The organism is Vibrio nereis NBRC 15637 (genome assembly GCF_001591105.1).
GTDB classification, from domain to species: domain Bacteria; phylum Pseudomonadota; class Gammaproteobacteria; order Enterobacterales; family Vibrionaceae; genus Vibrio; species Vibrio nereis.
This window is the reverse complement of record NZ_BCUD01000005.1, coordinates 57,072-172,414: the sequence shown is the minus strand read 5'-3', so window position 1 is coordinate 172,414 and position 115,343 is coordinate 57,072. Positions and strand designations below refer to the sequence as shown.

At 45.3% G+C, this 115,343-nt stretch carries 100 protein-coding genes, 1 tRNA gene, 1 other RNA gene and 1 pseudogene (2 of these 103 cut by a window edge); 60 read left to right on the top strand and 43 right to left on the bottom strand.

All coding sequences use genetic code 11. From position 1 onward, the window contains the following. The 3 genes from recC to recD all read left to right on the top strand — a co-directional run. Positions 1–934 carry the 3' end of an exodeoxyribonuclease V subunit gamma gene (gene recC / locus VNE01S_RS07620; RefSeq protein ID WP_053395276.1) on the top strand. The gene continues 2,525 nt to the left of window position 1, outside the view, so 934 of the gene's 3,459 nt are visible here — the last part of the coding sequence; its start codon lies beyond the left edge, outside the window; its stop codon occupies positions 932–934. Between the two features lie 287 nt (positions 935–1,221). Beyond that, entirely contained in the window at positions 1,222–4,842 is a 3,621-nt protein-coding gene (gene recB / locus VNE01S_RS07615) for an exodeoxyribonuclease V subunit beta (protein ID WP_053395275.1), read from the top strand. Positions 4,843–4,844: 2 nt separating this feature from the next. Further along, a complete protein-coding gene (gene recD, locus VNE01S_RS07610) occupies positions 4,845–6,950 on the top strand; it encodes an exodeoxyribonuclease V subunit alpha (RefSeq protein ID WP_053395274.1) in 2,106 nt (701 codons plus the stop codon). Positions 6,951–6,997: 47 nt separating this feature from the next. On the opposite strand, the gene VNE01S_RS07605 is transcribed toward recD, so the two are convergent. Beyond that, positions 6,998–7,183, bottom strand: coding sequence for a hypothetical protein (locus VNE01S_RS07605; protein ID WP_053395358.1), 186 nt, complete (start codon positions 7,181–7,183; stop codon positions 6,998–7,000). A 203-nt stretch (positions 7,184–7,386) separates the two neighbouring features. Beyond that, positions 7,387–8,727 carry an amino-acid N-acetyltransferase gene (gene argA / locus VNE01S_RS07600; protein ID WP_053395357.1) on the bottom strand — a complete coding sequence of 447 codons (1,341 nt, stop codon included), beginning with the start codon at positions 8,725–8,727 and terminating at the stop codon, positions 7,387–7,389. A 157-nt stretch (positions 8,728–8,884) separates the two neighbouring features. Here argA and VNE01S_RS07595 point away from each other — a divergent pair, with 157 nt between their 5' ends. The 12 genes from VNE01S_RS07595 (at position 8,885) to VNE01S_RS07540 (ending at position 21,345) form a co-directional block, all read left to right on the top strand. Then, positions 8,885–9,367 (top strand): DUF2850 domain-containing protein, encoded by a 483-nt coding sequence (locus VNE01S_RS07595; RefSeq protein ID WP_082331668.1) that lies wholly within the window; start codon positions 8,885–8,887, stop codon positions 9,365–9,367. A gap of 68 nt (positions 9,368–9,435) precedes the next feature. Continuing rightward, positions 9,436–10,539, top strand: coding sequence for a murein transglycosylase A (gene mltA, locus VNE01S_RS07590; RefSeq protein WP_053395273.1), 1,104 nt, complete (start codon positions 9,436–9,438; stop codon positions 10,537–10,539). Between the two features lie 85 nt (positions 10,540–10,624). Then, entirely contained in the window at positions 10,625–11,437 is an 813-nt protein-coding gene (gene tcdA / locus VNE01S_RS07585; protein ID WP_053395272.1) for a tRNA cyclic N6-threonylcarbamoyladenosine(37) synthase TcdA, read from the top strand. 51 nt (positions 11,438–11,488) lie between these two features. Beyond that, positions 11,489–11,917, top strand: a complete 429-nt coding sequence (gene csdE, locus VNE01S_RS07580; RefSeq protein ID WP_053395271.1) for a cysteine desulfurase sulfur acceptor subunit CsdE — start codon at positions 11,489–11,491, stop codon at positions 11,915–11,917. 203 nt (positions 11,918–12,120) lie between these two features. After that, the gene (gene rlmN, locus VNE01S_RS07575; RefSeq protein ID WP_053395270.1) at positions 12,121–13,245 is read left to right on the top strand and encodes a dual-specificity RNA methyltransferase RlmN; all 1,125 of its coding nucleotides are present in this window, start codon (positions 12,121–12,123) and stop codon (positions 13,243–13,245) included. 318 nt (positions 13,246–13,563) lie between these two features. Continuing rightward, a complete protein-coding gene (gene rodZ, locus VNE01S_RS07570; protein ID WP_053395269.1) occupies positions 13,564–14,493 on the top strand; it encodes a cytoskeleton protein RodZ in 930 nt (309 codons plus the stop codon). An 8-nt stretch (positions 14,494–14,501) separates the two neighbouring features. Further along, the gene (ispG, locus tag VNE01S_RS07565; protein WP_053395268.1) at positions 14,502–15,620 is read left to right on the top strand and encodes a flavodoxin-dependent (E)-4-hydroxy-3-methylbut-2-enyl-diphosphate synthase; all 1,119 of its coding nucleotides are present in this window, start codon (positions 14,502–14,504) and stop codon (positions 15,618–15,620) included. Between the two features lie 30 nt (positions 15,621–15,650). Further along, on the top strand, positions 15,651–16,919 hold the full coding sequence (gene hisS, locus VNE01S_RS07560) for a histidine--tRNA ligase (protein WP_053395267.1): 1,269 nt from the start codon (positions 15,651–15,653) through the stop codon (positions 16,917–16,919). Between the two features lie 62 nt (positions 16,920–16,981). Beyond that, positions 16,982–17,596 (top strand): YfgM family protein, encoded by a 615-nt coding sequence (locus tag VNE01S_RS07555; RefSeq protein ID WP_053395266.1) that lies wholly within the window; start codon positions 16,982–16,984, stop codon positions 17,594–17,596. Between the two features lie 11 nt (positions 17,597–17,607). After that, positions 17,608–18,768 (top strand): outer membrane protein assembly factor BamB, encoded by a 1,161-nt coding sequence (bamB, locus tag VNE01S_RS07550; protein ID WP_053395265.1) that lies wholly within the window; start codon positions 17,608–17,610, stop codon positions 18,766–18,768. 159 nt (positions 18,769–18,927) lie between these two features. Continuing rightward, positions 18,928–20,412, top strand: coding sequence for a ribosome biogenesis GTPase Der (gene der, locus VNE01S_RS07545; RefSeq protein ID WP_053395264.1), 1,485 nt, complete (start codon positions 18,928–18,930; stop codon positions 20,410–20,412). Between the two features lie 66 nt (positions 20,413–20,478). After that, a complete protein-coding gene (locus VNE01S_RS07540) occupies positions 20,479–21,345 on the top strand; it encodes a metal-dependent hydrolase (protein WP_053395263.1) in 867 nt (288 codons plus the stop codon). Positions 21,346–21,391: 46 nt separating this feature from the next. Here VNE01S_RS07540 and VNE01S_RS07535 read toward each other — a convergent pair whose 3' ends face one another. Beyond that, a complete protein-coding gene (locus VNE01S_RS07535) occupies positions 21,392–22,798 on the bottom strand; it encodes a DASS family sodium-coupled anion symporter (RefSeq protein WP_053395262.1) in 1,407 nt (468 codons plus the stop codon). A gap of 271 nt (positions 22,799–23,069) precedes the next feature. On the opposite strand from VNE01S_RS07535, the gene VNE01S_RS07530 reads away from it, so the two are divergent. The 3 genes from VNE01S_RS07530 (at position 23,070) to VNE01S_RS07520 (ending at position 25,947) form a co-directional block, all read left to right on the top strand. Continuing rightward, the gene (locus VNE01S_RS07530) at positions 23,070–24,659 is read left to right on the top strand and encodes an ATP-binding protein (protein WP_053395261.1); all 1,590 of its coding nucleotides are present in this window, start codon (positions 23,070–23,072) and stop codon (positions 24,657–24,659) included. Continuing rightward, on the top strand, positions 24,652–25,320 hold the full coding sequence (locus tag VNE01S_RS07525) for a response regulator (RefSeq protein ID WP_053395260.1): 669 nt from the start codon (positions 24,652–24,654) through the stop codon (positions 25,318–25,320). Before VNE01S_RS07530 ends, VNE01S_RS07525 begins: the two co-directional genes overlap by 8 nt. 399 nt (positions 25,321–25,719) lie before the next feature. After that, the gene (locus VNE01S_RS07520; protein ID WP_053395259.1) at positions 25,720–25,947 is read left to right on the top strand and encodes a zinc ribbon domain-containing protein; all 228 of its coding nucleotides are present in this window, start codon (positions 25,720–25,722) and stop codon (positions 25,945–25,947) included. Here VNE01S_RS07520 and xseA read toward each other — a convergent pair. Next, positions 25,944–27,275, bottom strand: coding sequence for an exodeoxyribonuclease VII large subunit (xseA, locus tag VNE01S_RS07515; protein ID WP_053395258.1), 1,332 nt, complete (start codon positions 27,273–27,275; stop codon positions 25,944–25,946). The genes VNE01S_RS07520 and xseA overlap by 4 nt on opposite strands. A gap of 235 nt (positions 27,276–27,510) precedes the next feature. Between xseA and guaB the strand changes: the two genes are divergently transcribed. From guaB to VNE01S_RS07490, 5 genes are all read left to right on the top strand, one after another. Further along, a complete protein-coding gene (gene guaB / locus VNE01S_RS07510) occupies positions 27,511–28,977 on the top strand; it encodes an IMP dehydrogenase (RefSeq protein WP_053395257.1) in 1,467 nt (488 codons plus the stop codon). A gap of 99 nt (positions 28,978–29,076) precedes the next feature. Then, positions 29,077–30,630, top strand: coding sequence for a glutamine-hydrolyzing GMP synthase (gene guaA, locus VNE01S_RS07505; protein WP_053395256.1), 1,554 nt, complete (start codon positions 29,077–29,079; stop codon positions 30,628–30,630). Positions 30,631–30,911: 281 nt separating this feature from the next. Then, entirely contained in the window at positions 30,912–31,625 is a 714-nt protein-coding gene (locus VNE01S_RS07500) for a Wzz/FepE/Etk N-terminal domain-containing protein (RefSeq protein ID WP_053395255.1), read from the top strand. Between the two features lie 303 nt (positions 31,626–31,928). Beyond that, positions 31,929–33,638, top strand: a complete 1,710-nt coding sequence (locus tag VNE01S_RS07495) for a chitinase (protein ID WP_053395254.1) — start codon at positions 31,929–31,931, stop codon at positions 33,636–33,638. Between the two features lie 173 nt (positions 33,639–33,811). Further along, positions 33,812–34,405, top strand: coding sequence for an acetate uptake transporter (locus tag VNE01S_RS07490; RefSeq protein WP_053395253.1), 594 nt, complete (start codon positions 33,812–33,814; stop codon positions 34,403–34,405). Between the two features lie 499 nt (positions 34,406–34,904). Here VNE01S_RS07490 and VNE01S_RS07485 read toward each other — a convergent pair whose 3' ends face one another. Both VNE01S_RS07485 and VNE01S_RS07480 read right to left on the bottom strand, forming a co-directional pair. After that, on the bottom strand, positions 34,905–36,443 hold the full coding sequence (locus VNE01S_RS07485) for an alanine/glycine:cation symporter family protein (protein WP_053395252.1): 1,539 nt from the start codon (positions 36,441–36,443) through the stop codon (positions 34,905–34,907). A 298-nt stretch (positions 36,444–36,741) separates the two neighbouring features. Then, a complete protein-coding gene (locus VNE01S_RS07480; protein WP_053395251.1) occupies positions 36,742–37,992 on the bottom strand; it encodes a D-amino acid dehydrogenase in 1,251 nt (416 codons plus the stop codon). A 101-nt stretch (positions 37,993–38,093) separates the two neighbouring features. Between VNE01S_RS07480 and VNE01S_RS07475 the strand changes: the two genes are divergently transcribed. Next, entirely contained in the window at positions 38,094–38,987 is an 894-nt protein-coding gene (locus tag VNE01S_RS07475; protein WP_053395250.1) for a LysR substrate-binding domain-containing protein, read from the top strand. A 50-nt stretch (positions 38,988–39,037) separates the two neighbouring features. Here VNE01S_RS07475 and VNE01S_RS07470 read toward each other — a convergent pair whose 3' ends face one another. Together VNE01S_RS07470 and VNE01S_RS07465 are read right to left on the bottom strand one after the other, a co-directional pair. Further along, a complete protein-coding gene (locus VNE01S_RS07470) occupies positions 39,038–39,763 on the bottom strand; it encodes a DUF3581 domain-containing protein (RefSeq protein WP_053395249.1) in 726 nt (241 codons plus the stop codon). Positions 39,764–39,876: 113 nt separating this feature from the next. After that, positions 39,877–40,425, bottom strand: a complete 549-nt coding sequence (locus VNE01S_RS07465) for a hypothetical protein (protein ID WP_053395248.1) — start codon at positions 40,423–40,425, stop codon at positions 39,877–39,879. Positions 40,426–40,729: 304 nt separating this feature from the next. On the opposite strand from VNE01S_RS07465, the gene VNE01S_RS07460 reads away from it, so the two are divergent. Next, positions 40,730–41,998 carry an O-acetylhomoserine aminocarboxypropyltransferase/cysteine synthase family protein gene (locus VNE01S_RS07460; RefSeq protein WP_053395247.1) on the top strand — a complete coding sequence of 423 codons (1,269 nt, stop codon included), beginning with the start codon at positions 40,730–40,732 and terminating at the stop codon, positions 41,996–41,998. A gap of 79 nt (positions 41,999–42,077) precedes the next feature. Here the strand turns inward: VNE01S_RS07460 and VNE01S_RS07455 are convergent, their stop codons facing one another. Together VNE01S_RS07455 and VNE01S_RS07450 are read right to left on the bottom strand one after the other, a co-directional pair. Next, positions 42,078–43,619, bottom strand: coding sequence for a bifunctional GNAT family N-acetyltransferase/carbon-nitrogen hydrolase family protein (locus tag VNE01S_RS07455; protein ID WP_053395246.1), 1,542 nt, complete (start codon positions 43,617–43,619; stop codon positions 42,078–42,080). Positions 43,620–43,715: 96 nt separating this feature from the next. Then, on the bottom strand, positions 43,716–45,050 hold the full coding sequence (locus tag VNE01S_RS07450; RefSeq protein ID WP_053395245.1) for an MBL fold metallo-hydrolase: 1,335 nt from the start codon (positions 45,048–45,050) through the stop codon (positions 43,716–43,718). A 351-nt stretch (positions 45,051–45,401) separates the two neighbouring features. On the opposite strand from VNE01S_RS07450, the gene VNE01S_RS07445 reads away from it, so the two are divergent. Then, positions 45,402–48,302 (top strand): ligand-binding sensor domain-containing diguanylate cyclase, encoded by a 2,901-nt coding sequence (locus tag VNE01S_RS07445; RefSeq protein ID WP_082331667.1) that lies wholly within the window; start codon positions 45,402–45,404, stop codon positions 48,300–48,302. A 46-nt stretch (positions 48,303–48,348) separates the two neighbouring features. On the opposite strand, the gene VNE01S_RS07440 is transcribed toward VNE01S_RS07445, so the two are convergent. The 3 genes from VNE01S_RS07440 to smpB all read right to left on the bottom strand — a co-directional run bounded on the left by VNE01S_RS07440 (position 48,349) and on the right by smpB (position 50,479). Continuing rightward, on the bottom strand, positions 48,349–49,311 hold the full coding sequence (locus VNE01S_RS07440) for an L-threonylcarbamoyladenylate synthase (RefSeq protein WP_053395244.1): 963 nt from the start codon (positions 49,309–49,311) through the stop codon (positions 48,349–48,351). Between the two features lie 243 nt (positions 49,312–49,554). Beyond that, positions 49,555–49,922, bottom strand: a transfer-messenger RNA (tmRNA) gene (gene ssrA / locus VNE01S_RS07435). Positions 49,923–49,990: 68 nt separating this feature from the next. Continuing rightward, positions 49,991–50,479, bottom strand: coding sequence for an SsrA-binding protein SmpB (smpB, locus tag VNE01S_RS07430; protein WP_053395243.1), 489 nt, complete (start codon positions 50,477–50,479; stop codon positions 49,991–49,993). A 118-nt stretch (positions 50,480–50,597) separates the two neighbouring features. On the opposite strand from smpB, the gene VNE01S_RS07425 reads away from it, so the two are divergent. Together VNE01S_RS07425 and VNE01S_RS07420 are read left to right on the top strand one after the other, a co-directional pair. After that, positions 50,598–51,041 carry an SRPBCC family protein gene (locus VNE01S_RS07425; RefSeq protein ID WP_053395242.1) on the top strand — a complete coding sequence of 148 codons (444 nt, stop codon included), beginning with the start codon at positions 50,598–50,600 and terminating at the stop codon, positions 51,039–51,041. Next, positions 51,031–51,378 carry an RnfH family protein gene (locus VNE01S_RS07420; protein ID WP_053395241.1) on the top strand — a complete coding sequence of 116 codons (348 nt, stop codon included), beginning with the start codon at positions 51,031–51,033 and terminating at the stop codon, positions 51,376–51,378. Before VNE01S_RS07425 ends, VNE01S_RS07420 begins: the two co-directional genes overlap by 11 nt. Before the next feature lie 54 nt (positions 51,379–51,432). Here the strand turns inward: VNE01S_RS07420 and bamE are convergent, their stop codons facing one another. From bamE to nadK, 3 genes are all read right to left on the bottom strand, one after another. Then, positions 51,433–51,792 carry an outer membrane protein assembly factor BamE gene (gene bamE / locus VNE01S_RS07415; protein ID WP_053395240.1) on the bottom strand — a complete coding sequence of 120 codons (360 nt, stop codon included), beginning with the start codon at positions 51,790–51,792 and terminating at the stop codon, positions 51,433–51,435. A 185-nt stretch (positions 51,793–51,977) separates the two neighbouring features. Beyond that, positions 51,978–53,642 carry a DNA repair protein RecN gene (recN, locus tag VNE01S_RS07410; RefSeq protein WP_053395239.1) on the bottom strand — a complete coding sequence of 555 codons (1,665 nt, stop codon included), beginning with the start codon at positions 53,640–53,642 and terminating at the stop codon, positions 51,978–51,980. A gap of 214 nt (positions 53,643–53,856) precedes the next feature. Then, positions 53,857–54,741 carry an NAD(+) kinase gene (gene nadK, locus VNE01S_RS07405; protein ID WP_053395238.1) on the bottom strand — a complete coding sequence of 295 codons (885 nt, stop codon included), beginning with the start codon at positions 54,739–54,741 and terminating at the stop codon, positions 53,857–53,859. A gap of 143 nt (positions 54,742–54,884) precedes the next feature. Here nadK and grpE point away from each other — a divergent pair, with 143 nt between their 5' ends. From grpE to dnaJ, 4 genes are all read left to right on the top strand, one after another. Next, positions 54,885–55,484, top strand: a complete 600-nt coding sequence (grpE, locus tag VNE01S_RS07400) for a nucleotide exchange factor GrpE (RefSeq protein WP_053395237.1) — start codon at positions 54,885–54,887, stop codon at positions 55,482–55,484. Positions 55,485–55,769: 285 nt separating this feature from the next. Further along, positions 55,770–57,047: a dicarboxylate/amino acid:cation symporter gene (locus VNE01S_RS07395; RefSeq protein WP_053395236.1), complete on the top strand. Its 1,278-nt coding sequence runs from the start codon at positions 55,770–55,772 to the stop codon at positions 57,045–57,047. Between the two features lie 322 nt (positions 57,048–57,369). Then, the gene (gene dnaK / locus VNE01S_RS07390) at positions 57,370–59,283 is read left to right on the top strand and encodes a molecular chaperone DnaK (protein WP_053395235.1); all 1,914 of its coding nucleotides are present in this window, start codon (positions 57,370–57,372) and stop codon (positions 59,281–59,283) included. A 205-nt stretch (positions 59,284–59,488) separates the two neighbouring features. Beyond that, positions 59,489–60,634, top strand: coding sequence for a molecular chaperone DnaJ (gene dnaJ / locus VNE01S_RS07385; RefSeq protein WP_053395234.1), 1,146 nt, complete (start codon positions 59,489–59,491; stop codon positions 60,632–60,634). Positions 60,635–60,737: 103 nt separating this feature from the next. Here dnaJ and VNE01S_RS07380 read toward each other — a convergent pair whose 3' ends face one another. Next, positions 60,738–61,181, bottom strand: a complete 444-nt coding sequence (locus VNE01S_RS07380; RefSeq protein WP_053395233.1) for a type IV pilin protein — start codon at positions 61,179–61,181, stop codon at positions 60,738–60,740. A 96-nt stretch (positions 61,182–61,277) separates the two neighbouring features. Between VNE01S_RS07380 and VNE01S_RS07375 the strand changes: the two genes are divergently transcribed. The 6 genes from VNE01S_RS07375 (at position 61,278) to tadA (ending at position 66,675) form a co-directional block, all read left to right on the top strand. Further along, the gene (locus VNE01S_RS07375; protein ID WP_053395232.1) at positions 61,278–61,790 is read left to right on the top strand and encodes a pilus assembly FimT family protein; all 513 of its coding nucleotides are present in this window, start codon (positions 61,278–61,280) and stop codon (positions 61,788–61,790) included. Further along, positions 61,771–62,361, top strand: a complete 591-nt coding sequence (locus VNE01S_RS07370; RefSeq protein ID WP_053395231.1) for a PilW family protein — start codon at positions 61,771–61,773, stop codon at positions 62,359–62,361. The genes VNE01S_RS07375 and VNE01S_RS07370 overlap by 20 nt, the downstream gene beginning before the upstream one ends. Then, positions 62,358–63,689, top strand: coding sequence for a hypothetical protein (locus VNE01S_RS07365; protein WP_053395230.1), 1,332 nt, complete (start codon positions 62,358–62,360; stop codon positions 63,687–63,689). Before VNE01S_RS07370 ends, VNE01S_RS07365 begins: the two co-directional genes overlap by 4 nt. Next, the gene (locus VNE01S_RS07360; protein WP_053395229.1) at positions 63,679–64,092 is read left to right on the top strand and encodes a type IV pilus modification PilV family protein; all 414 of its coding nucleotides are present in this window, start codon (positions 63,679–63,681) and stop codon (positions 64,090–64,092) included. The genes VNE01S_RS07365 and VNE01S_RS07360 overlap by 11 nt, the downstream gene beginning before the upstream one ends. A 379-nt stretch (positions 64,093–64,471) precedes the next feature. Continuing rightward, positions 64,472–66,031: an AbgT family transporter gene (locus VNE01S_RS07355; RefSeq protein WP_053395228.1), complete on the top strand. Its 1,560-nt coding sequence runs from the start codon at positions 64,472–64,474 to the stop codon at positions 66,029–66,031. A gap of 128 nt (positions 66,032–66,159) precedes the next feature. Then, on the top strand, positions 66,160–66,675 hold the full coding sequence (gene tadA, locus VNE01S_RS07350; RefSeq protein WP_053395227.1) for a tRNA adenosine(34) deaminase TadA: 516 nt from the start codon (positions 66,160–66,162) through the stop codon (positions 66,673–66,675). 46 nt (positions 66,676–66,721) lie between these two features. Here tadA and VNE01S_RS19695 read toward each other — a convergent pair whose 3' ends face one another. Both VNE01S_RS19695 and mltF read right to left on the bottom strand, forming a co-directional pair. Then, on the bottom strand, positions 66,722–66,856 hold the full coding sequence (locus tag VNE01S_RS19695) for a hypothetical protein (protein WP_281178089.1): 135 nt from the start codon (positions 66,854–66,856) through the stop codon (positions 66,722–66,724). A gap of 180 nt (positions 66,857–67,036) precedes the next feature. After that, positions 67,037–68,566 (bottom strand): membrane-bound lytic murein transglycosylase MltF, encoded by a 1,530-nt coding sequence (mltF, locus tag VNE01S_RS07345; protein ID WP_053395226.1) that lies wholly within the window; start codon positions 68,564–68,566, stop codon positions 67,037–67,039. Positions 68,567–69,115: 549 nt separating this feature from the next. On the opposite strand from mltF, the gene purL reads away from it, so the two are divergent. Continuing rightward, positions 69,116–73,009: a phosphoribosylformylglycinamidine synthase gene (gene purL / locus VNE01S_RS07340; protein WP_053395225.1), complete on the top strand. Its 3,894-nt coding sequence runs from the start codon at positions 69,116–69,118 to the stop codon at positions 73,007–73,009. Positions 73,010–73,263: 254 nt separating this feature from the next. Next, positions 73,264–73,488, top strand: a pseudogene (locus VNE01S_RS07335) (DUF3622 domain-containing protein); the annotation flags it as partial. Positions 73,489–73,543: 55 nt separating this feature from the next. Here the strand turns inward: VNE01S_RS07335 and VNE01S_RS07330 are convergent. The 5 genes from VNE01S_RS07330 to purM form a co-directional block, all read right to left on the bottom strand. Then, positions 73,544–73,735 (bottom strand): DUF4250 domain-containing protein, encoded by a 192-nt coding sequence (locus VNE01S_RS07330; RefSeq protein WP_053395224.1) that lies wholly within the window; start codon positions 73,733–73,735, stop codon positions 73,544–73,546. A 2-nt stretch (positions 73,736–73,737) separates the two neighbouring features. Further along, positions 73,738–73,941 carry a YaeP family protein gene (locus VNE01S_RS07325; RefSeq protein ID WP_053395223.1) on the bottom strand — a complete coding sequence of 68 codons (204 nt, stop codon included), beginning with the start codon at positions 73,939–73,941 and terminating at the stop codon, positions 73,738–73,740. A gap of 120 nt (positions 73,942–74,061) precedes the next feature. Further along, complete coding sequence (locus VNE01S_RS07320; RefSeq protein WP_053395222.1) at positions 74,062–74,712, bottom strand: tellurite resistance TerB family protein; 651 nt, start codon at positions 74,710–74,712, stop codon at positions 74,062–74,064. A gap of 106 nt (positions 74,713–74,818) precedes the next feature. After that, complete coding sequence (gene purN, locus VNE01S_RS07315; protein ID WP_053395221.1) at positions 74,819–75,457, bottom strand: phosphoribosylglycinamide formyltransferase; 639 nt, start codon at positions 75,455–75,457, stop codon at positions 74,819–74,821. Between the two features lie 2 nt (positions 75,458–75,459). Continuing rightward, positions 75,460–76,500 carry a phosphoribosylformylglycinamidine cyclo-ligase gene (gene purM, locus VNE01S_RS07310; protein ID WP_053395220.1) on the bottom strand — a complete coding sequence of 347 codons (1,041 nt, stop codon included), beginning with the start codon at positions 76,498–76,500 and terminating at the stop codon, positions 75,460–75,462. A 177-nt stretch (positions 76,501–76,677) separates the two neighbouring features. Between purM and upp the strand changes: the two genes are divergently transcribed. Next, positions 76,678–77,304 carry a uracil phosphoribosyltransferase gene (upp, locus tag VNE01S_RS07305; RefSeq protein WP_053395219.1) on the top strand — a complete coding sequence of 209 codons (627 nt, stop codon included), beginning with the start codon at positions 76,678–76,680 and terminating at the stop codon, positions 77,302–77,304. A gap of 59 nt (positions 77,305–77,363) precedes the next feature. Here upp and rluF read toward each other — a convergent pair whose 3' ends face one another. From rluF to VNE01S_RS18870, 3 genes are all read right to left on the bottom strand, one after another. Beyond that, positions 77,364–78,395: a 23S rRNA pseudouridine(2604) synthase RluF gene (rluF, locus tag VNE01S_RS07300; protein ID WP_053395218.1), complete on the bottom strand. Its 1,032-nt coding sequence runs from the start codon at positions 78,393–78,395 to the stop codon at positions 77,364–77,366. A 93-nt stretch (positions 78,396–78,488) separates the two neighbouring features. Then, complete coding sequence (smrA, locus tag VNE01S_RS07295) at positions 78,489–79,070, bottom strand: DNA endonuclease SmrA (protein ID WP_053395217.1); 582 nt, start codon at positions 79,068–79,070, stop codon at positions 78,489–78,491. Positions 79,071–79,215: 145 nt separating this feature from the next. Next, on the bottom strand, positions 79,216–79,356 hold the full coding sequence (locus VNE01S_RS18870; RefSeq protein ID WP_082331666.1) for a DUF3149 domain-containing protein: 141 nt from the start codon (positions 79,354–79,356) through the stop codon (positions 79,216–79,218). A 266-nt stretch (positions 79,357–79,622) separates the two neighbouring features. Here VNE01S_RS18870 and VNE01S_RS07290 point away from each other — a divergent pair. Beyond that, a tRNA-Pro gene (locus VNE01S_RS07290) sits at positions 79,623–79,699 on the top strand. A gap of 210 nt (positions 79,700–79,909) precedes the next feature. Here VNE01S_RS07290 and VNE01S_RS07285 read toward each other — a convergent pair. Beyond that, positions 79,910–80,773 (bottom strand): TraB/GumN family protein, encoded by an 864-nt coding sequence (locus VNE01S_RS07285; protein WP_053395216.1) that lies wholly within the window; start codon positions 80,771–80,773, stop codon positions 79,910–79,912. A 240-nt stretch (positions 80,774–81,013) separates the two neighbouring features. Further along, positions 81,014–82,411: a peptide MFS transporter gene (locus tag VNE01S_RS07280; protein ID WP_053395215.1), complete on the bottom strand. Its 1,398-nt coding sequence runs from the start codon at positions 82,409–82,411 to the stop codon at positions 81,014–81,016. A gap of 310 nt (positions 82,412–82,721) precedes the next feature. Between VNE01S_RS07280 and rfaH the strand changes: the two genes are divergently transcribed. After that, positions 82,722–83,216 carry a transcription/translation regulatory transformer protein RfaH gene (rfaH, locus tag VNE01S_RS07275; RefSeq protein WP_053395214.1) on the top strand — a complete coding sequence of 165 codons (495 nt, stop codon included), beginning with the start codon at positions 82,722–82,724 and terminating at the stop codon, positions 83,214–83,216. Positions 83,217–83,254: 38 nt separating this feature from the next. Here the strand turns inward: rfaH and asnB are convergent, their stop codons facing one another. The 4 genes from asnB to nagA form a co-directional block, all read right to left on the bottom strand. Continuing rightward, on the bottom strand, positions 83,255–84,919 hold the full coding sequence (asnB, locus tag VNE01S_RS07270; RefSeq protein ID WP_053395213.1) for an asparagine synthase B: 1,665 nt from the start codon (positions 84,917–84,919) through the stop codon (positions 83,255–83,257). A gap of 212 nt (positions 84,920–85,131) precedes the next feature. Beyond that, on the bottom strand, positions 85,132–86,721 hold the full coding sequence (locus tag VNE01S_RS07265) for a cation:proton antiporter domain-containing protein (RefSeq protein ID WP_053395212.1): 1,590 nt from the start codon (positions 86,719–86,721) through the stop codon (positions 85,132–85,134). An 86-nt stretch (positions 86,722–86,807) separates the two neighbouring features. After that, positions 86,808–88,022, bottom strand: a complete 1,215-nt coding sequence (gene nagC, locus VNE01S_RS07260; RefSeq protein WP_053395211.1) for a DNA-binding transcriptional regulator NagC — start codon at positions 88,020–88,022, stop codon at positions 86,808–86,810. Between the two features lie 2 nt (positions 88,023–88,024). Next, a complete protein-coding gene (nagA, locus tag VNE01S_RS07255) occupies positions 88,025–89,161 on the bottom strand; it encodes an N-acetylglucosamine-6-phosphate deacetylase (RefSeq protein ID WP_053395210.1) in 1,137 nt (378 codons plus the stop codon). A gap of 478 nt (positions 89,162–89,639) precedes the next feature. Between nagA and nagE the strand changes: the two genes are divergently transcribed. Both nagE and glnS read left to right on the top strand, forming a co-directional pair. Continuing rightward, positions 89,640–91,211, top strand: coding sequence for an N-acetylglucosamine-specific PTS transporter subunit IIBC (gene nagE, locus VNE01S_RS07250; RefSeq protein ID WP_053395209.1), 1,572 nt, complete (start codon positions 89,640–89,642; stop codon positions 91,209–91,211). 262 nt (positions 91,212–91,473) lie between these two features. Next, complete coding sequence (gene glnS / locus VNE01S_RS07245) at positions 91,474–93,144, top strand: glutamine--tRNA ligase (protein ID WP_053395208.1); 1,671 nt, start codon at positions 91,474–91,476, stop codon at positions 93,142–93,144. 120 nt (positions 93,145–93,264) lie between these two features. Here the strand turns inward: glnS and fcrX are convergent, their stop codons facing one another. Then, positions 93,265–93,714 (bottom strand): ferric iron uptake transcriptional regulator FcrX, encoded by a 450-nt coding sequence (gene fcrX, locus VNE01S_RS07240; protein ID WP_053395207.1) that lies wholly within the window; start codon positions 93,712–93,714, stop codon positions 93,265–93,267. 200 nt (positions 93,715–93,914) lie between these two features. Between fcrX and VNE01S_RS07235 the strand changes: the two genes are divergently transcribed. Further along, positions 93,915–94,418 carry a DUF4442 domain-containing protein gene (locus VNE01S_RS07235; RefSeq protein WP_053395206.1) on the top strand — a complete coding sequence of 168 codons (504 nt, stop codon included), beginning with the start codon at positions 93,915–93,917 and terminating at the stop codon, positions 94,416–94,418. A gap of 57 nt (positions 94,419–94,475) precedes the next feature. Here the strand turns inward: VNE01S_RS07235 and fldA are convergent, their stop codons facing one another. From fldA to VNE01S_RS07220, 3 genes are all read right to left on the bottom strand, one after another. Then, positions 94,476–95,009: a flavodoxin FldA gene (gene fldA / locus VNE01S_RS07230; protein WP_053395205.1), complete on the bottom strand. Its 534-nt coding sequence runs from the start codon at positions 95,007–95,009 to the stop codon at positions 94,476–94,478. Positions 95,010–95,054: 45 nt separating this feature from the next. Next, complete coding sequence (locus VNE01S_RS07225; protein ID WP_053395204.1) at positions 95,055–95,276, bottom strand: DUF2788 domain-containing protein; 222 nt, start codon at positions 95,274–95,276, stop codon at positions 95,055–95,057. A 93-nt stretch (positions 95,277–95,369) separates the two neighbouring features. Next, positions 95,370–96,134 carry an alpha/beta fold hydrolase gene (locus tag VNE01S_RS07220; protein WP_053395203.1) on the bottom strand — a complete coding sequence of 255 codons (765 nt, stop codon included), beginning with the start codon at positions 96,132–96,134 and terminating at the stop codon, positions 95,370–95,372. A gap of 141 nt (positions 96,135–96,275) precedes the next feature. Here VNE01S_RS07220 and seqA point away from each other — a divergent pair, with 141 nt between their 5' ends. Together seqA and pgm are read left to right on the top strand one after the other, a co-directional pair. Beyond that, positions 96,276–96,818 carry a replication initiation negative regulator SeqA gene (gene seqA, locus VNE01S_RS07215; protein ID WP_053395202.1) on the top strand — a complete coding sequence of 181 codons (543 nt, stop codon included), beginning with the start codon at positions 96,276–96,278 and terminating at the stop codon, positions 96,816–96,818. Between the two features lie 89 nt (positions 96,819–96,907). After that, positions 96,908–98,554 (top strand): phosphoglucomutase (alpha-D-glucose-1,6-bisphosphate-dependent), encoded by a 1,647-nt coding sequence (gene pgm / locus VNE01S_RS07210; protein WP_053395201.1) that lies wholly within the window; start codon positions 96,908–96,910, stop codon positions 98,552–98,554. Between the two features lie 79 nt (positions 98,555–98,633). On the opposite strand, the gene VNE01S_RS07205 is transcribed toward pgm, so the two are convergent. Then, on the bottom strand, positions 98,634–99,386 hold the full coding sequence (locus tag VNE01S_RS07205; protein ID WP_053395200.1) for a DUF1853 family protein: 753 nt from the start codon (positions 99,384–99,386) through the stop codon (positions 98,634–98,636). 135 nt (positions 99,387–99,521) lie between these two features. Between VNE01S_RS07205 and VNE01S_RS07200 the strand changes: the two genes are divergently transcribed. Then, positions 99,522–100,280 (top strand): Nif3-like dinuclear metal center hexameric protein, encoded by a 759-nt coding sequence (locus VNE01S_RS07200; RefSeq protein ID WP_053395199.1) that lies wholly within the window; start codon positions 99,522–99,524, stop codon positions 100,278–100,280. Positions 100,281–100,343: 63 nt separating this feature from the next. Here VNE01S_RS07200 and VNE01S_RS07195 read toward each other — a convergent pair whose 3' ends face one another. Further along, positions 100,344–101,633, bottom strand: a complete 1,290-nt coding sequence (locus VNE01S_RS07195) for a citrate synthase (protein ID WP_053395198.1) — start codon at positions 101,631–101,633, stop codon at positions 100,344–100,346. Between the two features lie 394 nt (positions 101,634–102,027). Here VNE01S_RS07195 and sdhC point away from each other — a divergent pair, with 394 nt between their 5' ends. The 8 genes from sdhC to sucD all read left to right on the top strand — a co-directional run bounded on the left by sdhC (position 102,028) and on the right by sucD (position 111,636). Continuing rightward, positions 102,028–102,420 (top strand): succinate dehydrogenase cytochrome b556 subunit, encoded by a 393-nt coding sequence (gene sdhC / locus VNE01S_RS07190; protein ID WP_053395197.1) that lies wholly within the window; start codon positions 102,028–102,030, stop codon positions 102,418–102,420. Beyond that, positions 102,414–102,758: a succinate dehydrogenase, hydrophobic membrane anchor protein gene (gene sdhD, locus VNE01S_RS07185; RefSeq protein ID WP_053395196.1), complete on the top strand. Its 345-nt coding sequence runs from the start codon at positions 102,414–102,416 to the stop codon at positions 102,756–102,758. The genes sdhC and sdhD overlap by 7 nt, the downstream gene beginning before the upstream one ends. Beyond that, a complete protein-coding gene (sdhA, locus tag VNE01S_RS07180) occupies positions 102,759–104,525 on the top strand; it encodes a succinate dehydrogenase flavoprotein subunit (protein WP_053395195.1) in 1,767 nt (588 codons plus the stop codon). It abuts the gene before it with no gap. Positions 104,526–104,543: 18 nt separating this feature from the next. Beyond that, entirely contained in the window at positions 104,544–105,254 is a 711-nt protein-coding gene (locus VNE01S_RS07175; protein ID WP_053395194.1) for a succinate dehydrogenase iron-sulfur subunit, read from the top strand. Positions 105,255–105,350: 96 nt separating this feature from the next. Next, positions 105,351–108,176, top strand: a complete 2,826-nt coding sequence (gene sucA, locus VNE01S_RS07170; RefSeq protein WP_053395193.1) for a 2-oxoglutarate dehydrogenase E1 component — start codon at positions 105,351–105,353, stop codon at positions 108,174–108,176. 28 nt (positions 108,177–108,204) lie between these two features. Beyond that, the gene (odhB, locus tag VNE01S_RS07165) at positions 108,205–109,404 is read left to right on the top strand and encodes a 2-oxoglutarate dehydrogenase complex dihydrolipoyllysine-residue succinyltransferase (RefSeq protein ID WP_053395192.1); all 1,200 of its coding nucleotides are present in this window, start codon (positions 108,205–108,207) and stop codon (positions 109,402–109,404) included. Between the two features lie 193 nt (positions 109,405–109,597). After that, on the top strand, positions 109,598–110,764 hold the full coding sequence (gene sucC, locus VNE01S_RS07160) for an ADP-forming succinate--CoA ligase subunit beta (RefSeq protein ID WP_053395191.1): 1,167 nt from the start codon (positions 109,598–109,600) through the stop codon (positions 110,762–110,764). Continuing rightward, positions 110,764–111,636, top strand: coding sequence for a succinate--CoA ligase subunit alpha (sucD, locus tag VNE01S_RS07155; RefSeq protein ID WP_053395190.1), 873 nt, complete (start codon positions 110,764–110,766; stop codon positions 111,634–111,636). The genes sucC and sucD overlap by 1 nt, the downstream gene beginning before the upstream one ends. 143 nt (positions 111,637–111,779) lie before the next feature. Here the strand turns inward: sucD and VNE01S_RS07150 are convergent, their stop codons facing one another. Both VNE01S_RS07150 and VNE01S_RS19275 read right to left on the bottom strand, forming a co-directional pair. Further along, the gene (locus tag VNE01S_RS07150; protein ID WP_053395189.1) at positions 111,780–112,061 is read right to left on the bottom strand and encodes a hypothetical protein; all 282 of its coding nucleotides are present in this window, start codon (positions 112,059–112,061) and stop codon (positions 111,780–111,782) included. 231 nt (positions 112,062–112,292) lie between these two features. After that, a complete protein-coding gene (locus VNE01S_RS19275; RefSeq protein ID WP_156309836.1) occupies positions 112,293–112,433 on the bottom strand; it encodes a hypothetical protein in 141 nt (46 codons plus the stop codon). Positions 112,434–112,832: 399 nt separating this feature from the next. On the opposite strand from VNE01S_RS19275, the gene VNE01S_RS07145 reads away from it, so the two are divergent. After that, entirely contained in the window at positions 112,833–113,351 is a 519-nt protein-coding gene (locus tag VNE01S_RS07145; protein ID WP_053395188.1) for a GNAT family N-acetyltransferase, read from the top strand. On the opposite strand, the gene VNE01S_RS18865 is transcribed toward VNE01S_RS07145, so the two are convergent. Next, positions 113,299–113,598 carry a DUF3301 domain-containing protein gene (locus VNE01S_RS18865; RefSeq protein WP_082331665.1) on the bottom strand — a complete coding sequence of 100 codons (300 nt, stop codon included), beginning with the start codon at positions 113,596–113,598 and terminating at the stop codon, positions 113,299–113,301. The two genes, VNE01S_RS07145 and VNE01S_RS18865, sit on opposite strands and share 53 nt — an antisense overlap. Before the next feature lie 3 nt (positions 113,599–113,601). Beyond that, positions 113,602–114,639 carry a DUF3549 family protein gene (locus VNE01S_RS07140; protein ID WP_053395187.1) on the bottom strand — a complete coding sequence of 346 codons (1,038 nt, stop codon included), beginning with the start codon at positions 114,637–114,639 and terminating at the stop codon, positions 113,602–113,604. A gap of 76 nt (positions 114,640–114,715) precedes the next feature. Between VNE01S_RS07140 and VNE01S_RS07135 the strand changes: the two genes are divergently transcribed. Then, positions 114,716–115,030, top strand: coding sequence for a YqcC family protein (locus tag VNE01S_RS07135; protein WP_053395186.1), 315 nt, complete (start codon positions 114,716–114,718; stop codon positions 115,028–115,030). Continuing rightward, positions 115,030–115,343 carry the 5' end (the start) of a tRNA pseudouridine(65) synthase TruC gene (truC, locus tag VNE01S_RS07130; protein ID WP_053395185.1) on the top strand. 409 nt of this gene lie beyond the right edge of the window, so 314 of the gene's 723 nt are visible here — the first part of the coding sequence; its start codon is at positions 115,030–115,032; its stop codon lies beyond the right edge, outside the window. The genes VNE01S_RS07135 and truC overlap by 1 nt, the downstream gene beginning before the upstream one ends.

Genomic DNA, 115,343 nt, shown 5'->3' with positions numbered 1-115,343 from the left:
TCTGGTGGAGTTGCAGCGATTCTGGCGTTTGCCCGTGCAGTACTTTTTTAACCGACGTCTGAAAGTGATGTTTGAGCCACCACTGCCGGTGATGGAAGACGACGAACCGTTTGTATTGGATGGATTAGAAAGTTATCAAATGAGAGATAACCTTCTTAGTACTTTGCTTACGCACAAAATAGACGGGGACGGGGATACGCAAACCGTGATCGCCGAGTTTGTCGAACAGCAAAGAGCGCAAGGGAAATTACCGATTGGTGCCTTTGGTGATATCGAGTTTGAAACCAACCGTGTACAAGCCGAAGAACTGGTTGAGAAACTTACGTGGCTGTGTCAAAGCGACGATACCGACCTGGAAGTGAAGCTGACCTTTGATGTTCTGGGAGAAGGAAAAAACGTGTATCTTACAGGCTGGCTAACCCAATATTATCAATCGGGTTTGGTGCGTTTTCGTAGTGGTAAAATTCGTGCTCAAGATTATCTCTCGGCGTGGATTGACCATTTATCTATGTGTGCGATGGGTCATGCAAAGCGCACTCATATGATTGGTTACGATCGTAAAGAAGGCGTGGTTCACCTCGTTTACCCACCTACCGATGACGCCAGCCAAGCGAAAGCTCTTCTCTCAGAGTTGGTCCGCTTGTTCTACCAAGGTATGACCGAGCCTTTAGCCTATTTCCCGAAAACCGCGCTTGCGTGCGTGGAAGCGGGTTTTAGTCGCGGTAATTGGGTGGACGATGAAGAAAAGTCACTGAAGAAAATGGCGGATGCGTTTAACGACGGTTACATGGTGAGTGGGGAAGGAAACAACGCTTATATCGCTCGTATTTGGCCAACGTGGAATGAAGAGCTAGCAGCCCAGGCTCGCACTATGGCGACGCTTGTCATGCAAGGGCCTCGATTAGCGGCGAAGCAGCATGAAGATATGCAATAGCCGATTCGAAATGCGTAAAAGCAGGGGGAAATGAGTGGCCGCCAGTAAATCATTATAGTGTAGGGCGTTCGCTGTACGGCCACAGGTCAGAGGGACCATTATTCGTTGGGTATATTGCAGTGGTTTCCTGCTCAACACGTGCGGCGGATACTATCGGTTAATGTGCCCCTTTGCTGTGAGATGGTTCGCATAAACCCGTTACTTTCTTACATCGATTATTAATAGTTTTTATTTTTAAATCTGGATCACATTTGTCTTCCAGAGTGATATCTAAGGGCAATGAATTTATGACAGCTAAGTCAGTGGTTACTCCGCTTAACACCATGACTTTTCCTTTACATGGCGCTCGCTTAATTGAAGCATCAGCTGGTACGGGAAAAACGTTTACCATTGCAGGCCTTTACCTAAGGTTGCTTTTGGGTCATGGGTGTCCTGACACTAAACATCAGGTGCCACTGACGGTGGATCAAATCCTGGTGGTGACGTTTACCGAAGCGGCAACGGCAGAGCTGCGTGACCGTATTCGCGCCCGCATTCATGATGCGCGTTTGGCCTTCGCCCGGGGTAAAAGCAGCGATCCGGTCATTGAGCCACTGCTTGAAGAAGTGGTCGATCATCAGCAAGCGGCGGAAATTTTGTTGCAAGCGGAGCGACAAATGGATGAAGCCGCCGTGTTTACCATCCATGGCTTTTGCCAACGTATGTTAACGCAAAATGCGTTTGAGTCCGGCAGCCGATTTAACAATGAGTTTGTGACCGATGAGAGCCACCTAAAAGCGCAGATTGTCGCGGATTACTGGCGCCGCAATTTCTACCCATTGCCGATCCATTTAGCGGGTGAAGTGCGCCGCATATGGGCATCGCCCGCAGCTCTACTCGCTGATGTGAACAACTACCTAACGGGCTTGCCGTTAAAGTTGACGGTTGAAGCAATGCAAGGCAGCTTGGCGGAACTGCACCAAGAAAACTTGCAACGCATTGACGAGTTAAAAGCGCTCTGGCGCAAAGATCAGGATGATTATCTGGCGCTGATCAGCGACTCCGATATCAATAAACGCAGCTATACAAAAAAATCCCTGCCAACCTGGCTCGAAGCCGTCAATGTGTGGGCTGCATCTGAAACCACCAGCTACGACTACCCAGACAAGCTGGAGAAGTTTGCCCAGAGCACACTAAACGAGAAAACGCCAAAAGGGACGCCACCCACCCACGCCGTATTCGCTGCAATAGATGTATTTATTGCTGAGCCTGTCTCTTTAAAAGCGCCGCTGTTAGCTCATGCGATTGAACATTGTCGCGATATGTTGGCGCAGGCTAAGCAGCAAAAGCAGTGGCTATCGTTTGATGACTTGCTAACCAACTTGTCGGCCGCGATTGACAGCGATGACTCCGAGCAATTGACCGAGCGTATTCGCACGCTGTATCCAGTGGCAATGATCGATGAGTTCCAAGATACCGACCCGTTGCAATACAGTATTTTTAGCCGCATCTATCTCAATAATCCGGAATGTGGCTTGTTTATGATCGGTGACCCAAAGCAGGCGATTTACGGTTTCCGTGGCGCGGATATTTTTACCTATATCAAAGCGCGTAATCAGGTTTCTTCGCACTTTACCCTTGGAACAAACTGGCGATCCAGCGCCGATATGATTGCGGCGGTGAATCAGGTATTTGATTTGCCAGACAGCCCGTTTATCTATGATGACGACATCCCATTTCATCCGGTCAACCACAGTCCGAAAGCCCAGCAACGTATTTGGACTATGGGTGGTCAAAAGCAACCCGCGTTGACTTATTGGCTGCAAGAGGCGGAAGAAAAACCACTGCCGAAAGGGGATTACCTTAAGGCGATGGCAAAAGCGACGGCTGACCAAATTCAAGAGATCCTTAGTGCGTCGCAGGAGCAGCAAGCCTACTTTGAAAGTGAGAAAGGCAAGCAGCCGATACAAGCCGGAGACATTGCGGTGCTGGTTCGTACTGGTAACGAAGGGCGCATGGTCAAACAGGCGTTAGCGAAACAGGGCATTGCCAGCGTGTATCTGTCTAACCGCGATAGCGTATTTATCTCGACGATGGCACAAGACATACAGCGTTTACTGCAAGCGGTGTTGACGCCAGAAAACGATCGCGCGTTGCGCGCCAGTTTGGCTTCTGAATTATTTGCACTCGATGCGGGGACACTCGATAAGCTCAATAATGATGAGAACGAGTGGGAAAACGCGATCAATGAATTCAAAGAATACCGCAGACTTTGGGTTCAGCGCGGTGTGTTGCCAATGCTGCGCAGTGTGATGAGTAAACGCCATATCGCGGAGCGCCTGCTTGAAGAAGAAAACGGCGAGCGAGCGCTGACAGATATCATGCATATCGGCGAACAGCTGCAGCAAGCGAGTCAGGATCTGGATAGCGACCACGGTTTATTACGCTGGTTGGCTCAGGCCATCAGTGACGCCGACAATGGCTTGGGTGGCAGTGATGATCAGATCCAGCGTTTGGAATCAGAACGCAACTTAGTTCAAATCGTCACGATTCATAAATCCAAAGGCCTGGAGTATGATCTGGTGTTCTTACCGTTTGTGTTGAGTTACCGTGAAGCCAGCGAAGCGAAATACTATGATGCCAAATTAGACCGCACAGTACTTGATATTACTGGTCAGGATACGGCGTTAGCGCAAGCAGATAAAGAACGCTTGGCGGAAGATTTACGCTTGATCTACGTTGCGCTCACTCGTGCGGTTTACGGCTGTTTTGTCGGTGCGGCACCGATCCGCAATGGCCGATCAACCAAAGAGCCAACCGGGGTGCATCGCAGTGCAATGGGTTGTTTGTTGCAAAATGGGCAAGAAGGCGGCATCTCCGATTTAACCCAAGTGCTGCAACAGCAAGCGCAAGCGCTAGATTGTGTCACTTTGGCTGATTTGCCCGATGAGCAAGAGAGTCCATTTGCTCTTTTGCAATCAGAAAAGGTGCATCTCAGTGCCAGAGAACTGCAAAATGAGATAGACAGAAATTGGCGCATCACCAGTTACTCGGGGTTGATCAAGCAAGGGCATAGCCAGCATGGTGATGATGCATTAACCGATTTAATGCGCTTGGATGTCGATTCATCCGGCGAAGACGAGCAAGAGGAACTCGTTGAGCCAGAACAGTCAATCTTCACCTTTCCGCGAGGCGCACGCCCAGGTACTTTCTTACACAGCCTGTTCGAAGAAGTGGAGTTTACCCAGCCTGCATCCAGTGAAGATAATACGCAGATGATCGTCTCTCTAATGGAAAGCGAGCAACTGGACGAAAGCTGGTTGCCAATTCTACAGACACTGATCGATACCGTGCTGGCGACCCCTCTTGATGGCAAGAGTATTGTGCTCAATCAGAAACAGCCGTCACAGCGACTGGTGGAGATGGAGTTCTTACTGCCGATAGAGGTACTGGCATCACCAGCACTTAACCGTGTCATCCAGCGCCATGATCCATTGTCGGCCAAGGCGGGCGATCTGGGCTTCCAAACCGTGCAAGGCATGCTGAAAGGTTTTATTGACTTGGTGTTTGAACACAATGGTAAATATTACGTGCTGGACTGGAAGTCCAACTACTTAGGTGACGATGTTTCCCATTATCATGGCGCAGCGCTGCAAGCGGCCATGGCTGACCATAGATACGATCTGCAATATCAGATTTATGCGTTGGCGCTGCATCGTTTCTTACGCAGCCGACTACCTGATTACGATTATCAGCAGCATTTTGGCGGTGTGTACTACTTGTTCTTACGTGGCATGGATGGCGAAAGTGACAACGGTATTTTTTCTGCGAAACCAACCTTAGAGTTTTTACAAGATATGGATCGGCTGATTGATGGTCTGCCTCTCGATACCAAACACAACAGTTCTGGCCAGATGGAGTTAATTTAGTCATGACCAACCTTGTTGCTACGCTAAAACAATTGGCCGATAAAGGCTCTGTTCGTCAGCTTGATTACCAATTTGCTAGATTCATTCTCGCCCAATCGCAAGATGAACAACTGGCGTTCATTGCTGGAGTGGTGAGTAGTGAGTTGGGCAAAGGGCATATTTGTTTACCACTGAGTGACTCTCAGGGACAAAGCACCGACTTGGCCGCAAAGCTCGGGTTGTTTGGAGATTCTGCGTTAGAGCTGAACCAGCAACTTGTCACGATTGATTGGGCTAAAAAGTTAGCTAATGCTTCGTTGGTCGGTAAATCAGGCGAACCCGTACCGATGATTTTTGATGGTGAAAGGCTTTATTTACACCGTTACTGGCATTACGAAGTGGCCTTAGCGGAGCGGTTAAATAGCTTTGGGTCACCCATGAACCTAAAACTCGATGAAGTTAAAAAGCTTGCCGAATTATTGGATCACTTGTTTGCCAGGAACTATCGCTATCTGTTTGAAGATCTTAAAAAAGCGGAGCAAACGGGGCAGTCGTCGCATGTGCTGCGTCAGAGAATGGTTTGTGATCACCTGGATGTGGTCAACGAGGAAAACCTCGATTGGCCTGCCATAGACCAAAAGCTGATTGGCGTAAGCAGAGTGGAGCAGTTAACCGTATTGAACGAGTTAGTGCCGTTATTGCATTGCGTGAACTGGCAGAAGGTGGCTGCGGCGATCGCACTGACGAGAAACTTTGCGGTGATTTCTGGTGGACCCGGTACAGGTAAGACAACGACGGTCACCAAGCTACTTGCAGCGTTGATTGAGCAATCTAAACAAGGCAATGAGCCGCCGACCATTAAACTGGTTGCGCCAACGGGTAAGGCGGCAGCGCGACTCACGGAGTCGATTGGTAAAGCGGTAGCACAATTGCCTGTATCGCCGGAACTGAAACAGGCGATACCCACCGATGCCAGCACCATCCACCGTTTACTAGGGGCGATACCGAACAGCGCCGAGTTTCGTCACAACCAAAGCAATCCGCTGCACCTAGATATTTTGGTGGTGGATGAAGCCTCAATGGTGGATTTGCCCATGATGTATAAGCTGGTGGATGCATTGCCAAAATACGCGCGTTTAATTTTACTGGGTGACAAAGACCAGCTTGCGTCTGTAGAGGCGGGCGCAGTGTTGGGCGACATTTGTTCATTCAATCAATTTGGCTATAGCTCTGGGCAGGCGCAGTTGGTGTCGCAGTTGACTGGGTATCAAACCCTGTCGCGCGGAGTGAGCCAAAGCGAGAGCATTGCAGACAGTTTGTGCATGCTGCAAAAGAGTTATCGCTTCGACGCTCGTTCCGGCATTGGTCAGTTGGCGAAAGCGGTGAACGCTGGCTCGGCACAACGCGTTGACTTAGTGTGGCAAAAAGCATTTGCGGATATTAAGAATTTTCCAATTGATAGCCAGCACTATAATCAACTGATTCAAACTCTGGTCGGTGAATACAGTGGCTATTTAAAGCGTATGGATCAAATTGAGTTAAATCCAGATACGGAAGAACCAGAATCGATTGAACAGCGAGCGAAAGCCACCTTGGACGCATTTGCAAAATGCCGCCTGCTGTGCGCGATTCGGGAGGGGGATTTTGGCGTCACGGGGTTGAATCTACGTGTTGAAAAGGCGTTGGCGGCACGCAAACTGATAAAAGTGTCTGATGAGATTTGGTATCACGGCAGGCCAGTGATGGTCACGCGCAATGATCATGCATTAGGGCTCTATAATGGCGATATTGGCATTTGTATTCGAACTGATGTGGATGGTGAGAGTAAGTTAAAAGTCTTCTTTGAACTGCCAGATGGTTCGGTGAAATCGGTCTTACCAAGCCGCGTTCCTGAGCATGAAACCGCTTATGCGATGACTATCCATAAATCTCAGGGCAGTGAATTTGACCACACGTTGATGATTTTACCTCCGGAATTTACCCCGATCTTAACCCGGGAGCTGATTTATACCGGAATTACGCGGGCGAAAAATCGCTTGAGTCTGTATGCCGATGAGCGAGTGGTAAAGCGAGGGATCAAAGTGAGAACCGAGCGGGCAAGTGGTTTAGTCAGTCGTTTGAGGAACTGAACTGGTTAGGCATAACCATCCGTGGTTTGCACATGATCTCATGATTATTAGGCGTTTGCGGTGACCGTGGTAAAAGAGATGCTGCGAATACCGTATTTTTCTTTGTAGTTGAGAATAAAAGCTTTGAGCCCTTCCGTTGTTGGGAAGGCGCAATGGACATCCAAACCTTCGAGTAAGTGGTTGTCTGCCATATCCCAAAAGCTTTGAACAGAATTACAAATAATGGTTTTCATCGGGTTTTGCTCGTATTGATGTTGTTTCAACCTCAAGCAATCCTTGCGGCTCAGCTAAATAAAACTGAGTGGAGTAAGTCCAGTGGGCTCCCTGATGTAGGGAGCCGAAATATTAACCAATTATCAGGGCAATATAAAGGGGATCTAGAAGGTAATAAGAATGATATTGGTGAAAATTTGTCTCATTATTGATACATCTGTCGCTAAAAGAGCTCTATCGCCAATACTTTAGATTTCCTCTGATAATTGTATAAATTCTGTTTGTGCGAAGGGAGAAAATCTACGCTCATCTCGTGAAAACCTTGTTCGCGGAACCAGTGTAAGCTGTGCGTGGTTAAAACGAACAGTTGCTTTATACCTTGCGCTTTACATTGCAACTTCATGTGGTTGAGCAGTAAAAGCCCGCGGTTTCCATCTCGATATTCAGAGTGAATCGCCACGCATGCCATCTCGGCCATTTTCTCTTGAACATAAGGGTATAGCGCGGCGCAGCCGATAATTAACCCATCTTTTTCTATGATGGTAAATTGATGGATCTCTTGCTCGAGTTGCTCTCTTGAGCGGCGAACCAACACCCCTTGCTCTTCCAGTGGCCGGATCAAATCGAGAATACCACCAATATCATCAATATCAGCGAGTCGCACCTGCTCGGCACTGGCTTGCACAATTTGTGTACCGATACCGTCCAGAGAAAACAGCTCCTGAATTAGTGCACCATCAACTTTGTAGCTGACTAAGTGGCTGCGTGGTACACCGGCACGGCAAGCCGTCGTAGAGGCTCTTAAAAAACGCATGGTTCCAGACGAGTTTTCGTTCTGTAGCTCTGGAGAACTCAGCATGTTTTGTAAAATGTGTTCGGCTTCTTTAGGAAACAGTTCTGCGACGGCGTTACCATCTTCGTCAATCACGCCTTGTTCTGAACAAAACCCAATGAGCTTGTCTGCCTTCAGCTTTATTGCAACCTGAGTCGCCACTTCTTCTGATAGTAAATTAAACGACTCTCCGGTTACTGAGCTGGCGATGGGGCCAAGCAGCACTATCGACCCTTGATCCAGCATGCGATTGATGCCGTCAACGTCGATTCTTCTTATTTTACCGCTGTGGCAATAGTCCACGCCGTCATCCACGCCTAAAGGTTGTGAAATGACAAAGTTGCCACTCACCACGTTCAGCTGTGTACCTGCCATGGGCGTATTGCTCAGGCTCATCGAAAGCTGGGCAGTAATAGACAATTGCAATTGCCCAGAAGCTTGCATGACATAATTCAATGACGTTTCATCAGTCACCCTTATGCCCTTGTGGTAAGGCGTTGCATAACAGTTCTGTTCGAGGATTGAGTTTATCTGCGGCCTGGCACCGTGAACCAGAACAATTTTTACGCCTAGGCTATGTAAAAGTGCGAGGTCACTGATGATGTTAGAAAAGTTACCGTCAGCCACTGCCTCCCCGCCCAGCATGATGACCATGGTTTTCCCGCGGTGGGCATTGACATAAGGGACAGACTGTCTGAATCCTTTAACTAGAGCAGTATTTCTTAATTTCACGGCGTGTTCCATTGTGAATTTATATTTAAATATACTGCAATTTTATTCTTTGGTGGGCAAGCGGTTTTTAATGCTGAAAGGCAAACTATTTATTTAGATCATTGTTCGGTATCCTAGCCAGTGTTATTAGGTTGCCATGCATGGAGAGAGTGGGTGAATGCCATGTTCGCTTCATAGCAAATCAACGTTTAGAGAGATAGGTGAAAAAATTAGTATCACTGCAGCAAAAAATAAAGTGGATAAACTCACAGCCAATAAGAAAAGGTGGGTTGAGCGGCTTATGCATTTGGGTATATTCGCAAGCTTAATGATCACGCTTGTATTAGCTAGGCCACTTTATGACCTTTATCTATCAGTTGCTTATCCTAAAGCACCATTACATGGCACATGGGTTGAACAAGGTGTGGCTGGCTATTCGGCGCACAGTTTTACCCTTAGCGCCAAAGGAGTAAAAATGAACGGCCGTTTTGTCGGAACCGAGTTTTCATTTGACGGTAAGTACGTTGAATATCAGGTCGGAAATGCCGTGCGCCGCTTTAAGGTGTTGAACACTGACTATACGGAAATGAAGCTTATTTCGGCAAATCATTACCAGCCTGTGTATCGATTGTCAGAAAAGTTTAAAAATAACATGCGTTAACGGCCCTCTCGTTGCGCTATTCCTTCGAGTTTGTCATCCTGCACTGATAGCTGGAAAGGAATAAACCTGTGATTAAGAAATATCTTCCAATGGCCGCAGCCACACTACTTCTTGGCTGCGCGCAACCTAACGAAAGAGCTCAACAATACCTAGATGGTGAATTTAACTCAGTTTTGAATAAAACATCGTTGGTTGAATCTAACAAGCCGAGAGATTTTACCGAGTTCCATAAACAGGCTGAGCAAGTAGTCAATAAATCGCCGAGAATGGCTTCTATTTACCAGCCACTGTATGAAAAATTGAATGAATGGGTATTACAAAGTGGTGACCCGCGTGAATTATCCAATTTTGATATTCAAGCGGCTCAGTTAGGTGGCGGAGACAAAAAAGGGAACGTGCTGTTTACTGGTTACTTCTCGCCAGTGATGGAACTGCGCCATCAGCCGAACGAAACATTCAAATATCCGGTATATCGCAAGCCAAATTGTGGTTCAAATTGTCCAACCCGAGCACAAATTTATGCGGGGGCGTTGGAAGGGCAAGGGCTAGAGCTTGGTTACGCACCAAACAGAATTGATCCCTTTCTGATGGAAGTTCAGGGCAGCGGTTTTGTGCACTTTGAAGACGACGATACGCTGGAATACTTCGCTTACGGTGGCAAGAACAACAAAGCGTACGTCAGTATCGGCAAAGTGCTGATTGAGCGAGGAGAAGTCCCGCGTGAAAAAATGTCGATGAAAGCGATCAAAGAGTGGGTATTGGCGAACGATGACGGTGTGGTGCGAGAACTGCTAGAGCAAAACCCATCGTATGTTTTCTTTAGTCCACAAGCTGATGCGCCAGTGACTGGCTCGGCAGGTATTCCATTATTGCCGATGGCTTCTGTGGCGGGTGACCGCTCAATTTTCCCTATGGGTACGCCAATATTGGCGGAAGTACCGTTACTGAATGCCGACGGAAGTTGGAGTGGTGCTCATCAGTTAAGGCTGCTTATTGTGTTAGATACTGGCGGGGCCGTAAAGCGCAACCACTTGGATCTGTATCATGGCATGGGGCCTCGCGCTGGAACAGAAGCTGGGCACTATAAGCATTTTGGGCGAGTGTGGAAGTTAGGCTTAGACAACACCGCCACTCAGGCGCCTTGGGCATTGCCGCCCGAGAAGTTACAATAAGCTTCTCATCTAGACTTTTTTCCAAAGAGTGCGTATAAATCGCACTCTTTGTTTTTGGACTACTTTTTGGCGGAAGAATTGCACCATGCGCGAACTTGAAACTCCTGCTTCTGATAACTACAACCAACGCTTTGGCGGTACCCGTCGTCTTTACGGGAATAGCGAAGTCGAAATCCTACGCGCTGCTCACGTGTGCGTAATTGGTATTGGTGGCGTCGGCTCTTGGGCGGTGGAAGCGCTGGCACGAACAGGAGTAGGCGAGCTGACTCTTATTGATATGGATGATGTCTGTGTGACTAATATCAACCGTCAAATCCACGCAATGTCAGGCACCGTTGGCCAGAGTAAAATCGAAGTGATGGCAGAACGCGTTAAGCTGATTAACCCAGAGTGCAAAGTCAACTTAATCGATGACTTTATCACGCCAGACAATCAACACGAGTACTTAAGTAAAGAGTTCGACTATGTGCTTGATGCCATTGACAGCGTAAAAGCAAAAGCGTCTTTGCTGGCCTACTGCCGCAGCAACAAAATCAAAGTGATCACCACCGGTGGCGCGGGTGGTCAAGTAGACCCGACTCAGATTCAAGTCGCCGACCTGACCAAAACGATCCAAGATCCGTTAGCCAAAAAGATCAAAGACACACTGCGCCGTCATCATAATTTTCCGAAGAACCCGCAGCGTAAATTTGGAATTGACTGCGTATTCTCGACGGAGCAACTTAAATACCCTCAACCAGATGGTAGTGTATGTGGCGTTAAATCGACGGCGGAAGGCCCGAAACGTATGGACTGCGCAAGCGGTTTTGGTGCGGCAACCGTGGTGACGGCGACGTTCGGCTTTGTTGCGGTATCACGTATCGTTGAAAAACTGATCCAAAAATACAAAAACGCCTAATATTTTATCGAGCGACTTTTTTGCTCACAATGCCACAGCTAGGAGATTGCTATGTCATCTTTCCCACAATCACCGTTCGGTCAAGACATTACCGCTGAGGATATTGTCGCGACGATGCAAAACTTTAAGGGATGGGAAGACCGTTATCGTCAGGTTATTCAGTGGGGGAAAAAATTGCCTCAAATGCCTGACGATCTTAAGTCAGATCAGGTGACGGTCTCGGGGTGTGAAAGCCAAGTTTGGTTGGTGAGTGAGCAGGTAGAAGGAAAGTGGCATTTCTGTGCGGATTCGGACGCACGTATTGTCAGAGGCTTAATCGCTTTGGTGATGGCTGCTTACGAAGGCAAGTCTAGTGCCGAAATCCAATCCTTTGATGTGGATAGCTACTTCGAAAAGCTTGGGTTGATTGCTCATTTGAGCCCTTCTCGCGGCAATGGCCTTAAAGCGATTGTGGAGAAGATTAAGCAACTGTCTGCGTAATTAGTGTTCACTAAACCTACTAACCTTACAGCGTGTTTTCGGTTATTTAGCGATGAATTTCTTGGTTTAATATAGGTGGTTAAATTTTAATCGCATGGATATTAACACCTTAGAAAATACATGGCTTTAGCCCCCTTGTTGTCACTGCGTAAAGGCTGTACAATTCGCGCCCTTAATTAATGTTCCGTCGTCAGAGAGGCCACATGACTACTGAAAAAATCAATCTACTCGACTTTGATCGCAAAGGTATGCGTCAGTTTTTCGCTGAGGAATTAGGTGAAAAGGCGTTCCGTGCGGAGCAAGTCATGAAGTGGATCTACCATTTCGGTGTTGATGACTTCGAAAAAATGACGAACATCAACAAGAAACTGCGTGAAAAACTTCAACACAAGTGTGAAGTAAAAGCGCCGCTAGTTGCCGAAGCTCAACACTCTTCAGATGGCACCATCAAGTGGGCGATGAAAGTTGGCGACCAAGATGTCGAAACGGTATACATCCCTGAAGATGATCGCGCGACATTGTGTGTATCTTCACAGGTTGGTTGTGCTCTAGAATGTAAGTTCTGCTCAACGGCACAGCAAGGTTTTAACCGTAACCTTAAGGTTTCTGAAATTATTGGCCAGGTGTGGCGCGCTGCGCGTGAAATCGGCCTTGAAAAAGAAACGGGTCGTCGTCCAATTACCAACGTGGTAATGATGGGCATGGGTGAGCCACTGCTGAACATGAAAAACTTGATCCCTGCGTTGGAACTGATGCTGGATGATCTTGGTTTCGGTTTGTCTAAACGTCGCGTTACTGTATCTACGTCTGGCGTTGTATCTGGTCTGGATCAAATGACCGGCAAGATTGACGTTGCACTGGCGATTTCTCTGCATGCTCCAAATGACAAACTGCGCAGTGAAATCATGCCAATCAATGACCGTTGGGATATTGAAGACTTCTTGGCATCTGTACGTCGTTACATTGCGTCATCGAACGCAAACCGCGGCAAAGTGACGGTAGAGTATGTTCTACTAGACCACGTGAACGACGATATGGACCATGCGCGTGAGTTAGCGGAGCTAATGAAAGATACGCCGTGTAAGATCAACCTAATTCCGTTTAACCCGTACCCTGGCTCTCCATACAAAAAGCCAAGTAACTCGCGTATTGACCGTTTCCAAAAAACGTTGATGCAATACGAACATACAGTAACCGTTCGTAAAACCCGTGGTGATGATATTGACGCCGCATGTGGACAGCTTGTAGGTGACGTGATTGACCGAACCAAACGTACGGCGATGCTCAAAGCAGAAAAAGGCGAAGCCATCGCGGTGAAAGCGGTATAAACGATAAAGAAATACATTAAGCCAGAGCTCAGCTCTGGCTTTTTTGTTACAAAGAGTTGGTATCTAATGTCAATTTAAGGAAAAACCTTGAGCTGCCTGTAAATAATGCGTATCCACTGTGTTGTTTCATGTTTTATATCTATTAGAATTAAAGGTTAGCGCTTTAGAGTGACCACTCTGTTATTTTGTGGAGCGACAACTGATGAGAGGCTAGGTCTCCCAACAATAAATTTAGAGTATGTTTCTAGTCTCACTACCAACTAAGAATAAGAAAAGTGACCTGAAACTTGCTCGTTCAGTAAAGAGATGAAGTAAAGTATGACAGCTGAAAACGAGACGACAGCAACAGAAGAAAATCACACCGCAGTAAAAGCAGGTACATTATTAAAACACAAGCGTGAGCAATTAGGTTTAAGCCAGAAACAAGTGGCCGACAGGCTTCGTTTGCGCGTCACTATCATTGAAGATATTGAAAGCAACCAGTTTGCTTCTGATCAATCTGCCACATTTACGAAAGGTTATCTCCGCTCGTATGCGAAAGCGGTAGGTATGGATATCAATGAAGTCCTAAGAGCCTATGCAAGTGAGCATAAGCCTGAGCCAGAAGAGCACGAAATGAAAAGTTTCTCTGGCAAGGCAAAACGTGAAAAGCATGATAGCCGCATCATGATCCTGACTTGGGGGATTGTGGCTGTTATTCTGGGTATTTCCTCCGTATGGTGGTGGCAAAACCAGCAAACATCGATGGTCGACTTAACCGAAACCACAGAGCAAGAGCAAGAAATTGAGCAAGAGCTAGGTAATGCTGAGCAACAAGATCCAATGTTGTACCTTGAAGAGACTGCCTCGCAAGCAGAACATAAGTTCACCACTCTTGATGACACGCCTGCTCAGGCTACTGATACAGTGGATGAGCAAAGTGATAATACGCTGGCCGAAGGCGATACTGAAAACGCGATACTGGAAAGTGCTCCGGTTGAGGTAGAAGAATCCACGGTGCCTGAAGTGGCAGCTAACTTGTTGAATTTGCAATTTAATGGTGATTGCTGGGTTCAAGTTAAAGACAATTCTGGAAATACGCTCTCTTCGGGCGTAAAAAAAGCTGGAGAGAAACTGGAATTGACGGGTGCCATGCCATATAAAGTGGTTTTAGGCGCACCAGAAAACGTTTCAATGACATTATCAAGTGAACCTGTCGACCTTTCTGGGTATACTTCAGGCAAAGTCGCAAGATTCACCTTACCTTAGAAATTACTATGCATCACGAATCTCCTATTAAACGTCGCCCATCGACTCGTATTTATGTGGGTGATGTACCTATTGGTGATGGCGCGCCAATTGCGGTGCAGTCCATGACAAACACCAGAACAACAGACGTTGACGCGACTGTTGCACAAATTAAATCGCTGGAAAATGTGGGCGCGGATATCGTGCGTGTATCTGTACCAACCATGGACGCCGCTGAAGCATTCAAGCAAATTAAACAGCAAGTGAATATCCCACTGGTTGCTGATATCCATTTTGACTACCGCATTGCGCTAAAAGTAGCGGAATACGGTGTGGACTGTTTACGCATCAACCCAGGTAATATCGGCAATGAAGACCGTATTCGTTCGGTTGTTGATTGCGCACGCGATAAAAACATCCCAATCCGTATCGGCGTGAACGGCGGTTCTCTGGAAAAAGACATTCAGATGAAATACGGCGAGCCAACACCAGAAGCTTTGGTGGAATCGGCGATGCGCCATGTAGACATTCTCGAACGTCTTAACTTTGATCAATTCAAAGTGAGCGTAAAGGCATCGGATGTATTCCTTGCCGTAGACTCTTACCGATTACTGGCTCAGAAAATTGACCAGCCACTGCATTTAGGCATTACTGAAGCGGGCGGAGCACGTGCTGGTGCGGTGAAATCGTCTGTCGGGCTTGGCATGCTACTCGCGGAAGGCATTGGCGATACGTTGCGTATTTCTCTTGCAGCTAACCCTGTGGAAGAGATCAAAGTCGGCTTTGATATTCTTAAATCCCTGCGCATTCGTTCTCGTGGCATTAACTTTATTGCCTGCCCAAGTTGCTCACGTCAAGAGTTTGATGTTATTGGTACGGTCAACGCCCTAGAAGAGCGCCTGGAAGACATTATCACACCAATGGATGTTTCTATTATTGGTTGTGTTGTTAATGGACCGGGTGAAGCAGAAGTCTCACACCTAGGCTTGGCTGGCAGCAACAAGAAAAGCGCCTTCTATGAAGACGGTAAACGTCAGAAAGAGCGTTTTGACAATGATGATCTTGTGAGTCAGCTCGAAGCCAAAATCCGCGCGAAAGCAGCAGTGATGGATGAACACAATCGCATTGACGTTAAAGTTCAAGATTAAACACTCTCAACGAAAATTACGGTAATTATCGTGGCAAAAACTATTCAAGCAATTCGAGGCATGAACGACTGCCTCCCAACTCAATCTCCACTGTGGCAAAAACTTGAGAACACAGTAAAAAATGTAGTCAGCGCTTATGGTTACAATGAAGTGCGCATGCCAATCGTTGAGATGACTCATTTATTTAGCCGTGCAATCGGTGAGGTTACAGACGTTGTAGAAAAAGAAATGTACACGTTTGAAGACCGCAATGGTGACAGCCTAACGCTTCGTCCTGAAGGTACAGCGGGTTGTGTTCGCGCAGGTATCGAAAACGGCCTGCTTTACAACCAAGAGCAGCGCCTATGGTACATGGGACCAATGTTCCGCCACGAGCGTCCTCAAAAAGGCCGTTATCGTCAGTTCCACCAGTGTGGCGTCGAAGTCTTTGGTCTGAATGGCCCAGACGTTGATGCAGAGCTTATCATGATGACCGCGCGTCTTTGGCGTGAGCTTGGTATCGCTGAACATGTTCGACTAGAGTTGAACTCTATCGGCTCTTTGGATGCACGTGCAAACTACCGTACAGCGTTAATCGAGTTCCTAGAGCAGCATATGGACATTCTTGATGAAGATTGTAAGCGCCGTATGCACACCAACCCTCTGCGCGTTCTAGATACTAAGAACCCAGACGTTCAGGCGGTTTTAGGTGATGCTCCTCGCCTTTCTGATTACCTTGACGAAGAATCTAAGCAACATTTTGCGGGTCTGTGTGAACTTCTTGACGCAGCAGGCATCGAATACACAGTTAATGAGCGACTTGTACGTGGTTTGGACTACTACAACCGCACAGTATTTGAGTGGATCACTGAGAGCTTAGGCGCTCAAGGTACGGTATGTGGTGGTGGTCGCTACGATGGTCTTGTTGAGCAACTCGGCGGTAAACCAACGCCGGCAGTAGGCTTTGCAATGGGGCTTGAGCGTTTAGTACTGATGCTAGAAACGCTGGAGCTTACAGATGTACGCCGCAGTGTCGACGTCTACATGGTGACCGCAGGTGAAGGCACTATGATGGCGGGTATGAAACTGGCTGAGCAATTACGTGAACAAGTACCAGGCCTGCGAGTGATGAACCACTTTGGTGGTGGCAACTTTAAGAAGCAGTTCAAACGAGCAGATAAAGTTGGCGCAGCGGCGGCTCTTGTACTGGGTGAAAACGAAGTGGCTGACAACACTGTTGTGCTTAAAGACCTACTGGGTGGTACGCAAGAAACGTACAGCCAGTCAGAAGTCATCACAAAGCTCGCTGAATTAGTGTAAACAACATATTTTGGAAGTGGCGAACGTCAGTCGCCACTTTTTTAGATTTAAGAGGACAGGAAGTGGAACTCTACGATTCTGAAGAACAACAAGTAGAAGCGATCAAAGATTGGTGGAAAGAAAACGGTAAAGCGATCATTTTTGGTGCGGTTATCGGTTTAGGTGGCCTATTTGGTTGGCGTTATTACCAAGATTCTGTCACTGCTGCGCAAGAAGCAGCCTCTGAGAGCTACACTCAGGCAGTGCAAGAGTTGGCCGCAAAAGGGGCCGACGCTGAAGGTAGTGTGCAAAGCTTTATTGATGAAAACAGCGATACTCAATATGCCGTACTTGCTGCGCTTCAATTAGCAAAAGTACAAGTCGAAGCTGGTAGCTTTGATGAAGCGTTAGCTCAGCTAGAGTGGGCAAAAACTTCAACCTCTGACCAAGCACTTTTGGCGGTTATCCACTACCGCTTAGCGCGCGTTAAAGCTGAACAAAGCGATTTCGATGGTGCTCTGGCAGAACTGACCAACATCAGTGACGAAAGCTGGGCAGGCCGTGTTGCAGAGCTTCGTGGTGATGTATTGCTTCGTAAAGGTGACTCTCAAGGCGCTTACGCAGCATACACAGAAGCGCAACAATCTGGTGATGCAAGCCAAACGCTGAAAATGAAGTTGGATGACCTAGCCAAATAAGGGTGCAAAGCATGAAGGGAATGCTGAAAAAAGCCCTGTCAGTGGCGATATTTGCAGGAATACTGGCAGGCTGTGCAAGTGAAGAAGATACCGTCATCATGGCACCCGTTCCAAATATCGATAGTGAGTTTACTCCAAAGAAAATTTGGAACGCATCGATTGGTAGTGGCGTTGAACATTACTACTCTAAACTTTCTCCTGCGTATGCTTATGGCAAAGTTTTTGTCGCGAGCAGAGATGGCTTGGTTAAAGCCCTAGACCCTGAAACTGGCAAAATGTTGTGGGAACAAGACGTCGAAGGCGATGTTCCAGCTCGCTTGTCTGGCGGTATTACGGCGGGCTATAGCCAAATCTTCATGGGCAGTGAAAACGGTCAAGTTTTGGCGCTCAACGAAGAAACTGGTGAGCTAAACTGGCGTGTCGATGTGGACGGTGAGGTTCTGGCTGCGCCTGCGACAGATAGTAACCTAGTTATCGTGAACACGAACAAAGGTACGCTGCTGGCTCTAAATCAAGAAGATGGTAGCCAGAAGTGGGCGATTAGCACTGAAGTTCCAAATCTGACTTTACGCGGTAGCAGTGCTCCTGTTGCTCTGTCCGGTGGTGTGTTCTGGGGAACGGCAAACGGTCGTTTGGCGGCTGCAATTGCCGAGCGTGGTCAGTTAATCTGGCAACAGCCAATCGGTTCCCCGCAAGGTGCGACTGAAATCGATCGACTTGTGGACGTGGATGCGTCTCCGTTGGTTCTTGGCGGCGCTCTGTACACGATTGGTTTTAATGGCCAACTGACCGCGATTGACTTGCGTTCAGGCAAGCCAGTGTGGAAGCGTAACCACTCATCAGCGACCGATTTAGCAAGCGATGGTAGTCGTATATTTGTCGTGACAGACAAAGATCACCTTATGGCATTTGATGCACGCAGTGGCACGGAGCTGTGGTCAAATGACAAACTAGAGCACCGATTATTGACTGCTCCAAAAGTGATCGAAGGTTATGTTGTTGTCGGTGATAGCGAAGGTTACCTTTACTGGGTCGATCGTAGTAGTGGCGAATTTGTCTCAACACAAGAAGTCGACAGCAGCGGCTTTGCCGTTCCACCATTAGTTGTGCCGGGTGGTTACGTCTTAACGACTCGTGATGGTGATGTAAAGAAACTGACGATTAACGATTAATCGTGTGATACAATTCACATTCGGCTCCTAGCTGGTGATTCAGTTGGGAGCCGTTTTATTGATATAAGCATAAGTTAAAACTGTAGTTATAGGTAAACACTGGTCAGCCGACAAGTCATTACCTATAACTACATAAGTAAGAATATTGTAGAGGTTGTTATGGTACCTGTTGTTGCTCTGGTAGGGCGTCCAAACGTTGGCAAATCAACGTTATTTAACCGATTGACTCGCACTCGTGACGCTTTGGTTGCGGACTTCCCTGGCTTAACTCGTGACCGTAAATATGGTCAAGCTAAGCTTGGAGAGCACGAGTTCATTGTTATCGATACCGGCGGTATTGACGGCACAGAAGAAGGCGTAGAAACCAAGATGGCAGAGCAATCGCTAGCTGCGATTGATGAAGCTGATGTGGTGTTATTTATGGTTGACGGCCGTGCTGGTCTAACACCATCAGATATCGCGATTTCAAATCACCTACGTAAAGTTGAAAAGCCGTCCATGCTGGTTGTTAACAAAGTTGACGGTATTGATGCGGACGCGGCATCGGCGGATTTCTGGCAGTTGGGCGTTGAAAACATGTACCAGATTGCCGCTGCTCATGGCCGTGGTGTTGGCGCTCTGATTGACCGTGCTCTAAACCCATTCGCAGAAAAAATGGTTGAAGAAGCACAAGGTGAAATCGAAGATCTTACTGACTTTATCGACGAAGAAGAGAAGCTAGATTACACAGAAGAAGAGGCGGAAGCCGAGTTCAAGCGTCTTCAAGACCAGCCGATCAAACTTGCCATCATCGGTCGTCCAAATGTGGGTAAATCAACGCTGACCAACCGTATTTTAGGTGAAGAGCGTGTGGTAGTTTACGATATGCCGGGCACGACGCGTGACTCTATCTATATTCCGATGGAACGTGATGGTCGCGAGTACGTATTGATTGATACTGCGGGTGTTCGTCGTCGTAAACGCATCAATGAAACTGTCGAGAAGTTCTCAGTAGTTAAAACGTTGAAAGCGATCGAAGACGCGAACGTTGTTCTTGTGGTTATCGATGCGCGTGAAAACATTTCCGATCAAGACTTGAGCCTATTAGGCTTTGCGCTAAACGCAGGTCGCTCGATTGTTATCGCAGTGAACAAGTGGGATGGTTTGGATACAGACGTGAAAGAACACGTGAAAAAAGAGCTGGATCGTCGTCTAGGTTTCGTCGATTTCGCTCGTATTCACTTTATTTCTGCACTGCACGGTACAGGTGTTGGTCACTTATTCGAATCGGTTCAAGAAGCGTACAAGTCTGCGACAACACGTGTGGGTACCTCTGTTCTGACTCGTATTATGAAGATGGCGACAGAAGATCACCAGCCGCCGTTGATTCGTGGTCGTCGTGTGAAATTGAAGTATGCGCACGCGGGTGGTTACAACCCACCAATCGTGGTTATTCACGGCAACCAAGTAAATGAGCTACCAGATTCGTACAAGCGCTATCTGATGAACTACTACCGTAAATCTCTGGAAATCATGGGCACACCAATCCGTATCAACTTCCAGAGCAGTGATAACCCGTTTGAAAACAAAACGAACAAGATGACTCTCTCTCAAGAGCGTAAACGCAAACGCTTGATGGGTATGATGAAAAATCGCAAAAAATAAATAATGAGTTAATGTTTAAAGCGCCTTAGAATTCTAAAGGCGCTTTTTTTATGCTGGAAGGAAACAATGCAAGTCACACCCACTATTACACGTTTTTGCCATAACACTTGGCAACTCGACTCAAAGGTGCTTTTGAGTATACAGACTCCACAACAGACTTTTGTTGTGACAAAAGAGACTCCTTTTCACCCTGTTAGTCATATCTGGCCGGACCATCCTGCCGATCGCGGCCTGTTAGATGCGCACACAGTGACAGATTGCCAAGTAGGGGCTGTAGAGTTGGAAAATGGAAAGCTATTTATTGGTGAGGAAATTCCCGTAAAGCGCGACACCCCAGGATGGGCATTCGTGGTGGTCCATTGTTTAGAAGGTTCTGAACACGATATTCAGCCGGGGCAAATGGTTGAGCTAAAAGTGGATAAAGCCTATCAGGATGCACTGAGTCGAGGTCACAGCGCAGGCCATATCGCGTATTTAGCATTGAATAAAGTATTGAATGAAAACGGCTATTGGCGCAAAGATGCCGACCGTAAAGATCCTCATGGTCATTACGATTTTAACAGTTACGCGCAGGTTACGAGCTTTGTCACTCCTGATGAGTGTCACGATACTTATCGTTTAGGGAAGACGCTGCGTAAAAGAGGCCTTAACAGCGCAGATGTGTTAGCTAACCTAGCGAGCTTACAGAATCTGGTCAATCAGCAAGTGGTTTCTTGGTTAGAGTTGGGCTCAGAGATATCGATGGACTGCCATGGTGAGTTTTTGACGGACTCTCGTTACTGGAAATGCGATTTCCAAGAAGGGGAGGTTGCGGTGATTCCGTGTGGTGGTACTCATACTCAAAGTTTGGATGAGTTCGAGACAATACAGGTGCAATTGCGTCAGCTTGATGAGCAAAACATTGAAATGCTGACGCAAGTAAAGCCTAAATAAGTGCTTTAAAATGCCCGCAACATGCGGGCATTTTTACACGTGTCACTTACCACATTCCAAGTAGTTTCCACCATGCGCCGCCGATAAAGAAGAACACCGGAATCACGATAAGTGAGAACACAAAGCCAATCTTCCACCAGCTTTGTAGGCTGTGGAAGCCCGCACCAAACAGGATTGGAGCCGGCCCTGAAGAGTAGTGCGTGGTAGACATATAAAGGTTACTGAACATACCCAGAACAATGGCGGCCAGCATAGGGGGAGCACCCGCTGCAATCGCAATGGCTAAGAAGGCCGAATACATGGCGCTGATGTGTGCCATCGCACTCGCCATCATATAGTGGCTGTAGTAATAAACCAGTAGCAAGATAGCCATCGTGGTCAGCCAACCATAACCTGACAGTGAGCTACCAATCATGTCTCCAAACCAGCCAATAAAGCCCAACTTATTGAGTTGAGCGGCCATCATCACCAGTACCGCAAACCATGTGATGGTATGCCATGCTTCTTTTTCTTGCAGCACTGCATCCCAAGTAATGGTGCGAGTAAACAGTAAGAAGACCAAGCCTAACAATGCGGTTACTGTAGAATGAATACCGAGTGTTGGCCCCAGAACCCACAGGCTGACCATGCCAATAAAGGTAATGCACACCATCCACTCATCGCGGGTCATAGCCCCCATTTCAGCGAGCTTTTGTCGCGCGATAAGGCGCATTTCTGGCGTTTTCTTTAATTCCGGTGGGAAAACCAAGTACATCACCAGTGGAATTAAGAGCAAACACACCACCCCAGGTACAATGGCGGCGAGTGCCCAAGCGCCCCAAGTTATCTCAACTCCTTGCTCTTTGGCAAAGTTGGCCGCTAAAGGGTTGCCAGCCATCGAGGTTAAAAACATCGCACAGGTAATGGCATTACATTGGAAAATACACTGAACCAAGAAAGCGCCAATTTTGTTTTCTGTCCCTTTTTCTGGATCCGAGTCGTAAGCATTGGCGACCGAGCGAAATAGTGGCGAGATGATGCCTCCGCAGCGTGCTGTTGTACTTGGTGTCGCTGGGGCAAACAGGAGATCCGTCAACACAAGACCGTACGCCAACCCCAATGAACTGTTACCGAGCTTAGAAATAAACCAGTAACCGACGCGACGACCGAAGCCTGTGCTAATGAAACCACGGGAAATAAAAAACGCGGCAGCGATCATCCAAATCGTTGGATGGGCAAAGCCCGTCAGTGCGGTTCTAATTGGCAGTACATCCAGTAATGTTGCGGCAGTCAGGCCCATTAGAGCCATTGCGCCGAGTGGTAAGGGAGCGATGATCAAACTGAGGACCGTGACGACAAAGATAGTCATCATGTGCCACGCTTGTTCTGTCAGTCCGTCTGGGATCGGGCTGAACCAGAGTAGCACCCCGATAATTGCTAGTGAAAGCAATCGTATATTGGTTGAAGTCAGCATAGAAACCTCCTTAAGATTTCCTACTAACTTAGTGATTAAGCAGTGTATAAACCTGTGTTAAATCAACAAAAAAACCGCTTGTAACAAGTTTGATAAAACAATCAAAAGACAACCGCATTGGCGGTGAAAAAGTCATGAGATAAGCATTATTGAAATAATAAAAATCATAAACGTCATGAGTGGGATCTTTTTCAATTTCGCGGTGCTCTACACTGATCTCATATCAATAAATTCGTATGCTAAGGGCATGGTTCATCTACTTGCCTAATCTATGGCTACGCGTAAATTTCCTCACTCTTTTACTATGCATCTAACCTTGCTGTTATGTGGTGCATTGACGTTAAGCTCTATCGGTTGGTGGATGGTCAGTACCCAAAGACTGAACCAAGTGCTCTCAGATCAAGTGGCTTTGCGTGCTCAAGTGCAATCCATGCAACTTGCCAAATTACCAAGCTTACTCGCGGCGGTAGAAATGAAAGATCATACAAAGGTCAGCAGCATTATCGATGTTCTACAAAATGTGACCGATGCAGACTTTATTACCGTTAGTGACAGCAACGGCATTCGTTTAGCGCATCCCGTAGAAGAGAGGATCGGCTTGCCCGTTGTTGGTGGGGATATAGAGCGAGCGTTAACAACGGGCGAGTCTTATTTATCTCATAGTGTTGGCTCTCTTGGGCCCTCGGTACGCTATATTTCTCCTCTGCTTAATCAAAGTGATGACATTATCGGCATGATAAAAGTCGGTTATTTGAATCAATCTATAGCGGTCGTCAATGAAGAAACCCTGTCTCCTTTAATCATTTTCGCCGTCCTTACCTTTACGCTGTCTGTTGTTGTCGCTTGGCGTTTTTCAGAATACGTTGGGGATAAAATGCAACATTTGGAACCTTGGCAGTTAAGTCAAGCACTCAAAACCAATCAAGGAGTTTTACAAGCGGCACATGAGGGTATTTTGGCGATCAACGGCAAGAATAATGTTTATCTAATCAACGATTCTGCGCGATGGCTACTGGGGATAAAAAAGCAGGTAGCGACCCACCAGCCGTTGTCTGAACTGACCGCTGAAGAAGTGGCATTTTGTCTAACTGGCGAAGATTTTATCGATAAGTTAGTAAGAGTGAATGGAAGAAATCTAGTGATTACCCGCGTAACGTTACGTGATCAAGATGAGGAGACATCCGGTGCTGTGTTCAGTTTACGTACCCAACAAGAGCTTCAACTGCTGTCGAACAAGATCAGTCAAGTCAGCCATTATTTGGAGTCGTTGAGGGTGACTCGTCACGAATATCAGAACAAGCTGTCTACGTTAGCCGGGCTTTTACAACTTGGTCATGTAGAGCAAGCACTGCACTTAGCGCTCTCGCAATCAAAAACCAATCAAGCCAGCGTGGATAGCGTCAAACAGCTTCAATCTCTCCCGCTTATCTCCGGGCTAATTTTGGCCAATGTCGGAAAAGCGGCAGAAAAGGACGTGGACGTTAATTTGGACGAACTTGATGGTTGGAGCGAGCTACCGACACACTTAGACGAAGAGTTGTTAAGTTCACTGCTTGGTAACTTAATGAGCAACGGTATTGAGGCGGTAAGTGATACACCGACAGGAACAGTACGAATTACCATGTATGAAACGAGCACGGAGCACGTATTAGCCGTATCTAATAATGGTCCTATGATTCATGTCAGCCTAGAAGTGTTGTGCCAACTTGGTTATACGACGAAAGATAATTTTCAAGATCATGGTATTGGGCTGCACTTAGTGCAAACTATTGTGGAAGAAGCCGGAGGGCATATGGAGTTAGATAGCGACGCTGACGAAACGCTCTTTACGGTTTATTTTCCAAGGAGGCAAGATGTTTAATGTGTTGATTGTCGAAGACGACAAAGATATTGCCGCTTTACATGCGCACTTTATTCAGCAAGATGAGCGCTTTCAGGTTTTGGGGACAGCCGTTAATCTCGCTAGAGCAAGAGAAGTGATTTCGGTTGTTCAGGTTGATTTGCTGATTGTCGATAATTACCTTCCTGATGGGTTAGGTGTCGAATTTGTTAGGGAGCTGCTTTCACTGCCAAAGCGTTCCGAATGCATCCTTGTGACAGCTGCCAATGACGTTGATACAGTGCAAAAAGCGCTCCGCTATGGTGCTTTAGATTACCTAGTTAAACCGTTGGATTATAGTCGATTAAAAGACAGCCTTAACAAGTTTTGTCTGATTCAGCAGACTCTTAAAGAAAGGAAAAGTCTGGCTCAGGGCGTTGTCGACTCGTTGTTTCATCGCTCTCATCAGTCAAAAAGGTCTGCTTGTACCGATGAGTACACGTTAAAACAAGTTATCGAGCAGTTTCATAATGCAAATATCGATAAAACGGTGAGTGAGGTAGCAGAGTCTTTTGGTATGAGTAAAAGCACTGCCCGGCGTTATCTTGATAAAGCGGTAGAAAATGGAGATTTGATTGCATTTTTAGAGCATGGGAAAGTAGGAAGACCTACGCGAATTTATCGGCGTCCACAGCCAAACTAAACGGAAGCATTAAACAAATACGCTTTGTTACCCCGTATGTATTACCGTCATCAAATCGAAATACACACGCATGTAAGTTTTCCATTCCTCCGAGTGATCTTTTTATTAAAAACCAAAAAGCAGCTTTAACAAAGCTAATTTAAGATTATTATCCCTTTATAAATTCAAATACAGTATATGTAACTTATGCTTTCGGTGTGTGGTTATATAAATGTTCTTTTAGGGGCAGATCGCTGATCAAAGTGGCTTTTACCGATGATCGAACAAAGATCATTTGGAAGAATAGAAAATCTGGCCGGATAGGAGGACTAAAAGGACTATGATGAAGATCATAGCGGGTACTACCAAGAGAGTTTATTTTAGGTTTAGCTAATTTAGTCAGTAAGAGAGTTCAACAGCATGAACGAGAATAAGTGCCCAAATTGTCAAAGCGAATTAGTTTGGAGAGGACAATATCATTGTGAACCATGTTCGGTTAACTTTAAAAAAGTAGGGTATTGTCCTGATTGCGATGCGGAGTTAGAGAAGCTGCAAGCGTGTGGTGCGGCGAATTACTTCTGTAATACGTGTAATGAATTAAAGTCGAAATCACGCGTTCGTTTTGAATTTCAAAAACTTGAAGATTAAATGACGGTGGAATGGATTTCGCCATCGGATAAGCGGGTGACCAGAGTGTCACCCGTTTTAGTATCACTCGCTCTGGTGATCACTTTGCCCGACTCGCTTTGTGTGATGGAGTAACCGCGTTTTAAGGTGGCTAGCGGGCTTACGGTATCAAGCTTTTCTGCTGCTAACGCGAGTTGGTGCCTAGTACTGAGCAGCTTTCTGTCCATTGCATCAAGCAGTTTTTGTTCTAAATACTGTAAAGACGACTTTTGTTGGTTGAGTCGTTTTACTGGCGAGTGCAATTGAAGTTTGTACTGCTGGCGCTCGACTTTCTGAAGGCGTGAAGCAATAAACTGATCCATCGAACGTTGCAAACGCAGTTGTAGATCATCGAGTTGCTGGCTTTGGCGCTGTAGTTGATGGCTAGGGTGCTGCCTTTCCAAACGATGAGCCAACGAGGTGCATAGCTTAGCTTGCTGGCTGATATAATAACGCATTGCGTCCATCAGCTTTTGCTGTCTTGCAACAAACGCTTGCTCTTTATGGCTATTATCTCGGCTGACCAGTTCTGCTGCTGCGGAAGGTGTCGGGGCACGCATATCCGCAACAAAATCCGCGATGGTGACATCTATCTCGTGGCCTACGGCGCTAATGATAGGAATCTGGCTTGCTGCTATGGTGCGAGCCACAATCTCATTGTTAAAGCACCAAAGATCTTCCAATGAGCCTCCACCGCGACCGACGATTAACACATCACACTCGTCACGGCTATTGGCACGGCCGATAGCTTGCGCGATTTCAATCGCTGCCGAATCACCTTGAACCGTAGTTGGGTAGATCACGACAGGAAGAGACGGATCACGACGTTTCAGTACATCCAGAATATCGTGCAGTGCTGCCCCGGTTTTGGAGGTGACGACCCCAACACGTTTAGGGTGCTCAGGCAATGATAGCTTACTGGTTTGGGCGAATAAGCCTTCAGCCGCCAGCTTCATCTTCAGTTCTTCAAACTCTTGTTGTAGACGACCATCGCCTTCTGGCTGCATGTCTTCGATGATTAATTGGTAGTCACCACGAGGCTCATAAAGAGAGAGACGTGCTTTAACGAGAACTTGATTGCCGTTAGCAGGTTTAAAAGTGACGCGACGATTATTACCACGGAACATGGCACATTTAACTTGAGCGCGAGAATCTTTAAGAGTGAGGTACCAATGACCAGAGACAGGAGCTGAGAAGTTGGAAATTTCGCCAATCAACCAAACGATGCCCATTTCATTTTCAAGCAACAGACGGACTTCTGCATTAAGACGTGAAACGGTGAAGATATTTTGGTTGGTCTGAGATGGCACAGCTAATCTCGCGGACATAGGTATGGAAATTAGCGGCAATATAATACATATCAAGGGGGTAAATGCAAGAAAAAAATTGAAAAAACTTGTAGTCAAGAGATTGTGTTAACCGTATAATCCCTCCGCAATATCTAATCCAAATGTAGCTTGTTAATCAAAACTCGCTGCCCTCATTATGCGAAACGATGAGACTTTGGATTGTTCTTTTTACTCCTCTAATTGTGAGATATTGCAAATGCTAAGAATTGCCAAAGAAGCGCTGACATTCGATGACGTACTACTTGTGCCAGCACACTCCACCGTTCTCCCAAACACAGCTGATCTTCGCACTCAGCTGACGAAAAATATCACTCTGAATATTCCAATGATTTCTGCGTCGATGGACACTGTGACGGAAGCCCGTCTTGCTATCGCTCTAGCGCAGGAAGGTGGCATTGGCTTTATCCACAAAAATATGTCTATTGAGCAGCAAGCAGCAGAAGTTCGTAAAGTTAAGAAGTTCGAAGCTGGTGTTGTTTCAGACCCTGTAACTGTAAACCCAGAAGCAACCATCGCTGACGTTGTTGCCCTGACTGAGAAGCACGGCTTTGCGGGTTTCCCTGTCGTCACTGAGCACAACGAGCTAGTGGGCATTATTACTGGTCGTGACGTTCGTTTTGTTACTGATCTTTCTAAGAAAGTATCAGTAGTAATGACGCCGAAAGAGCGTCTGGCTTCTGTTAAAGAAGGCGCGACTCTGGAAGAAGTTCAGGAAAAAATGCACGAAGCACGTGTGGAAAAAGTATTGGTTGTGAACGATGAGTTCAAACTTACCGGTATGATCACTGCGAAAGACTTCCAAAAAGCGGAACGTAAGCCAAATGCATGTAAAGATGGCCGTGGTCGTCTACGTGTTGGTGCAGCAGTGGGTGCTGGTGCGGGCAACGAAGAACGTGTTGCAGCTCTAGTTGAAGCGGGCGTTGATGTACTGCTTATCGATTCTTCACACGGTCACTCTGAAGGTGTGCTGACTCGTATCCGCGAAACGCGCGAAGCTTACCCGGATCTAGACATCATTGGTGGTAACGTGGCAACAGGTGCTGGCGCGAAAGCCCTTATCGAAGCTGGCGTAAGCGCAGTGAAAGTAGGTATCGGCCCAGGTTCTATCTGTACAACTCGTATCGTAACTGGCGTTGGTGTTCCACAAATCACAGCAATCGCAGACGCGGCTGAAGTAGCGAATGAATTCGGTATTCCTGTTATCGCTGATGGCGGTATCCGTTTCTCAGGTGATATCTGTAAAGCAATCGTAGCGGGCGCATCATGTGTGATGGTTGGTTCTATGTTTGCGGGTACAGAAGAAGCACCGGGTGAAGTGATTCTTTACAACGGCCGTTCTTACAAGTCTTACCGTGGCATGGGCTCTCTGGGCGCAATGTCTCAAGGCTCTTCTGACCGTTACTTCCAGTCTGATAACGCTGCAGACAAGCTTGTACCAGAAGGCATCGAAGGTCGTATCGCATACAAAGGCCGCCTAAAAGAGATCGTGCACCAACAAATGGGTGGTCTACGTTCAAGCATGGGTCTTACTGGTAGCGCAACTGTTGAAGCTATGCGAACTAAAGCTGAATTCGTACGTATCTCTGGCGCTGGTATGCAAGAATCTCACGTGCACGACGTTCAAATCACTAAGGAAGCACCAAACTACCGCTTGGGTAACTAATTACCTGGCGTAAACGTTTGCTTTTTCCTTGAAGCATTAAGAAGAGGCGAGTACACTCGCCTCGGTTTTAATCACTTAGCCTTAAAAAGACTGCTCAAAATGACTAAAAATATCCATGACCAACGTATTCTGATCTTGGACTTCGGTTCTCAGTACACTCAATTAGTAGCTCGTCGCGTACGTGAAATCGGCGTTTACTGTGAACTATGGAGCTGGGATGTAGAAGAAGCGGATATTCGCGAATTCAACCCAGATGGCATCATCTTATCTGGTGGTCCAGAAAGCGTAACGGAAGAAAATTCCCCTCGCGCACCTCAATATGTATTCGACTCAGGTGTTCCTGTTTTTGGTGTATGTTACGGCATGCAGACCATGGCAGAGCAGCTAGGTGGCAAAGTAGCGGGCTCTAACGAACGTGAGTTCGGCTACGCTCAGGTTAAAGTTTCTGGCGAATGTGCACTATTTAAAGATCTTGAAGCGACTCAAGATGTTTGGATGAGTCACGGTGATAAAGTAGTAGAAATTCCGGCTGATTTCGAAAAAGTGGGTGAGACAGAGACTTGCCCTTACGCTGCGATGGCGAACGAAGAGAAGAAATACTACGGCGTTCAATTCCACCCAGAAGTAACGCACACCAAACAAGGTCTACAAATGCTAGAGAACTTTGTTCTTGGCGTATGTGGTTGTGAGCGTCTATGGACATCGGAATCTATCATCGAAGATGCTGTTGCTCGTATTAAAGAGCAAGTGGGTGACGACGAAGTTATCCTGGGTCTATCTGGTGGTGTAGATTCATCTGTAGTCGCAATGCTGGTTCACCGCGCGATCGGCGACAAGCTAACGTGTGTATTTGTTGATAACGGTCTGCTTCGCCTGAACGAAGGTCAGCAAGTAATGGATATGTTTGGCGACAAGTTTGGCCTAAACATCATTAAAGTTGACGCAGAAGATCGTTTTCTTGAAGCACTGAAAGGTAAGTCTGATCCAGAGGAAAAGCGTAAGACTATCGGCCACGTGTTTGTAGACGTATTCGATGAAGAATCGAAGAAACTCGCAAACGCAAAATGGTTAGCGCAAGGCACTATCTACCCAGATGTTATCGAATCGGCAGCATCTAAGACGGGTAAAGCTCACGTGATCAAATCACACCACAATGTGGGCGGTCTGCCAGAAGATATGGAAATGGGTCTAGTTGAACCACTACGTGAGTTATTTAAAGATGAAGTGCGTAAGATCGGTCTAGAGCTAGGTCTTCCTTACAACATGCTTTACCGCCACCCATTCCCAGGTCCAGGTCTAGGTGTTCGTGTTCTTGGTGAGATCAAGAAAGAATACTGTGACTTGCTACGTCGTGCAGACGCTATCTTCATTGAAGAGCTTCACGCTGCTGACTTATACAATAAAGTGTCTCAAGCGTTCACGGTATTCCTACCAGTTCGTTCTGTAGGTGTAATGGGTGACGGTCGTAAGTACGACTGGGTTGTATCACTGCGCGCAGTTGAAACCATCGACTTTATGACAGCGCATTGGGCACATCTACCATACGACTTCCTAGGTAAAGTATCTAACCGCATTATCAATGAAGTTGACGGCATTTCACGTGTTGTTTACGACATTTCTGGTAAGCCACCAGCGACAATCGAGTGGGAATAATTTTCCGACCGGAAAGGTCTGGTACTAACAAGCACTAAATAATACTTAAGCCCTAAATGCCAGTCAGTTAAGCTGACTGGCATTTTTCTATTCTCACTTTTTCTTGATTAGACCGTTTTACTGGCTGGAATTTAGAGCTGCTCGTTTACTACGCAATGTGTTTTTTTATTGAGAAAGCGCAAAGCATTTGTAGTTGCTAGTTATCTTATAACATAAATAACAGGTTATGCGAGGTGGGGAAGAGATAATGACTTTGCTATCATTATAAAATAGTAAATAAAATGAACCAAATACAAAAAATGAAACAAACGCAACAAATGAACCAAATGCAATATGATGATGAGATCGATTTGTTTGAACTCTTTGAAATCCTATGGAGTGGCAAATGGATAATAAGCGCCTTTGTCGTCGTGGTATTACTTATGGGGTTTGGTTATACAAAAGTCGTAAAACCTAAATATAAAGTCTCGGTTCGCTACGAATTAAACCTCTACTCTGTAAGAGATCAACAGTTTTGTGCTGGTGATGCGAGTGTTCTCGAATGTTTTGATAGCACAGGTGAAAAGCGTTTAAAAGCTTTTTTAGGTGCTGGATGGAGCAAGGAAAAAAAGCGTGCTGAGTTTTCATTTATTACTCAAGAACCATCAAATGTCGATTATTACTTAGATGAGTTTCAGGGCCATAATCAGGCTATTACAAATGAAATGCTTAATGAGGCTAACGCTGAGCTTTTACTTATACAAACTGAGATAGATGATGCCTTAATAAGCACAGAGCGAGTCGCTACAAATACGTTGAATGCGAAGAGAATCATTAATTCTATTAATAATGGGGAATTAGCCGTATCGTTCAGCACTCCATCTATTACAAAGTCTTCTCCTAAGGTGACATTAATACTCGTGCTTTCACTTGTTCTAGGTGGGATGTTAGGAGTGGCCTTTATACTTGTTCGTGATGCTATTTTAAAGTACAAAAAACGTATGACTGATTCCTAAAGCATTGGTAATGCCGTTTTTCTTTGAGAGCGGGTAGGTTAAAGTTGAAGAGTATTTATCAAAAATGTCATTTAGACCAGCTTTCGGGCTGGTTTTTTGTTGTTTTTGTATATGTATTTGAGGAAAATGATCCTTAACTTTTGACTCAAGGTAACAATTTCTTTGCTACACAATGTGTAAGAGTATTTATTTGTTACGTTTGTCTCGAAGAACACATCCTGTTTCCTCGGTGTTTTCTCTATATGATCCACTATATGTCTGGTTTTTCATTTATAGAGTATTTACCTGATACGGAGACTAGACATGTTTGCTTTCAAGCATCTTCCTCTCGCCATTGGTTGTATTTTGGCGTCTCATGCTCACGCGAGTATGAATATTCAACCCGACCCGCAAAACCCTACGGGGTACGTGATTGCTCGTAGTGATATTCAGGCCGCAGAGCAAAGTAAAACGTTAGATCCCATGTATTCGACTTGGGCTAAGGCGTTGGAAACTCGCTCAAATACCATCGTTGAGGCGATTGTTCCTGGAGCGGCCAGTAACCCTGAAAACGTGAAACGTGTGGAACGCGTCTTCCCTGAAAGTGAATGGAATTTTCTGACTCAAATGGCAGCGCCAGAATATACCTACACGCGTTTTCTTCGAGCGATTGGCAAGTTTCCTGCATTCTGTGGTGAATACACCGATGGACGAGATTCTGATGCCATATGTAAAAAGTCTATCGTAACGGCGTTTGCTCATTTTGCTCAGGAAACGGGTGGCCATATTTCTACGGATAACTATTGGGACAACCCTCAGGGGTTAGAAGAATGGCAACAAGCGTTGGTTCATGTGCGTGAGATGGGCTGGTCAGAAGGGCAAGAAGGTTACACGACTGGTTGTGGCCAAAACGACTGGCAAAACAAACGTTGGCCTTGTGAGCCTGGTCAAGGGTATTTTGGGCGCGGCGCTAAGCAGCTTTCTTACCACTTTAACTACGGTGCGTTCTCCGAAGTAATGTTTGATGGTGATGCGACCGTATTGCTTAAAAACCCTGGCTTAGTGGCCGACTCTTGGTTGAATTTAGCATCAGCCATTTGGTTCTTCTTAACTCCGCAAGCGCCTAAACCTGCCATGCTGCATGTGATTGATCGTACGTGGACACCGTCTCAACGTGAGCTGGATGCTGGCATTGGTTACGGTTTTGGCACCACCATTAACGTCATCAATGGTGGTATTGAGTGTGGTGCGCAGAACAAAGATAAGGGTCAGCCCGTTAACCGTATTCGCTACTGGGAAGGCTTAGCTGCACACTATCAGATCCCAATTGAGGCGGATGAGAAAAATACCTGTTGGCAGCAAACGCCATACGGCAGTTTAAACCTCAATGGCGCAACAGACGTGCTTTATACGAATTGGGATGGCAACTGGAAGTATTACCCAGATCGCCCTGGCAATTACTCTTTCGAGTGTGAACTCGTTGGTTTCCAAACGGCATATTCTGCGCTCGTGCCGGGTGACTATGAGAAGTGTGTGACAAACTTCTACGAATCGCACGCGAACTGGCCAGAAGTTCGAATCGTAGACAAACTGGATCCGGTGGACCCTGGTGAGCCGACTATTCCGCCTGTTGACGGTACGGCAAATTGGGACGCGAATAAAGTCTATACCAGTGGTGATCGCGTGTCTTACCAAGGTGTTGTTTATGAGGCGAAATGGTGGTCTCAAGGCGATGAGCCGAGCAAAGGCGGACCTTGGAAAGTGGTATCTGGTACGCCAACAGAGCCACCAGTCACAGAACCACCTGTTACTGAGCCTCCTGTAACAGAACCCCCAGTGACGGAGCCGCCAGTAACAGAGCCAGAACCGCCAGTGACAGGTGACTTTATTCAATGGGAACCAGGAGTGACTCAGATTGCTAACGGTGAAAAGGTGGCTTATAACGGTAAGTGTTTTGTTGCTAAAAACGGCCCAGGTGTTTGGGAAACCCCTACCCAAAGCAATTGGTTCTGGGACGAGATCACTTGTCAATAACGGCGTAGTGCTCTAATTCATTGTAAAGGCCCTACTTTTTTAGTGGGGTCTTTTTATTTTTATTTTCATTCATTTATGGAATCTAAGTTTCCAGTAACGCCTTTTCTCTTTTGTGATCTACTCGATTAAACTCCGCGCGTAATTTTTATTAACTTTTTTTAAAGGTGTGCAAAATGTCAACGAAATTGGCAAACCCTGCTCCATTAGGTTTGATGGGCTTTGGTATGACTACAATTCTGCTCAATATTCACAATGCAGGGTTCTTCCCAATTGACTCTATGATCTTAGCAATGGGGATCTTCTACGGTGGTCTTAGCCAAGTGCTTGTTGGCATGATGTGTTTCAAGCGTGGTGACACGTTTGGTACAACGGCATTTACCTCTTACGGCTTGTTTTGGCTAACACTTGTTGGCTTGATCGTTATGCCTTACATGGGTCTACCTGCAAGCCCAGCTAACTTTATGGGTTGGTACCTAGCGCTTTGGGGGATCTTCACAGGGTTTATGTTTATTGGTTCTCTATGCTACCCAGTAGCGAAGCAAGTCGTATTTGGTTCATTGACGATTCTGTTCTTCCTATTGGCGGCTCGTGACTTTACTGGTAGTGAGCTGATTGGCACTATTGCAGGTTTCGAAGGTATCTTCTGTGGCGCAAGTGCTATCTACTTTGCTATGGCTCAAGTACTAAACAATGAGTACGGACGTGTCGTACTGCCTGTTGGTGAGAAGAAAGCAGCAGCATCAAAAACTCAAGAAATTGCAGCTTAAAACGTTGAATTTTTTACAGGAGGCTGGCCTTGCGCCAGCCTTTTTTGCGCCTGCTACCTTATAAAAAGAGTGGTTAACCAACGGATGAGTACGCATTGTTTTAATGATGGTGTAGAGCAGAATAGTCATTGAGAGAAACTTTGCTAACCGTTGTCATTTAGCGGTTATTCCTCACAATAGTATTGGCTTAGCTTCAGGGTATTGGATCTGTCGAGCTTCCGGTTTTCAAGAGCGCACAAGCCGGACCGTCGCCTTTGAGGTTGGGCTGCAAAACTCTGGTTTAGCGGCCGCGTTAGCGATGAAGTTTTTTACCCCATCAGCGGCGGTCGCCAGCACGATTTTCTCTATATGGTATAATTTATCAGGTTCACTATTAGCGAGTTATTGGGCGAAACGTTCAAGTGCTGAGAAACTTCCTGAGCCAGATGCACTCCGCATTGATTAAAATGAAAAGGGTCAGCACATGCTGACCCTTTCATTGTTTAGATCCAAAGTAAACTTAAGTCGATGGTTGCTCAACCGGTTTAGTGTCTGCTTCAGCAGTTGGCTCTTTACCTGTTTTACGACGGTATTTATCTTCCCAGTAGTCTGCACCTTTGATGCCTAGTTTAACTGGGTTGAAAGTGTACTCTTCAATGCCTTGTTTTTGCTGTTCTTCATAGTCAGTGAGTGCTTTAAGTGCTGGTTTCGAAATGAAGAAGATAATTAGAATACCAACAATGTTCAGCCAAGCCATTAGGCCTACACCCACATCACCCAACGCCCAAGCTAGATTCGCGGTTTTTACTGTACCGTAGAAAACAACAGCGATAAGCGCCACTTTTAGCAGAAACATAACGCCGTTGACTTTAATCGTACGACGGATGTAAGCCACGTTCGTTTCTGCAATGTAGTAGTAAGCAAGAATGGTGGTGAATGCGAAGAAGAATAGCGCGATAGCGATAAATGGTTTACCGATACCTGGCAAAGTGCTCTCGATCGCCATTTGAGTGAATACCGGGCCATTTGCTGCTATTTCTGCCGAAATGTTTTGTACTAAGAAACCTTCCGCACCGTGAACGTTGTATGCACCCGTGATGATGATCATAAATGCGGTTGCAGAACACACTAGCAGTGTATCAATGTAGATTGAGAACGACTGGACCAGACCTTGCTGCGCAGGGTGTTCAACGTTTGCCGCTGCTGCTGCGTGAGGGCCAGTACCTTGACCTGCTTCGTTGGAATAAACACCGCGTTTTACACCCCAACCGATGGCAGCACCAACACCCGCCATTGGTGAAAATGCATCACCAACAATCATCGCGAACACGCGTGGCACTTCGCCGATGTTTAGCAGGATGATAACGAAAGCAGTGATGATGTAAGCCAGAGCCATGAAAGGAACAACGATCTGCGTGAAGCTTGCGATACGTTTCACGCCACCAAAGATGATAAAGGCTAAAATGACAGAGATAATTGTACCAGTAAGAATCTTAGCGAAGCTGAATGTACCCAGTGCTGTTTCTATCATTGCGCCAGGGCCAAATGCAGCTTCTACTGCGTTACCGATACTGTTTGACTGTACGCCTGGAAGTAGGAAACCACACGCGAAGATAGTCGCGATGGCAAAGATCCATGCATACCATTTTTGACCCATCGCTTTTTCAATGTAGTAAGCTGGGCCGCCACGGAATTCACCGTTGTCTTCCTCTTTATAAAGCTGAGCCAGCGTAGACTCTGTGTATGCTGTTGCTGCACCAAAAAACGCAACAACCCACATCCAGAATACTGCGCCTGGGCCACCAAAGCCGATAGCAGCAGCAACACCAGCGATGTTACCAGTACCCACACGGCCTGAAAGTGAAACGGCTAGAGCCTGGAAAGAAGAGATACCTTTTGAAGAGCTTTTCCCCGAAAGTAGCAGACGCCACATCTCTGTAAAGTGACGAACTTGAACGAATCTCGTCATGATTGAGTAGAACAAACCAGCGCCTAGGCAAAGATAAATCAGTACCGGGCTCCATATGATTCCATTCAGAAAATCAACTATTGACTGCATAAGTATTTTCCCTGTTGTGTTTGTAGTGATTGTTTTCTGAACAGGATATTAACCCATTTGTAACTTGCTTGTTAATGAATTTGTGCTTTTTGATCTATTTGCGTGATGTTAGGCACGGAATGCTAGCGAGATGTTAATTTATGGAGTTATTGAGGGAGAAGAGAGAGAAATGCTTGGGGATTCAATAGAAATAAATGAATAGATGGCGCACTTATACAAGTGCGCTATCTAGAATTGTGCGTTTTTTATACTGAATTAGTTAGCAACTTTAGCAATTGCTACTATTCCAGTGTCGCAATTAGTTGCCGTAGCGTAGTGAGCTAAGCTCGCGATACTCGTTGCTCTTAGCTGTTACGATCTCAGTCAAGATCTCGGCTGAACCACACGCCATCGTCCAACCCAAGGTGCCGTGACCTGTGTTGGTATATAGGTTTGAAATTGGCGTTTCACCGATAATCGGAGTGCCGTCTGGCGTCATTGGGCGGAAGCCTGTCCAGTAGTCGGCTTTCGATAAATCAACACCGTCTGGGAACAAGTTACTTACTACGTGGTTCAACGTTGCCAAGCGTTTATCAGGCAGTGCTGAGTCAAAACCAGCTAGCTCTGCGGTACCAGCCACACGAATGCGCTGGTCGAAACGAGTCACCGCGACTTTGTACGTTTCATCCATGATCGTTGATTGAGGAGCGCACGCCTCGTTGATCACAGGTAGCGTCAATGAGTAGCCTTTAACCGGATAAACAGGAACATCGATACCGATAGAATCCAATAGGTGCTTAGAGTAGCTACCCAGTGCAACAACAAAAGTATCACCTTCGATCAGGCCTTTGTCAGTATCGACGGCAATGATACGACCATTTTGCTGCTTAAGGCTGTTGATCTGTGTGTCAAACATGAATTCAACACCCGCTTCTTCAGCGAGTTGTTGAAGGTGCTGACAGAATAGGTAACAGTCACCCGTTTGGTCGTCTGGTAAGTGTAAGCCACCTACTAGGTTACCTTGAATGTTGGCCAGGCCAGGCTCTTGAACTAAGCACTGTTTTGCATCCATCAATTCAAAACGGGTACCGCTTTCTTCAAGCAACGCCATGTCTTTTTCAACGGCTTTTAATTGCTTTTCATCACGGAAAATTTGTAGTGTGCCTTTACTGCGGCCTTGGTAGTGAAGGTTATGCTCTTTGTTTAATTGAGCTAAACACTCTCGGCTACGGTTGGCAATAGTTAGCATACGTGCCTTGTTGATACGGTATTTATCAAGTTGGCAGTTAAGTAGCATCTTCGTTGCCCAGCTCATTAGCTCAGGGCTTAAAGAAGGCTTAATTTTTAGTGGCGCGTGTTCTTCCATCAACCATTTGATGGCTTTCGTTGGGACACCAGGTGCTGCCCACGGTGAAGAATACCCATACGAAATTTGTCCAGCGTTTGCAAAACTGGTTTCTTCCGCTGCACGAGACTGGCGATCAACAACAGTTACGTCACATCCAGCTTGACGTAAATACCAAGCGCTGGTTAAACCAACAACACCGCTACCAAGAATGACTACTTTCACAACAAACTCCACAAATTTGAATTTTGCCAATAATGATAGATTTACATATGGTTAACAATAGATAAAAATTAATATCACCATTTAGAAAAACTAAAAGCATTATGAAGTCTGCACTATTGCACGGTATCAACTTGATTTGTATTGTCTCTCGCCACCAAAGTCTTACTAGTGCTGCGAAAGAGCTGAATTTGACCACGGGCGCTGTGAGCCAGCAGTTGCAAGCTATTGAAGAGCGGTTAGGTTTTAGTGTGTTTGAAAGACACGCTCGCGGGATTCGCTTAACAGAACAAGGGCAAAAGCTGGTTGATGCAGTCAATCATCATCTTGCCGCGATAGAAGAAAACGTCTATCAGTTAACTCGCGTCTCGGAAAATAAAGAAATTCGTTTGAAATTAACACCTTCTCTGGCTTTTAAGTGGTTAGTACCAAGACTAGAAAACTTCCAAAAGCAGTACCCAGACATTCAAATACACACGTTTGCTGAAGGTGCGCTGGTGGACAGTGATAACCGAAATTTCGATGTTGCTATCGACTATGGTCCAATCCCTTACAAGCGCGCAGAAGCGGAGTTACTTATGGAGGAGTCGCTATTGCCAGTGATGAGCCCGAGTTATTTCGCTCAGTTCCCTGATATTGCAGAGAACAACAATACCTGGAAGAAAACCACGTTACTGCATGACGCTATGCCGTGGCATGGGGCGCCGAAAGATTATGAATGGCTGTATTGGGCGTCACAGAACGAAATTGATTTTGATACAAACCAAGGGCACTTTTTTAACCGTACAGATATGGCGATGTCGGCGGCTGAAGCAGGGGTAGGGATTGCTCTGGCAAGAATGGCATTGCTCGGGGATGAATTATCTCAGCAGCGGTTAGTGGCACCGTTAGAGCCAATAAAAGCCAACGCTGGCTATTTTATTATCACTCACGTTGATAATCCGCATACGCGATTATTTAAAGGTTGGCTGAGAGAGCAAGCATTAACAAACCACTAGCTTACAAAAGCAAATCAGCCCACATTGGTGGGCTGATTTTTAAATTCAATTTATGCGGCGCTGGGAAATTGCTGCAAAAACGCGTCTTTGCGAGCATGGAATCGTTCTACCAGATCGTCTACCGCATTTTGGTCATAAGGTTTTAAGCCACTAGCAACCATGCGTTTCGTACCTTTACCTACTACTTGGCCTGCTTCTTTAAATTCGAAGTTCATGGTAACGACGCCACGTTTTCCTTCTACATCGAAGTTTGCGCCTGAGAATTCCACTTCAGGGTGAGTAAGGTCGAGGCGAGAAAACTCCACTTCCATGCTTTCGTAAATAACTAATGGGCGCTGGCAGTTGATCATCATTTGCTGCTCTTCCATCAGAGGAACCATGATGTGTGGGAAGTTCATGCCAGAAAACTGCACATAGTTGGTCACAACGTGCTCAATAAAGGCCGGGTCATAGCTTACGTCGCCTTCACGTGACATATGCAGATACTCTTTGCCGTTCGCATCCACAACCGCGCTTTCTTTGTCGCATTTGTTCGTCACTGACAGCGCAATTCCATCATTCACCATTCCAGAGAAATCAAAGCGCATTTTTTTGCTGATGCCTTCTTTGCTTAATAGAACAGCAAAAAGCAGATCACCAGGAACACAAAAGCGTTTGTTGTCTTCATCATGGATAGGGTTGTAGTCACCGGCAACCTTTTTAGCAAAGTAGCTTGCTTGTTGGCGAGTAAACTGGAATTGGTTGTTGTCTTGCGAGAAATACGGTGTCAGAAACATATTTATTATCACGTAGCTAAAACTGCGCCGAAGTATACATTAAGCTTACGAGTTAAATGGTCTATCCAGATGATTAAATGAAAATCCCATTCATTGACGCTTAAATTGCCTGTTTAAATCTGCGTTAGCCACTCACTCATTGCGATTTCATCAGCTCGATATTGATTGGCAAAGTGTTCAATGAGCCCCGCCAAGTGAGCGCCATTGTCACACATGGTATTCGCGACTAAGTCTTCCGAAACGTTGATGGCTCCGCCTTGTGGGCTAGCAGCGGTTGCAAGCAGTACTGGAATAATGAATTTATCGCTACTGGCAGGGTGATGCTCTTTATAAGCACGAGCTTGGTCGTAAACCTCAGTGAGGGCTTCTTCAGCGTAACTTTCGCTATTTTGAGCGATCTTCAAAACAAAAATGAGGCCTCGGTAGAGAATAACGGCTTCACTGTGGAGGTTATCTGATGGGGGCGGCGCATTGAGTATAATGCTGCCCGAAAGGTGGGGAAGTTCACTTAACTTATCTTTTAATAAGGCGATCGTATTTTCCCACTCAGCTTTCGCTCTTTGTCCAAACTGTTGCAAAAAGCGGGCGAGTTCGAGTGGATGATTGTCTAAATTCAACTGGCAAAAGTCATACAGAGAAGAGGAGAAGTGGGTTTGGCTCATAGTTTCAATGTTGGGTTCATTCCTTGCCGCGCAGTATAAAGAGGTGCGGGGAAGATAGCGAATACCAGCAGAGAAAGTGTGGGCGTAATCTATTCTGCGGTTTTATATCGGGTGTGGAATAAAGAGCATGGTGAAGTCAGCTAGATATTTTAGTGGTATGCCTCTAACTAAATGTGAGTTGACTATGGTAATGTCAGGCTATTAGAGTTTTTGCATAAGTTGGCTTCTGGCATGCTTATTTATACAGCGGCTTTGAAGCCAAATACACAAACACAATCCAACCAGACGCAGCAAGGAAAGCTTAATGAAAGACGAAACGCTATCGATCCACTTTGGTTACGAAACTGACCCAACCACCAAATCTGTTGCCACGCCTATTTACCAAACGGTCGCCTATGAATTTGACAACGCGCAGCATGGGGCCGATCTATTCAACCTTGAAGTACCGGGTAATATCTACACTCGTATCATGAACCCAACCAATGATGTGTTGGAAAAGCGCATGGCAGCGTTAGAAGGTGGTATTGCAGGTTTGGTGGTGAGTGCGGGCAGTGCGGCAATCCATTACGCCATTTTGACGCTAGCACAAGCAGGAGACAACATTGTTTCCACGCCACAACTTTATGGTGGCACGTACACACTGTTTGCCCACATGCTTCCAAATATGGGGATTCAGGTTAAATTTGCCAAAGATGATAAACCAGAGAGTTTGGCTGAACTGATCGATGAAAACACCAAAGCGGTTTACTGTGAAAGTATCGGTAACCCAGCAGGGAACATCATTGACCTAGAGCGTGTGGCAGACTTAGCGCACGCGCAAGGTGTACCTGTGATCGTTGATAACACGGTCGCGACGCCCGCATTATGTAAGCCGATTGAATTTGGTGCCGACATTGTTGTGCATTCCTTGACGAAATATGTCGGTGGTCACGGTACAACCTTGGGGGGTATTATTATCGACTCAGGTAAGTTCCCTTGGGCGCAGCATAAAGATCGCTTCCCAGTATTAAACCAACCAGAGCCTTCATACCACGGCGTAGTCTACACCGAAGCCTTTGGTGAGGCGGCATTTATCGGACGCGCGCGTACCGTTCCGCTGCGTAACACCGGCTCGGCACTGTCGCCAATGAATGCCTTTATGCTGATGCAAGGGTTAGAAACCCTATCATTACGTATGGAAAGGCACACTGAAAACGCGCAAAAGGTAGCTGAATACCTAAGCCAGCATGAAAAAGTGAGTTGGGTGAGTTACGCCGGTTTGCCGAGCTCTGAACACTATCCGCTGGCGGAAAAATACATGAAAGGTAAGCCATCAGCGATCCTGTCGTTCGGCTTGAAGGATGGCTACGAAGCAGGTGTGCGCTTTTATGATGCGCTGCAAATCTTCAAGCGCTTGGTGAACATTGGTGATGCGAAGTCATTGGCTTGTCACCCTGCATCCACAACGCACCGCCAGTTAAGTGAAGCGGAACAGCACCAAGCGGGTGTCTCTCCTGAAATGATTCGCTTGTCAGTGGGTATCGAGCACATCGACGACATTCTTGCCGACCTAGAGCAAGCGTTAAACGCGTAAAAAGCATTCAGCTCATTAGCCAGTGTTTGCTGGCGAATGAGCTGAATTTTTCTCTAATGTTTTTCTCTCTGGTGAGGGGTTAACTGCTGCTGGCTTCAGGCTTGATAAACTCACCATAAATGTCTTTGCGGCGGTGTTTCAGGTTAGTCACAGAACCTTCGGTATTTAATTGCTTCAGCTTGGTTAAGTCGACGTCGGCAAAGATGATCATTTCCGTGTTGGCACTGGCTTCAGTTAGCGTCGCATCATGTGGGAAGTAGATGTCTGACGGAGAAAATACGGCGGATTGCGCGTACTGAATATCGACATTATCTACTCGCGGCAAATTGCCCACACTGCCACCAATCGCGACGTAACATTCGTTTTCGATCGCGCGCGCTTGTGAGCAAATGCGGACGCGTTGGTAGCCATTTTTAGTGTCTGTCCAGAACGGGACAAAAATGATCTGCACATCTTGCTCTGCCATCATCCTACCCAACTCAGGGAACTCACTGTCGTAACAAATCAAAATACCAACGCGGCCTGCATCGGTATCAAAGACTTTAACGTTATCACCACCATCAATGACCCAGTCTCGCTCTTCGTGAGGGGTAATGTGGATCTTATATTGTTCGTTAATTGTACCGTCACGCTGTAAGAGGTAAGAAACGTTGTACAGCTTTTCATTTTCAATTACCGGCACACTGCCCGCGATAATATTAATGTTGTACGTAACCGCCATTTGTGAAAAGCGGCTTTTAAGCTCTTCACTAAAACCAGCCAGAAAACGAATTGCTTCAACCGAGTTTTGCCCTTTTTGCATGCCCATTAGCGGGGCGTTGAAAAACTCCGGAAACAGCGCAAAATCCGCTTTGTAATTGGAGAGGGACGAGACAAAAAACTCGGCTTGATCCATTAAATCATCCAGATCTCGCATGGCGCGCATCTGCCACTGCACAACGCCAATCCGCACCAGCGTTTTTTCTATGTCGTGCACTGATTGAATGTCTTCTTCATAAAAGAAGTTATCCCATTCGAGCAAGGTTGCGTAGCCTTGCGACGCGTCATCTTCGGGAAGGTAGTTGCGCATTAAGCGTTTGACATCAAAGTCGTTCGCGAGCTGAAAAGACAAGATCGGGTCATGTAACTCTCGGCGTTTTACTTTGTCAATGTACTCAGTGACGCTGAGCTTATCCGAATAATTGTGGTAATTGGGAATACGGCCACCCGCCAGTATTGCTTTAAAGTTCTTGCTACGACACAACTCTTTACGCGCATCATAGAGTCGGCGGCCTAAGCGCAAACCACGGTAGTCTGGGTGTACAAACACATCCAGGCCATACATGGCATCCCCAGTCACCTGATTTTGAATGACATTATTTTCAGTGATGATATCGGTATACACATGAGGGAGAGAGAAGCGGTTGTAATCCACTTTAATCGTCAGTGCGGCACCGACGATTTTACCGTTGTCTTCGATGCATATTTGGCCGTCAGGAAACTGGTGAATGAGATCCATGATGGTCATTCGTGGCCAGGAGCCGCCCACATCGTGAAATACTAGATCCATTAGCTGCGCGAGCTCTGGGTAATCCCCAGCTTCAATCGTTCTAAGGGAGAGTTTAGGGGTATTGTTATCCATTACTACATTGTCCATCTATTTGTACTGCCGAATACAGCATGCCATAAATCACTTATTGTTCATAATCATAGCAGTTCGCTCTTGTGATAGAACGGTTTACTCTTCCACCGTGTAGCCTTTATCTCTTAGCAGCTTGGCGAAAATGGCTTGGCTACTCGGTTCCCCATGGATGAGGTGAATAGATTTAGGCTTGTTTGGAATACCTTCAATAAACTGAATCAGATCGTGCTGGTCAGCATGGGCAGAGTAGCCAGACATTGTGTGTATTTGTGCCTTAATTTCCACTTCTTCCATATCAATATCGACCAGATGAGCGCCAGCTTGGATATCTTTGCCTAGTGTCCCCTCTGCCTGATAACCCGCAATAATGACGTCAGTTCGCTCGTCGGGGAGCAGGGCTTTTAAGTAATCCATGATACGTCCGCCTTGGCACATGCCAGAAGCCGCCACCACAATAGCGGGCTCGCCTGTTGATTTGAGTCGATTGACTAACTTCAGGTGATAACGGTGGTCATCAACCGTAATGCACTGCTTGAAAGCCAATGGATGACGTTTCATATTGAGTCGCTCTTTGGCTTCTTCCCCCCATAGCTGTTTAAAACGGCGGTAAGACTCAGTGACGCGCATTGCCATCGGAGAGTCCAAAATAATGGGGATGTTTGCGTCCAGTTGATGCGTGTGTAGCAGCTGTTCAATATCGAATAGCAGTTCTTGGGTTCGGCCAATACTAAATGCGGGGATAAGTATTGCTCCGCCGTCAGTCAGTGAATGGTCAATAATGGCTTTGAGGCGATCCGCTCGGGTTGTTATATCTTCGTGCTCAGAATCACCGTAAGTACTCTCAATGTAAAGGTAGTCCGCTCGCTCGGGTGGCATAGGGTCGGGCAGTAAAGGTGTATTACTCGGCCCTAAATCTCCGGAAAACACCATGATCTCTTGATTGGGTAAGCGGATTTCAATGTAGGCTGAACCGAGAATGTGGCCAGCTGGTTGAAAGCGAGCAAATAGCGTATCTGGTTGTGGCTGCTGTGAGATTTTTGAAGGTAGGGCAAACCACTCTCCATAACGTTTCGGATGAATCAGTTTATTGATGTTCTTTATGATTTGGTTTATTTCTCGAGAGGCTAGGCCCAATTGAATTCGCAGACCATCTTCCAGCATTAAAGGGACGAGTTCTGCAGTGGCCTTGCTGCAATAAATGGGCTGATTGAACCCCGCTGCAAGTAACCAAGGTAGGCGGCCGATGTGGTCGATGTGCGTATGTGTGAGCAGCAGTGCATCGATCAGGCTGGTGGTGAAGTCAATCTCGACGGGGCGTGCGTCTTCGCCTTGAAATATACCGCAGTCAATGAGGATCGATTGGCGTCCTGCCCGTAGTTCATGACAAGATCCAGTGATGGTGTTTTTTCCGCCGTGGTGTATGACTTCCATATGCACTCCATAATCGAGATTAAACGCAATATTTGCCTCAGTTGTATCACACGCGACAAGCGTAAACTGCGATAGAGGAGAGTTTCTGGCTCAGATAACTCATCGCTTGCTACAAAAGTGACGTTGCAAACGCGGAAGAGAAACAGTCAATTGAGTTTCACTGTCATCGTTATTTGACACGGAAAATAGTTGGAAGAGAGATCACTATCACATGCCTGCTGATTAGGACTATTCATCCTATCAATCATTGGTGGTGCATATTGTTGCTCTTTAAGAGATAACTTATATTCCCCTTATGATTGAGGTGTTTTATACAATGAAATTTAGAGCTCGGGAGAAGGCGACTCTTACATGAATATACATAAGTGGTTGTTTGCGTTATTGCAGCGTTTCAGTATTTTTGCGGCCCTTTGTTTGCCTTTTTACGTGGTCGCCCAGCCTACGTTACTGTCCGATTACTACCTGGAAACGTGGAACTCGAACGATGGACTGCCTCACAATAGTGTTAACGCGATTACACAGACGGAAGATGGCTACCTTTGGTTTGCAACTTGGGAAGGTGTCGCCCGATACAATGGTCTCGACTTTAAGTTGTTTGATCGAAGCCCAAGTACCCATATGCTTGACTCCGGAGCGAGAGCCTTAACCACTGACAGCGATAATAAATTATACGTTGGGGGAGCCCGAGGTAGCTTTGTACTCAGGCAAGGAGCGTTATGGCACCCTCAAAGAGCTGTACAAAGTTTAGTGAATCATATTTACCTCGATGACCAACAAAATCTATGGCTTTCGATTCAGGGTAAAGGCCTTGCTTTCCGCCCGTATCTTGGCGAAGGGCAATATGGTGAGGACCAGTGGGTACTGCAAAACCTCAGTGCTTATCGTGTGGCTCAAGACTCAGCTGGTGGCCTGTTCATTGCGACGGACAATGGCTTGTATCGAATCCGTGATGGAATCGCATCTAGGGTCGAAAACTCGCAGTTCAAGCAAGTGATGTACGTCTCTGCCTCTCAGAGTAATGGCGTTCTGCTGGGCACCAATAATGGTGCTTGGCATTGGGATGGTACTTCTCTCCAACCACTCAACGAGCAGCTGAAAAATATTGCTGTCACTGTGATTGAAGAAGATAAGTCTGGCAATATTTGGCTTGGCACCATTAATGATGGGATCGCGCGCATCAGCCAAGTCGGATTGGAGTTTTTTGATGTCAGCAAAGGCTTACCCAATAACCGGGTACTTTCCTGGTTTGAAGATATGGAAGGTGGTATCTGGATTGGAACTAATGGTGGCGTGGCGCTGCTTAGGGAGGCGCCATTTGTCTCTATCACGACAAGAAAAGGTCTTGCGGGTAATTATGTTCGTACCATTTTGGAGATGGAAGATGAACAGTTATTGGTCGGGACTAGTAACGGTTTAAGTGTGGTGAGTTATCACGATGGCTATGAAGGGACGGCTGTACCCAAATCACAGTCTGTGCTCAGTTTGGCTCATGCCAAAGCGGGCGGTGTTTGGGTCGGAACCTCCCAACACGGGCTGCTTAAATACCAAGATGGCTACTTATCCAATGTGCTCGATGCAACGAATGGTTTACCAACAAACGAAGTCAGGGCGATCTTAGAAGATAGCCAGGGGAACCTTTGGCTAGGAGGGCCAGCAGGGCTTATACGCCGCCCACCAACAGGAGAGATTCGCCGTTTTACTCAAGAGCATGATGGGTTAATAGGCAACTATGTCATGGCTATAGCAGAGGATGAGTGGGGTAAAATTTGGATTGGTACGGGTGTTGGTGTTAGCTACCTTCAAGATGGACAAGTTATTTCCCTAGATATGAAAGAACTCGAGCAAGCGCAGTATGCTTTCGGTTTTTATGTCGAAAAGGGATATGTGTGGATAGCCACTGATCGCGGTATTGTGCGTTATCGACAAGATGATGGTTTTATGTCGTTAGTGGGTAAGCCACAAGGCTTACCGATAGACAAGTTTTTCCAAATTGTGCATGACGACAAAGGGTATCTTTGGCTTTCAAGTAATCGCGGCATATGGCGGATTCGTTATGATCAGGCTCACGAGGTGGCTGATGGAGCGCTAGACAAAATCGAGTTTGAACATTATGACCAAGATGACGGTATGGCGAGCAGTCAGGCCAACGGTGGCTCTAACCCAGCAGCGATAAAGTCGAATAGTGGCACAATTTACTTTGCGACGGCTAAAGGGGTGGCTACGATTGACCCCGAGCGCCTATCTGCCATCAGTCAGTATCATTTTCCCGTGGTACTGGAGTCAGTCTCGTTTGACTCCAATATCATTAATCAAGATCTTACCTATCAAGTACCAGCGACAATCAACCGTATTTCGCTTTCGTATGTCGGATTAGGGTACGTCATGCCGGAGCGTTTACAATATAGAACGAAGCTCGAAGGGTTTGATGAAAACTGGGAATATCGCGCTAATGCGAGTACTGCAGAGTATACAAACTTGCCACCGGGAGAGTACACGTTTCTGCTTAGCGCTCGTTACCCATACGGTGAATGGCAACAAACATTACCTTTGTATACGTTTACTGTTGAACCTAGCTTTTGGCAGCGAATGGATGTCAGGGTAGCAGCGGCCGCATTCATGTTGTTGGTTATGGGATCGGCTATCCGTTTTCGAATTCACAAATTGGAACTTAACGAGCGCAAACTGAAAGAATTGGTGTCTGTGCAGACACAAGAGTTAAGAGCGCAGGCGGAAAAATTTGAATTGTTGTCCAACGAGGATGCGCTGACCAAGTTGCCTAATCGACGAGCGTTTGATCTCCAGCTGAGTGAAGCATTCAATCAAGCCCATTCCCAAGGAAGCGAGTTTTATATCGCGATTATTGATATCGATTTTTTCAAGAAGATAAACGATCAGTATTCACATATTGTTGGTGATAAAGCGGTTGTTGCGATCGCCCGTATCTTAGCCGAGTACGCAGAGGACAAGTCCCAAGTCTCGCGCTGGGGTGGGGAGGAATTTACCATGATGTATGAAGGTGACGATGTTTATGAGTACTTTGATGGCTTGAGAGATCAAATAGCGAACTCGGACTTTAATCATGTGGCACATGGCTTAGCCATGACGGTGAGTATTGGTATTTCAAGTAGTGAAGGGACACACAGTTACGAAGATGCGGTTAAGAATGCTGATCATGCACTGTTAAAGGCAAAACGCAATGGGCGTAACCGAGTCGAAATGCATGGCTCGCAAAATGCATCCTTAATAGGGTAAGAGTTGGAGCCTATTAGGGCGGGCTCCAACTTCCAATGATAATCAATTAGAGTTTTGATTGTGCACGATTCAAACGGTCGTGCACTGCAAACCAACTCTCATCGAGTGGCGGGCGCTCTACCCATATTTCATCGCAGCCCCATTTATCCGCTTCATCCAGCGAACGATAAAGCGCATGGGAATATGCTCCCACTTCTTCAGGCATCTTTTTTGTTTTTTCTGGGCTGCTACCAATGATTGGCGTTAAGTGTAGATAGGCGATTTTCTTCTCGCTAGGAAACTCTATATTCTCTGCATCGACCAAGCGCACTCGTGTGTTTGGCTGATAGTGGCTCGTTACGTTACCTGGAACCGAAACGGTATGGGCTTTAGGAGACAGAACCTCTTCACCCAGCGTTTCAGACAATTGAGCCGCTGTAATTGGGCCTGTTCTTAAAATGCGATATGGCTTTTCTGTTAAGTCGATAATGGTCGATTCTAAGCCGTGAGCACAATCACCACCGTCTAATACGGCTGCAATTTTTCCGCCCAATGAGTTGAGTACATGCTCAGCAGACGTTGGGCTCAGTTTTTTATATGGGTTCGCTGAAGGTGCAGCGACTGCCATGCCCGAAGATTTCAATAGTGTGCTGAAGACATCGTGCGCTGGCATGCGAATACCGATCGTGTCTAAACCACCCGTCACTACTGGCGTAGCCTGAGGCGCTTTGTTCAATAGCAATGTGACGGGACCGGGCCAGTAAGCTTCTGCAATAGCGTATGCTTCGGCTGGAATATCACTCGCCCAATCAGTCAGTTGCTCAGCACTGCCAATATGAACGATTAACGGGTGGTTCGCTGGACGCCCTTTCGCAGCGAAGATCTTCTTCACTGCTTCTGGGTTTGAAGCGTCAGCTGCAAGCCCATAAACCGTTTCGGTTGGAATCGCAACTAGTTCACCACAAGCCAAAATCTGTTTAGCTTGTTCAATATCTTTATGCTCGCTTGCTGAAAGGTGTAGCGTGTTCAATGTGACTTCCTCAGGAAAACTACTCGTTGTATAGCTCTAGTGCACAGCAGTTAGAATCATTCTCAATGCCATAGCAGGGCGTTCATTTTAGCCATGTTTTATAAATTTGCGATGGTTTATTACGAGTGATTTGTATCTATTGATAACGTCAATGATGTCGCGATAGGAGTGATGATCGATAATTAAAAGGCAAGTAAACAAAAAGGCCGCTAACTCATTGAGTTAGCGGCCTTTCCAAACGTTTGGTGGAGCTGGCGGGAGTTGAACCCGCGTCCGAAAACCATTCATCTTTGGTACTACATGCTTAGTCGATCTTTAAATTCACCACCCACCTGCGAACCGACACGCTAATGAATGACTATCCTGAATTATAATTCGCCGTTCATCTCTCAGGCGGGAGAATCCGGGCTAGCGCGTTTGGGTTTGATCCCTCGTTGGTCCCCGTCTTACGTGCGGAAGCTAGGGCGAGAGAGCTCTGAGCAGGTTATTAAGCTGCTAGTGCGTAGTTTTCGTCGTTTGCGACTATTTTTTTGCGGTTTTTTAGCGAGGCCTACCGCACCTCGGCATGCACCTTGGACTTCAAAATTCCCGTCGAATCCTAAATCAGCCCCAAATGTTATTTCGGCATAGTACCAGATTAGACTACGCTGTCTAGTACTATGCGTTTAAGTGGTTAAGATTAGCGCAGGTTGTTGCTCTTCATTACGCGAGCTTTCTGACGCTGCCAATCTCTATCTTTAATGTCAGTACGTTTATCGTGAAGCTTTTTACCTTTCGCGACACCGATCTTAATCTTCACCCAAGAGCGAGACCAGTATAGTGATAGCGCGGTGAGTGTCATACCTTCTCGGTTGATACGACCTAGCAAGTTATCGAGCTCACGACGGCTCATAAGTAGTTTTCGCACGCGTGTCGGATTCGCGACTACGTGTGTCGATGCCTGATTTAGAGGAGTGATCGTCATACCACTCACAAAGGCTTCACCGTCACGCATAAATACGTAACTTTCTGCGATATTGGCTTTACCTTGGCGAAGGGCTTTCACTTCCCACCCTTGTAGCTCCATGCCTGCTTCAATTTCATCTTCAATGAAATACTCGTGGCGAGCTTTCTTGTTTAGAGCGATGGTATTGCTACCCGCTTTTTGTTTAGATTTTTTCTTTGCCATAATGGTTGCATTATACGGTCAGTCATGACGTTATGAAATCCCTTTATTTGCGCTCAGTGCAAATAAAAGTAAAATTGCCTTCAGCTTGAGGTTCAAGCAATTGCTATGAGGAGTCAATATGAAGCAAGTCAGCCGTTCTGCCTTGGTGTCGTTTAGCGCAGAGCAGATGTACAATCTGGTCAATGACGTCGCGAGTTATCCTGATTTTTTACCAGGTTGTTCTGGTTCACGTATTCTTGAGTCGAGTACAGGTGCGATGGTTGCTTCTGTTGACGTATCTAAGGCGGGTATTAGTAAAACATTTACCACATCAAATGAATTAAGCCCAGGTGAATCGATTGTGATGAGCTTGGTCGATGGTCCCTTTAAGATGCTGAAAGGTGGATGGTTCTTTACGGCACTGGATGAGCAGGCTTGTAAGGTTGAACTGAAACTTGAGTTTGAGTTTTCAAGTAAAATGATCGAGATGGCTTTCGGGAAAGTGTTTAACGAGTTGACCAGTAACATGGTGAATGCGTTTACTCAGCGCGCAAAACAGGTGTATGAGTGTTATGAGTATTGAGTCAGATATGATTCATGTCGAGGTAGTGTACGCACTGCCTGAAGAACAACGGGTTTATACTCTGGTTGTAAATAAAGACATGTCGGTGGAAGAGATCATCAAGCAGTCGGGCGTCTTGGAACAATACCCTGAAATTGACTTGGCTAAGAATAAAGTGGGGGTTTTTAGCCGTAATGTTAAGCTAGATGCGACAGTGCGTGATAAAGATCGTATAGAAATTTACCGTCCATTATTGGCGGACCCAAAAGAAATTCGTCGCAAAAGAGCGGAACAAGCAAAAGCCTCTGGAGCAGCTGATCCAGTTACGGGTGGAAAGCAGAACCCGTTAAGAAAGTAGCAGGAAGAAAAAAGGTTGGCGTATTCGAGCCAACCTTTTCTATTTGATGGGGAGTTAATTGATACTTTCGAAAAATTCAGAACTCGCCGGAAAATCGCCTTTCACTTCAACTAACTGGCCACTGTTATTGAAATTCACAATCAGGTTCTTTTGTACTGAATCCTTATGTCCTTCGGTATGGTGGTAAATGTAGTACCAAGTATCAGGGTAGCCGTTTTCAACAAGCATTGGTGACCCCATTACAAAGCGTACCTGTTCTTTGGTCATGCCAAACTTCAGCGTTTCAACCGCTTCTTGTTCAACGTAATTTCCTTGGTTGATATCGATTCGATACACCAACTTCTCAAGTAAAGAGCAGCCAGTCAGGGTAGATATAGCCAAAGGCAGTGCGATAAGCCACTTAGTTAGTTGCATACTTAAATTCTTGTAACCGAGGTTTTTAAACTGTGCCGATAATAAACAAGCTGAGCGGTAATGTAAAAAGCTCATGATGTTTTGAATTGATTCAGACTGTGAATTTTGAATTTAGTTGCAAAGTCGAACCAAAAAGTTCGTTTTTTGGAACTTTGGCTCGACTTTAAAGTTGTGTAGAGGGCTTGCTACGCAGCGATCAGTAACTCACGTGCGTTAGCTAGGGTCGATTCTGTGATTTGGCTTCCCCCTAATAATCGAGCTAACTCAGCGACACGTTGATCGCTATCCAGCCTATTCATTTGTGTTTCGGTTTTTCCTGCTTTGGTTTGTTTTGCTACGAAAAGCTGTTGGTGTCCGCAACCTGCAACCTGCGGTAGGTGAGTCACACAGAGAACTTGTGTGGACTCCCCGAGTTTACGCAGCATCTTACCGACCACGGCTGCGGTAGGGCCACTGATACCCACATCAACTTCATCAAAGATTAGGCTAGGTGTGTCCACTTTCTGTGCAGTGATCACTTGGATCGCCAATGAAATACGAGAAAGTTCACCACCTGACGCTACTTTAGCAATTGGCTGCATTGGCTGGCCTGGGTTGGTCGAAACAACGAAGCAGACGTCATCCATACCTAATGGTGATGGGTGTGTACCTTTATTGTTCACTTCAATACAGAATTGTGCTTTTTCCATGCTTAACTCGTGCATGCTGTCTGTAATGAGTTTGTTTAGCTCTTTTGCGTAACGAATACGTGATTTATGCAGTTTTTCTGACGAAACTAAGAATGCTTGATATTTATCTTCAACGTCTTGCTCTAACTCGCCCAAACGCTCATCAGAACAATCCAGTGCCTCGATTTGCGATAATAGATCTTGGTGGTGCTGGTAAAGCTCTTCCGGCAAGACATGGTGTTTTCGTGCCATCGACATCACTTTTGAAAAACGGTCTTCCACATAGGCCATACGCGCAGGGTCGACGTCGATATTATCCATATAAGCGCGGAGTTCATTATTGGCTTCTTCAATCTGAATGAGCGCTTCCGAGAGCATGTTAGGCAACTCTGATAATGATTCATCCATTTCTGCAAGTTGGATCAGGGAGTGATTGGCTGATTGCAAAATACCAAGCGCATTAACTTCTTCACCTTCGTAAATAAGCTCGATGGCCTGCTGGCAGGTAGAGGCAAGTTCGCCACTGTTGGAGAGTCTTTTGTGCTCTTGTTCAAGCTCTTCATATTCGTCTTCTCCCAGTGACAGCTCATTCAACTCTTTGATTTGGTATTCGATCAACTGTTTTTGTGCGAGGTTAGCAGCGCTGTTTTCTTTTAGTTGCTTAAGGTTATTATCCGCTTGGCGCCAGCGTAGGTAAGCATTACGAGTGCTTTTTAGCTGGCTACTGTGCCCGGCGTACTGATCGAGCATCGCCATTTGATATTCAGATTTCATTAATTGGTGATGAGCATGCTGACCATGAATATTGATAAGCAGTTGCCCAAGCGCTTTCAGCTGAGAAAGAGGGACAGGGCTTCCATTGATAAAAGCACGCGAGCGGCCTTCTTTACTGATAATTCTACGCAAAATGCAATCACTCCCGTCGAGAAGATCGTTGTCTTCCAACCAACGCGTGGCGTGAACGTTGTTCTCTAGGGAAAAGGCGGCACTCACTTCGGTCTTTTCTTCTCCTTGACGAACCATGCTGGCTTCCGCTCGGCCTCCAAGGCATAAACCGAGAGCATCGATCGCGATGGACTTACCAGCACCGGTTTCACCAGTAATGGTAGTCATGCCTTTAGATAGCTCCAGCTGTAGAGATTTAACAATAGCAAAATTATTAACGCTTAAATGAGCCAGCATTTTGTTGTACCTGTTTAAATGAACAATACTGTATATAAGGTCAGTATATACTGTTTCTTTATACAGTAAAGGTGGCATTAAAAATTTTTTTGTGAGGAATATCTGATAGGTAGCTAGTAAGAAGGTAGGTTTTTATCGCTCCCTTGGCTTGATATGTCAGAAATAAAAAAGGTTGATGTGTTCGCATCAACCTATTTCTATTCTTGTAAAGGCGTTAAAACAGCCGGCTAGACCAACCTAATTTGTTACGCAAGACGTGGTAGTAACTGTAGTCTTTCGGGTGAATCAATTTGAGTGTATTTGGGCTTTGATAAATATGTATTTCATCACCTGGAGAGACGGGAAGGGACACTTGACCGTCACAACTTACTTCCTGTGTGCCGCGATTATCTGGGGATACCACTAATCGAATACGACGTTTGCTATCGACCACCAGTGGGCGGCTTGATAGTGTATGAGGAAACATCGGTACTAATGACAGCGCGTTTAGGCTCGGGGAAAGAATAGGGCCTCCTCCAGAAAGCGAGTATGCCGTTGAGCCTGTTGGTGTAGACACAATTAAGCCATCGGCGCGCAACGAAAATGCGAAGCTCTCATCGATGTAAACTTCAAACTCAATCATATGCGCAATTTGCCCAGGGTGAAGGACGGCTTCATTTAAAGCGGCATTATGGCTTTTAACTTGACCATGTCGGTGTACTTCTGCTTCCAGCAAAAAGCGATCTTCCTCGATGTATTCCCCATTTAATACCGCGTGTAATGAGGACTGAAAATCTTCAGGGTTTAGATCGGTTAGAAAACCTAAGTTGCCTCGGTTAACACCGATAACAGAGATATCAAATCGTGATAAAACGCGCGCGGCACCAAGCATATTGCCATCACCACCCACCACGATCGCTAAATCGGCGGCTTTGCCCAACTGGATTAGGCTCGCAAAATCTTCCGCAGGTATATCATCTAGAATCTCTATTAACCTATCGTCGATAAAAACCTGATAACCTTCAGACTTTAACCAGGTGTATAGCTCTCGATGAGTTTGAATGGCCTGTTGATTTCGTGGTTTACCAATGATGGCGATCACTTCAAAAGGTTTTTTCATAGGTTTTCCGCACTAAATAGGCTTGAATCAATAATCTTCATCCCCATAATAATGGCAAGTTAGCTATTTATGCGAATATTTCTGTGCCTGAACGTGATGTAAGTGAAGCGCTTGGCACAGATAGATTGAATTCTGGAGATATCATGAGCAACAAAGAAACAAAAATTAACGAAGAAGAACTACAGCAGCAGGAAGCAGAGCAAGAGGCGGAAGTTGTAGGTACTGAAGCTGATATCGAATGGAACGAAGAAACAGAAGCGGATGAGCAAGAAGCAAAAATTGCTCAGCTAGAAGCAGCGTTGCTTTCAAGTGAAGCTAAAGTGCAAGATCAGAAAGATTCTGTACTTCGTGCTAAGGCTGAAGTTGAGAATATGCGTCGTCGTACTGAACAAGAGATCGACAAAGCACGCAAATACGCATTAAACAAGTTTGCTGAAGAGTTACTGCCAGTTATCGACAACCTTGAGCGTGCTATTCAATCAGCGGATAGCGAAGCTGAAGTAGTGAAGCCGATTCTGGAAGGTGTTGAGCTTACACATAAAACCTTTGTTGATGCAGTGGCGAAGTTTGGCTTGAAAGAAATTAACCCAGAAGGTGAGGCATTTAACCCTGAAATGCATCAGGCTATGTCTATTCAAGAAAGCCCAGATCACGAATCAAACACAGTAATGTTTGTAATGCAGAAGGGTTATGAGCTAAACGGCCGAGTGATTCGCCCAGCAATGGTAATGGTTGCTAAATAAGCACCGTTCGAAACTGTACTAATTTGAAAAGAGAGGCATTGGCCTCTCTTTTTTGATCCAGTCAGACCAGTTTACTAAAAGAGAAATAAATCATTGTTTTGAAATAATGATTGCTATCTGAGTGTTAATAGAGATTTAGTTTCCAATAGGAGATATGTAACATTATTGTGAATATCTTCTTTTAATTGTGATCTTGTTGTGTATTATGTTGACACCTGCCCAGTTTGAGGGCGGATTAAACTACAAAATTATAAATACATGAGCACAACATTTGGAGATTTATAAATGGACAAATCGCTCTCAGGTAAAATTTTTATAGGACTGTTTGCTGGCCTATTGTTTGGTACAGCGATCCAGTACTTATTTAATGGCATTACACTTTTTGATACTTATCTACTAGGCGCAGCAGAAGGTGCGGGCGGTATGTTCGTATCATTGATTAAACTGCTGGTTGTTCCTTTGGTATACGTATCTATCGTCTGCGGTATCGTCGACTTGAAAGATATCACTGCATTCGGCCGCCTTGGTGGGAAAACTTTTGCTCTTTACATTTTCAATACCATCATCGCGATCTCTGCTGCATTGACTGTCGGTATGATTTTCCAACCAGGTGCGGATGCAAACTTGGCTGGAACGATCTCAGAAACAGTTAAATTGACGACAACAGAAACGCCAGACATTTTCTCTCTTGTAGTGAACATTGTTCCTAGCAACCCAGTTCAGGCGTTTGCTAGTGGTGACATGCTACAAATCATCTTTATGGCTATTTTGACTGGTCTTGCCATTCAGGCGCTTGACTCGCGCGGTGGCCCTGCTATTCGCACGTTCAAAATGGCAAATGAGCTGATGATGAAGCTGGTTGGTTTGGTCATGAGCCTAGCGCCATATGGTGTGTTCGCGCTGATGATTCAGCTAGGGGCAACTCTTGACGCTCATACACTACTTTCAGTAGCTGGATACGTCGCGCTTGTTATCGCAATGCTAGTGTTCTGGATCTTTGTTTTCTATCCAACGGCTGTTGGTTTAGCGACAGGCACTTCACCAAAAACGTTTTTGCGTGCAACTCGTGAGCAGATCTTGTTCTCACTATCAACAGCAAGTTCAAACGCCACTATTCCAGTCACTATGCGAACTCTAACTGACAAGCTAAATGTGTCTAAGTCAGTAGCTGGCTTTGGTGTTCCACTGGGTGCGACGATGAACATGTCAGGCGTATCTATCTACATTACTCTAGCGACTATTTTTGTTGCTAATGCATTTGGACAACCAATTAACTCAGAAGATGTATTTACTCTTGGCTTAACCATTCTATTGTTGTCTGTTGGTGCAGGTGGTGTTCCAGGTGGTGGTATTGTGATGGTTGGTGTACTTCTTCACCAACTAGGTTTACCACCAGAAGGTCTAGCGATTGTGGCTGCAGTTGACCGCATTAACGATATGTTCTGTACATCATCAAACGTGGTCGGTGACACAGCGGTTAATACCATTGTGGCGAAGACAGAAGGTGAAATTGGTAAAGACGAAGTGGAAGTAGACGCGAAACCCGCGCAAGCGAATGCTTAATGTCACTTTTTCTTTGAAAAGAAAGTAAAAAGCGAGGCTTGGCCTCGCTTTTGTTTTTTATAGGGGGCGGCCTGTAGTAAAAAGCTAGCTATAGTAAGTCCTAGCACTGTTGTAATTATGTAACTTAAAAGTGGGCTAATTCGGGAAAAAATTGGATTTTTTTTAATTGTGCCCTTGAAAACCTATTTGTTGCCCTTATCTAAGGGGCATAGAGAAGCAAACAACATTATTTTTGTTTGTGAGCAAGGGTTGAATCCCGATTCTCCATCCCCACATAGGGGATATAGCAAAACGAAAATAGAATTTATTCGGAGATAGCCTGATGGGTAAAATCATTGGTATTGACTTAGGTACTACTAACTCATGTGTTGCTGTACTAGACGGTGACAAGCCACGCGTAATCGAAAATGCGGAAGGCGAGCGTACAACAGCATCGGTAATTGCATACACAGATGGTGAGACGCTAGTAGGTCAACCTGCTAAACGTCAAGCAGTAACAAACCCAGAAAACACGCTATTTGCAATTAAGCGTCTTATCGGTCGTCGTTTCGAAGACGAAGAAGTTCAGCGTGACATCGAAATCATGCCTTACAAAATCGTTAAGGCAGACAACGGTGATGCGTGGGTAGAAGCGAAAGGCCAAAAAATGGCGGCTCCTCAGGTTTCTGCTGAAGTACTTAAGAAAATGAAGAAAACTGCTGAAGACTTCCTAGGTGAAGAAGTAACTGGCGCAGTTATCACAGTTCCTGCTTACTTTAACGATGCTCAGCGTCAAGCAACTAAAGATGCTGGCCGTATTGCAGGTCTAGAAGTTAAACGTATCATCAACGAACCAACAGCGGCTGCTCTGGCTTACGGCCTAGACAAGAAAGGCGGCGACCGCACAATCGCTGTATACGACCTTGGTGGTGGTACATTCGATATCTCAATCATCGAGATTGATGAAGTTGAAGGCGAGAAAACTTTTGAAGTTCTAGCGACTAACGGTGACACTCACCTTGGCGGTGAAGACTTCGATAACCGCATGATCAACTACCTAGTTGAAGAGTTCAAGAAAGAACAAGGTATCGATCTTAAGAACGATCCACTAGCAATGCAGCGTGTTAAAGAAGCAGCAGAAAAAGCGAAAATCGAGCTTTCTTCTACTTCACAAACAGACGTGAACCTGCCGTACGTGACTGCTGATGCAACTGGTCCTAAGCACATGAACGTAAAAGTGACTCGTGCGAAACTAGAATCTCTAGTTGAAGACCTAGTACAACGTTCTCTTGAACCACTAAAAGTTGCGCTAGCTGACGCTGACTTATCTGTAAACGACATCACTGACGTAATCCTAGTAGGTGGTCAGACTCGTATGCCTATGGTTCAAGCAAAAGTTGCTGAATTCTTTGGTAAAGAAGCACGTCGTGACGTAAACCCAGACGAAGCAGTAGCAATGGGTGCTGCAGTTCAGGGTGGTGTACTAGCGGGTGATGTGAAAGATGTACTTCTACTAGACGTTACTCCTCTGTCTCTAGGTATCGAGACAATGGGTGGTGTAATGACTAAGCTAGTTGAGAAGAACACAACTATCCCAACGAAAGCGAACCAAGTTTTCTCTACTGCAGAAGACAACCAGAACGCGGTAACAATCCACGTTCTTCAAGGTGAGCGTAAGCAAGCGATGTACAACAAGTCTCTAGGTCAATTCAACCTAGAAGGCATCCAGCCTGCGCCACGTGGCATGCCACAAATTGAAGTAACTTTCGACCTAGATGCGGACGGTATCCTACACGTATCAGCGAAAGACAAGCAGACTGGTAAAGAGCAGAAGATCACTATCCAGGCATCTGGTGGTCTAAGCGATGAAGACATCGAGAAAATGGTTCAAGAAGCAGAAGCTAACAAAGAAGCGGACAAGAAGTTCGAAGAGCTAGCAACTGCACGTAACCAAGCTGACCAAATGATTCACGGTACTCGTAAGCAAATCGAAGAAGCGGGTGAAGCTCTTCCAGCTGATGAGAAAGAGAAGATTGAAGCAGCTATCTCTGAGCTAGAAGAAGCTCGTAAGGGTGAAGATAAAGAAGCCATCGACGCTAAAGTTCAAGCTCTTATGACTGCAGCTCAAAAACTAATGGAAATCGCTCAGCAGCAAGCTCAAGCACAACAAGGTGCTGAAGCTGGCGCTCAACAACAATCTGCACAAGATGACGTTGTAGACGCAGAGTTTGAAGAAGTTAAAGACGATAAGAAGTAAGCCAATAACCGAGTAGGTAGAATGCCTACTCAGCTTAACTCCTTATTGGAATCTCTTTGCGGGCGTTTGAGGAAACTCATACGCCCGCATGTTTGTAACCTAATGTCTTTCTAGATAAGCACTTTCGGCTGAAAGTTTTTACCTAAAACGATACAAACACTAAGCGGCAGCCGCCGTTTGCAGTACTACATTGGTGACGAAGAAAATGTCAAAACGTGATTTTTACGAAGTATTAGGCGTTAGCCGTGATGCATCAGAGCGCGATATCAAGAAGGCGTACAAACGCCTTGCAATGAAATTCCACCCAGACCGCAATCAGGGTGACGAGTCTGCTGCGGATAAGTTTAAAGAAGTAAAAGAAGCGTACGAAGTTCTGACCGATCCTCAGAAAAAAGCAGCGTACGATCAATACGGTCATGCTGCCTTTGAACAAGGCGGTATGGGCGGCGGTGGCGGCTTCGGTGGAGGCGGTGCCGATTTTGGTGACATCTTTGGTGATGTGTTTGGTGATATCTTTGGCGGTGGCCGTCGAGGTGGTGGCCAGGCGCGTGCACAGCGTGGGGCGGACTTACGTTACAACATGGAGTTGACGCTTGAAGAAGCGGTTCGTGGTGTATCGAAAGAAATTGAAATCCCGACACTGGTTCATTGTGATACCTGTGATGGTAGCGGTGCGAAGAAAGGAACATCTGCAGAAACCTGTGGTACCTGTCATGGTCATGGGCAAGTACAGATGCGTCAGGGCTTCTTTGCTGTTCAGCAAACCTGTCCTACCTGTCATGGTAAAGGTAAGATCATCAAAGACCCATGTAACGTATGTCATGGCCAAGGTCGTAAGCAGAAGAGTAAGACCCTTAATGTTAAGATCCCTGCAGGTGTGGATACTGGCGATCGCATTCGTCTTTCTGGCGAAGGTGAAGCAGGAGAAATGGGTGCACCAGCCGGTGATTTGTACGTACAAGTTCATGTGAAAGAACACCATATCTTTGAACGTGATGGTAACAACCTGTACTGTGAAGTACCAGTAAGCTTCGCGATGGCGGCTCTTGGTGGCGAAGTTGAAGTCCCAACATTAGATGGCCGCGTAAGTTTGAAAGTACCTTCAGAAACGCAGACAGGGCGTATGTTCCGTATGCGCGGTAAAGGTGTGAAAGGTGTCCGTGGTGGCGGTATTGGTGACTTGATCGTGAAGTTAGTGGTTGAAACGCCAGTCAACTTGAGCTCACGTCAGAAAGACCTGCTTAAAGAGTTTGAAGAATCTTGTGGTGGCGAAGCGGCAACAAAGCATAAGCCTAAGTCAGAAGGCTTTTTCAATGGTGTGAAGAAGTTCTTCGACGATCTGACCAGTTAATCAAAACTGGATTGATTAGATGATATAGAAAAGACCAGCTAGCTGGTCTTTTCTTATTTCAGGCAACTATTTATGGTATTTCCTATTTGAATGTGTTGGTTTACTATTTCCAGCAAGCGCTAGGCGATGTTATACCTTTCTCATTTAAAGTGAGGGAAGTGTAGGTGTTACCACCACATTCATCACTATTTTGCCCTTTGGTTGATTGAGGGGTTGCAGTAATAGCATAGCCACTGGCTGTCGTCTCGACGACAATTTTGTAGCGATCGCTATCTACATTACAAAATGTGGTACATACCTTTTGAGCATTAACAATTCCATTGGCCGTATATCCATGGCTATATTTTTCTTCCAAATATAGCTGAATTTTTGCCATATCCGCCATAGCCTGCTTGCGATGACCTTCTTTGACATAGTTGGTATAAGCGGGGTAAGCGATACCCGCTAAAACACCCACAATAACAACCGCGATCATTAACTCGATCAATGTCATACCTTGTTGCCAACTGAAGCTTGGTTTGCAGAAAATTTTTCGAATCATTTCCATTACTTCTCTTTATAAAACAACACTATTTTTGATAGCTGTTAGCATCTATGCAAGTTGATTCATCATCATCTCACTGTTTGCAAAGGATTTTGGGAAATGCATCGCGGCTTTACCTTACTAGAGCTTCTCATCACAGTTGCTGTTTTAACGGCACTATTGCTTTTTGTCGCCCCCAGTTTTTCAAAAGTTAGCCAAAAAACGAAAATGGCTAATTTAGCTAATGAATTACAGGGTTTTTTGATCCAAGCTAAATCGGAATCAGTGTTACGAAATCAAGACTTGTGGGTTCACATTCAAGGTTTTCCTTCATCCACTGGAGACTGGAAGTTAATACTTGCGAGTGTGTCTGATGTTACCGCAATAACATCAGCCAATACTGTTGCTGAACTGCAAGGTAAACGATATCGCAATCTAGTTGTGTCAAGTACGACTTCTATAACTAAAGTGAAATTTGATCATGTAATGGGTAACCCACAAAACGCGGGAAGTATTTTGTTGAAACGATCTCAATCAGATACGAATCCGATAAAAATAATAGTTCATAATCGAGCGGGACGGATAAAAGTATGTGCTATGAATGAGGCGAAATATGGCTTTGAACAGTGCTAAACAGAAAGGTAATACGCTAATTGAATTTATGATTGCAGCCTTACTAGGAATTATTGTCATAGGAATTGTTGGTGCTGTGTTTCTTTCTAACCAAAAATCAGCCGCACAGAGGAGTAAAGAAATCATGCTACTGCAGCAAATGAGTAGTGTAATGCAGCAGATGAAAGAGGATATTCAGCGAGCTGGTTTTGATGGTATTGCGACAAACTCCATGTTGCTTTCTGGTTCATCAAATATTCTTTACCGACAGCCTAATAAAATCGGCTATGTTTATAGAAAAACATCGAATACTACAAGCAATACGGTATATCAGCTTAATAATAATATGTTGGAATATTGCCAAAAAGAATCTACATCACCTTTAAGTGTTATTTCCTCTGCTAGTGAGTGTTTCGATCTCTTTGAACCTAAGCAAATTAAAGTAACTCAATTTGATATTGGCCGAACCGTATTATTGGGATCTTCAATAGAGAGTGCATTTATTTCTATTTCAATGGCCGCTGAATTAACAAATGATCCAACGATTTCTCATGTGATTTCATTACAAGTTCAGCAAAGGAATTGGCAATGACACGTACATATAAATATCAACAAGGTGCAGCCACTCTACTGATTACCTCCATATTACTTTCTGTAGCTTTGGTGGTGACGTTGGGATCATACAAGAGTCTGTTTTATCAAATTAAGCGCGCGCAGAACGAAGTAAAGTCAAGGCAAGAACATTGGTTGGCTGAAGGTGGGGTGGAGTGTATTTATACTAAAACAGTTCAAGATGGCGTAATTCCTACAGCCCCCTCAATTCCTGAATGTAACATTGCTACTCATAATATCACTTTCTCATATGAATCTTTGGCAAAGACTAACCCTACAACAAAGGTAAATAGCTCAATTGGTTACGCAGATGTGAGTAAGAATATTGTTATCCCTGTCGCTGGAGGGGCTGGTGCTATACGTAGTGCATCAAATCTAGTAGTTAATGCGTCTGTGACGGTTGCTCCTGAACCAGGGAATCTAAAAAAATCTGGCAACGATGAATATTATGAGTGTGTTTCAATGGTTGTTAGAGATAAAGCATATTTTGGATCTGGTTTTACGAATGATGACTTGAACTATTCTGCAGGAGCGAGTCCTGGCAGTAAATACAAATCTGGAGTCAAGTGTGGTGCAAGTTTTATTACAAAGTCTAGCTCTCCCGTTGGGTATCACCTAGGCCTGGATGGCAAGGTAAAAAAAAATGGTCTTGAACTTGATGCTCAGCGAGATACTGAATTATCCCCATTCAAAGACTTTTTTGGAAAAAAAGTTTCTGATTGGAAGCTGGTTAGAGATGATCCCAAAAATAATTTCATAAAAATAACGACGAATAGCGGTGGTGATTGTTATGAAAAGATCAATAACGCAAATTTGAACAAAAACGGAAACAATTCTATTTGGGTTGATGGTCACTGTGAATTTGATTCAAACCTTGCTCAGTTGTTAGGAAAAGGACAGAATCCAAATATGAAAGTTCTTCTTGTGGTTCACGACGGTATTGTGGGTGGCCGAAGCGCCGTAGATGTGAATGGTGTTTTTGTGCATGTGAATAGCTCTTATAAACCAAAAGCAACACAATGGAACGACGCAGGGTTTGATCCAAGCTTAATTGCAACGTTAAAACATACCCCAAATGATTTTGAGAGTGGGCTCGAAGCGATTGGGGAAAATAATGATGCAGCACTAGCTACCATGTTTATGGAAGGCTCATTTAACTTCAACGGAGGAATGATCTTGGATGCTCCAAATCAGAGTGCTTTATTTAAAAACTCAATCAATTTGAAGTTTAACTCAGATATTATGAAGGAATTTTCTAACAGTTCACTACCTCCTAGATGGCAAGAAGGAAGCTGGAATGCACAATAAGCAACGAGGTTTTAGCTTAATTGAAATAATGATTTCTTTTGTTTTGATTGGTGTTGGTGCACTGGGGTTGGTTAAGCTGCAAGCGTATATTGAGCAGCGCGCAGATTACGCAATGCACAGTATTGAAGCTCTAAACCTTGCTGAGCAGAAATTGGAGTGGTTTCGTACTCGTGGAACATCCTCAGCAGTCCCCGCGATGCCTTTTGCAAACTTTGATACCAGCATTGTTTCCGGGAACGATACTTCAAACCCACAGTATACTTTGTCTTGGTCAGTGCCTACAGCAACGTTGTCGGGGGCACTAAAAACTATTCATATCGAAGCTTCGTGGCAAGATCGCCATGGCGAAAAACAATCAGTAGAACTGAAAACCATGATCTCTAAACACAGTGAATTCGACTAGCGAGCTCACTGTTGTGTGCGGTTCTATTAAGGTGTATTAAACTGCTTAGAAATTGGTGTTTATTATCGCCCTTTAGATATCTAGGAGAAGTATTTTGCTTCTCCATTATCCCTTTTACCTCCCAAGAAAACATAGCTTCATCGAATATGTATTCTCAGTTTTTGCAAATTCGTTTACTAAGTGTATATGTTGATTTTTCTGTAATGTTTCAAGTGTGTGTCTTTGGTTTTCTATTTTTGCAAAATATATCTCCATATTTGCAAAAAATCCTGGAATCATGTGCTTTCATTTTGTGATTTGAATAGAATGGTTGCCTATAAAAAGACTGGAAAATATTTCTTAAAAGTCTAAGGCAACAACATCACACAATGGAGTTACCATGAGTAACCAAGCAGTCAATAAAGCACCATCTGCTAAAGCTAGTGGCATGGATCGCTTTCTAAACTTTATTGAGCGAGCAGGGAATAAAATACCTGACCCCGCAATTTTATTCTTTTGGGCACTGATCATTACTTGGGGCGCGTCTGCTCTGCTATCTAACGTTTCATTTGATCTAGTTAACCCTCGTACTGGCGACGTTCTTGCTATTAACAACCTTTTAACTGGCGATTCTTTAGCAAGTTTCTTAGCTAACATGGTGAAAACCTTTACTGGTTTTGCTCCACTTGGCATCGTTTTGGTGGCTATGTTAGGTGTGGGTGTTGCAGATTCTTCAGGTTTTATCACGACTGGTCTTAAGAAGATGCTGAACTTTACGCCAGCGAAACTTCTTACTCCAATGCTTATTCTTGTGGCTATTGTGTCACACACGGCAGCGGACGCAGGCTATGTTCTCGTTATTCCTCTCGGTGGTATTATCTTCCATGCGGCTGGTCGTCACCCGCTTGCAGGTATAGCTGCGGCATTTGCGGGTGTATCGGGTGGTTTCTCTGCAAACTTTATCCCATCAGGTATTGATCCTTTATTGGCTGGCTTTACTCAAACTGCGGCGCAGGTTCTAGACCCTGACTATGTAGTAAATCCATTAGCGAATATCTTCTTTACGGGCTTATCTTCAATGCTTATTGTGGGTATTGGCTGGTATGTGACAGAGAAAATCATCGAACCGCGTTTGACGAATACGCCAATCGATGATGATGCAGAGCAAGCGCCAGATCTAGGCTCTTTCACTGAGCTGGAATCAAAAGCATTCCGCTATGCAGGTTGGGCCATGATGGCGGGTATTGCGGTATTGGTCGCGGCATTGATCCCTGAAACTTCTGCATTGCGTTCGCCTGATGGTGAAATAACCTCTTTTTCAGCACCAATTATGAAGTCGATCGTACCGTTGATCTTCATTTTATTTATCATTCCTGGTTATGTGTACGGTAAAGTGTCAGGCGCATTTAAGACCAGTAATGACATCATCAAGGCGATGGCTGATACCATGTCGACCATGGGTGCTTACATTGTTATGTCATTTTTCTGTGCTCAGTTCCTATCAGCGTTTGCGCAATCGAACATCGGCACTATGTTAGCTCTTTATGGTGCTCAAGGACTGAAAGCGATGAACCTTCCAGGCGAAGCGACCATTATTGGTATGATTCTTCTGACAGCGTCTGTGAACCTACTCATTGGTTCGGCATCGGCGAAGTGGGCTCTAATTGGTCCAATCTTGGTGCCAATGCTGATGGCGGTTGGTATTTCTCCAGAATTATCACAGGCGGCTTACCGTGTCGGTGATTCGGTATCGAACATTATTTCACCACTGATGGTATTTTTCCCGCTTGTGGTGGTTTACTGTCAACGTTACGTGAAGTCGACGGGTATCGGTACACTTGCATCACTAATGATGCCATTCTCTATTGCGATGCTGATTGGCTGGTCTATCTTCTTGTTAGGTTACTGGGCGATTGGTATTCCACTTGGTATTCAAGCTCCTTACACTTACAGCATGTAAATTGGTTGGAACTTAATTTTAAAAAGGGCTCGTCAAATGTGACGGGCCCTTTTTGTTTTTATGGTGCCTGATTTCCGTTATTCTTAGCGCCATTGATGAGATACAAAATACTAAACTAGGGTCCCACGTTGTCAGAGTTACATTTTACGCCTGAAGATGAGCAATTTATGCGCCGCGCGATGCAGTTAGCTGAACAAGCAGAGCTTGAAGGAGAGGTGCCTGTCGGCGCGGTACTAGTGAAAGATGGTAAGGTTATAGCGGAAGGTTGGAATCAGTCAATTGGCCACCACGACGCGACAGCCCACGCAGAAATGCAGACTTTGCGTAGAGCAGGTCAAACACTGGAAAACTATCGCCTGTTGGATACCACGCTCTATGTGACTTTGGAGCCTTGCCCGATGTGTGCCGGGGCACTTTTGCATAGTCGAGTGAAAAGAGTCGTGTTTGGTGCTCCAGATCTAAAAGCCGGGGCGGCTGGGACTGTCTTAAATCTATTTGAGCATCAAGCGGCGTATCATTATGCAAATGTAGAGCATGGCTTACTTGAAGAGGAATGTCGCTCTCAGCTACAAAACTTTTTTAAGCGTCGAAGAAAAGAAAAAAAAGCAGAAAAGCAAGCTAAGCGTTTAGATGAAGGGAAGTAGTAGGTTTCAAGCAAACATCTTCATTTAGATGTTTGCTTACAGGGGGTTACTCACTAATCAATTTCATAAAGGCACGGTGGCGTGCAATCACTTTTTTCTTATTGTTGCTCAACATACGCTTGCGACGGTTTGACGCAACCGTTTTGTTAATTCGTTTTGACTTCAGTTTACGTCCATGCATAACACGACCTCCTATTGGGACAAAACTAAACCAGTTACTTACTCGTTAGGGCATCGCTGGTCATTGGTTACGGTACGTTTTGTATCATTCTAATGTTACAGTTTTATAACCCATGGCTAGTAGTGACTTGAAACTTGTATATGTGGGTTAAATACACATACAAGTTTCAGACTGGACGAGCTACTGACTGTTGGTTGGCTGAGCACTAGATGTTGCACCAGAAACACTGATGGAACTCGACAGTGCCGATTCCGGAACTTGTATCACGGTAAAATCACTCGCGCTGTCTTCATCTTCTTTGGCGGCTTGCTGCTCTACATGGCCAATAATGCTTTGGTAATATCTACGAATGTTTTCCACGTAGTTTTTGGCTTCATCTCCGCGAGCATAACCATAACGAGTTTGGCTGTAATAAGCGCGTTGACGAAGCAGCGGAAGCCTCTCTTTCACATCCGCCCACGCGTCAGGATTATCCCCTTGCTTGCGTGTTAGACGTCGCGCATCCATAACATGACCGTATCCGACGTTGTAGGAAGCGAGCGCAAACCAGATCTTTTCATGATCGCTAATAGAGTCTGGAATTCTACCAACCATACGTCTCAAGTATTTAACCCCACCTTTGACAGATTGTTCTGGGTCTAGGCGATTGGTAACACCAACGATTTTTGCTGTCGGGAGCGTTAACATCATCATCCCGCGTACGCCTGTCGGTGACTTCGCGGTCGGATTCCAATGCGATTCTTGGTAAGCCAGGGCCGCGATCAAACGCCAATCAAACTCTTCTGAGTACTTTTGAAACAGTGATGACCATTTTGGCAGTTTAGAGTCGAGCGCACGAATGAAGGCTCTGGTATCGACATAATCAAAGGAACCGATGTGGCCGATATACTTCTCTTCTAGAGACGCGAGTTCGCCGGATTGTTTGATGTGCCCAAAGAATTCAATGACGAGTGCATAGAGACTTTCATCTTGGGAAGGTCTCAAGAACCATGAAATTGGCTGATCTTCGGTTAATTCGAAGGCAACTGCGATATCAGGATAGATACGTTGCGAAAGAGACACTTCTACAGAGTCCGCAACGGTCAGAGGTAAATTCCCATCTGAGACATTTTTTAGCAGATCATTAACATCCGCATCTTGGTTAACGTCGAAGAGAAATTCAGGATATTGAGAGCGGATATTGCTAAGAGTTTGATTAAAGTGTGCGTCACCCACAATTTGAAGTATTGGTTTGCCTTCGTTTTTCTCAACGAGTTCTTCTTGCTTCTTTAACAGCTGCTTGAGGCTTCTTGGTCGCCAGTTCCCTTGTTTGTAGACGACTTGCTGGCTGACATAGTAATAAGCAGGGCCAGGTCTGAATTTTTTCATCCGTTCAGTCGACTGCGTTAATCCGGCAGCGATAATGTCAATCTCACCATTTAGCAACGCAGGATAAAGGCGTGAAGCACGATAAACGGGTTTCATCTCAAGCTTTACACCAAGTTGATTCGCAAACTCGCGTGCTAACTCATAATCTAGGCCAGCAGGACCGTCAGGACCAATGTAGTAGGATAATTGATTGTTGAGTGTCCCAACGCGCAGAACGCCGCGCTCTCTGATCTGCTCTAGATCGCTTTTAGGCGCAGACTCAATTTGACAGCCAGCAAGTGTCAAAATGCTGATTATCATTAAGGCTAAGGCACGCAGGTGGGGTAGGTAATACTTTTTCATTAGTTGACGATCTCATACATCCAGTCAGGCATTTATATCAAAGTGTCATAACAAGGCAAGACAATGAAGAGGTAATCGAACCCAGTTCTTGATTTTGGCGTACCTCTAAATTGACAAAAAAAATGACGCAAACGGTTGCTTTTGGTGTTACATCACAAAAACAATTGCTATATAATGCGCTCGCAAAGGAGAGGTGGAATTGGTATGAGTTTGATAGAACACGTTCTAACTGACTGAATTTATTCCAATATCACCTCAGGGTCTATTGACCTTTTGAGATAATTTTTGCAGCAGCTTGTGGGTTCTTTATATAAGGCAGAGGCTTTGATATGTAGTTACTCTACTTGATAAGCCGATAACGCAGTAGAAAGGAGCCACAAACGCTGCCCGAAGGGTTCGGCTAAAAGCATTTTACTCTTTGTTGAGAGGTATTTGCTTAGAATGACTAGGCGGTACACCTCTCGCCGCGATTAAAATGCTTTTATCTCGAACAAAATTTTACCGCAAAAGGTAAATAGACCTTAACAATTGCATAAGAGACCTAAGCACATGAGAATTTTGCGTGGCTCCCCAGCTCTATCTGAGTTTCGTGTTAATAAACTACTGGAACTTTGTCGTGAACAAGACTTACCTGTCACAGGTATTTACGCAGAGTTTATGCACTTTGCTGATCTTACCGCTGATCTAGATGCGCCTGAGTTAGAAAAGTTAGAAAAACTGCTGACTTACGGCCCAACGATCGAAGAGCACGAGCCTCAAGGTCTTTTGCTTCTAGTGACCCCTCGTCCGGGAACTATCTCACCTTGGTCTTCTAAATCTACCGATATTGCAAAAAACTGTGGTCTAAGCAAAGTTAAGCGTCTTGAGCGCGGTACCGCTTACTACGTAGAAGCTGCGTCGGAATTATCTCCAGCTCAAGTTGACGCAGTGAAAGCGTTAATTCACGACCGCATGATGGAAACCGTGTTCACGGAACTTGAAGCAGCTTCGGCACTGTTCACTGTAGCAGAGCCTGCGCCAGTCGCTCACGTTGATATCTTAGCAGGTGGTCGTCTTGCGCTTGAGGAAGCAAACGTTTCCCTTGGTTTGGCACTAGCAGAAGACGAAATTGATTACTTAGTGGAGAACTTCACTAAGCTAGGTCGCAATCCAAACGATATTGAGCTGATGATGTTTGCTCAGGCTAACTCAGAGCACTGTCGTCACAAGATCTTTAATGCAGACTGGACTATCGATGGCGTAGACCAAGATAAGTCACTGTTTAAGATGATCAAAAACACTTTCGAAACGACACCAGACCATGTTCTGTCAGCTTACAAAGATAACGCAGCGGTAATGAGCGGTTCTAAAGTGGGTCGTTTCTTCCCAGATCCAAAATCTCGCCAATACACTTACCACCATGAAGATGCGCATATCTTGATGAAGGTAGAGACGCACAACCACCCAACAGCAATCTCTCCATGGCCTGGTGCATCAACGGGCTCTGGTGGTGAAATCCGTGACGAAGGCGCGACAGGTATCGGTGGTAAACCAAAAGCGGGTTTGGTTGGTTTCACAACTTCTAACTTGCGTATTCCTGGTTTTGAACAGCCTTGGGAAACTGATTTCGGTAAGCCGGGTCGTATCGTAAACGCATTAGATATCATGCTTGAAGGTCCTCTAGGCGGCGCGGCATTCAACAACGAATTTGGTCGTCCAAACCTATTGGGCTACTTCCGTACCTACGAAGAGAAAGTGACCTCTCACGCGGGTGAAGAAATTCGTGGTTACCACAAGCCAATCATGATTGCTGGTGGTATGGGTAACATTCGCGACGAGCACGTTCAGAAGAAAGAGATCCCTGTTGGTGCGAGCCTAATCGTACTTGGTGGTCCGGCAATGAACATCGGTCTTGGTGGCGGTGCTGCGTCTTCAATGGCGTCAGGTCAGTCAGCTGAAGACCTAGACTTTGCGTCAGTACAACGTGAAAACCCAGAGATGGAGCGTCGTTGTCAGGAAGTGATCGACCGTTGTTGGCAGCTAGGTGAAGAGAACCCAATCGCATTTATCCACGATGTGGGCGCGGGCGGTATCTCTAACGCACTTCCTGAGCTTTGTGACGACGGCGAGCGTGGCGGTAAGTTCCAGCTACGTGATGTACCAAATGATGAGTTGAGTATGAGCCCTCTGGAAATCTGGTGTAACGAATCTCAGGAACGTTACGTTCTTGCGGTAGCGCCAGAACAGATGGAAGCATTCGATGCAATCTGTAAGCGTGAGCGTGCACCTTACGCAGTCGTTGGTGTTGCAACAAAAGAGCGTCACCTGACACTAGAAGACTCTCACTTTGATAACACGCCAATCGATATGCCAATGGATATCTTGCTTGGTAAAACACCGAAGATGCACCGTGACGCGAAAACGCTGAAAGTTGATAGCCCAGCGATTACACGTGACGGTATTGATATCAATGAAGCGGTTGACCGCGTACTTCGTCTTCCGACCGTTGCTGAGAAAACGTTCCTAATCACCATCGGTGACCGTTCGGTAACGGGGTTAGTTGCTCGTGACCAGATGGTTGGCCCTTGGCAGGTTCCAGTGGCGAACTGTGCAGTGACGGCGGCAAGTTACGATACCTACCACGGCGAAGCGATGTCGATGGGTGAGCGCACTCCGGTTGCGCTACTAGACTTTGGCGCATCAGCTCGTCTGGCGGTTGGTGAGTCACTAACTAACATTGCAGCGACAGATATCGGTGATATCAAACACATTAAACTGTCTGCGAACTGGATGTCTCCAGCAGGCCACCCAGGTGAAGATGCAGGTCTTTACGAAGCGGTGAAGGCGGTGGGTGAAGAACTATGTCCGGCGCTAGGTCTGACTATCCCGGTTGGTAAAGACTCAATGTCAATGAAAACCAAGTGGGAAGATAACGGTGAGAGCAAAGAAGTGACGTCCCCGCTATCGCTTGTTATTACTGCGTTTGGGCGTGTAGAAGATGTACGCAAGACTGTGACACCACAACTGCGCACTGACAAAGGTGAGTCTTCTCTAGTCCTTGTTGACCTTGGCAACGGTAAGAACCGTTTGGGTGCGACAGCACTGGCACAGGTATACAAGCAACTTGGTGATAAACCAGCAGACGTAGACAACGCTGAGCAGCTAAAAGGCTTCTTCGATGCAATGCAAACACTGGTTCGTGATGACAAGCTAGTGGCTTACCACGATAAAGGCGACGGCGGTCTATTCGTAACACTTGCTGAGATGGCATTCGCTGGCCACTGTGGTGTGAAAGCGAATATCGCAGAGCTGGGCGAAGATGCGCTAGCAGTTCTATTTAACGAAGAGCTAGGTGCGGTTGTTCAGGTTAAGAACGACGACCTGGACTCAGTGCAATCTACGCTAGCTGCTAACGGCTTAGAAGCGTGTTCACACGTGATTGGTTCTGTTGATGCGTCAGACAACTTCGTTATCGCATCTGGTGATGCTGTAGTACTTGAGCGTTCACGTACAGACCTACGTGTTATCTGGGCTGAAACAACGCATAAGATGCAAGCTCTACGCGATAACCCAGCGTGTGCAGACCAAGAATTTGAAGCGAAGAAAGACAACACAGACCCGGGTTTGAACGTATCTCTAAGCTTTGATGTGAACGAAGACATTGCTGCTCCTTACATTGCAAAAGGCGCGAAACCTAAGATGGCGATTCTGCGTGAGCAGGGCGTAAACTCTCACGTTGAAATGGCAGCAGCGTTTGACCGTGCTGGTTTTGAAGCCACCGACATCCACATGAGCGATATTCTGACTGGCCAAACGGTACTGGATGAGTACCAAGGTCTGGTAGCGTGTGGTGGTTTCTCTTACGGTGACGTACTAGGCGCGGGTGAAGGTTGGGCGAAGTCTATCCTATTTAACGCACAAGCTCGTGAGCAGTTCCAAGCGTTCTTTAACCGTGAAGAGACATTCTCCCTAGGTGTGTGTAACGGTTGTCAGATGCTTTCTAACCTGAAAGAACTTATCCCAGGTGCAGACTTGTGGCCACGTTTTGTTCGCAACGAGTCTGAGCGTTTTGAAGCACGCTTTAGTCTAGTTGAAGTACAGAAGTCTGATTCTGTGTTCTTCGATGGTATGGCTGGCTCACGTATGCCTATCGCGGTTTCTCACGGTGAAGGTCGTGTAGAAGTACGTGACGGTGAGCACCTAAACGCAATTGAAGCGTCAGGTACTGTAGCACTACGTTACGTTGATAATAATGGTAACCCAACGCAACAATACCCGAATAACCCGAATGGTTCGCCAAATGCGATTACCGGTCTGACAACAGCTGACGGTCGTGTAACCATTATGATGCCTCACCCAGAGCGTGTATTCCGTACGGTTGCTAACTCTTGGTCGCCAGAAGGCTGGGGTGAGAATGGCGCTTGGATGCGTATGTTCCAAAACGCACGTAAGAACATTGGCTAATTAAATATCAATGTTTTAATCAAAAAAGCGCAAGCCATGTGGCTTGCGCTTTTGTTTTTGCAATATGTTCATCACCTGAGTATTTGGTTCTCGTTAGCGAAATGAAAAAATCTATCCAGTATGGCAAATTTTTACAGCTTAGCACCTACATTTATGCTCTAATACTGCGCGCTTGCCAATGGAAGGGGCGTATGAGAGCTTCATACCTATGGATAGCTCAAAGCAATGTAAAAAACTTCCTGAAGGGTAACAATATGTCTAAATTTGCAGTTCGCGTAACAGAAAAACGTAGTGGTTGGTGCGCGGAGATTACACGCCAAGTGACATCTCGAAAAACAGTAGTCTCGAAACGAGAAACGGGATTTGAATCTGAAGAGCTTGCAAAAGCTTGGGGTGAAAAAGAGTTGGCTCAATTTATCCAGAACCAAACTGAGCGAAGCACTCGTAAGTCGGCGCAAAGAAAAGCGCGCAACGCGGAATAACAAGCTTTACGCAAAAAGGTTGACGATATCGTCAACCTTTTTTGTATCTGGCTTAGCGAAACTGTCCCGCTTCTGGTAAGAAGTCAAACCCTGCATTCGCTAGCTTAGTTTCTAAGGCTGCTCTATCTATATCGAAGAAGTTTGCCAATTTATCGAGATCACCGGAAAAGTCATCACGAAGCTTCATATTCACAATGCTCATCAGCATGACAGGGTCCATGCTTTCAAAGTTTGCTAGATTCATCTCTAGTCCTCAAAGTCTGAAATTAATAGATTTGCCGCCGCAAACGCCGCTTTTTCTCGCGCTTCCATTGGTAAAGATTCATCGGCAGCAATCTCATTCAATGCTTTAACAGCACACGAAATTGCTTTTGGTACATACGCCTGATCACCACTGCCTATCTGAGCATAAAGCTCTCGAACCAATTCACAGCAACTGTACACTTGCATGGTAAAACCCTTAATAACTGATAACTGCGCTCAAATATACAGCGGCCAGAAAGTAAACTCAAAGTGATAGATTGTGTTAGCTCAAGGCTATAGACCTTTTGTTTGCTTTTTAAGCAATGGCTAAGGCTGTAATTGCATCTCTAACTGGTGAGTGATTTCTGGCGAAAGTTTCAGTTGTCTAGCCAGCTCTTGCAAGTAGGCTTTTTCCATAAAATTTTGCTCGTCTACGACGATGAGTGAAGCGAGGTAAATTTCAGCGGCTTGCTGAGGAGAGCGGGCGAGCTGAGCAATGTCTGTCGGGTCGAGTGGTTTGTTCAGCTCTGAGTGCAGTAATTGTTGCAGTTGGGAGTCGGCACCAGCTTCTTTAAGAGTCGCTTCAATGCGTACCATTTCAGCTTGATCAACATGGCCATCGGCTTTTGCTGCTGCAATCATGGCCTTTAAAATAATCTCGTTGTGGATGAGATCATTGGAATTAAACTGATCATGCTCTGGTGACGTATTCTGCTTCCCTTGCCAGTCGTTATATACTTTGTAAGCAAGCGCTCCTAGAGCTGCAGCACCACCGACTTTAAGTGCGTTTTTCCCAACTTTTTTGCCTAACTTCTTACTTTTCTTCGACCCCATCAGTAGGCTAACTAATCCTCCACTAACGGCTCCCGCCCCCAGAGACTTAAGAGTTCCAGAATTGGAATGTTGCTGAAGCTGTTGTTGTCCCTGTTTAGCTAAATCTGAGTTTAGTGCTTGGTTGAGTAAACTTTTAAGATCCATATGACACCTCCTAATTTTCATTAGCTTAGCGAATGAAAGCTGAATAGAGAATTAACCGGTATAAAAAAGGCGAGCAAGTGCTCGCCAAATGGATTGAAACTGTTTTTTACTCTTGAGCGTAACCGTGAATACCCAATTGCTCGCCATCTAAGAAAGCTTTGCCATTCTTCATTTCTAAGCGTTCTTCCACCATCCATTTAACTACAAGAGGATAGATTTTATGTTCTTGAGTTTGAACACGAGTTGTTAACGTTTCAACGTTATCTTCGTCAAAAATTGGCACTTTAGCCTGAAGGATCACAGGGCCTCCGTCTAACTGCTCGGTAACAAAGTGAACACTGGTTCCATGCTCTTCATCACCAGCATGTATTGCACGCTGGTATGTATTAAGGCCTGGGTATTTTGGTAAAAGAGAAGGGTGGATGTTGATCATACGCCCCATAAAGTGGCGAACAAACTCACCGCTTAAAATGCGCATATAGCCAGCAAGAACGACTACATCAGGCTGGTATTCATCCATTTGCTTCATCAGCTCATGATCGAATGCATCGCGCGTATCAAATGATTTTGGGTCTAGGAAGTGGGCTGCAGCACCCACTTTTTTCGCTCTTTCTAAGGCATAGGCTGTTGCTTTGTTCGAAAAAACAGCGGTGACTCGACCATTATCAATGCTGGTTTCACAAGCATCGATAATCGCTTGTAAGTTAGAACCATTCCCTGAAACTAAAACAACAATACTCTTCATTATTACTTGATCTCTACTTGTTCTTCGCTAGCTTCAGCTTGTGCAATCTCGCCAATTACCCACGCATTTTCGCCTTCTGCGTTCAGTAGTTTTACCGCTGCTTCCGCTTGATCTTGAGGTAAAGCGACGACTAGACCAACACCACAGTTAAATGTGCGGTACATTTCGTGAGTGTCTACGTTACCTTTTTCTTGAAGCCATTTGAAAATCACAGGCCATTCCCAGCTGTTGCCATCAACAACGGCTTTGGTTCCTTCAGGTAAAACTCGTGGGATGTTCTCCCAGAAACCGCCACCTGTAATATGCGAGATAGCGTGGATGTCATGTTCAGCGATCATCTTAAGAGCAGATTTGATGTAAATCTTAGTTGGCTCCAGAAGGTGCTCACCGATTGTGCGCCCTTCAAGCTCTTCGGCTTTATCAGCACCAGATACTTCTAAGATCTTACGGATAAGAGAGTAACCATTAGAGTGGGGGCCACTTGAACCGACTGCGATAAGTGCATCGCCCGCGGCAACTTTTGTACCGTCGATAACGTCGTCTTTTTCAACGACACCAACACAGAAACCTGCTACGTCGTAGTCTTCGCCTTCGTACATGCCCGGCATTTCGGCAGTTTCACCACCGATCAATGAACAGCCTGCTTGCAAACAGCCATCTGCAATACCAGAAACTACGTCTGCTGCTGTATCAACATCTAGTTTACCCGTCGCGTAGTAGTCGAGGAAAAATAGAGGCTCAGCGCCTTGTACGATCAGATCGTTGACACACATAGCAACCAAATCGATACCGATGGTGTCATGTTTGTTCATATCAAGGGCAAGACGCAGCTTCGTGCCTACACCGTCAGTGCCTGAAACTAGAACAGGGTGCTTGTATTTGGTTGGCAGTTCACATAGTGCGCCAAAGCCACCAATACCACCCATAACTTCTGGGCGACGCGTGCGTTTTACAGCACCTTTAATACGGTCAACAAGTGCGTTGCCTGCATCAATATCAACGCCAGCATCTTTATAGCTTAGAGAAGTGTTATTAGCACTCACAGTGAAGTCCTCGGTTTTGAAAGTGGGGATGAAAACGGCGCTATTCTAACAGCGGACAAACCTATATAGCAAACGTTTGCGCAGGTTTTTTCTTTTGTTCTATCGCAAGAAATTGTTAATGAAATCGTTTATAATCTGAAGGTTTGTTTAAAAATCATCATATACCCGGAGATGGAAATGAAAGTTGTTGAAGTAAAACACCCTCTTGTTAAACACAAAATTGGTCTAATGAGAGAAGGTGACATCAGCACTAAGCGCTTTCGCGAGCTGGCGACAGAAGTAGGTAGCCTACTGACTTACGAAGCGACTGCAGACTTTGAAACGGAAAAAGTAACCATTGACGGTTGGAATGGTCCAGTGGAAGTTGACCAAATTAAAGGTAAGAAAGTGACGGTAGTTCCTATCTTACGAGCGGGTCTGGGTATGATGGATGGTGTTTTAGAACACATGCCAAGTGCTCGTATTAGTGTTGTTGGTATCTACCGTGACGAAGAGACACTAGAGCCTGTACCTTACTTTAACAAGCTGGCGTCAAACATCGACGAGCGTATCGCGCTTGTTGTTGACCCAATGCTAGCGACTGGTGGTTCGATGATCGCGACTATCGACCTATTAAAAGAGAAAGGTTGTAACCAAATTAAGGTTCTTGTTCTTGTTGCGGCGCCAGAAGGTGTGGAAGCTTTAGAAAAAGCGCACCCTGATGTTGAGCTTTACACGGCTTCTATTGATGAGAAGCTAAACGATAAAGGCTACATTGTTCCAGGTCTGGGTGATGCGGGCGATAAGATCTTCGGTACTAAGTAATCGACATAGAAGTGAAGAAGGGGAGCACTTGCTCCCCTTTGTTGTATCTGGTTTTCTATTTACTTCTTCAAGCTTAGCGTGCCGCCAGTACGAGGTTTGTTTGCTGGACGCTGTTGATTAGGCGCTTTAGGCTTGTAAGCCGTTTTCCCTTTTCCTTCGTTATTGCGGTTGCTTGAGTTTGGTTTACCGTGACGGCCTTTTTTGGAATTTGGAGCGTGACGTAACTCATCAGCATTACGCCCTTTAAACGTGCGTTGTTTTTGATTGCGGCGTGCTTTGGACTCTTGGTTTTCTTCACGGCTATCGTAAAGCTTGGCATCGGTCGCTTTGCGAATGTGTTTACCTTGGCTGCTACGTTTGGAAGCGTCTTCTGTACTTACAGAACCTTCACACATTGCGTGTATCTCCGCTACTTCAGCGTCAGTGAGGTAACGCCACTGCCCGTTAGGAATGCCATCCAAAGAGATATTCATGATTCGCACACGGCGAAGCTTAAATACTTCATAACCTAATGCTTCACACATACGGCGAATCTGGCGGTTTAGGCCTTGTGTCAGGATAATTCGGAATGAGAACTTGGTCTCTTTGGTCACTTTGCAGGGGAGAGTCACAGTATCCAGAATGTTGACACCTGCGCCCATTTTCTTGATGAAGTCATCCGTTATTGGTTTATCAACGCGTACAACGTACTCTTTCTCGTGATTGTTACCTGCACGAAGGATTTTATTGACGATGTCACCGTCGTTGGTCAAGAAGATCAGGCCATCAGAAGGTTTATCTAAGCGCCCGATAGGGAAAATGCGTTTTTTGTGACCGATAAAGTCGACAATGTTGCCAGGAACATCTCGTTCGGTTGTGCAGGTGATGCCTGTTGGTTTATTTAACGCAATATAGATAGGCGCTTCTTTAGCACTAACAGGTTTGCCATCTACGCACACATCATCGCCAGGTATCACTTTTGTCCCCATTTCTGGCACGTTGCCATTAATAGTTACTCGACCTTGCTCTATGAGCTTATCGGCTTCTCGGCGAGAGCAATAGCCGGTTTCACTAATGAATTTATTAAGTCGTTTTGCTGCATCTTGTGACATGAGTGTCTCTCTCTAACGTTTCACAACGGCGTGATCGTGGAAATAAAAAAGCAGCCACGTTGGCTGCTTTCACATTCTAGCATTTAGCTTTACTTACCCCAAACGCTTTTGATGACGTTCGCGTGTTTCATTTTTTTTATCAGCGCTTTTTTTCAACAGGACATATACGGCGCCAGTACCGCCATGAAAGCGCTGAGCGCTGTGCACACATTGAACTTCATTGATTTGTTGTAACCATTGGGCTACATAACTTTTCATCAAAGCAGGAGGGTTAGACTTCTCACCGCGTCCGTGCACGATCACTACGGTTCGAATATCCATTCTCATACATTGTTTTAAAAATTGAACAACTTCGTCGCGGGCTTGCTTCAGTGTTCTTTTATGTAGATCCAAGCGTGCTTGGATGGGGTATTTTCCTAGTCGGAGTTTGCGGAATACACCTTCTTGTACACCATCTTTTTTAAACTCGATAATGTCTTCAGGTTTAATCATAGGAGCATGATCGATGGATAGGTATTCTGGGTCATCTTCTGTTAGCCACATCGCTGCTTCGCGTTTGGCTAGCTGGGCTTCAGAAACGCAGTGTTGCTTTTTGTGTTCAGCAGTATCGTGTTTGATAGGTTTTACATCACCCATCATTTCTTGAAAGAGAGCAAAATCATCATCGTGAGACATAACGACATCTCAGAGTAGGTAAACAGTATTGCCAGTATACCAATGATAGATTGATGTTGTTTAGAAAAATAAAAAACCGAAGTAGACAAAGTATCTACTTCGGTGCAAAGCGAATCTCTATTTCAAAAATAGGGCTAAGCGACTTCTAGTGAGGAGATTTGTCGTTCATCACCTTGTAGATGAAGTAACCGCCGTAGAACAGCATTAGACCTAAAGCGCCGAAAATGACGAGCATTGAAGAAAGACCTACCGCATTACCAAATAGGAGTTCAAGCCAAAAGTCCATAGTTTTCTCCATCCAAATCAAAGTGTGTTGACAGGAGTAAAAATAAACCGTGCATGAATATGCAACACTGATCTGGATCAATTGTTGTCTTTTGGTTGCGCATTTGTTTTTGCTGATGTGTTTTTGCTCACAATTTGTGGCCCGGTGATGACGTTTTAGTCAGTTGAATTGATTTTTTAAAAAACTTAGGAAAATGGCTTGCGTTGAGAGTCAGAATCCGTAATATACCCATCCGTCGACAGGCGATAGGCCTAACAAAGACATATCGGTGAATAGCGCAGTTTGGTAGCGCATCTGGTTTGGGACCAGAGGGTCGGGGGTTCGAATCCCTCTTCACCGACCACATTCTAAAGCCTCAGCAGAAATGCTGGGGCTTTTTTCGTTTTGTGCTGCCATTGTTTGTGAACGAAGTGTGGGGGCTGGAACGCCAGTCCGATCGAATTCCTCTTCACCGACCATATTCTGAAGCTTCAGCAGAAATGCTGGTTTTTTCGTTTCTGGCTTAGCCGTTATTTAGAATAAAGGGGCAGTGATTGAGTTATTCTGCAATACCTTATTTGAATGTACAGTTGACCGATTTGCTTTTAGATAGCTGAGTCACGCTGAACCCTTTGTTCTCAAGCAAGCTCAATACGTTTTGCTTGCCTACAAGATGCAGGCTTCCCACTACCATTACGTATGTTCCTTGTGGCTCAGGTAACCAAGTCGGGTTAGAAAGTTTGTTCGCCCAAGCTTGGTTTCGCGCAAAGATAAAGGCGTTTTCAAACTCTGGCGACATTTCGGTTAGCTGGGCAAACTCGCTAAGTTTACTTAAGTCTCCTGCTTTCCAGCTATTAATAAGGCAATGAGTGGCGCCATCCGCATGAGCGAAGTCCTCCACAGCACTAATCAGGAGCTCTTTCCCGCCCTCTTTCTGCCCTGTTAAAAGGTCAATCTGAAATTGCAGTGGTTCGAGACTCAGTACAGGAACGTCTTTTGCGGTTGCTTTATACACGAGCCGCATATCGACACCATCATCGGTACGGTAACCTAAGCGTTCAATTTGCTTCATTTGAATCGCCAACGCAGCGGCCCAAGGGGCAGTATTGAGCAATTCTTTGGGGTTTATACCTAATTGTTCAGCGATACTTTTTAACTTGTCTTGCTGAGAGAGAGTGAGAACATCTCGACTAAATATCGTCATCTCAGGATATGTGATCCCTTGGCTTTTTCTGATATCTGTTTCCACAATCAGACCAGAGCTAGACCGCAATGTGTCTGTGATGGCGATTGGTAAGGGAAACATACTTTGATCGCCAACATGCACTGAACCAAGAATCAAATAACTTAATGCTCCCTTTTCCGCTTTCCAATAGAGAGGTTCTGCGTTAATTGACGTTGAAATCAGCACCAGTGCTGCCAAAAAGTGTTTGAACATAATATATCCCTGATCCTATTTAAAACTTCCTTACACTCTAGCCCGGTAGGATTAAAGCAGCAAAGAAGCTTAGCTATTAAAAATAGTGTAAGGGAGAACAGTAGGTGGGTAAGCTTTTGGTTGCTATTTTGAGAGTAAAACCGAGTTTAGGTATTAAGGGAGGATTATATGTATGCGACAGGGATTATTTGCAAAGCAATAAAAGCGGCCACGCCTAGTGCATTGACCGCTTTACATCTCTTAAGCTAGTTGAGCTTGCGTTTCAGCTAGCTCTTCTTGAGCCTCAGTTGTCGACGCATTAGATTCAGCGCCGTGCATCCATTTAACCAAAGTGCCCGAGAACATCAGTAACAGAACACCAGATAGTGTTGCTGCAACAGCGATGCCACTAAAGATAGGTAGAGCGCCCAGTTCTCCAACGTGAGAGCCAATCAGGCCAGCGACATAGTTGGCAATCGCGTTAAAGCCAAACCATGCCCCCATCATTAATGATGCTAGTCGAAGTGGTGCGAGCTTAGTCACCATTGATAGGCCAATAGGAGAAAGGCATAACTCACCCAGAGTATGGAAAAAGAAAGCTCCGACGAGCCAAAGCATCGATGTTTTGACAGTGGTATCACCACCTTGCTCCATAACGGCGCCGATCATGCATAGGAAGCCTAATGCCAAAAAGAAGAGAGCCAGAGCGAATTTAACAGGTGAATTAGGGTTTCGTTTACCCAATTTCACCCACAGAGCCGCTAAGACGGGTGCTAGCGTGATGATGAAAAATGGGTTAAGAGATTGGAACCATGCGGCAGGGACTTCAAAGGTACCAATCATGCGGTCAGTGTATTGTTGAGTATAGATATTCATTAGACCGCCAGCTTGTTCAAAGCCAGCCCAAAAAACGATCACAAACAGCCCCATAACCAGAATAACTTTGAGTCTGTCGACTTCTTCTTTTGTCAGTGGCTGCTTTTTATTGCTGCTTTTTTTCTCAAGATCTCGCGTTGCAGCAGGCACGACACCGATGTCACCCAACCACGGTTTAGCCAGTGTCATTTGCATGATCAAGCTGACAATCATACCTAGACCAGCAACAATAAAGCCTGCTTTCCAGCCAAACTCGTTTGTGACAGAGCCAGAAACAACGCCAGCCAACAATGCACCAATATTGATACCCATATAGAAAATAGTGAAGGCACCATCTCGACGGTTATCCCCGTCTTGATAAAGGTCGCCAACCATAGTGGAAATATTGGGTTTGAATAAGCCATTACCAGAGATTAACAGAGCAAGTCCTAGGTAAAATGAGTGAAGAGAACTCAAGCCTATTGCATCTGCTGGCATGGCGAGCGTGAATTGGCCCAATGCCATTAAGGCACCACCAATAAGAATGGAGCGACGCTGTCCTAGGTAGTTGTCAGCGAGCCAGCCACCAATTAATGGCGTAATGTATACCAGCCCGGTATAAGTGCCATAAAGTTGTAGCGCGTCTTTTGTTGACCAGCCCATTCCGCCATTGATTGTTGTGTCGGTTAAGTAGAGCACTAAGATCGCGCGCATTGCATAGTATGAGAATCGTTCCCACAGCTCAGTGCCAAACAAGAGGAATAATCCTCTAGGGTGGCCAAGAAATTGTTGTGTGCTTGCCATAAATTCTTCTAATGTATTTGATTATAGATTTTAATGTTTAGTTAGGTATACATAATGGAGAAAAGGACTGCAAATGAATAAAAATTAAAAATTAAAGAAAAAATGAGTTAAGTATTTGAAATGAAGGGGAATGTAGGCGCATTTACAGTAAGTGTGAAATACATCAAACTTATCTTGCAAATTTGGGTTTTGATATTTCATAAGGATAATGAAGTTGGATTATTTACTGATTAAACTATCACCATTTGCCACCTTACTTCCCATCGGCAAAATGCTAAGATGAAAAAAACAAAGATGATTGGCTAGTATAATGAAACAATGGTATTTGCTTTACTGCAAACGCAGTGAGCAGCAGCGCGCGAAGGTGCATTTGGAAAACCAGGGAGTCGAGTGCTACTACCCGGAAATCCAGATAGAGAAAATTACACGTGGTAAAAGGCAAGTTAAATCGGAGCCACTTTTCCCTTCTTACGTTTTTGCTCGTTTTGACGTTAAGCTTGGCCCAACGTTTACAACAATAAGATCGACGCGTGGTGTTGTTGATTTCGTTCGGGTTGGACCACACCCACAAGTACTTCAGGATAGTTTGATTGACACTTTGAGAGACATCGAACAACTTCAGGGTCAGACTCATAGTGATTCAGTACCAGACAGAGGTGATGTGATTCAAATCGCGGGAGGTCAATTTTCTGGTATGGAAGCAATTTATCAAGAACCGGACGGTGAAACACGCTCGATTCTGCTTGTTAAAATGATCAACAAACCCGTTGAAGTCTGCATTGATAACAAACACTTAGATATATAAGAGAAAGAGGCACTAAACAGTGCCTCTTTTTTTAATTATTAGTATGAATCGTTATGTACCGTTTGAACGGCGCGACCTGATGGATCGACGCAGTTTTTAAATGATTCATCCCATTCAATCGCTTTTGCAGACGAACACGCAACAGAAGGGCCTCCTGGAACACACTCAGCTGCAGATGGGAGTGGGAACAGCTCTTCAAAGATCTCGCGGTACATGTAACCTTCTTTTGTTGTCGGTGTGTTGTACGGGAAGCGGTATTTGGCCGTTTCTAGCTGCTGCTCTGTTACACGCTCTTCAGCAACATCTTTCAGTGTGTCAATCCAACCGTAGCCAACGCCATCTGAGAACTGCTCTTTCTGACGCCAAGCAATAGAGTCTGGTAGATAGTGCTCAAAACACTCACGTAGGATGTGTTTTTCCATTTTACCGTTGCCACACATTTTGTCTGCAGGGTTTAGTCGCATTGCTACATCGATGAATTCTTTATCCAAGAATGGTACGCGGCCTTCTACCCCCCACGCTGCCAAAGACTTGTTAGCACGAGCACAGTCGAACATGTTAAGAGCAAGTAGCTTACGAACGGTTTCTTCATGGAACTCTTTTGCGTTTGGCGCTTTATGGAAGTACAAGTAACCGCCAAAAATCTCATCCGCGCCTTCACCAGAAAGAACCATCTTAATGCCCATCGCTTTAATCTTACGTCCCATCAGGAACATAGGCGTAGAGGCACGAATCGTTGTTACATCGTAAGTTTCGATGTGATAGATAACATCACGAATAGCGTCTAAGCCTTCTTGAATAGTGTATGTCATCTCGTGGTGAACTGTACCAATCTTATCTGCGACTTCACGTGCTGCTTTTAGGTCCGGAGCACCTTCTAGGCCAACTGCAAATGAGTGAAGTTGTGGCCACCAAGCTTCAGATTTTTCATCATCCTCGATTCGCATTGCGGCAAAACGTTTTGCTACAGCAGACGTAATAGATGAGTCTAGGCCACCAGATAGAAGTACGCCGTAAGGTACATCAGTCATTAGCTGGCGTTTTACTGCTGCTTCTAGAGCTTCGGTTAAGTCTTCCTTGCTAGTCATGTTATCTTTAACAGCATCAAACTCGTTCCAGTCACGGATGTAGTAACGCTGTGGCTCTGAATCTGCCGATGATAAGTAGCAACCAGGAGGGAACTCACTGATGGTCTTACATACAGGGGTCAGTGCTTTCATTTCTGACGCTACATAGTAGTTGCCGTGCTCGTCGTGACCTTGATAAAGAGGGATGATACCAATGTGATCACGACCAACTAGGTATTGATCTTTTTCTTCATCATAAAGTACGAAAGCAAAAATGCCGTTAAGGTCTTCTAGAAGATCGACGCCTTTATCTTGGTAAAGCGCTAGAATGACTTCACAGTCAGAATCTGTTTGGAAGTCGTACTCACCTTCGTAACGTGCGCGAAGTTCTTTGTGATTGTAGATTTCGCCGTTAACCGCAAGGATGTGTTTCTTATCTGGGCTAACAAGAGGCTGAGCACCACTGTTTAAGCCAACAATCGCTAGACGCTCGTGCGCAAGAATCGCTTTTTCTGATGCATAAATGCCTGACCAATCCGGACCACGGTGGCGCAGCTTTTTAGACATTTCTAAAGCTACCGGGCGAAGAGCTTGAGCATCACTTTTAATATCTAAAATACCGAAGATAGAACACATACGACTTCCCTTTAAATTTTCTTTAACTCGTTGGCACCAATTTGCCATCCAGATTAAAAAAAGCAACCATTGTTAATTAAAAAAATAATAAAAAGCCCATTGATATGGATATTTTTTAATTTAATGGTTTGTTTTGTGAATTTTTTCTATGTTGAGACTGATAATCGAACAAAAACAATAAAAAGGCTGCCTTGTGGCAGCCTATAGTGAACTTATTTGGACGGGGTAAATGAAGGTTGTAGTTGTTTACACACGTGCCTAGCAAAACCACTACCAGCCTCACTGTAGATATTAAAGGCCGCATCTACGCCGCTTTCAACTAAGTCATCAAGTTGATCTTGGTACTCGGCAATAGCCGCAATTTGACCTTTAAAGTTCCGGCGTTGCAACTGCTCTAGCGCGATTTGGTTACCTTGGTGGTGAGGCATGGATAGCAGTACCAGTTTCACATTGGTAGTGTCCAAGATACGTTCCCAGAAATCTGAGTCGGTTGCATCTCCGGCGATAACGTTACGTCCTTCAGCTTGGTGTTGCTGTGCAGCATCTTCACGAACCTCAATACCTAAACTGATATTTCCGTATCTTGCTTTCAGCTCATCGTAAGCACCAGTACCTATTCGTCCCATACCAAGAATTAGAATTTGCGCGTGCCCAGGGTTAATAAGTTTGTCTCGAGTATTGAGTTTTTCTGCTGCGTGCTCTCTTAGCCAGTGACTGGAGTGTTGGTAAATCCTGTGGCCATATCGGTTCATTGGGGCTGCAACAATGAAGGACATCGATACTGCAATCGCAATGGCCACTAAGATATCACCACTCATCCATCCCATCTTGAAGGCTAACCCACCGACAATGAGACCAAACTCACTATAGTTAAATAGGCTCAGTGATGCCAAAAGGGAGGTTCGCACACGGAACTTGAATGCGTTGATGACAACAAAGTAAAGGATTGCTTTTAACGGAAGTATCAGCATAAACAGTATGGCCAAGGCAAACCCTGACCATGTTGGTTGCTCTGATAGCCCGATATTAAGGAAGAAACAGACTAAAAACAGCTCTTTTAAGTTGAATAGAGACTTAGACAATTCAGACGCTTTTTTATGTCCGGCTAATAACATACCTAGGATCAGGGCTCCGAGGTCGGGCTTCATCCCTACCAGTTCAAACAAACCTGCGCCCACAACGAGGGCAAAGAAAATGCCCAAAAGGACGAGCATTTCTCCGTGACCAACTAAATCCAGCACTTTATAGAATAGTGGCCTTAGGAAAGGCAGTGCGAATAGTCCAATGGCATACCATTCTGGCAATTTACCCGTTGACGCGGTTAAGAAGATAACGGCAAAAATATCCTGCATAACCAAGATACCAATCGCCAACGTACCGTAAGTGGCGTTCATTTCGCCTTTTTCTTGCAATGATTTAACAGCAAATACGGTACTAGAGAACGAAAGAGCAAAACCAAGCAATAGAATTTGATCAATCGACATACTTGCCAGTGAGCTGATCCCTAAAAATTTAAAACAGAATAGGGCAATGCTAAAAATAGCCGTTGAAGCAAGGTTATGAACGGTTGCTCCGGCCCAAATCTCTTTTGAGAGAAGGGTTTTAATATCAAGCTTCAGACCAATGGTAAAAAGTAGAAGCGTGACACCAAGATCCGCCAAAGTCACGATGGTGTCATTGCTTTCGAAGCCGAATGCATAGAGGCCAAAGCCAGCAAGTAAAAAGCCGACTAGGGGAGGGAGGTTTAACTTTAGAGCGATAAAGCCAGCAAGAAAGGCGGCAGAGATTAGAATGAGTTCCATATTTGTTCTTATATTTTGATCCCAAAGAAAAAGGCTGGGTCTTTCGACACAGCCTTCTATTCTAACTCAACTAATTGCGTAAGCGATCAATCTTCCAGTAATTTTTGTAACAAAACGCCGTTCAACATCGCGCGTTTAATCATAGCGAATGCACTGAGTGTCGGTTGCTTGTCAATTTCTGATGCCACGATAGGCAAGTTTTTGTGGAACGTTGTTAGCGATTGATTTTCGACGTTTCGACGAATTGCCGGGAAAATAATTTCCTCACACTGAGTGACATTACCCGCGATGACAATTTTTTGTGGGTTGAATAGGTTGATAGTAATAGCAATGGCTTTACCTAATTGATTTCCTACTCTTACTAAGCTTTGTTTTGCCAGCTCATCACCCAGATTAGCGTGCTCACAGATATCACCAATAGTGATAGTGTCTAAGGTGGTTAAGCTAGACTCATAGCCTTGAGCGATCAGCTTGTTCACGCGCTCAATGATTGCCGGGTTGGCCGCGACCGTCTCTAAACAGCCAAAATTACCGCATTGGCATTGCTCGCCTAGTGGGTCGATCTGAATATGGCCAATCTCACCAACATTACGGTTATGGCCTAAAAACACCTGACCGTTAACAATAATACCCGCACCAGTACCTCGATGGACGCTGACTAAAATTGAATCCTGACAGTCGCGACTTGCGCCAAAGTAGTGCTCTGCCAGTGCCATCCCTCTTACGTCGTTGCCAACGAAACACTCCACATGAAAGGTGTTTTTTACTAGTTCAGCTAGGCTTAGTTTATCAATCGAAATATTTGGCATGTATTCAACCACGCCAGTTTCAGGGTTTACTAGGCCAGGAAGGGCGATACCGATAGCAATCAGCTGATTAATAATACTGTGGTTCGTGCTTATGAACTGCTTGAGGTGGCTTAGCAGGCCTTCAACCAACTCTTCTTGGGTGGTGTAGAAAAATTCGGTGTAGTCAGAGGCCAGCTCTTCGGCGCCTAGGTTGTAAAGGCTAAATTGGATGTAATCGCGCCCGATTCGTACCGCAATAGAATGAAAAGGTTCGATCTCTGTGGTTAGAGAAATCGCTCGTCGTCCACCAGTGGATGCTTGTTGCGCGACCTCTTTGATTAGGCCGCGCTCTAAAAGTTGGCGGGTGATTTTTGTAACACTGGCAGGGGCCAGTTGGCTAACGTCAGCAACTTGGATCCTTGAAATAGGACCTTGCTGGTCAATCAACCGATACACTGCAGCACTGTTTAGCTGTTTTACTAAATCTACGTTACCTATTTGTCCGCCATTCATTCTTAACTTTGCTCGTATTGTCCGTTAACAATTGTCGCTTGAACGTTGAAGTCACGATCGAATACAGTAAGGTTTGCTACCATGCCTTTTCTAATTCGGCCTAGTTTGCTGTCCATACCAATTGCTTTTGCAGGGTATAGAGTTGCCATTCGAAGTACTTCGTCCAAAGCGATACCGACGTGCTCAACAGTATTTTGAACTGCCTCAATCATAGTGAGTGCTGAGCCGCCAAGCGTGCCGTTTTCATCAACACACTTACCATGACGGTAATATACTTTCTTACCAACAAAAATAAAGTAATCCATATTAGCGCCTGCAGGAGCTGTGGCATCGGTCACTAATACTAATTTTTCGCCCTTAATTTTGTGAGCTATACGAATGTTTGCATAATCAACATGGAACCCATCTGCGATGATACCTGCGTATACATCAGGCGTATCGTAAATAGCGCCGACTACGCCTGGTTCGCGGCCGACCATTGGTGTCATTGCATTGAATAGGTGAGTGGCAAAGGTAATGCCAGCTTCAAACCCTTTACGCGCTTCAGCGTATGTCGCATTAGTGTGACCAATTGACACCACAATGCCTGCTTTTTTGAGTCGCTCGATATGCTCTGGTTCATTGTGTTCGGGAGCCAACGTTACTTTGGCGATGACATCCGCATTTTCACAAATGAAGTCGATCATATTTTCATCTGACGAGCGAATATAGTCGATGCTGTGAATACCTTTTTTCTCAACGTTCAGGTACGGACCTTCAAGGTGTAAGCCTAAAGATTGGTTTTGGTATTTATCCTGATACTCACGAGCGGCCGCAACTGCTTGGCGCATATCTTCATCTGATGAAGTGATCAGCGTTGGAAGGAAACTGGTGCAGCCAGATTTAAGGTTTGCCTGATGCATGATTTGCATTGTATCTGCGGTTATTTCGTCATTAAGCATCACACCGCCACAGCCATTGAGCTGTAGGTCAATAAATCCTGGGCTGAGGTTCGCACCATTCAGGTTCCGAAGTTCGATGCCTTCAGGAAGTTCAGATGTTAAGCATACCGATTCGATTAGACCGTTGTTAATGATTACAGCGTGGTCAACCAGAACATCGCTGCTGGTATAGATTTTACAATTTGTTAGCGCGTACATGGTGAGCTAGTCCTTATGTTTGAATTCTTAAAACTTTCAATCATCTAATTGGGGCAATATGCAAAATATCTGAACTTTATTCGAGCGCTTCAATTAGATTGGAAAATATCTTTAGCAAACGAAAAATTTTTCTCATTTAAATAGGGTGCACGGGCGAAATAATGAATCTCGTCGCAACAAGTGCACTATGTGGCAACTTATCATTGATGCACTGCCTGATAAGGCATGACGCCACTTCGAACATCTCGAGGATACTGCAAATTTTATCGAACAACTGTCATTTTTTGTATTGTAAAATAAGTTTTATGATCTCGCTAGCAAAATCCTTGTTCGTTGGTGCTTTCTGGTGATTATGATCACAAATGATGACCTTTTAATTTGCGGGGCAAAATTAATCTCATAAACTGATTAGGACTAAATTGAGCCACTAAAAAAAGTAGCTCAACCAAAATACAAAATCCTATAGGGGGAACTTAAGGTGAATATTCTTGGATATGCGCAGAAGTTAGGTAAAGCTCTTATGCTTCCTATCGCGACCTTGCCAATCGCAGGTTTGTTACTGCGTTTGGGCCAACCAGATGTGTTTGATATCGCATTTATGGCGCAAGCGGGTGACTCAATTTTCTCTAATCTTCCATTGCTATTTGGTCTGGGTATTGCGATCGGCTTGTCGAAAGACGGTCAAGGTGCCGCTGGCCTTGCGGGCGCCGTTGCGTACTTTGTACTAACAGCAACAGCGTCAACGATTGATGCTTCAGTTAACATGTCATTCTTCGGTGGTATTATCGCCGGTATTATTGCTGGTCATTCATATAACGCGTTTCATGCTACACGTTTACCTGAATGGTTAGCGTTCTTCTCAGGTAAGCGTTTAGTGCCTATTATGGCGGGCCTATTTGCTTTAGTAGTAGGTGCTGTTTCTGGTATCGTTTGGCCAACTATTCAAGGTGGTCTGGATGCATTAGCACATGGCATTTCAACATCTGGCGCGATTGGTCAGTTTGTTTACGGTACTCTTAACCGTGCGCTTATTCCTGTTGGTCTTCACCACGTACTTAACTCGTTCTTCTGGTTTGGTATGGGTAGCTGTCAGGAAGTGCTTGTAACGGGTGCTTCTGCTGCTGGTCAAGCTCTACCTGCGATGCAACAGCTATGTGTCGATCCTGCGTTGGCGAAGACTTTGGTTGCTGGTCAAACTCACACGTTTGAATTTGCTAACTCAGTAACCCCTGAAATCACTGCGACAGTGAAAGAAGTGACAGAAACAGTGAAATCTGGTGACCTACACCGCTTCTTTGGTGGCGATAAGTCTGCTGGTGCATTCATGAATGGTTTCTTCCCTGTGATGATGTTCGGTCTACCTGGTGCTGCGCTAGCGATGTACCTTGCTGCTCCTGCTGAAAAACGTAGTCAAGTGGGTGGTGCACTATTCTCAGTTGCTTTCTGTTCATTCCTAACAGGTATTACAGAGCCTCTAGAGTTCATGTTTGTGTTCCTAGCGCCAGCTCTATATGCAATGCACGCTGTGTTTACTGGTCTGTCGCTGGTTGTTGCTAACATGTTGGGTACACTGCACGGCTTTACGTTCTCTGCTGGTCTAATTGACTACGCGTTGAACTTCGGTCTAGCAACTAACCCTCTACTACTCGGTGCAGTTGGCCTTGGCTTTGGTGCTCTATACTTCTTCACATTTAGCTTCGCAATCCGCGCGTTTAACCTGAAATCACCAGGTCGTGAAGATGATGGTGAAGCAACTGAAGCGCCAGCAGCTAAATCAGACAAAGGTGAACTTGCTCGCCAATACCTGAAAGCACTAGGTGGCCATGAGAACCTAACGTCAATTGATGCATGTATCACACGCTTGCGTCTAACTCTGAAAGATCGCTCTATCGCTAACGAAGATGTACTGAAGAAACTAGGTGCTAAAGGTGTAGTGAAACTAGGTGAAAATAACTTACAGGTTATTTTAGGTCCTCTAGCTGAAATCGTTGCTGGCGAAATGAAAGCCATCGGCGCGAATGAAGATCTAACCAATGTAAAACTGCCTTAATCGTTGCTTAGATAAGCATATTGAGTTTAAAGCCTCCTTCGGGAGGCTTTTTGTTTACGTCGCACAGTCTAATAATGATGAAAAGCTAAGCATATCTGACTTACTTGTCATGCCGTTCTGGATTATTTACGAATAAAAGATCAGTTCTAGTTGTGTAAATGCCCATAATTGTGGATCATTAGTCGATATGTGTTTTGAGGGGATGTATCTCCCTCAAATAGAAATTTCTCTGAACAATACTACAACAATTGAGGTGCTATAGATGAGTGAAGCTGAAGCTCGTCCATCGAATTTCATTCGCCAAATCATTGATAAAGATTTAGCGGATGGTAAACACACAAGCGTGCATACTCGTTTCCCGCCAGAACCGAACGGTTATCTGCATATCGGTCACGCTAAGTCAATTTGCTTGAACTTTGGTATTGCTCAGGACTATCAGGGTAAGTGTAACCTGCGTTTTGATGACACAAACCCAGAGAAAGAAGACGTAGAATACGTTGAGTCAATTAAGAATGATGTGAGCTGGTTAGGCTTCGAGTGGGATGGTGAGATCTGTTATTCATCAAACTACTTTGACAAGCTGTACGGCTTCGCAGTGGAATTAATTAACAAAGGCTTAGCGTACGTTGAAGAGCTAAGTCCAGAGCAGATCCGTGAGTATCGCGGTACCCTTAAAGAGCCAGGTAAACCAAGCCCATACCGCGATCGTAGCGTAGAAGAAAACTTGGCACTGTTTGAAAAAATGCGTGCTGGTGGTTTCGAAGAAGGTACAGCCTGTCTTCGAGCTAAGATTGATATGGCATCTTCATTTATGGTTATGCGCGATCCGGTTCTTTACCGTGTTCGTTTTGCTAACCACCACCAGACGGGTGACAAGTGGTGTATCTACCCAATGTACGACTTTACGCACTGTATTTCAGATGCGCTAGAAGGCATTACGCACTCACTATGTACTCTTGAGTTCCAAGATAACCGCCGTTTGTACGACTGGGTATTGGAAAACATCACTATTGATTGTCAGCCGCACCAGTATGAATTTAGCCGCTTAAACCTAGAATATACGGTTATGTCTAAGCGTAAGCTAAACCAGCTAGTGACAGAAAACCTAGTGAATGGTTGGGATGATCCACGTATGCCTACTATTTCTGGCCTGCGCCGTCGTGGTTTCACTCCGGGTTCTATTCGCGAGTTTTGTAAGCGTATTGGTGTGACTAAGCAAGACAACATGATTGAGATGAGCTCTCTAGAGTCTTGTATCCGTGATGACCTGAACGAAAACGCACCTCGTGCGATGGCTGTACTTGATCCTATTAAAGTCGTGATTGAAAATTACGATGAAGGAAAAGTTGAATCTTTGTCTGTTGCCAACCACCCGAACAAGCCAGAAATGGGCGAACGTGAAGTACCGTTTACTCGTGAAGTTTGGATTGAACGTGAAGACTTCCGCGAAGAAGCGAACAAGAAGTACAAACGTCTAGTTCTGGGTAAAGAAGTTCGCCTACGTGGCGCTTACGTGATTAAAGCCGAGCGTATCGAGAAAGACGCAGAAGGAAACATCACTACGATCTTCTGTTCGTACGATGCAGACACACTAGGTAAGAACCCAGCAGATGGCCGTAAAGTGAAAGGCGTTATTCACTGGGTATCGGCAGACAAAGGTCTTCCAGCGGAAATCCGTCTGTATGATCGCTTGTTTACGGTTCCAAACCCAGCCGCAGCTGATAACTTCGCAGAAACAATCAACCCAGACTCATTAGTTGTGATGAAGGGTTTTGTAGAGCCAAGTCTTGCAACTGCAGAGGCGGAAAAAGGTTACCAGTTTGAGCGTACAGGTTATTTCTGTGTGGATGAAAAAGACTCGAAAGCGGATGCTCTAGTCTTTAACCGCACCGTTGGTCTTCGTGATACTTGGGCAAAAATCGAAGCTAAGTAAGCAAGATTCGCTAACGTAATAAAATGCCAGTCATTATGACTGGCATTTTTGTTTCTGCTTGATCACATTGCTCAAAAAGTACAGATAAAATAAAAGCGCTCATTGAGCGCTTTAAATGTCTTACTTCTTAGGTTTATGTGCGTCTGGGTTGTCTTTACAACTGCCATCTCCACATTTACCGTAAAGGTACAAGCTGTGATTAGTCAGGGTTACATTATACCTAGCGGCAATCTCTTTTTGGCGCTCTTCAATGAGATCATCTGAAAACTCAATAACTTCACCACAGTCTAGGCACACTAAGTGATCATGATGGTGTTGAGTTGACAGTTCAAATACCGACTTACCACCTTCAAAATGGTGACGAGTCACAATACCTGCATCATCAAATTGGTTTAATACGCGGTAAACAGTAGCTAGACCAATCTCTTCTCCTAGATCAATCAGCTTTTTATATAGCTCTTCAGCACTAATATGTTGGCATTCTGGTTGCTGTAGTACTTCTAAAATCTTCAGTCTTGGAAGGGTAACCTTAAGACCAGCATCCTTAAGCGCTTGATTGTTATCTGACATATACTTTCCTGTTGATGATCTGCAGTAATTAACAGAATTCAATATTCCTATCATTATAGGGTAGTAGACAATAACAATAAACCACGAACTTCAAAGGGTTACTCTGGATTTTTGATAAACCCGTGTTGCGTCACTGATACTACAGCTCTGACCAGTTACAATTGCATAACATTTCTCATTTTTATTCAGGGACGACTCGTATGGGAAAGTGGATGGATAAGATCTACAAACCGAAGTTAGTTAAGTTTGCACTTAATATTTGGCCGCCTTTTTGGGGAGCGGGCATTCAAATCATCGCTATTAGTGAAGACTTTAGGCAAGTCCAAATGAAGCTGAAGTTACGTTGGTGGAACAAAAATGCCAACCGGACTCAGTACGGAGGAAGTATCTTTTCTCTGACCGATCCTGTGTATTCATTGATGCTGATGGGGATTCTCGGCGAACAGTATTATGTTTGGGATAAGGAAGCGAGCATTAACTTTATCAAGCCAGGGCAAAGTGATTTGTTTGCGGAGTTTCTCGTTTCTCAAGAGCAGCTAGAAGATATTCTGCGTCAAACCGCGAACGGTGATAAGTGCTTTCCTGAGTTTATTACCCATGTGAAAGATAAACATGGAAATATCGTCTCGGAGGTACAAAGAAAGCTTTATGTTCGTAAGAAGCCCAAATATCGAGAAGAAAGTGAAGAACAGCTAGCGTCTTAGCAAAGTGCGAGCATAAAAAAACCTCCGACAGCGGAGGTTTTTAGCAAAGAGTTCGGATTAGCCTTCAAGCTCAGCTAAGCACATTTCTTCATGAATCTGTTTACACCAATTGCTAACGCGTTCGTCAGTAAGTTCTGGTTGGCGGTCTTCATCAATACACAGACCAACGAATTGACTATCATCGCCTTCAACAAGTGCTTTAGACGCTTCAAACTCGTAACCTTCGGTTGGTGTGTAGCCTAGGATTGTACCGCCTTTGGCTTCAACGATGTCGCGTACAGTGCCCATAGCATCACAGAAATATTCTGCGTAGTCTTCTTGGTCACCACAGCCGAAGATAGCAACTAGCTTAGTTGAAAAGTCAATTTGCTCTAACTCAGGGAAGAAATCGTCCCAATCACATTGAGCTTCACCGTAGTACCAAGTTGGGATTCCCAGTAGTAGCAGATCGAAGTTATCGATGTCTTCTTTGCTACTTTTAGCAATATCTTGTACGTGAACTAGCTGTTTACCTAGTTGTTTTTGAATCATCTTTGCAACAGCTTCAGTGTTACCTGTGTCGCTACCGAAGAAGATACCTACACTTGCCATAGATTCGTTACCTTTACTATTTTCTTGTTGTGGCGAAACAGGAGATTAACCCAGCCCTGTGCCTTCCCAGCTTACTTGAATTATGCCTTTGGCAATAAAACCAGCGCAGCCGAGGAATAGAACCAGCCATACTATGCGACGACCAAAGGGAGGAACATTGCCTGCTTTGAGGACATCCTTAATCGCCATACCAATTAGGAAAAAGATAGACGCAAAAAGTAAATCGAGACCAATAGACTCGAGCATGTTCATGTAGTCGTAGAGCATGGAATCCCTATATGCCAAAATACTTGCGCTGCACTATACCACTGTTAATAGATAAAGTTAACGGGCAGGTTGCAACGGACCTCTCATTATGTTTTATGCAATAAATTTACGTATTGCTCGCAAAACTTCGGCTGGCTTTTCAGCGTGTAACCAGTGCCCTGTATTTGCAATAACATGCGCTTTTGCAGCAGAAAATTGCCTTTGTACTTCCACTTGGTGTTCATTGGTCAAATAGTCTGAATCGCCCCCCTTAATAAATAAAGTAGGGGTCGAAATTTTTTCTATCGCTGTCCAACCAAGAATTTCCCAATAGTTATCCCACAAACTAGCGACGTTAAAACGCCAAGTAAGGTGCTCCCCGTTGTTATAGAGAGACTTGCCTAAAAACTGCCTTACGCCTTCTAGTTCAATATGCTCAGCTAAAACTTCAAGTGCTTGCTTACGCGATGTCGGCTTCTGTGCCATTACCGCTTTAAGGCCAGAAAAAACGTTATCGTGGCGGCTTTGGGTGTATTGAACTGGCGCCATATCCAGCACAATAAGTTGTTTCACCTGGTCTTGAGCAAGCTCCGCGAGTTTCATCGCAACTTTACCGCCCATCGAGTGACCAATGACAGTAAATGCACTTAACTCCAGAGCTTGAACAAGCTCAAAGACATCTTGAGCCATGAGTTCGTAGTTGTGCTCATCGCTTTGGAAAGACTGGCCATGGTTGCGAAGATCGATACTAATAACTTGATGATCGTTGCGTAAATCTCGGGCGAGCAAGCCAAGGTTATCTAAGTTACCGAACAGTCCATGGATCAAAATGATGGTGTGACCCTCACCCTCGATTTTATAGTTGAGCAGTTGTGACATTTTATTTTATTCGTAGCAGTTTAAGGTTGAGCCTTGAGAAAGGCTTCATTCTGCTTCAGATACAGGATCTGAAACTCGCATCTTGAGGTTACTTGGGTATATAATCCCTCAGAGTTTAAACATAGAGATTGTGAAAAGCGAATGAAAACAATTGAGGTTGATGAGGATCTATACCGTTACATCGCAAGTCAAACCCAGCACATTGGTGAAAGTGCGTCTGATATTTTACGTCGTTTACTAGACGTTGATGGCAATAACCATCAAGCTTCAGCACCAGTGATTCCGGTTCAACCACAAGGTATTGTAGTGAGCCGAGATGCCGCGAAAGAAGAAAAAGTGGATAGCGTTAAAGAGATGCGCTCAATGCTTATCTCAGATGAGTTTGCAGGGCTGAAGAAAGCGATTGATCGATTTATGCTAGTGTTGTCTACACTTCATCGCATCGACCCAACAGGTTTTTCTGAAGCGACTCAGGTAAAAGGTCGCAAGCGAGTTTACTTCGCAGATAATGAACAGACCTTATTAGAGAGTGGCAACACGACAAAGCCGAAGGCAATACCAGGTTCTCCTTTCTGGGTTATAACCAACAATAACACGAGCCGGAAGAGACAAATGGTCGAACAGCTAATGACTCGGATGAGCCTCCCCGCTGACTTGACCGAAAAGGTTGCTAACTCGATTTAAAGAAGTCTGATTTAAACCTCATAATGCTCTGAATGACTCCAGTATTATGAGGTTTTTTTAATTCAATTATTTAAAGAAAGGATGTCAAAATGGCTATGCACCCACGCGCGGGACAAAAAGCTCAGCAGCAGGATCTTCATAATATTCCTGCTCTGGTATCTAATTACTTCTTACTTCAACCAGACCCATCAAACCCAGCTCATAAAGTAGAATTCGGAACGTCCGGTCATCGAGGTACTGCGGATAAATCCACATTCAACGAAAATCATATTTTAGCAATAGCACAAGCGATTGCTGAAGTACGAGCGGAAAATGGGACGACAGGTCCGTTGTTCGTAGGAAAAGATACCCACGCTTTGTCTGAGCCAGCATTCGCGAGTGTCGTAGAAGTTCTCATTGCCAATGGTGTTCAAGTCATCGTTCAGGAAGATAACGGTTACACACCAACGCCAGGCATTTCCCACGCAATCTTGAGCTACAACCTAAAGCATGAAGACAAAGCTGACGGTATTGTAATCACGCCTTCTCACAACCCACCACAAGACGGCGGTATTAAATATAACCCGACGCACGGTGGTCCGGCTGAAGGTGAGTTGACTCAAGCGATCCAAGATCGTGCCAATGTATTAATTGCTGAAGAACTGATCAGCGTTAAGCGTATGCCTCTGTCTGACGCAAAAGCATCTGAACTCTTTATTGAGCAGGATCTTGTGAAACCATATATCGAAGACTTGGTTAACGTTATCGATATGGAAGCGATCCAAAAAGCGAACCTGAAAATCGGTGTCGACCCGCTAGGCGGAAGTGGTATTGATTACTGGCGCCAAATCGCTAAAGCGTACAATTTGGATCTGACTCTAGTGAGTGAAGCGGTTGATCCGTCATTCCAGTTTATGTCTTTAGATAAAGACGGCGTAGTACGTATGGACTGTTCATCACCTTACGCGATGGCTGGTTTGTTGGCGCTGAAAGATGATTACGATCTCGCGTTTGGTAATGACCCAGATTATGACCGTCATGGTATCGTGACGCCTAAAGGCTTAATGAACCCGAACCACTACTTAGCGGTTTGTATTGACTACCTATACCGACACCGTGATGGTTGGGGTAAAGAGGTTGCAGTTGGTAAAACATTGGTATCAAGTGCGCTGATTGATCGTGTCGTATCAGATCTTGGTCGTGAGTTGTGTGAAGTCCCAGTTGGTTTTAAGTGGTTTGTCGATGGTCTTTACGAGGGTAAATTCGGTTTCGGCGGTGAAGAAAGTGCGGGTGCTTCTTTCCTACGTAAAGATGGAACGCCTTGGTCGACGGATAAAGACGGCATCATCCTTTGTCTTCTAGCAGCTGAAATTACAGCGGTGACTGGTAAGAACCCACAACAGTACTACGAAGAGTTAGCTGAGAAACACGGTGAATCTCAGTACAACCGTATTCAAGCAGTTGCCAATGGTCCCCAAAAAGAAGTATTGAAGAAGCTTTCAGCTGAAATGGTAACGGCTGATACGCTTGCAGGTGACGTGATTACCGCACGTTTGACCCACGCTCCGGGTAATGGCGCAGCAATCGGTGGTTTGAAAGTGACAACTGAAAATGGCTGGTTTGCGGCTCGCCCATCGGGTACAGAAGATATCTACAAGATTTACTGTGAAAGTTTCAAAGGTGAAGAACATTTGAAGCAGATCGAAGCGGAAGCACAAGATATTGTAAATCAGGTCTTTGCAAACGCAGGTCTATAAAAAGACGCCGAGTTAAGACAAAAATAATTGAAAGGTTGGTGTGTTCACCAACCTTTTTTGCTTCTGAAATCCCGCACTGCTACTGGTTAGGCCAAGAGTCTGGTACAACAAACCAAAATTGACCTTGGCGCGTTTGAGCGTGAACAAATCGTCCTTGAGGCTTTTCGATTGGCTGACTGAACTCAGTTATGCCCGTTGCCCAGCAAGGTTTATCTAGCTCAAATAGCTCTTCGCCAATTTGCTCCCATTGGCTTTGATAACACCAGAACCCAGATATTTGACTTGGATTCAGTGCTAAACCTAGGCATTCATTTGGGATTGGTTCATCGTGGAAGGGATTGATATACAGGCGTCCTTGCAGCAGTAGGTGTTCTGTTAAGTTGTCTAAGTTGGGGTATTGATTCTTAAACGGTGCAGAAGAGCTCATTTTTAGCTGGTGAGTTAGCATCCGAGCCAGTTTTTTATCGAGTTGATCATATGCGTTGGGACCAAACCATGTGCCTTGATGTAGCAGGTAGAATTTGATCGCGACTTCCCAGTGTTCCAACTGACCAGACTCATGATTTTTTAACACCAAGTCGATAGCACCAAGTGTTTGTCCATTATCGTGATTGATTTGCGCTTCATCGAGGACGACTGAGTAACGTCCACTTTCTGTGATTAGCTCCGTACATAAGTACTGATATAAAAAACCCAGTCTAGGGTTTCCTGCATAGTCACTGTTTTTTAGAGGTTTAATGTTGAAATCTTCGAACGAGACAAATGGCGGGGTTAACTCAAAAAGTGAAGGGGATTGTGCGATCCAATTATAAAAGCGTTGTAGTTGGTTCATCTTGAGTCCTGTATTTTTTGAGTTTTTGAGAATTCGATGTTAATCACTTGTCATTGTAACCATTTGGTACTGCATCTAGCATCAAGTTGTTCATTAGAATACACTTTGTTAAAAGCGAAGTAAGCGGAAGTAGCAATGAATAATTTACAGCTGGAAAAAGTACTAAACGACCTTTTATCTCCTCAACTGTTCAAAGATTATGCGCCCAATGGTTTGCAAGTGGAAGGCAACCCAGAAATTAAGCGTATTGTCACGGGGGTTACAGCATCTCAGGCTTTGATAGATAAAGCTGTAGAGCTCAAAGCTGATGCGTTACTTGTTCACCATGGCTATTTTTGGAAAGGAGAGCCAGAGCCGATCCGCGGGATGAAAGGAAAGCGTATTCGCACCTTGATTAAAAATGATATCAATCTGTTCGGGTATCATCTGCCTTTAGATGTCCACCCAGAGCTAGGCAACAACGCAGAACTAGCGCGACTACTAGATATTGAAGTAGAGGGCGGCTTGGAAGGACATCCACAGTCGGTGGCTATGTTTGGCCGATTAAAGCGAGCAATGACAGGCAAAGAGTTTACACACAAAATTACTCAAGTACTGGATCGTGCTCCTTTGCACATTGCACCAGAAAATGAAGACAAGCTGATCGAAACCGTAGGGTGGTGTACGGGTGGTGGTCAAGACTATATAGAGCTTGCTGTCGCAAATGGCTTGGATGCATTTATTTCGGGAGAAATTTCTGAGCGCACTACTTACACAGCGCGTGAGATGGACATTCACTACTTTTCTGCCGGGCATCATGCCACCGAGCGTTATGGAGTGAAGGCTCTAGGCGAGTGGTTGTCACGAGAGCATGGACTAGAGGTTACGTTTATCGATATCGATAATCCGGTTTAATAGTCTGTAATAAAAAAGAAAGGTTGGCACATTGGCCAACCTTTTTAGTTTATGAGGACGTAGTTACTCGCGCTCATGCATTGGTTTGAAGTCACGCTGTTCTTCACCAGTGTATAGCTGACGAGGACGGCCAATGCGGTTTAGTGGGTCACTGTGCATTTCGTTCCAGTGAGCAATCCAACCGATAGTACGTGAAATCGCGAAGATAACCGTAAACATAGAAACAGGGATACCAATCGCTTTAAGGATGATACCTGAGTAGAAGTCTACGTTCGGGTAAAGTTTCTTCGATACAAAGTATTCATCAGACAGAGCAATACGTTCAAGTTCCATCGCTACGTCAAGCAGTGGATCGTTGATATTCAGCTCTTTCAATACTTCGTGGCATGTTTCGCGCATTACTGTTGCACGTGGGTCGTAGTTTTTGTAAACGCGGTGACCAAAGCCCATCAGGCGGAATGGATCATCTTTATCTTTTGCACGTTTAACGTATTCTGGAATGTTTTCAACACTACCAATCTCTTCCAACATCTTCAGACATGCTTCGTTAGCACCGCCGTGCGCTGGGCCCCATAGGGATGCGATACCCGCGGCAATACATGCGAATGGGTTCGCGCCAGATGAACCAGCAAGACGAACTGTAGAGGTTGATGCGTTCTGTTCGTGATCCGCGTGTAGAGTAAAGATTTTGTCCATTGCGCGTGCAACAACAGGGTTTACTTCGTACTCTTCACATGGATTAGCAAACATCATGTGCAGGTAGTTTTCTGCGTAGCTTAAATCGTTTCTTGGGTAAATAAATGGCTGGCCTACAGAGTATTTGTAACACATGGCCGCCAAAGTAGGCATCTTAGATAGTAGTCGGTAAGCAGCAATTTCACGGTGCTCATCATTGTGGATGTCGAGTGAGTCGTGGTAGAACGCTGCAAGTGCACCAACTACGCCACACATAACTGCCATTGGGTGAGCATCGCGACGGAAGCCGTGGAAAAAGCTTGCGATTTGCTCATGCACCATAGTGTGACGAGTTACAGTAACTTTGAATTGCTCGTATTGCTCACGAGTAGGGGCTTCACCATAAAGAAGGATGTAACAAACTTCTAAGTAATCAGCGTTATTGGCTAGCTGATCAATCGGGTAACCGCGGTGTAGTAGAATACCTTTACCACCGTCGATGTAGGTGATTTGAGATTCACAAGATGCAGTGGCAAGAAAACCTGGGTCAAAAGTGAAAAATCCGTTTGCTCCCAGTGTTCGAACGTCAATTACAGGCGTGCCTAGAGCACCTTCCATAATTGGCAGTTCGATTGGCGCTTGGCCTTCAACATGAAGGGTCGCTTTCTTATCCGCCATAACAATCTCCTTTGTTTATTATTAATCCGTCCAGGATGTTTGTGTGACATTTTTGTACGTGCATTCGTTATCAAAGTCAATTTATCTCCTCTGATGTGTGCACTTGTTATGATTTTTTGAACACGTAACTCTAAAAACCTGCCCTGTGTAGCAAAAATTGTTACATCAATTGTATTAGAATGTTGCCAGCCGTATAGTGGCGCAGTAAATTTTGGTGGAAACCTAATAAATTCAAGGCTTGAAACAAAAGTGAGGTGTCGTTTTAATCCTTGTTGTTAACAAATATTTTACAAAATACTTGGCAGTTTTTAGGTGTTAAATGTTAAATAAGTGTTAACTTTTGTTGGTTTGCAACCAAAATTCGTTCATAACAATAAATGCTCAATGGAGCTGAGTGAGCAAGCCCGTGAAAGAAAGAAAGTCAAGACCTGTTAATTTAGATTTACAGACCATTCGCTTTCCGATCACAGCAATCGCATCTATCTTGCACCGTGTATCCGGTGTAATTACGTTTGTGGCGGTCGGAATTTTGCTTTGGTTACTATCCATTTCCTTAACCTCTCCGGTAGGTTTCGCGCAAGCTGTCGATATTGTCGATGGATTTTTCGTGAAGTTTATCTTGTGGGGCATCCTAACGGCTTTGGCCTACCATATTGCTGGTGGTATTCGTCACCTCCTGATGGATCTAGGTCATTTTGAAGAGCTGGAATCTGGCGCGATGAGCGCTAAGGTTGCATTCGCAGCGACAGCCGTTCTGTCACTACTAGCGGGGGTTTTGGTGTGGTAAAACATATTTCATCATTTGGTCGTAACGGTGTACACGATTTCCTACTGATTCGTGCTACGGCGATCATCATGACACTTTATACAATCTATCTGGTGAGCTTTTGTGCTTTCACAGATATTTCTTACGTATCTTGGACTCAGTTCTTTGGTGGCACCTTCACTAAAGTCTTCACAATGCTGGCGCTAGTTTCAGTTCTTATCCATGCGTGGATAGGTTTATGGCAAGTCCTTACTGACTACATCAAGTGCGCTATGCTTCGTGGCGGTCTTCAACTAGGCGTTATTGCTGTGTTGCTTGGCTACTTCTTCTCTGGTCTATTTGTTTTGTGGGGTGCGTAAGTGTCTATTCCAGTTCGTGAATTTGATGCCGTAGTAATCGGCGCTGGTGGTGCAGGCATGCGTGCTGCACTACAAATCTCTGAGCAAGGCCTATCTTGTGCTTTGCTATCTAAAGTTTTCCCAACTCGCTCGCATACCGTGTCTGCTCAAGGTGGTATTACAGTTGCGCTAGGTAATGCGCATGAAGACCACTGGGAACAACATATGTACGATACCGTTAAAGGTTCTGACTATATCGGTGACCAAGATGCGATCGAGTACATGTGTAAGAATGGTCCAGAATCGGTAATCGAACTAGAGAAAATGGGCCTTCCTTTTTCTCGTTTTGATAATGGTAGTATTTACCAACGTCCATTTGGTGGTCAGTCAAAGAATTTTGGTGGCGAACAAGCAGCGCGTACAGCAGCAGCAGCTGACCGTACTGGTCACGCGCTATTACACACGCTTTACCAACAAAATATTAAGCATAAAACAACCGTATTCTCTGAGTGGTATGCACTCGATATCGTGAAAAACGAAGACGGCGTTGTTTTAGGTTGTACTGCACTTTGCATGGAAACCGGTGAAGTTTGTTACTTTAAATCTAAAGCGACAATCTTAGCGACAGGTGGAGCAGGCCGTATTTACGCTTCAACGACTAATGCGCACATTAATACTGGTGATGGTGTTGGTATGGCACTACGTGCTGGCGTACCAATGCAAGACATGGAAATGTGGCAATTCCACCCAACAGGTATTGCTGGTGCAGGTGTTCTAGTGACTGAAGGTTGTCGTGGTGAAGGTGGTTACCTACTAAACAAAGACGGTGAACGCTTCATGGAGCGTTATGCTCCAAATGCTAAAGATCTTGCTGGTCGTGACGTTGTTGCTCGCTCTATGATGATAGAGATCCGTGAAGGTCGTGGTTGTGATGGTCCTTGGGGTCCACACATTAAACTAAAACTGGATCACCTAGGTAAAGAGACACTTGAATCTCGTCTACCAGGTGTATGTGAGCTATCTCGTACGTTTGCACACGTTGACCCAGTTAAAGAGCCGATTCCAGTAATTCCTACATGTCACTACATGATGGGTGGTATTCCTACTCAAGTGTCAGGTCAAGCTATTAAGCAAGATCAGAACGGCGCTGATGTTGAGATCCAAGGCCTATTCGCTTGTGGTGAAATCGCATCGGTATCTGTTCACGGTGCTAACCGTCTTGGTGGTAACTCACTACTAGACTTGGTTGTATTTGGTCGTGCAACAGGCCTACACCTAGGTGAAACGCTTCTTAAGCAAGCTGACGCTAAACCAGCAACAGACGCTGACATTGAGCGTTCTCTTGAGCGTTACAACCGCTGGGAAAATAGCACTGACGGTGAAGATCCAGCGCAAATTCGTAAAGACCTACAGCAATGTATGCAAAACAACTTCTCGGTATTCCGTGAAGGTGATGCAATGGCGAAAGGTTTAGAAGAGCTAAAAGTGATTCGTGAGCGTTTGAATAACGCACACCTTGCAGACAAGTCGACAGAGTTCAACACACAGCGTATTGAGTGTTTGGAACTAGAAAACTTGATGGAAACAGCATTTGCCACAGCGGTAGCGGCGAACTACCGTACAGAAAGCCGTGGTGCGCATGCTCGTTTTGACTTCCCAGATCGTAACGATGAGCAGTGGCTATGTCACTCGATCTACAATCCGGAAACTGAGTCGATGACGAAGCGCGATGTAAACATGGAACCTGTTCATCGTGAAGCGTTCCCACCAAAAGCACGTACGTACTAAGGAAAGGAGGCTAAGATTATGAAACTGAATTTCTCTTTGTACCGCTACAATCCGGATGTCGACCAAAAGCCTTACATGAAAGACTACACGCTAGAAGTAGACGAAGGCTCTGACATGATGCTATTGGATGCGTTGATTCTGCTTAAAGAGCAAGATCCAAGCATCTCTTTCCGTCGCTCATGCCGTGAAGGTGTGTGTGGTTCGGATGGCTTAAACATGAATGGTAAGAACGGCCTAGCATGTATCACGCCTCTATCTGCGCTGCAGGGTGATAAAATCGTTATCCGTCCACTACCTGGACTTCCGGTTGTTCGAGACCTTATCGTTGATATGACACAGTTCTACGATAACTATACGAAAGTGAAGCCATTCTTGATTGACGACGGTGCATTACCGCCATCTCGTGAGAATCTGCAAACTCCGGATGAGCGCGCACATTTAGATGGATTGTATGAGTGTATTATGTGTGCATGTTGTACAACATCTTGTCCGTCATTCTGGTGGAACCCGGATAAATTTATCGGTCCCGCTGGTCTTCTAGCAGCGTACCGCTGGTTAATTGATAGCCGCGATACTGCTACAGACGAACGTTTATCAGATCTTGATGACGCATTTAGCGTTTTTCGTTGCCACGGCATCATGAATTGTGTAAGTGTTTGTCCTAAGGGACTAAACCCAACGAAAGCCATTGGTCATATTAAGACCATGCTGGTAAATCGTTCGGTTTAAATGAAATAAAAAATTGCCGGTTACGATGGTGTAGCCGGCTCTTAATAGCTCGGCAAAGACCGAAGCAAACGTGAAAACTACTGGTTAAGGGAAAATATGCACAACGGCGTGATGAAGGCATGGCTCGAGTCTTCACACTTGGCTGGCGCCAATGCAACGTATGTAGAGGACCTCTACGAACTGTATCTAAGTGATCCCGATCTGGTAAGTGAGGAGTGGAAACGCGTTTTTGAGGGTTTACCTAAACCTTCAGAACAAGTGGCAGAACAACCACATTCGCGTGTCCGTGACTACTTCCGACGACTCGCTCAAGAAACAAAGCATTACAGTGTCCAAGTTAGTGATCCAGATGTCGACGCTAAACAAGTTAAAGTACTTCAATTAATCAATGCTTACCGTTTCCGTGGACACGAAGCGGCACAGCTTGACCCTCTAGGTTTATGGCAGCGCCCAACTGTGGCGGAGCTAGAACCTGCATTCCACAATCTTACCCAAGATGACCTCGAAGAAAGCTTCAATGTAGGTTCTTTTGCCATCGGTCAAGAAACGATGCCGCTGAAAGACATCTACTCGTCTCTGAAAAAAATCTACTGTGGTTCGATTGGTGCAGAATACATGCACATGACGGATACCGAGCAAAAGCGTTGGATTCAGCAACGTCTTGAATCGGTAGTGGGTCAGCCATCTTTTACTCAAGAAGAAAAACACACCTTCCTAGACGAGCTAACTGCAGCTGAAGGTTTAGAGCGTTATCTAGGTGCGAAATTCCCGGGTGCTAAGCGTTTCTCTCTTGAAGGTGGTGATGCGCTCATTCCGATGACGAAAGAACTGATTCGTCATGCAGGTACAAGTGGTATGCGTGAAGTTGTTATCGGCATGGCCCACCGTGGTCGTTTAAACATGCTGGTTAACGTTCTTGGTAAAAAGCCACAAGACTTGTTTGATGAGTTTGCAGGCAAGCACGACGAAACATGGGGTACAGGCGACGTTAAGTACCACCAAGGTTTCTCTGCTGACTTTGCTACCCCAGGTGGAAATGTTCACTTGGCACTGGCGTTTAACCCATCTCACCTAGAGATTGTAAACCCAGTAGTTATTGGTTCTGTCCGTGCCCGTCAAGACCGTCTGGGTGATACAGATGGTAGCACAGTACTTCCTATTACTATTCACGGTGACTCAGCGATTGCTGGTCAGGGTGTTGTGGCAGAAACATTTAACATGTCTCAAGCCCGAGGCTTCGAAGTAGGTGGTACCGTTCGTATCGTTGTAAACAACCAAGTTGGTTTTACAACCTCGAACCCACGTGATACGCGTTCAACCATGTACTGTACCGATATCGCTAAGATGGTACAGGCACCAATTTTCCACGTTAACGCTGACGATCCAGAAGCGGTTGCCTTCGTAACTCGAATCGCACTGGACTATCGCAACGAATTTAAGCGCGATGTAGTGATTGACTTGGTATGTTACCGCCGTCATGGTCACAACGAAGCGGATGAGCCAAATGCGACTCAGCCTCTGATGTACCAAAAAATCAAGAAGCACCCGACGCCACGTAAGCTATACGCCGACGTGTTGATTGAGCGCGATGTACTTGGTATTGATACCGCAACTCAGCTTGTTAATGAGTATCGTGATGCTCTTGATCATGGTGAAGTTGTGGTGAAAGAGTGGCGCCCGATGGCCATGCACTCTGTTGATTGGTCACCATACCTAGGTCACGACTGGGATTCTGAATGGGAAAGCCAGTTTGATAAAGAGCGTCTACTCGAATTAGGTTCACGCGTTTGTCAGTACCCTGATAGCCATAAGCTTCAAAGCCGCGTAAACAAGCTTTATAACGATCGTATGTCGATGCTGAGCGGTGAGAAGGCGATTGACTGGGGTATGGCTGAAACACTTGCTTATGCAACGCTTGTCGATGACGGAAAACGTATCCGTATCTCTGGTCAAGACTCGGGTCGTGGTACTTTCTTCCACCGTCACTCAGTACTGCATAACCAAAACGACGCAAGTGTTTATGTTCCTCTCGCGAATATTCACGATAAACAAGGCCCTTTCCAAGTCTTTGACTCAGTGTTGTCTGAAGAAGCTGTACTGGCCTTTGAGTACGGCTACGCAACTGCTGAGCCTGGAGGCCTAACGCTTTGGGAAGCACAATTTGGTGATTTTGCCAACGGCGCACAGGTTGTGATTGACCAGTTTATCTCTTCTGGTGAACAAAAGTGGGCTCGCTTATGCGGCTTGACGATGCTTCTACCGCATGGTTATGAAGGTCAAGGCCCTGAGCACTCTTCTGCACGTCTAGAGCGTTACCTACAATTGTGTGCTGAACAAAATATGCAAGTGGTTGTACCGTCAACGCCTGCACAGGTTTATCACATGATTCGTCGTCAAGTTGTGCGACCGATGCGTCGTCCACTTGTGGTGATGTCTCCTAAATCGTTACTACGTCATCCTCTGTGTACTTCTTCACTTGAAGAACTGGCAGAAGGCACTTTCCAACCTGCAATCCCTGAAGTGGATAACTTGGATCCTGCGAAAGTGAAACGCGTTGTGTTCTGTTCGGGTAAGGTTTATTTCGACCTTCTAGAGCAGCGTCGTAACAACGAACAAGGCGATGTGGCGATTGTTCGTATCGAGCAGCTATACCCATTCCCGATGGAAGACGTTAAAGCAGCGATTGAGCAATACACCAATGTTGAAGATTTCGTTTGGTGTCAGGAAGAGCCTCAAAACCAAGGTGCTTGGTACTGTAGCCAGCACAATTTCCGTGCTGCAATTCCAGCAGGTGCTGACCTCAAATATGCTGGTCGTCCAGCATCAGCATCGCCTGCAGTAGGCTACATGTCAGTACACTTGAAACAACAGAAAGCGTTAGTTGAAGACGCACTAACCGTGAATACAAAAACTTCAGACTAAGAACTAGAAGTTAAAGGAAGAAACAGATATGACAATTGAAATTCTGGTTCCAGATCTACCTGAATCGGTTGCAGATGCAACGGTAGCAACATGGCACAAACAACCAGGCGAAGCAGTAGAGCGTGATGAGGTACTGGTTGATATCGAAACAGATAAAGTGGTTCTAGAAGTACCAGCTCCAGAAGCAGGTGTACTTGAAGCAATCACAGAAGAAGAGGGTGCGACAGTACTTTCTAAACAGCTTCTAGCGAAACTTAAGCCTGGTGCAGTTGCGGGTGAACCGACGACAGACAAGACTGAAGGTACAGAAGCTTCTCCAGACAAACGCCACAAAGCAGCGCTAACAGAAGAAACTAATGACGCACTAAGCCCAGCTGTTCGTCGTCTTCTAGCTGAGCACGGCCTTGAGGCGAGCCAAGTGAAAGGCACAGGTGTCGGTGGTCGTATTACTCGTGAAGATATCGAGTCACACCTAGTGAAAGCGCCAGCTAAAGCAGAGGCTCCAGTAGTTGAAGCGCCTGCAGCAGCTCGTAGCCAGAAGCGTGTTCCAATGACTCGTCTACGCAAGACAGTGGCTAACCGTCTGCTTGAAGCGAAGAACAATACTGCAATGCTAACGACATTTAACGAAGTTAACATGAAGCCAATCATGGATCTTCGTAAGCAGTACAAAGACCAGTTCGAAGAGCGTCACGGTATCCGCTTGGGCTTTATGTCTTTCTACGTGAAAGCAGTAACTGAAGCACTGAAACGTTACCCAGAAGTAAACGCGTCTATCGATGGCGATGACATTGTTTACCACAACTACTTCGACATCAGCATGGCGGTATCTACGCCACGTGGTCTAGTAACACCAGTACTAAAAGACTGTGACACGCTAGGTTTCGCTGACATCGAGAAAGGCATCAAAGAGCTAGCGATCAAAGGTCGTGACGGCAAGCTAACCGTAGACGAGCTAATGGGCGGCAACTTCACTATCACTAACGGTGGTGTTTTTGGCTCTCTAATGTCTACGCCAATCATCAACCCGCCACAATCAGCGATTCTTGGTATGCACAAGATCCAAGAGCGTCCAATGGCAGTAGATGGCAAAGTTGAAGTATTGCCAATGATGTATCTAGCGCTATCTTACGATCACCGTTTAATCGATGGTCGTGAGTCAGTGGGCTTCCTAGTAACGATTAAAGAGCTACTAGAAGATCCAGCACGTCTGCTATTAGACGTTTAATATCGCTAAAACGTCTAGCTAACCACGTTGGCTAGACGTCAAAAATTCCCAGGGCTAGACTGCTCAACGTCTGGCCTTCATTTGAGTCTACATTGACTTATTTGAGAAGCACCCTACAGACGTACACGCAGTTACCGCTGCAACGTTATGGACATAATAAATCCCTTAAGGGAAAAACAAACGGAATATCAAAATGAATTTGCATGAATACCAAGCCAAACAGCTGTTTGCAGAATTCGGATTGCCTGTGCCGGAAGGCTACGCATGTGATACGCCACAAGAAGCTTTTGAAGCTGCTGGCCGCATCACTACTGAAAAGAAAGTAGTCAAATGTCAGGTTCACGCTGGTGGACGCGGTAAAGCGGGTGGTGTTGAACTTCACGACACTAAAGACGGCGTAAAAGAATTTGCACAAAAGTGGCTAGGTAAAAATCTAGTAACTTACCAAACGGACGCTAACGGTCAGCCAGTAACAAAAATCCTTGTTGAAGAAGCTTCAAACATTGCTAACGAACTATACCTAGGTGCGGTTGTTGACCGTGCTAGCCGTAAGATTGTTTTCATGGCTTCGACAGAAGGTGGTGTGGAAATTGAAAAAGTTGCGGAAGAAACGCCGGAGCTAATCCACAAAGCAGCAATCGACCCACTCGTAGGCCCACAAGCTTACCAAGGTCGCGAGCTTGCATTCAAACTTGGTCTTGAAGGCGACCAAATCAAACAATTCGTTAAGATCTTTATGGGTCTTGGCACTATGTTCGCTCAGTACGACCTTGCTCTACTAGAGATCAACCCGCTTGTGATCACTGGCGAAGGCAACCTGCTATGTCTTGACGGCAAGATCAACATCGACTCAAACGCACTTTACCGTCAGCCTAAGCTACGTGAAATGCACGATCCATCTCAAGAAGATGAGCGCGAAGCGCACGCAGCTCAGTGGGAACTGAACTACGTAGCACTAGATGGTAACGTTGGCTGTATGGTTAACGGTGCGGGCCTTGCAATGGGTACGATGGATATCGTAAACCTACACGGCGGCAAACCAGCTAACTTCCTAGACGTAGGTGGCGGCGCGACGAAAGAGCGTGTTGCAGAAGCATTCAAGATCATCCTATCTGATGACAACGTGAAAGCAGTACTTGTTAACATCTTCGGTGGTATCGTTCGTTGTGACATGATCGCAGAAGGTATTATCGGTGCGGTTAAAGAGGTAGGCGTAAGCGTACCAGTTGTTGTTCGTCTAGAAGGTACTAACGCAGACTTAGGTCGCGAAGTTCTTGCTAATTCTGATGTTGATATCATTGCTGCTGAGTCGCTAACGGATGCTGCTCAGAAAGTTGTTGCTGCTGCGGAGGCTAAATAATGTCTGTATTAATTAACAAAGACACTAAAGTAATCTGTCAGGGTTTCACTGGTGGTCAAGGTACGTTCCACTCAGAGCAAGCTATCGCATACGGCACTCAGATGGTTGGTGGCGTTTCTCCTGGTAAAGGTGGCCAAACTCACCTAGGCCTACCTGTATTCAACACAGTACGCGAAGCAGTAGAAGCAACTGGCGCAACAGCGACAGTCATCTACGTGCCAGCACCTTTCTGTAAAGATGCAATCCTAGAAGCGATTGATGCGGGCATCGAGCTAATCGTAACAATCACTGAAGGTATCCCTACAACAGATATGATCGACGTGAAAGTGAAGCTAGAAGAAACTGGCGTTCGCATGATCGGTCCTAACTGCCCGGGTGTTATCACTCCTGATGAGTGTAAGATCGGTATCATGCCTGGTCACATCCATAAGAAAGGTAAAGTAGGTATCGTATCTCGCAGCGGTACATTGACGTACGAAGCAGTTAAGCAGACTACTGACGAAGGTTTTGGCCAGTCTACTTGTGTTGGTATCGGTGGTGACCCAATCCCAGGTTCAAACTTCATTGATATTCTAAAACTGTTCCAAGAAGACCCAGAAACTGAAGCGATCGTTATGATCGGTGAAATCGGTGGTACAGCAGAAGAAGAAGCTGCAGCGTTCATCAAAGAGAACGTGACTAAGCCAGTTGTTTCTTACATCGCGGGTGTAACTGCTCCTCCAGGTAAACGTATGGGTCACGCTGGTGCGATCATTTCTGGCGGTAAAGGTACTGCTGAAGACAAATTCGCAGCACTTGAAGCAGCAGGCGTTAAGACTGTGAAATCTCTAGCAGAGATCGGTCAAGGTCTACGCGAAGTTACTGGTTGGTAATTTAACCACCGAGTAAAAATTATAAAGGCTTGGCAGTTTGCCAAGCCTTTTGTTTTTGGGTCCATCAATGATTGTCATTTAGCGTAGTTGAGCAACAGCACTCAGCGATAGATACCCTGCATTGTTGTAAGGCTGTTTTTTTTCTAATTCAACTTCGCTTCTAATACAGCCAATCTTTTAGTCAAGTCCGCCACCTGTTTTTCTAATTCAGCGATTCTGTCTGATTCACCCTTCGTGTTTGCTGCCACTTCTACTTTGGGAATGCGATGTACGCTCTTCCAACTTTTAATTGTTGTGATAAGAGCAGGCATGGGTACTTGAGTGGTTAACCGTGCTTTGACCAAAGCGACCGTTGGCTCTTTTCCTTCTTTTTGCAGTTGTTCAAGTACTTCTTTTAGCTCTTGGCTAACATCTTGTGTAAGCATATGACCTCCGATTCGCGCTTTTTCCAATAATACTGCTCAAACTTTCATTTAGCGAATGGAAAATACGGCAACACCCTGTGAGAGATCTCTTACATTAGGCGTAAGATAAAAGGGAAATTGCAATAATGAATATCAATGATTTTTGCATAAGATTTTGATTTTGTTGTATATTTTCTATTGTTAAATCATTGTTTTATTAATTCTTAACTTGCAGTGCATTGTCTGACGCAGTTATTCAGGTAAATTAAACGGTGTCGGAAGGATGCTGACACGGAACAGGAACTCACCAAGGATTTGGTTCTCTTCAGGAAGAAGATGTGGTTGACTCGGATCGTTGACCAGCATGGAGCAAAGGACATTGTACGGATGCATTCACTGATAGGATGTCAGTGACAAAGGAGTGCGATGGACACCTCGAGGATGAGGCAGGACTGTATCAGGATGATACAAGGGACACCGCTCAAGGAACAAGTGATGTGTGCTGACGGGGATTGTTAGCGTTCAGGAAGATTAGGACACCGCTAGGAAGGCGAAGTAAGGAATGTACTGAAGGACTCAGTCGCTATTAAGGAAGATGCAAGGAGCATTTTTGTAGCCGGACTGCTGCGAGTAAGACTATAGCCCCGATACGCAAGTGTCGGGGCTTTCTTAATTATTCTTATAACAATAACTAGATGCAATCTAGATCAATAACAACATCTATCGGTTGGTGTAACTTTTTGGCTTTGTTTTTATAAACAATAAACAGCTCGCTGTTTACAAGGATGTCTTATGACAATAGTGACTCGCCGTTCGTTATTGGTACCCTATAACGAGTCGTTACAATCAGACTTCTTACTTTTGAATTGCTGCGCTAAAAATAGAGCTCAAATGAATGGGCCTCATACGGTTTCTGCTGCGAAACAGCTCTTCTCACGTATGCTCCACGATGAAACGATTTATGCCAGGGCCGTCCTCGACAGTCGAACACGCGATTATATGGGCCACGTATTTATCTCTAATTTAGATGGTTTACCGGAGCTGGGTTATATATTCGATAAATTGTATTGGGGGAAAGGGATCGCCAGTGAAGTTTTGGTTTCTTTCTTTAACCGCGCCGTACGAGACTTAAATTTAACTCAAGTGATGGCAACGGTGAACCACGGTCATGAACCGTCTATCAAGCTACTTAAAAAACTGGGATTTCAGCTGGTAGCGAATAAACGTGATACTTTTGGTTTTTACGATGAATTTCGATTCACATCCGATGTGGTGGAACATCAAACGTCATCAGGTGGAATCCTTGCATAGTTAACGTACCCTGATAACAGTCGTCGCCCAAAGAAGAAAATTCAAACTCATACACGGAATGCCAACGCCAGACACCGTCTGGCGTTTTGAGTTTGTGACCTTTTAAGGCAACGCTAATAAGCTGCAAATTTAGTTGCTCACACTTTTTTGAAGCCATTAATTTTGCCAACTCGGCTTGACGCCTCTGCTGCCAAAATAGAAAGCAGACAAAAGCCAGCGCGATTATTGCGAAAAGGTCACTAATCATTATTTACCCTTTGGTTGTTTGTTGTAGTGAAATAAGCGCAGCCGAAAGCTCTTGTGAAGGATTGGAGTGGAGTAATGGAAGCAGTACCATACGTAGCTCGGGTAGCATCACCAAGTCGGCAAACAATTGATTGAATAGTGCCTGATTTCCTGTTTGCGCGAGACGAAGTAAAAAATGTTCAGCCATGTCTTGATTTGCAAGCAGATGCCAGCATCGGCCTGCCACTCCAATCAATACTTCTTGATGACTGAGTCTTGGTGAGGCAAGAACACTCTCCAGTACAGGCAAGGAAATAGAGCTATCCGCGCCAGACAGTGCTCGAATCAGTGCGCCAAGCAGGAAAATATCTGGGTCAGAGCTTTCTATCTGTTCTGTGGCTAATTCTGCAATTCGTTGGGCAAGCTTTTCAGGTAAAGTTGTGTGCTCCAATGCACCTAATAGAGCATAAAGTGGCTCGTTAGGTAAGTGATGCAGAGCACGACGAATATTGACGCCGTTTTGCTCTTGTCCTAACCGAGCACAGATATCGGTGACGCCTTGCAGCCCAACCGTTTGCCATTTATCCCAGCCTAAACCACCGGAGAAGTAGTGTTGTGCGTGTTCATAATATTGGCTGCATGACAGGTTGAGTTGCGCTCTTATTTGGCTATGAAAGACCGCCATCTTGTCTTCAGAAGGCTTGAATGTATAAGGGTTATTAGACAACTTTTGTTGTTGCTCTCCTGTCATCTCTTGGCTGATACGCGTTCCCATCGCCTCGATAACATATTTGAGGAAGTTACCAATATCTGATTGTTTAAGTAAGCCTCGTTCATCTAACTCAAACTTCAGGAACCAAATCCAAGGCTGATTTTGTTCATTCCAATACGCAATGGCTAAATGGGCTTTACGCTGGAGCGGAAACGGGTAAGGAAGTTGTCCTTTTTCAACATCAGCAAAGGCTTTACGCTCGATGTGCCTTATGCGACGACCTAGATCGTAGACCTGATATTGGCAGCCACTGTTCGTCAGCAGTTGGGTGAGGGTATGTATATTTTCCATTAGAGAATAGTCCTAACTTTCTTTCCTCTATAAATGGTACTCTTACGCCTATTTTCAAGGTCAACGTGATGTGTTTATGACAAAAGAACAGCAATTGTTGCTTCTTCTAGAGCAACTAACACCTTTAATGCAACGTTTAGGCTTATGGCAAGAACAAGCACCAGATGCAAAACAACTTCAAAGTTTGGAGCCATTTGCGCTGGATACCTTAGCACCAGAGCAATGGTTGCAATGGATATTTTTACCTAAGATGCTAGTGGTGATTGAGCAACAGATGCCGTTACCGAAAGGATTTGCTATCACACCTTACTTTGAAGAGTGTTGGAAAGAGCACGGTGAATATACTCCCTTGCTGACATTATTAAGGTCGATTGACGAGGTGTGCGCCTGATGTTAGAGATTATTTATCAGGATGAATATTTTGTGGCGGTGAATAAGCCCGCAGGCATGTTGGTTCATCGCAGTTGGTTGGATAAGCACGAAACCCAGTTTGTGATGCAGACACTTCGGGACCAGATAGGTCAGCATGTTTTTCCTTTGCACCGTTTAGATAGGCCAACGTCAGGGGTTCTAATATTTGCGCTGTCGAGCGAAGTTGCCTCACAAGTGATGCCGATGTTTGCCAATCACGAGATGGAGAAAACGTATCACGCGATAGTACGCGGTTGGATTTTAGAGGAAGGACGATTAGATTACGCGCTAAA

What these genes read in the sequence shown, in the direction of transcription:
- recB (WP_053395275.1), top strand. Translation starts at nt 1,222, where the DNA reads ATGACAGCTAAGTCAGTGGTTACTCCGCTTAACACCATGACTTTTCCT.
- recD (WP_053395274.1), top strand. Translation starts at nt 4,845, where the DNA reads ATGACCAACCTTGTTGCTACGCTAAAACAATTGGCCGATAAAGGCTCT.
- VNE01S_RS07605 (WP_053395358.1), bottom strand. Translation starts at nt 7,183, where the DNA reads ATGAAAACCATTATTTGTAATTCTGTTCAAAGCTTTTGGGATATGGCA.
- VNE01S_RS07595 (WP_082331668.1), top strand. Translation starts at nt 8,885, where the DNA reads ATGCCATGTTCGCTTCATAGCAAATCAACGTTTAGAGAGATAGGTGAA.
- tcdA (WP_053395272.1), top strand. Translation starts at nt 10,625, where the DNA reads ATGCGCGAACTTGAAACTCCTGCTTCTGATAACTACAACCAACGCTTT.
- csdE (WP_053395271.1), top strand. Translation starts at nt 11,489, where the DNA reads ATGTCATCTTTCCCACAATCACCGTTCGGTCAAGACATTACCGCTGAG.
- rlmN (WP_053395270.1), top strand. Translation starts at nt 12,121, where the DNA reads ATGACTACTGAAAAAATCAATCTACTCGACTTTGATCGCAAAGGTATG.
- rodZ (WP_053395269.1), top strand. Translation starts at nt 13,564, where the DNA reads ATGACAGCTGAAAACGAGACGACAGCAACAGAAGAAAATCACACCGCA.
- ispG (WP_053395268.1), top strand. Translation starts at nt 14,502, where the DNA reads ATGCATCACGAATCTCCTATTAAACGTCGCCCATCGACTCGTATTTAT.
- bamB (WP_053395265.1), top strand. Translation starts at nt 17,608, where the DNA reads ATGAAGGGAATGCTGAAAAAAGCCCTGTCAGTGGCGATATTTGCAGGA.
- der (WP_053395264.1), top strand. Translation starts at nt 18,928, where the DNA reads ATGGTACCTGTTGTTGCTCTGGTAGGGCGTCCAAACGTTGGCAAATCA.
- VNE01S_RS07540 (WP_053395263.1), top strand. Translation starts at nt 20,479, where the DNA reads ATGCAAGTCACACCCACTATTACACGTTTTTGCCATAACACTTGGCAA.
- VNE01S_RS07535 (WP_053395262.1), bottom strand. Translation starts at nt 22,798, where the DNA reads ATGCTGACTTCAACCAATATACGATTGCTTTCACTAGCAATTATCGGG.
- VNE01S_RS07530 (WP_053395261.1), top strand. Translation starts at nt 23,070, where the DNA reads ATGGCTACGCGTAAATTTCCTCACTCTTTTACTATGCATCTAACCTTG.
- VNE01S_RS07525 (WP_053395260.1), top strand. Translation starts at nt 24,652, where the DNA reads ATGTTTAATGTGTTGATTGTCGAAGACGACAAAGATATTGCCGCTTTA.
- VNE01S_RS07520 (WP_053395259.1), top strand. Translation starts at nt 25,720, where the DNA reads ATGAACGAGAATAAGTGCCCAAATTGTCAAAGCGAATTAGTTTGGAGA.
- guaB (WP_053395257.1), top strand. Translation starts at nt 27,511, where the DNA reads ATGCTAAGAATTGCCAAAGAAGCGCTGACATTCGATGACGTACTACTT.
- guaA (WP_053395256.1), top strand. Translation starts at nt 29,077, where the DNA reads ATGACTAAAAATATCCATGACCAACGTATTCTGATCTTGGACTTCGGT.
- VNE01S_RS07500 (WP_053395255.1), top strand. Translation starts at nt 30,912, where the DNA reads ATGAACCAAATACAAAAAATGAAACAAACGCAACAAATGAACCAAATG.
- VNE01S_RS07495 (WP_053395254.1), top strand. Translation starts at nt 31,929, where the DNA reads ATGTTTGCTTTCAAGCATCTTCCTCTCGCCATTGGTTGTATTTTGGCG.
- VNE01S_RS07490 (WP_053395253.1), top strand. Translation starts at nt 33,812, where the DNA reads ATGTCAACGAAATTGGCAAACCCTGCTCCATTAGGTTTGATGGGCTTT.
- VNE01S_RS07485 (WP_053395252.1), bottom strand. Translation starts at nt 36,443, where the DNA reads ATGCAGTCAATAGTTGATTTTCTGAATGGAATCATATGGAGCCCGGTA.
- VNE01S_RS07475 (WP_053395250.1), top strand. Translation starts at nt 38,094, where the DNA reads ATGAAGTCTGCACTATTGCACGGTATCAACTTGATTTGTATTGTCTCT.
- VNE01S_RS07470 (WP_053395249.1), bottom strand. Translation starts at nt 39,763, where the DNA reads ATGTTTCTGACACCGTATTTCTCGCAAGACAACAACCAATTCCAGTTT.
- VNE01S_RS07465 (WP_053395248.1), bottom strand. Translation starts at nt 40,425, where the DNA reads ATGAGCCAAACCCACTTCTCCTCTTCTCTGTATGACTTTTGCCAGTTG.
- VNE01S_RS07460 (WP_053395247.1), top strand. Translation starts at nt 40,730, where the DNA reads ATGAAAGACGAAACGCTATCGATCCACTTTGGTTACGAAACTGACCCA.
- VNE01S_RS07455 (WP_053395246.1), bottom strand. Translation starts at nt 43,619, where the DNA reads ATGGATAACAATACCCCTAAACTCTCCCTTAGAACGATTGAAGCTGGG.
- VNE01S_RS07450 (WP_053395245.1), bottom strand. Translation starts at nt 45,050, where the DNA reads ATGGAAGTCATACACCACGGCGGAAAAAACACCATCACTGGATCTTGT.
- VNE01S_RS07445 (WP_082331667.1), top strand. Translation starts at nt 45,402, where the DNA reads ATGAATATACATAAGTGGTTGTTTGCGTTATTGCAGCGTTTCAGTATT.
- smpB (WP_053395243.1), bottom strand. Translation starts at nt 50,479, where the DNA reads ATGGCAAAGAAAAAATCTAAACAAAAAGCGGGTAGCAATACCATCGCT.
- VNE01S_RS07425 (WP_053395242.1), top strand. Translation starts at nt 50,598, where the DNA reads ATGAAGCAAGTCAGCCGTTCTGCCTTGGTGTCGTTTAGCGCAGAGCAG.
- VNE01S_RS07420 (WP_053395241.1), top strand. Translation starts at nt 51,031, where the DNA reads ATGAGTATTGAGTCAGATATGATTCATGTCGAGGTAGTGTACGCACTG.
- bamE (WP_053395240.1), bottom strand. Translation starts at nt 51,792, where the DNA reads ATGCAACTAACTAAGTGGCTTATCGCACTGCCTTTGGCTATATCTACC.
- recN (WP_053395239.1), bottom strand. Translation starts at nt 53,642, where the DNA reads ATGCTGGCTCATTTAAGCGTTAATAATTTTGCTATTGTTAAATCTCTA.
- nadK (WP_053395238.1), bottom strand. Translation starts at nt 54,741, where the DNA reads ATGAAAAAACCTTTTGAAGTGATCGCCATCATTGGTAAACCACGAAAT.
- grpE (WP_053395237.1), top strand. Translation starts at nt 54,885, where the DNA reads ATGAGCAACAAAGAAACAAAAATTAACGAAGAAGAACTACAGCAGCAG.
- VNE01S_RS07395 (WP_053395236.1), top strand. Translation starts at nt 55,770, where the DNA reads ATGGACAAATCGCTCTCAGGTAAAATTTTTATAGGACTGTTTGCTGGC.
- dnaK (WP_053395235.1), top strand. Translation starts at nt 57,370, where the DNA reads ATGGGTAAAATCATTGGTATTGACTTAGGTACTACTAACTCATGTGTT.
- dnaJ (WP_053395234.1), top strand. Translation starts at nt 59,489, where the DNA reads ATGTCAAAACGTGATTTTTACGAAGTATTAGGCGTTAGCCGTGATGCA.
- VNE01S_RS07380 (WP_053395233.1), bottom strand. Translation starts at nt 61,181, where the DNA reads ATGGAAATGATTCGAAAAATTTTCTGCAAACCAAGCTTCAGTTGGCAA.
- VNE01S_RS07375 (WP_053395232.1), top strand. Translation starts at nt 61,278, where the DNA reads ATGCATCGCGGCTTTACCTTACTAGAGCTTCTCATCACAGTTGCTGTT.
- VNE01S_RS07370 (WP_053395231.1), top strand. Translation starts at nt 61,771, where the DNA reads ATGGCTTTGAACAGTGCTAAACAGAAAGGTAATACGCTAATTGAATTT.
- VNE01S_RS07365 (WP_053395230.1), top strand. Translation starts at nt 62,358, where the DNA reads ATGACACGTACATATAAATATCAACAAGGTGCAGCCACTCTACTGATT.
- VNE01S_RS07360 (WP_053395229.1), top strand. Translation starts at nt 63,679, where the DNA reads ATGCACAATAAGCAACGAGGTTTTAGCTTAATTGAAATAATGATTTCT.
- VNE01S_RS07355 (WP_053395228.1), top strand. Translation starts at nt 64,472, where the DNA reads ATGAGTAACCAAGCAGTCAATAAAGCACCATCTGCTAAAGCTAGTGGC.
- VNE01S_RS19695 (WP_281178089.1), bottom strand. Translation starts at nt 66,856, where the DNA reads ATGCATGGACGTAAACTGAAGTCAAAACGAATTAACAAAACGGTTGCG.
- mltF (WP_053395226.1), bottom strand. Translation starts at nt 68,566, where the DNA reads ATGAAAAAGTATTACCTACCCCACCTGCGTGCCTTAGCCTTAATGATA.
- purL (WP_053395225.1), top strand. Translation starts at nt 69,116, where the DNA reads ATGAGAATTTTGCGTGGCTCCCCAGCTCTATCTGAGTTTCGTGTTAAT.
- VNE01S_RS07330 (WP_053395224.1), bottom strand. Translation starts at nt 73,735, where the DNA reads ATGAATCTAGCAAACTTTGAAAGCATGGACCCTGTCATGCTGATGAGC.
- VNE01S_RS07325 (WP_053395223.1), bottom strand. Translation starts at nt 73,941, where the DNA reads ATGCAAGTGTACAGTTGCTGTGAATTGGTTCGAGAGCTTTATGCTCAG.
- VNE01S_RS07320 (WP_053395222.1), bottom strand. Translation starts at nt 74,712, where the DNA reads ATGGATCTTAAAAGTTTACTCAACCAAGCACTAAACTCAGATTTAGCT.
- purN (WP_053395221.1), bottom strand. Translation starts at nt 75,457, where the DNA reads ATGAAGAGTATTGTTGTTTTAGTTTCAGGGAATGGTTCTAACTTACAA.
- upp (WP_053395219.1), top strand. Translation starts at nt 76,678, where the DNA reads ATGAAAGTTGTTGAAGTAAAACACCCTCTTGTTAAACACAAAATTGGT.
- rluF (WP_053395218.1), bottom strand. Translation starts at nt 78,395, where the DNA reads ATGTCACAAGATGCAGCAAAACGACTTAATAAATTCATTAGTGAAACC.
- smrA (WP_053395217.1), bottom strand. Translation starts at nt 79,070, where the DNA reads ATGTCTCACGATGATGATTTTGCTCTCTTTCAAGAAATGATGGGTGAT.
- VNE01S_RS18870 (WP_082331666.1), bottom strand. Translation starts at nt 79,356, where the DNA reads ATGGACTTTTGGCTTGAACTCCTATTTGGTAATGCGGTAGGTCTTTCT.
- VNE01S_RS07285 (WP_053395216.1), bottom strand. Translation starts at nt 80,773, where the DNA reads ATGTTCAAACACTTTTTGGCAGCACTGGTGCTGATTTCAACGTCAATT.
- VNE01S_RS07280 (WP_053395215.1), bottom strand. Translation starts at nt 82,411, where the DNA reads ATGGCAAGCACACAACAATTTCTTGGCCACCCTAGAGGATTATTCCTC.
- rfaH (WP_053395214.1), top strand. Translation starts at nt 82,722, where the DNA reads ATGAAACAATGGTATTTGCTTTACTGCAAACGCAGTGAGCAGCAGCGC.
- asnB (WP_053395213.1), bottom strand. Translation starts at nt 84,919, where the DNA reads ATGTGTTCTATCTTCGGTATTTTAGATATTAAAAGTGATGCTCAAGCT.
- VNE01S_RS07265 (WP_053395212.1), bottom strand. Translation starts at nt 86,721, where the DNA reads ATGGAACTCATTCTAATCTCTGCCGCCTTTCTTGCTGGCTTTATCGCT.
- nagC (WP_053395211.1), bottom strand. Translation starts at nt 88,022, where the DNA reads ATGAATGGCGGACAAATAGGTAACGTAGATTTAGTAAAACAGCTAAAC.
- nagA (WP_053395210.1), bottom strand. Translation starts at nt 89,161, where the DNA reads ATGTACGCGCTAACAAATTGTAAAATCTATACCAGCAGCGATGTTCTG.
- glnS (WP_053395208.1), top strand. Translation starts at nt 91,474, where the DNA reads ATGAGTGAAGCTGAAGCTCGTCCATCGAATTTCATTCGCCAAATCATT.
- fcrX (WP_053395207.1), bottom strand. Translation starts at nt 93,714, where the DNA reads ATGTCAGATAACAATCAAGCGCTTAAGGATGCTGGTCTTAAGGTTACC.
- VNE01S_RS07235 (WP_053395206.1), top strand. Translation starts at nt 93,915, where the DNA reads ATGGGAAAGTGGATGGATAAGATCTACAAACCGAAGTTAGTTAAGTTT.
- fldA (WP_053395205.1), bottom strand. Translation starts at nt 95,009, where the DNA reads ATGGCAAGTGTAGGTATCTTCTTCGGTAGCGACACAGGTAACACTGAA.
- VNE01S_RS07225 (WP_053395204.1), bottom strand. Translation starts at nt 95,276, where the DNA reads ATGCTCTACGACTACATGAACATGCTCGAGTCTATTGGTCTCGATTTA.
- VNE01S_RS07220 (WP_053395203.1), bottom strand. Translation starts at nt 96,134, where the DNA reads ATGTCACAACTGCTCAACTATAAAATCGAGGGTGAGGGTCACACCATC.
- seqA (WP_053395202.1), top strand. Translation starts at nt 96,276, where the DNA reads ATGAAAACAATTGAGGTTGATGAGGATCTATACCGTTACATCGCAAGT.
- pgm (WP_053395201.1), top strand. Translation starts at nt 96,908, where the DNA reads ATGGCTATGCACCCACGCGCGGGACAAAAAGCTCAGCAGCAGGATCTT.
- VNE01S_RS07205 (WP_053395200.1), bottom strand. Translation starts at nt 99,386, where the DNA reads ATGAACCAACTACAACGCTTTTATAATTGGATCGCACAATCCCCTTCA.
- VNE01S_RS07200 (WP_053395199.1), top strand. Translation starts at nt 99,522, where the DNA reads ATGAATAATTTACAGCTGGAAAAAGTACTAAACGACCTTTTATCTCCT.
- VNE01S_RS07195 (WP_053395198.1), bottom strand. Translation starts at nt 101,633, where the DNA reads ATGGCGGATAAGAAAGCGACCCTTCATGTTGAAGGCCAAGCGCCAATC.
- VNE01S_RS07175 (WP_053395194.1), top strand. Translation starts at nt 104,544, where the DNA reads ATGAAACTGAATTTCTCTTTGTACCGCTACAATCCGGATGTCGACCAA.
- sucA (WP_053395193.1), top strand. Translation starts at nt 105,351, where the DNA reads ATGCACAACGGCGTGATGAAGGCATGGCTCGAGTCTTCACACTTGGCT.
- odhB (WP_053395192.1), top strand. Translation starts at nt 108,205, where the DNA reads ATGACAATTGAAATTCTGGTTCCAGATCTACCTGAATCGGTTGCAGAT.
- sucC (WP_053395191.1), top strand. Translation starts at nt 109,598, where the DNA reads ATGAATTTGCATGAATACCAAGCCAAACAGCTGTTTGCAGAATTCGGA.
- sucD (WP_053395190.1), top strand. Translation starts at nt 110,764, where the DNA reads ATGTCTGTATTAATTAACAAAGACACTAAAGTAATCTGTCAGGGTTTC.
- VNE01S_RS07150 (WP_053395189.1), bottom strand. Translation starts at nt 112,061, where the DNA reads ATGCTTACACAAGATGTTAGCCAAGAGCTAAAAGAAGTACTTGAACAA.
- VNE01S_RS19275 (WP_156309836.1), bottom strand. Translation starts at nt 112,433, where the DNA reads ATGCATCCGTACAATGTCCTTTGCTCCATGCTGGTCAACGATCCGAGT.
- VNE01S_RS07145 (WP_053395188.1), top strand. Translation starts at nt 112,833, where the DNA reads ATGACAATAGTGACTCGCCGTTCGTTATTGGTACCCTATAACGAGTCG.
- VNE01S_RS18865 (WP_082331665.1), bottom strand. Translation starts at nt 113,598, where the DNA reads ATGATTAGTGACCTTTTCGCAATAATCGCGCTGGCTTTTGTCTGCTTT.
- VNE01S_RS07140 (WP_053395187.1), bottom strand. Translation starts at nt 114,639, where the DNA reads ATGGAAAATATACATACCCTCACCCAACTGCTGACGAACAGTGGCTGC.
- VNE01S_RS07135 (WP_053395186.1), top strand. Translation starts at nt 114,716, where the DNA reads ATGACAAAAGAACAGCAATTGTTGCTTCTTCTAGAGCAACTAACACCT.